At 65.2% G+C, this 109622-nt stretch carries 117 protein-coding genes, 1 tRNA gene and 1 other RNA gene (2 of these 119 running past the window's edge); 43 read left to right on the plus strand and 76 right to left on the minus strand.

Annotated elements, in window-relative coordinates:
- Positions 1–209: the 3' end of a glycosyltransferase family 1 protein gene (locus METLW3_RS0116320; protein ID WP_024880927.1), read on the plus strand. The gene continues 886 nt to the left of window position 1, outside the view; 209 of the gene's 1095 nt are visible here — the last part of the coding sequence; the start codon falls outside the window, past its left edge; it ends in the stop codon at positions 207–209.
- Here METLW3_RS0116320 and METLW3_RS0116325 read toward each other — a convergent pair.
- Together METLW3_RS0116325 and METLW3_RS0116330 are read right to left on the minus strand one after the other, a co-directional pair.
- Positions 159–1136: a hypothetical protein gene (locus tag METLW3_RS0116325; RefSeq protein WP_024880928.1), complete on the minus strand. Its 978-nt coding sequence runs from the start codon at positions 1134–1136 to the stop codon at positions 159–161. The genes METLW3_RS0116320 and METLW3_RS0116325 overlap by 51 nt on opposite strands.
- A gap of 95 nt (positions 1137–1231) precedes the next feature.
- Complete coding sequence (locus METLW3_RS0116330; protein ID WP_051465538.1) at positions 1232–1831, minus strand: nucleotidyltransferase family protein; 600 nt, start codon at positions 1829–1831, stop codon at positions 1232–1234.
- 89 nt (positions 1832–1920) lie between these two features.
- Here METLW3_RS0116330 and moeB point away from each other — a divergent pair, with 89 nt between their 5' ends.
- Entirely contained in the window at positions 1921–2703 is a 783-nt protein-coding gene (gene moeB / locus METLW3_RS0116340) for a molybdopterin-synthase adenylyltransferase MoeB (protein WP_024880930.1), read from the plus strand.
- Positions 2704–2741: 38 nt separating this feature from the next.
- Here moeB and METLW3_RS0116345 read toward each other — a convergent pair whose 3' ends face one another.
- The 14 genes from METLW3_RS0116345 to METLW3_RS0116410 all read right to left on the minus strand — a co-directional run bounded on the left by METLW3_RS0116345 (position 2742) and on the right by METLW3_RS0116410 (position 18901).
- Entirely contained in the window at positions 2742–3035 is a 294-nt protein-coding gene (locus METLW3_RS0116345) for a hypothetical protein (RefSeq protein ID WP_024880931.1), read from the minus strand.
- Positions 3036–3142: 107 nt separating this feature from the next.
- Entirely contained in the window at positions 3143–3493 is a 351-nt protein-coding gene (locus tag METLW3_RS0116350) for a RidA family protein (protein WP_024880932.1), read from the minus strand.
- A 546-nt stretch (positions 3494–4039) separates the two neighbouring features.
- The gene (locus METLW3_RS0116355) at positions 4040–5293 is read right to left on the minus strand and encodes a DUF1963 domain-containing protein (protein ID WP_036308964.1); all 1254 of its coding nucleotides are present in this window, start codon (positions 5291–5293) and stop codon (positions 4040–4042) included.
- Between the two features lie 192 nt (positions 5294–5485).
- Positions 5486–7021, minus strand: coding sequence for an acyl-CoA carboxylase subunit beta (locus METLW3_RS0116360; protein WP_018266552.1), 1536 nt, complete (start codon positions 7019–7021; stop codon positions 5486–5488).
- Between the two features lie 61 nt (positions 7022–7082).
- Positions 7083–7739 carry a hypothetical protein gene (locus METLW3_RS0116365; RefSeq protein WP_024880934.1) on the minus strand — a complete coding sequence of 219 codons (657 nt, stop codon included), beginning with the start codon at positions 7737–7739 and terminating at the stop codon, positions 7083–7085.
- A gap of 97 nt (positions 7740–7836) precedes the next feature.
- Positions 7837–7912 (minus strand) — tRNA-Val (locus tag METLW3_RS0116370).
- 175 nt (positions 7913–8087) lie between these two features.
- Positions 8088–8372, minus strand: a complete 285-nt coding sequence (locus METLW3_RS25780) for an HU family DNA-binding protein (RefSeq protein ID WP_036291148.1) — start codon at positions 8370–8372, stop codon at positions 8088–8090.
- A gap of 284 nt (positions 8373–8656) precedes the next feature.
- Positions 8657–11083 carry an endopeptidase La gene (lon, locus tag METLW3_RS0116380; protein ID WP_024880936.1) on the minus strand — a complete coding sequence of 809 codons (2427 nt, stop codon included), beginning with the start codon at positions 11081–11083 and terminating at the stop codon, positions 8657–8659.
- Positions 11084–11371: 288 nt separating this feature from the next.
- Positions 11372–12637, minus strand: coding sequence for an ATP-dependent Clp protease ATP-binding subunit ClpX (gene clpX, locus METLW3_RS0116385; RefSeq protein WP_018266556.1), 1266 nt, complete (start codon positions 12635–12637; stop codon positions 11372–11374).
- Positions 12638–12959: 322 nt separating this feature from the next.
- A complete protein-coding gene (locus METLW3_RS0116390; protein ID WP_024880937.1) occupies positions 12960–14180 on the minus strand; it encodes a 6-phosphofructokinase in 1221 nt (406 codons plus the stop codon).
- A gap of 95 nt (positions 14181–14275) precedes the next feature.
- Positions 14276–17098: a preprotein translocase subunit SecA gene (secA, locus tag METLW3_RS0116395; RefSeq protein WP_024880938.1), complete on the minus strand. Its 2823-nt coding sequence runs from the start codon at positions 17096–17098 to the stop codon at positions 14276–14278.
- Positions 17099–17307: 209 nt separating this feature from the next.
- Positions 17308–17607 carry a type II toxin-antitoxin system RelE/ParE family toxin gene (locus METLW3_RS0116400; RefSeq protein ID WP_024880939.1) on the minus strand — a complete coding sequence of 100 codons (300 nt, stop codon included), beginning with the start codon at positions 17605–17607 and terminating at the stop codon, positions 17308–17310.
- Positions 17604–17867 carry a type II toxin-antitoxin system ParD family antitoxin gene (locus tag METLW3_RS0116405; RefSeq protein WP_024880940.1) on the minus strand — a complete coding sequence of 88 codons (264 nt, stop codon included), beginning with the start codon at positions 17865–17867 and terminating at the stop codon, positions 17604–17606. The genes METLW3_RS0116400 and METLW3_RS0116405 overlap by 4 nt, the downstream gene beginning before the upstream one ends.
- Positions 17868–17923: 56 nt before the next feature.
- Complete coding sequence (locus METLW3_RS0116410; protein WP_024880941.1) at positions 17924–18901, minus strand: polysaccharide deacetylase; 978 nt, start codon at positions 18899–18901, stop codon at positions 17924–17926.
- Between METLW3_RS0116410 and METLW3_RS0116415 the strand changes: the two genes are divergently transcribed.
- Positions 18900–19364, plus strand: a complete 465-nt coding sequence (locus METLW3_RS0116415) for a GNAT family N-acetyltransferase (protein WP_024880942.1) — start codon at positions 18900–18902, stop codon at positions 19362–19364. The genes METLW3_RS0116410 and METLW3_RS0116415 overlap by 2 nt on opposite strands.
- On the plus strand, positions 19361–20353 hold the full coding sequence (locus tag METLW3_RS0116420) for a zinc-dependent alcohol dehydrogenase family protein (protein WP_024880943.1): 993 nt from the start codon (positions 19361–19363) through the stop codon (positions 20351–20353). The genes METLW3_RS0116415 and METLW3_RS0116420 overlap by 4 nt, the downstream gene beginning before the upstream one ends.
- A gap of 3 nt (positions 20354–20356) precedes the next feature.
- On the opposite strand, the gene METLW3_RS0116425 is transcribed toward METLW3_RS0116420, so the two are convergent.
- Positions 20357–21901, minus strand: coding sequence for an AAA family ATPase (locus METLW3_RS0116425; RefSeq protein WP_024880944.1), 1545 nt, complete (start codon positions 21899–21901; stop codon positions 20357–20359).
- A gap of 235 nt (positions 21902–22136) precedes the next feature.
- On the minus strand, positions 22137–24746 hold the full coding sequence (mgtA, locus tag METLW3_RS0116430) for a magnesium-translocating P-type ATPase (RefSeq protein ID WP_245267390.1): 2610 nt from the start codon (positions 24744–24746) through the stop codon (positions 22137–22139).
- 203 nt (positions 24747–24949) lie between these two features.
- Here mgtA and METLW3_RS0116435 point away from each other — a divergent pair, with 203 nt between their 5' ends.
- Entirely contained in the window at positions 24950–26221 is a 1272-nt protein-coding gene (locus METLW3_RS0116435) for an O-antigen ligase family protein (protein WP_024880946.1), read from the plus strand.
- A gap of 67 nt (positions 26222–26288) precedes the next feature.
- On the opposite strand, the gene METLW3_RS0116440 is transcribed toward METLW3_RS0116435, so the two are convergent.
- On the minus strand, positions 26289–27968 hold the full coding sequence (locus METLW3_RS0116440) for an outer membrane beta-barrel protein (RefSeq protein WP_024880947.1): 1680 nt from the start codon (positions 27966–27968) through the stop codon (positions 26289–26291).
- Between the two features lie 103 nt (positions 27969–28071).
- On the minus strand, positions 28072–28332 hold the full coding sequence (locus METLW3_RS0116445; RefSeq protein WP_024880948.1) for a DUF2312 domain-containing protein: 261 nt from the start codon (positions 28330–28332) through the stop codon (positions 28072–28074).
- 262 nt (positions 28333–28594) lie between these two features.
- Here METLW3_RS0116445 and METLW3_RS0116450 point away from each other — a divergent pair, with 262 nt between their 5' ends.
- From METLW3_RS0116450 to METLW3_RS0116460, 3 genes are all read left to right on the plus strand, one after another.
- Positions 28595–29056 (plus strand): RDD family protein, encoded by a 462-nt coding sequence (locus METLW3_RS0116450; RefSeq protein ID WP_024880949.1) that lies wholly within the window; start codon positions 28595–28597, stop codon positions 29054–29056.
- 143 nt (positions 29057–29199) lie between these two features.
- Positions 29200–29931, plus strand: a complete 732-nt coding sequence (locus METLW3_RS0116455; RefSeq protein WP_024880950.1) for an arginyltransferase — start codon at positions 29200–29202, stop codon at positions 29929–29931.
- A gap of 142 nt (positions 29932–30073) precedes the next feature.
- Positions 30074–30466, plus strand: a complete 393-nt coding sequence (locus METLW3_RS0116460; RefSeq protein WP_024880951.1) for a hypothetical protein — start codon at positions 30074–30076, stop codon at positions 30464–30466.
- Between the two features lie 146 nt (positions 30467–30612).
- Here the strand turns inward: METLW3_RS0116460 and METLW3_RS0116465 are convergent, their stop codons facing one another.
- Positions 30613–30993, minus strand: coding sequence for an AprI/Inh family metalloprotease inhibitor (locus METLW3_RS0116465; RefSeq protein ID WP_024880952.1), 381 nt, complete (start codon positions 30991–30993; stop codon positions 30613–30615).
- 435 nt (positions 30994–31428) lie between these two features.
- On the opposite strand from METLW3_RS0116465, the gene hemN reads away from it, so the two are divergent.
- The 3 genes from hemN (at position 31429) to METLW3_RS0116480 (ending at position 34333) form a co-directional block, all read left to right on the plus strand.
- Complete coding sequence (gene hemN, locus METLW3_RS0116470; RefSeq protein ID WP_024880953.1) at positions 31429–32775, plus strand: oxygen-independent coproporphyrinogen III oxidase; 1347 nt, start codon at positions 31429–31431, stop codon at positions 32773–32775.
- 282 nt (positions 32776–33057) lie between these two features.
- Complete coding sequence (locus tag METLW3_RS0116475; protein ID WP_024880954.1) at positions 33058–33798, plus strand: ATP-binding protein; 741 nt, start codon at positions 33058–33060, stop codon at positions 33796–33798.
- Positions 33799–33841: 43 nt separating this feature from the next.
- Positions 33842–34333: a polymer-forming cytoskeletal protein gene (locus METLW3_RS0116480; RefSeq protein ID WP_024880955.1), complete on the plus strand. Its 492-nt coding sequence runs from the start codon at positions 33842–33844 to the stop codon at positions 34331–34333.
- Positions 34334–34366: 33 nt separating this feature from the next.
- Here METLW3_RS0116480 and METLW3_RS0116485 read toward each other — a convergent pair whose 3' ends face one another.
- From METLW3_RS0116485 to METLW3_RS0116495, 3 genes are all read right to left on the minus strand, one after another.
- Positions 34367–35875 carry an acyl-CoA synthetase gene (locus tag METLW3_RS0116485; RefSeq protein ID WP_024880956.1) on the minus strand — a complete coding sequence of 503 codons (1509 nt, stop codon included), beginning with the start codon at positions 35873–35875 and terminating at the stop codon, positions 34367–34369.
- Positions 35876–35985: 110 nt separating this feature from the next.
- Complete coding sequence (locus METLW3_RS0116490; protein ID WP_083967402.1) at positions 35986–36927, minus strand: ribose-phosphate pyrophosphokinase; 942 nt, start codon at positions 36925–36927, stop codon at positions 35986–35988.
- Between the two features lie 91 nt (positions 36928–37018).
- Positions 37019–37231, minus strand: coding sequence for a hypothetical protein (locus METLW3_RS0116495; RefSeq protein ID WP_024880958.1), 213 nt, complete (start codon positions 37229–37231; stop codon positions 37019–37021).
- Between the two features lie 134 nt (positions 37232–37365).
- Between METLW3_RS0116495 and METLW3_RS0116500 the strand changes: the two genes are divergently transcribed.
- The 3 genes from METLW3_RS0116500 to METLW3_RS0116510 all read left to right on the plus strand — a co-directional run bounded on the left by METLW3_RS0116500 (position 37366) and on the right by METLW3_RS0116510 (position 40179).
- Complete coding sequence (locus METLW3_RS0116500; protein WP_024880959.1) at positions 37366–38079, plus strand: GNAT family protein; 714 nt, start codon at positions 37366–37368, stop codon at positions 38077–38079.
- Positions 38080–38218: 139 nt separating this feature from the next.
- Complete coding sequence (gene mnmA / locus METLW3_RS0116505; RefSeq protein WP_024880960.1) at positions 38219–39439, plus strand: tRNA 2-thiouridine(34) synthase MnmA; 1221 nt, start codon at positions 38219–38221, stop codon at positions 39437–39439.
- The gene (locus METLW3_RS0116510; RefSeq protein ID WP_024880961.1) at positions 39439–40179 is read left to right on the plus strand and encodes a class I SAM-dependent methyltransferase; all 741 of its coding nucleotides are present in this window, start codon (positions 39439–39441) and stop codon (positions 40177–40179) included. Before mnmA ends, METLW3_RS0116510 begins: the two co-directional genes overlap by 1 nt.
- A gap of 4 nt (positions 40180–40183) precedes the next feature.
- Here the strand turns inward: METLW3_RS0116510 and METLW3_RS0116515 are convergent, their stop codons facing one another.
- Positions 40184–40501, minus strand: a complete 318-nt coding sequence (locus METLW3_RS0116515; RefSeq protein ID WP_024880962.1) for a helix-turn-helix transcriptional regulator — start codon at positions 40499–40501, stop codon at positions 40184–40186.
- Entirely contained in the window at positions 40495–40785 is a 291-nt protein-coding gene (locus METLW3_RS0116520; RefSeq protein WP_083967405.1) for a type II toxin-antitoxin system RelE/ParE family toxin, read from the minus strand. Before METLW3_RS0116520 ends, METLW3_RS0116515 begins: the two co-directional genes overlap by 7 nt.
- Positions 40786–40942: 157 nt before the next feature.
- Here METLW3_RS0116520 and ssrS point away from each other — a divergent pair.
- The 3 genes from ssrS to METLW3_RS0116530 all read left to right on the plus strand — a co-directional run bounded on the left by ssrS (position 40943) and on the right by METLW3_RS0116530 (position 44765).
- Positions 40943–41098: non-coding RNA, 6S RNA (gene ssrS / locus METLW3_RS27625), on the plus strand.
- A gap of 30 nt (positions 41099–41128) precedes the next feature.
- A complete protein-coding gene (locus METLW3_RS0116525) occupies positions 41129–41719 on the plus strand; it encodes a 5-formyltetrahydrofolate cyclo-ligase (RefSeq protein ID WP_024880964.1) in 591 nt (196 codons plus the stop codon).
- 115 nt (positions 41720–41834) lie between these two features.
- On the plus strand, positions 41835–44765 hold the full coding sequence (locus tag METLW3_RS0116530) for a bifunctional [glutamine synthetase] adenylyltransferase/[glutamine synthetase]-adenylyl-L-tyrosine phosphorylase (protein WP_024880965.1): 2931 nt from the start codon (positions 41835–41837) through the stop codon (positions 44763–44765).
- 84 nt (positions 44766–44849) lie between these two features.
- On the opposite strand, the gene METLW3_RS0116540 is transcribed toward METLW3_RS0116530, so the two are convergent.
- The gene (locus METLW3_RS0116540) at positions 44850–46160 is read right to left on the minus strand and encodes an MFS transporter (RefSeq protein ID WP_024880966.1); all 1311 of its coding nucleotides are present in this window, start codon (positions 46158–46160) and stop codon (positions 44850–44852) included.
- Between the two features lie 264 nt (positions 46161–46424).
- Between METLW3_RS0116540 and METLW3_RS0116545 the strand changes: the two genes are divergently transcribed.
- The 6 genes from METLW3_RS0116545 (at position 46425) to mutT (ending at position 51058) form a co-directional block, all read left to right on the plus strand.
- The gene (locus tag METLW3_RS0116545; protein WP_024880967.1) at positions 46425–47309 is read left to right on the plus strand and encodes a peptidylprolyl isomerase; all 885 of its coding nucleotides are present in this window, start codon (positions 46425–46427) and stop codon (positions 47307–47309) included.
- A 128-nt stretch (positions 47310–47437) separates the two neighbouring features.
- Positions 47438–48685 carry a bifunctional glutamate N-acetyltransferase/amino-acid acetyltransferase ArgJ gene (argJ, locus tag METLW3_RS0116550; RefSeq protein ID WP_024880968.1) on the plus strand — a complete coding sequence of 416 codons (1248 nt, stop codon included), beginning with the start codon at positions 47438–47440 and terminating at the stop codon, positions 48683–48685.
- A gap of 146 nt (positions 48686–48831) precedes the next feature.
- Positions 48832–49530, plus strand: a complete 699-nt coding sequence (locus METLW3_RS0116555; RefSeq protein WP_024880969.1) for an HAD family phosphatase — start codon at positions 48832–48834, stop codon at positions 49528–49530.
- Between the two features lie 63 nt (positions 49531–49593).
- On the plus strand, positions 49594–49995 hold the full coding sequence (locus METLW3_RS0116560; RefSeq protein ID WP_157516587.1) for a hypothetical protein: 402 nt from the start codon (positions 49594–49596) through the stop codon (positions 49993–49995).
- A 138-nt stretch (positions 49996–50133) separates the two neighbouring features.
- Complete coding sequence (locus METLW3_RS0116565) at positions 50134–50646, plus strand: lipoprotein (protein WP_024880971.1); 513 nt, start codon at positions 50134–50136, stop codon at positions 50644–50646.
- Positions 50647–50656: 10 nt separating this feature from the next.
- Complete coding sequence (gene mutT, locus METLW3_RS0116570) at positions 50657–51058, plus strand: 8-oxo-dGTP diphosphatase MutT (RefSeq protein WP_024880972.1); 402 nt, start codon at positions 50657–50659, stop codon at positions 51056–51058.
- 18 nt (positions 51059–51076) lie between these two features.
- On the opposite strand, the gene METLW3_RS0116575 is transcribed toward mutT, so the two are convergent.
- Positions 51077–52015 carry a DUF1152 domain-containing protein gene (locus METLW3_RS0116575; protein WP_024880973.1) on the minus strand — a complete coding sequence of 313 codons (939 nt, stop codon included), beginning with the start codon at positions 52013–52015 and terminating at the stop codon, positions 51077–51079.
- A gap of 281 nt (positions 52016–52296) precedes the next feature.
- On the opposite strand from METLW3_RS0116575, the gene rimP reads away from it, so the two are divergent.
- The 9 genes from rimP to METLW3_RS0116625 all read left to right on the plus strand — a co-directional run bounded on the left by rimP (position 52297) and on the right by METLW3_RS0116625 (position 62699).
- On the plus strand, positions 52297–53079 hold the full coding sequence (gene rimP / locus METLW3_RS0116580; RefSeq protein WP_024880974.1) for a ribosome maturation factor RimP: 783 nt from the start codon (positions 52297–52299) through the stop codon (positions 53077–53079).
- 24 nt (positions 53080–53103) lie between these two features.
- Positions 53104–54738, plus strand: a complete 1635-nt coding sequence (gene nusA, locus METLW3_RS0116585) for a transcription termination factor NusA (protein ID WP_024880975.1) — start codon at positions 53104–53106, stop codon at positions 54736–54738.
- A complete protein-coding gene (locus METLW3_RS0116590) occupies positions 54735–55475 on the plus strand; it encodes an RNA-binding protein (protein WP_280949432.1) in 741 nt (246 codons plus the stop codon). The genes nusA and METLW3_RS0116590 overlap by 4 nt, the downstream gene beginning before the upstream one ends.
- On the plus strand, positions 55468–58173 hold the full coding sequence (infB, locus tag METLW3_RS0116595; RefSeq protein WP_024880977.1) for a translation initiation factor IF-2: 2706 nt from the start codon (positions 55468–55470) through the stop codon (positions 58171–58173). The genes METLW3_RS0116590 and infB overlap by 8 nt, the downstream gene beginning before the upstream one ends.
- A 118-nt stretch (positions 58174–58291) precedes the next feature.
- Positions 58292–58720: a 30S ribosome-binding factor RbfA gene (rbfA, locus tag METLW3_RS0116600; RefSeq protein ID WP_024880978.1), complete on the plus strand. Its 429-nt coding sequence runs from the start codon at positions 58292–58294 to the stop codon at positions 58718–58720.
- A complete protein-coding gene (truB, locus tag METLW3_RS0116605; RefSeq protein ID WP_024880979.1) occupies positions 58717–59616 on the plus strand; it encodes a tRNA pseudouridine(55) synthase TruB in 900 nt (299 codons plus the stop codon). Before rbfA ends, truB begins: the two co-directional genes overlap by 4 nt.
- Before the next feature lie 128 nt (positions 59617–59744).
- Positions 59745–60548: a glutamate racemase gene (murI, locus tag METLW3_RS0116610; protein WP_024880980.1), complete on the plus strand. Its 804-nt coding sequence runs from the start codon at positions 59745–59747 to the stop codon at positions 60546–60548.
- A 256-nt stretch (positions 60549–60804) separates the two neighbouring features.
- Positions 60805–62238, plus strand: a complete 1434-nt coding sequence (locus METLW3_RS0116615) for a homospermidine synthase (protein WP_024880981.1) — start codon at positions 60805–60807, stop codon at positions 62236–62238.
- A gap of 227 nt (positions 62239–62465) precedes the next feature.
- Complete coding sequence (locus tag METLW3_RS0116625; RefSeq protein ID WP_036308983.1) at positions 62466–62699, plus strand: hypothetical protein; 234 nt, start codon at positions 62466–62468, stop codon at positions 62697–62699.
- Between the two features lie 87 nt (positions 62700–62786).
- Here METLW3_RS0116625 and METLW3_RS0116630 read toward each other — a convergent pair whose 3' ends face one another.
- The 12 genes from METLW3_RS0116630 to METLW3_RS0116685 form a co-directional block, all read right to left on the minus strand.
- A complete protein-coding gene (locus tag METLW3_RS0116630; RefSeq protein ID WP_026599360.1) occupies positions 62787–64145 on the minus strand; it encodes a hypothetical protein in 1359 nt (452 codons plus the stop codon).
- Between the two features lie 161 nt (positions 64146–64306).
- Positions 64307–65380, minus strand: coding sequence for a sulfate/molybdate ABC transporter ATP-binding protein (locus METLW3_RS0116635; protein WP_024880984.1), 1074 nt, complete (start codon positions 65378–65380; stop codon positions 64307–64309).
- A gap of 22 nt (positions 65381–65402) precedes the next feature.
- Complete coding sequence (gene cysW / locus METLW3_RS0116640) at positions 65403–66296, minus strand: sulfate ABC transporter permease subunit CysW (protein ID WP_024880985.1); 894 nt, start codon at positions 66294–66296, stop codon at positions 65403–65405.
- The gene (gene cysT, locus METLW3_RS0116645; protein ID WP_024880986.1) at positions 66289–67155 is read right to left on the minus strand and encodes a sulfate ABC transporter permease subunit CysT; all 867 of its coding nucleotides are present in this window, start codon (positions 67153–67155) and stop codon (positions 66289–66291) included. The genes cysW and cysT overlap by 8 nt, the downstream gene beginning before the upstream one ends.
- A gap of 17 nt (positions 67156–67172) precedes the next feature.
- Positions 67173–68201 (minus strand): sulfate ABC transporter substrate-binding protein, encoded by a 1029-nt coding sequence (locus tag METLW3_RS0116650; RefSeq protein WP_024880987.1) that lies wholly within the window; start codon positions 68199–68201, stop codon positions 67173–67175.
- A gap of 141 nt (positions 68202–68342) precedes the next feature.
- Complete coding sequence (locus METLW3_RS0116655; RefSeq protein ID WP_024880988.1) at positions 68343–68921, minus strand: hypothetical protein; 579 nt, start codon at positions 68919–68921, stop codon at positions 68343–68345.
- 158 nt (positions 68922–69079) lie between these two features.
- A complete protein-coding gene (gene amoB / locus METLW3_RS0116660; protein WP_024880170.1) occupies positions 69080–70375 on the minus strand; it encodes a bacterial ammonia monooxygenase, subunit AmoB in 1296 nt (431 codons plus the stop codon).
- A 163-nt stretch (positions 70376–70538) separates the two neighbouring features.
- Positions 70539–71297 carry a bacterial ammonia monooxygenase, subunit AmoA gene (amoA, locus tag METLW3_RS0116665; protein ID WP_018265152.1) on the minus strand — a complete coding sequence of 253 codons (759 nt, stop codon included), beginning with the start codon at positions 71295–71297 and terminating at the stop codon, positions 70539–70541.
- A gap of 251 nt (positions 71298–71548) precedes the next feature.
- Positions 71549–72319 (minus strand): bacterial ammonia monooxygenase, subunit AmoC, encoded by a 771-nt coding sequence (amoC, locus tag METLW3_RS0116670; protein ID WP_024880171.1) that lies wholly within the window; start codon positions 72317–72319, stop codon positions 71549–71551.
- A gap of 568 nt (positions 72320–72887) precedes the next feature.
- Positions 72888–73397 carry a 2-amino-4-hydroxy-6-hydroxymethyldihydropteridine diphosphokinase gene (gene folK / locus METLW3_RS0116675; RefSeq protein ID WP_024880989.1) on the minus strand — a complete coding sequence of 170 codons (510 nt, stop codon included), beginning with the start codon at positions 73395–73397 and terminating at the stop codon, positions 72888–72890.
- Complete coding sequence (folP, locus tag METLW3_RS0116680) at positions 73394–74167, minus strand: dihydropteroate synthase (protein WP_024880990.1); 774 nt, start codon at positions 74165–74167, stop codon at positions 73394–73396. Before folP ends, folK begins: the two co-directional genes overlap by 4 nt.
- A gap of 89 nt (positions 74168–74256) precedes the next feature.
- Complete coding sequence (locus METLW3_RS0116685) at positions 74257–74631, minus strand: 4a-hydroxytetrahydrobiopterin dehydratase (protein WP_024880991.1); 375 nt, start codon at positions 74629–74631, stop codon at positions 74257–74259.
- 239 nt (positions 74632–74870) lie between these two features.
- Between METLW3_RS0116685 and METLW3_RS0116690 the strand changes: the two genes are divergently transcribed.
- Positions 74871–75824, plus strand: coding sequence for a beta-ribofuranosylaminobenzene 5'-phosphate synthase family protein (locus METLW3_RS0116690; RefSeq protein ID WP_024880992.1), 954 nt, complete (start codon positions 74871–74873; stop codon positions 75822–75824).
- Positions 75825–75942: 118 nt separating this feature from the next.
- On the opposite strand, the gene METLW3_RS0116700 is transcribed toward METLW3_RS0116690, so the two are convergent.
- The gene (locus tag METLW3_RS0116700) at positions 75943–76698 is read right to left on the minus strand and encodes a haloacid dehalogenase type II (RefSeq protein ID WP_024880993.1); all 756 of its coding nucleotides are present in this window, start codon (positions 76696–76698) and stop codon (positions 75943–75945) included.
- Between the two features lie 172 nt (positions 76699–76870).
- Here METLW3_RS0116700 and METLW3_RS0116705 point away from each other — a divergent pair, with 172 nt between their 5' ends.
- Both METLW3_RS0116705 and METLW3_RS0116710 read left to right on the plus strand, forming a co-directional pair.
- The gene (locus tag METLW3_RS0116705) at positions 76871–77749 is read left to right on the plus strand and encodes an AraC family transcriptional regulator (protein ID WP_024880994.1); all 879 of its coding nucleotides are present in this window, start codon (positions 76871–76873) and stop codon (positions 77747–77749) included.
- 132 nt (positions 77750–77881) lie between these two features.
- Positions 77882–78583: a phosphatase PAP2 family protein gene (locus METLW3_RS0116710; protein ID WP_024880995.1), complete on the plus strand. Its 702-nt coding sequence runs from the start codon at positions 77882–77884 to the stop codon at positions 78581–78583.
- A gap of 52 nt (positions 78584–78635) precedes the next feature.
- On the opposite strand, the gene METLW3_RS0116715 is transcribed toward METLW3_RS0116710, so the two are convergent.
- Complete coding sequence (locus tag METLW3_RS0116715) at positions 78636–78926, minus strand: hypothetical protein (RefSeq protein ID WP_024880996.1); 291 nt, start codon at positions 78924–78926, stop codon at positions 78636–78638.
- Positions 78927–79043: 117 nt separating this feature from the next.
- On the opposite strand from METLW3_RS0116715, the gene METLW3_RS0116720 reads away from it, so the two are divergent.
- Positions 79044–80345 (plus strand): metallophosphoesterase, encoded by a 1302-nt coding sequence (locus tag METLW3_RS0116720; RefSeq protein ID WP_024880997.1) that lies wholly within the window; start codon positions 79044–79046, stop codon positions 80343–80345.
- A gap of 64 nt (positions 80346–80409) precedes the next feature.
- Here the strand turns inward: METLW3_RS0116720 and METLW3_RS0116725 are convergent, their stop codons facing one another.
- From METLW3_RS0116725 to rpsL, 27 genes are all read right to left on the minus strand, one after another.
- Positions 80410–80991 carry an adenylate kinase gene (locus METLW3_RS0116725; protein WP_024880998.1) on the minus strand — a complete coding sequence of 194 codons (582 nt, stop codon included), beginning with the start codon at positions 80989–80991 and terminating at the stop codon, positions 80410–80412.
- The gene (gene secY / locus METLW3_RS0116730; RefSeq protein WP_024880999.1) at positions 80988–82322 is read right to left on the minus strand and encodes a preprotein translocase subunit SecY; all 1335 of its coding nucleotides are present in this window, start codon (positions 82320–82322) and stop codon (positions 80988–80990) included. Before secY ends, METLW3_RS0116725 begins: the two co-directional genes overlap by 4 nt.
- 316 nt (positions 82323–82638) lie before the next feature.
- On the minus strand, positions 82639–83121 hold the full coding sequence (gene rplO, locus METLW3_RS0116735) for a 50S ribosomal protein L15 (protein ID WP_024881000.1): 483 nt from the start codon (positions 83119–83121) through the stop codon (positions 82639–82641).
- A 14-nt stretch (positions 83122–83135) separates the two neighbouring features.
- On the minus strand, positions 83136–83324 hold the full coding sequence (rpmD, locus tag METLW3_RS0116740; protein ID WP_018266622.1) for a 50S ribosomal protein L30: 189 nt from the start codon (positions 83322–83324) through the stop codon (positions 83136–83138).
- Positions 83325–83338: 14 nt separating this feature from the next.
- A complete protein-coding gene (rpsE, locus tag METLW3_RS0116745; RefSeq protein WP_018266623.1) occupies positions 83339–83911 on the minus strand; it encodes a 30S ribosomal protein S5 in 573 nt (190 codons plus the stop codon).
- A 190-nt stretch (positions 83912–84101) separates the two neighbouring features.
- Positions 84102–84464: a 50S ribosomal protein L18 gene (gene rplR / locus METLW3_RS0116750; protein WP_024881001.1), complete on the minus strand. Its 363-nt coding sequence runs from the start codon at positions 84462–84464 to the stop codon at positions 84102–84104.
- A gap of 11 nt (positions 84465–84475) precedes the next feature.
- A complete protein-coding gene (rplF, locus tag METLW3_RS0116755; protein ID WP_024881002.1) occupies positions 84476–85009 on the minus strand; it encodes a 50S ribosomal protein L6 in 534 nt (177 codons plus the stop codon).
- A 35-nt stretch (positions 85010–85044) separates the two neighbouring features.
- On the minus strand, positions 85045–85443 hold the full coding sequence (gene rpsH, locus METLW3_RS0116760; RefSeq protein WP_018266626.1) for a 30S ribosomal protein S8: 399 nt from the start codon (positions 85441–85443) through the stop codon (positions 85045–85047).
- A gap of 12 nt (positions 85444–85455) precedes the next feature.
- A complete protein-coding gene (rpsN, locus tag METLW3_RS0116765; protein WP_018266627.1) occupies positions 85456–85761 on the minus strand; it encodes a 30S ribosomal protein S14 in 306 nt (101 codons plus the stop codon).
- 39 nt (positions 85762–85800) lie between these two features.
- Positions 85801–86496 carry a 50S ribosomal protein L5 gene (gene rplE / locus METLW3_RS25785; protein ID WP_036291174.1) on the minus strand — a complete coding sequence of 232 codons (696 nt, stop codon included), beginning with the start codon at positions 86494–86496 and terminating at the stop codon, positions 85801–85803.
- Entirely contained in the window at positions 86489–86806 is a 318-nt protein-coding gene (gene rplX, locus METLW3_RS0116775) for a 50S ribosomal protein L24 (RefSeq protein ID WP_024881004.1), read from the minus strand. Before rplX ends, rplE begins: the two co-directional genes overlap by 8 nt.
- The gene (gene rplN, locus METLW3_RS0116780; protein ID WP_018266630.1) at positions 86806–87174 is read right to left on the minus strand and encodes a 50S ribosomal protein L14; all 369 of its coding nucleotides are present in this window, start codon (positions 87172–87174) and stop codon (positions 86806–86808) included. Before rplN ends, rplX begins: the two co-directional genes overlap by 1 nt.
- Positions 87175–87263: 89 nt before the next feature.
- The gene (gene rpsQ / locus METLW3_RS0116785) at positions 87264–87506 is read right to left on the minus strand and encodes a 30S ribosomal protein S17 (protein WP_018266631.1); all 243 of its coding nucleotides are present in this window, start codon (positions 87504–87506) and stop codon (positions 87264–87266) included.
- A 10-nt stretch (positions 87507–87516) separates the two neighbouring features.
- The gene (rpmC, locus tag METLW3_RS0116790; protein WP_024881005.1) at positions 87517–87732 is read right to left on the minus strand and encodes a 50S ribosomal protein L29; all 216 of its coding nucleotides are present in this window, start codon (positions 87730–87732) and stop codon (positions 87517–87519) included.
- Positions 87733–87743: 11 nt separating this feature from the next.
- Entirely contained in the window at positions 87744–88157 is a 414-nt protein-coding gene (gene rplP / locus METLW3_RS0116795) for a 50S ribosomal protein L16 (protein ID WP_018266633.1), read from the minus strand.
- An 18-nt stretch (positions 88158–88175) separates the two neighbouring features.
- Positions 88176–88919: a 30S ribosomal protein S3 gene (gene rpsC / locus METLW3_RS0116800; RefSeq protein ID WP_024881006.1), complete on the minus strand. Its 744-nt coding sequence runs from the start codon at positions 88917–88919 to the stop codon at positions 88176–88178.
- Between the two features lie 12 nt (positions 88920–88931).
- Entirely contained in the window at positions 88932–89318 is a 387-nt protein-coding gene (gene rplV, locus METLW3_RS0116805) for a 50S ribosomal protein L22 (RefSeq protein ID WP_018266635.1), read from the minus strand.
- Positions 89319–89323: 5 nt separating this feature from the next.
- Positions 89324–89602 carry a 30S ribosomal protein S19 gene (gene rpsS, locus METLW3_RS0116810; protein WP_024881007.1) on the minus strand — a complete coding sequence of 93 codons (279 nt, stop codon included), beginning with the start codon at positions 89600–89602 and terminating at the stop codon, positions 89324–89326.
- A gap of 3 nt (positions 89603–89605) precedes the next feature.
- Positions 89606–90445 carry a 50S ribosomal protein L2 gene (gene rplB / locus METLW3_RS0116815; protein WP_024881008.1) on the minus strand — a complete coding sequence of 280 codons (840 nt, stop codon included), beginning with the start codon at positions 90443–90445 and terminating at the stop codon, positions 89606–89608.
- Between the two features lie 22 nt (positions 90446–90467).
- Entirely contained in the window at positions 90468–90764 is a 297-nt protein-coding gene (locus METLW3_RS0116820) for a 50S ribosomal protein L23 (RefSeq protein WP_024881009.1), read from the minus strand.
- Positions 90761–91381 (minus strand): 50S ribosomal protein L4, encoded by a 621-nt coding sequence (gene rplD, locus METLW3_RS0116825; RefSeq protein ID WP_024881010.1) that lies wholly within the window; start codon positions 91379–91381, stop codon positions 90761–90763. Before rplD ends, METLW3_RS0116820 begins: the two co-directional genes overlap by 4 nt.
- Before the next feature lie 6 nt (positions 91382–91387).
- Positions 91388–92101, minus strand: a complete 714-nt coding sequence (rplC, locus tag METLW3_RS0116830; protein ID WP_024881011.1) for a 50S ribosomal protein L3 — start codon at positions 92099–92101, stop codon at positions 91388–91390.
- Positions 92102–92160: 59 nt separating this feature from the next.
- Positions 92161–92469 (minus strand): 30S ribosomal protein S10, encoded by a 309-nt coding sequence (gene rpsJ, locus METLW3_RS0116835; protein WP_003613511.1) that lies wholly within the window; start codon positions 92467–92469, stop codon positions 92161–92163.
- A 110-nt stretch (positions 92470–92579) separates the two neighbouring features.
- Positions 92580–93770, minus strand: coding sequence for an elongation factor Tu (tuf, locus tag METLW3_RS0116840; protein WP_024880023.1), 1191 nt, complete (start codon positions 93768–93770; stop codon positions 92580–92582).
- Positions 93771–93812: 42 nt separating this feature from the next.
- Positions 93813–95888 (minus strand): elongation factor G, encoded by a 2076-nt coding sequence (gene fusA, locus METLW3_RS0116845; protein WP_024881012.1) that lies wholly within the window; start codon positions 95886–95888, stop codon positions 93813–93815.
- A gap of 35 nt (positions 95889–95923) precedes the next feature.
- Complete coding sequence (gene rpsG, locus METLW3_RS0116850) at positions 95924–96394, minus strand: 30S ribosomal protein S7 (protein WP_018266642.1); 471 nt, start codon at positions 96392–96394, stop codon at positions 95924–95926.
- A 12-nt stretch (positions 96395–96406) separates the two neighbouring features.
- Complete coding sequence (gene rpsL / locus METLW3_RS0116855; protein WP_003610013.1) at positions 96407–96778, minus strand: 30S ribosomal protein S12; 372 nt, start codon at positions 96776–96778, stop codon at positions 96407–96409.
- A 491-nt stretch (positions 96779–97269) separates the two neighbouring features.
- Between rpsL and METLW3_RS0116860 the strand changes: the two genes are divergently transcribed.
- On the plus strand, positions 97270–98313 hold the full coding sequence (locus METLW3_RS0116860) for a CoA ester lyase (RefSeq protein ID WP_024881013.1): 1044 nt from the start codon (positions 97270–97272) through the stop codon (positions 98311–98313).
- A gap of 109 nt (positions 98314–98422) precedes the next feature.
- Positions 98423–98755, plus strand: coding sequence for a heat shock protein HspQ (hspQ, locus tag METLW3_RS0116865; RefSeq protein WP_024881014.1), 333 nt, complete (start codon positions 98423–98425; stop codon positions 98753–98755).
- A gap of 245 nt (positions 98756–99000) precedes the next feature.
- Here the strand turns inward: hspQ and METLW3_RS0116870 are convergent, their stop codons facing one another.
- On the minus strand, positions 99001–99726 hold the full coding sequence (locus METLW3_RS0116870) for an invasion associated locus B family protein (protein ID WP_024881015.1): 726 nt from the start codon (positions 99724–99726) through the stop codon (positions 99001–99003).
- A gap of 310 nt (positions 99727–100036) precedes the next feature.
- On the opposite strand from METLW3_RS0116870, the gene METLW3_RS0116875 reads away from it, so the two are divergent.
- Both METLW3_RS0116875 and METLW3_RS0116880 read left to right on the plus strand, forming a co-directional pair.
- Positions 100037–101857: an extracellular solute-binding protein gene (locus METLW3_RS0116875; RefSeq protein ID WP_024881016.1), complete on the plus strand. Its 1821-nt coding sequence runs from the start codon at positions 100037–100039 to the stop codon at positions 101855–101857.
- A complete protein-coding gene (locus tag METLW3_RS0116880) occupies positions 101854–102882 on the plus strand; it encodes an AMP-dependent synthetase (protein WP_245267391.1) in 1029 nt (342 codons plus the stop codon). The genes METLW3_RS0116875 and METLW3_RS0116880 overlap by 4 nt, the downstream gene beginning before the upstream one ends.
- Here the strand turns inward: METLW3_RS0116880 and METLW3_RS0116885 are convergent.
- Genes METLW3_RS0116885 through METLW3_RS0116895 form a run of 3 tightly spaced genes read right to left on the minus strand, consistent with a single transcriptional unit; the run spans position 102876 to position 104745 of the window.
- A complete protein-coding gene (locus tag METLW3_RS0116885) occupies positions 102876–103304 on the minus strand; it encodes a DUF1810 domain-containing protein (protein WP_024881018.1) in 429 nt (142 codons plus the stop codon). The genes METLW3_RS0116880 and METLW3_RS0116885 overlap by 7 nt on opposite strands.
- 38 nt (positions 103305–103342) lie before the next feature.
- Positions 103343–104404 (minus strand): quinone-dependent dihydroorotate dehydrogenase, encoded by a 1062-nt coding sequence (locus METLW3_RS0116890; RefSeq protein WP_024881019.1) that lies wholly within the window; start codon positions 104402–104404, stop codon positions 103343–103345.
- Entirely contained in the window at positions 104401–104745 is a 345-nt protein-coding gene (locus tag METLW3_RS0116895; protein ID WP_024881020.1) for a DUF952 domain-containing protein, read from the minus strand. The genes METLW3_RS0116890 and METLW3_RS0116895 overlap by 4 nt, the downstream gene beginning before the upstream one ends.
- Before the next feature lie 203 nt (positions 104746–104948).
- On the opposite strand from METLW3_RS0116895, the gene METLW3_RS0116900 reads away from it, so the two are divergent.
- Positions 104949–106178, plus strand: coding sequence for a multidrug effflux MFS transporter (locus METLW3_RS0116900; protein WP_024881021.1), 1230 nt, complete (start codon positions 104949–104951; stop codon positions 106176–106178).
- Positions 106175–106462, plus strand: coding sequence for a hypothetical protein (locus METLW3_RS0116905; protein WP_024881022.1), 288 nt, complete (start codon positions 106175–106177; stop codon positions 106460–106462). The genes METLW3_RS0116900 and METLW3_RS0116905 overlap by 4 nt, the downstream gene beginning before the upstream one ends.
- A 106-nt stretch (positions 106463–106568) precedes the next feature.
- Here METLW3_RS0116905 and METLW3_RS0116910 read toward each other — a convergent pair whose 3' ends face one another.
- A complete protein-coding gene (locus METLW3_RS0116910) occupies positions 106569–107558 on the minus strand; it encodes a bifunctional riboflavin kinase/FAD synthetase (RefSeq protein ID WP_024881023.1) in 990 nt (329 codons plus the stop codon).
- Between the two features lie 344 nt (positions 107559–107902).
- Between METLW3_RS0116910 and METLW3_RS0116920 the strand changes: the two genes are divergently transcribed.
- Entirely contained in the window at positions 107903–108433 is a 531-nt protein-coding gene (locus METLW3_RS0116920; protein ID WP_024881024.1) for a restriction endonuclease, read from the plus strand.
- On the opposite strand, the gene METLW3_RS0116925 is transcribed toward METLW3_RS0116920, so the two are convergent.
- Positions 108408–109295 carry a transglutaminase family protein gene (locus METLW3_RS0116925; RefSeq protein WP_024881025.1) on the minus strand — a complete coding sequence of 296 codons (888 nt, stop codon included), beginning with the start codon at positions 109293–109295 and terminating at the stop codon, positions 108408–108410. The two genes, METLW3_RS0116920 and METLW3_RS0116925, sit on opposite strands and share 26 nt — an antisense overlap.
- Positions 109292–109622, minus strand: partial view of a circularly permuted type 2 ATP-grasp protein gene (locus METLW3_RS0116930; protein ID WP_024881026.1) — the 3' end only. It continues 2189 nt past the right edge of the window; 331 of the gene's 2520 nt are visible here — the last part of the coding sequence; its start codon lies off the right edge, out of view — the gene reads right to left on this strand; the stop codon is at positions 109292–109294. Before METLW3_RS0116930 ends, METLW3_RS0116925 begins: the two co-directional genes overlap by 4 nt.

Consider the following 109622-nt stretch of genomic DNA (forward strand, 5'->3'; position numbering starts at 1 on the left):
GTCTCGCGGCGACGGAGATTCCCTCAGCCGTGCCGCGCGCCCATGCGCTGACCTTCACCTGGGAAGCGAGCGCGCAGCAGTTTCTCGGCAATGTCGCGCTCGCGCATCAGAACGGCGTGGATGCGGCGGCGGCTCAGGCGGCCGCCGGCAAGGCCTGCTCAGCCAAACAGCCGAAGCTTTTCGTGCAGGGAGAGATGATCGAGCCGTGACAGCGCCACGAGGCGCGGATCGACCGGCAGCGCCGGTTCGGTCTTCGCCGGCGTGGTCTTCGGAAGGCTGATCTTGGGCGAGCCGGATTCGCGCGCGCCGAATTTGGGCGCATCGATGCGTGGCGCATCGAGTTCGACCGGCGCAGTCTCCTCCGGCAGAATCGCGCGAGCGACGAATTCCTCGAACACGATCTCATTGGACGCCGGCTCGGCGGCAACGGCAGATTCTGTGATCTCTATCGCCTGCGGCGGCTCCTCCAGCTGCGCGACGCGCTCGGGCTCGAAAGCGACAGGCTCAAAATCGACAGGCTCGGGCTCGGAAGCGACGGCCTCGATCTCGATCGGCTCGGCGACGACAGATTCCATCTCGAAGGATTCGACCAAGATCGGCTCGGCGTCGATCGGCTCCGCCTCCACGAGAGTCTCGACCTCGGCGATTTCTATCGGCTCATCCGCCACCTCGATCTCGAGAATCGGCTCGACGCGCTCCTCTTGGATTCGATGCGGCTCGTCGATGATCTCGATCGTCGCGGACTCGATGATCGCGCGCGGCGCTTCTTCCGGCTCCGCGGCGGGCGCGTCGAGCAATTTGGAGAATTGCTCGACCAGCGCATCGGCCTGCGCGCAGAGCTTCTCCTCGACGCCGCTGGCGCGCAGCGTGCGCGCGAATTCCTGCGCGCGCTCGACGAGGCGTCGCGGCAGGCGCCAATCGGAGGCGGCCTCCTGCTCCTCTGCGCGCTCCTCCGCGCGCGCAGCGATGCGCTCCAGACGATCCACCGCGAGCACGAGCCGCTCGGTCTCCTCGACGCGCTGACGGCGCGCATATTCGAGCAGGAACCAGCGGCCGCGCACGGTCTCCATCACCGCGGCTTCGATTCTCTCATAGTCTTCGGGATAGAGTCCGGTGGGCGGGGCCGGTAGGTTCATAGGCGGTCCTTGCGGGACAAAGCGCCGAATCAGCGCCTGTTCAAGGAAAGTCTGCGACGGCGTTTTATGCAAGCGCGAAAACGCTTTCACGCGGATCACGCGTGCGTTTCGGCGATGGTGAGAAAGGGCCAGCGCGCGCGAAGGCTCGCGGCTTTCGCCGCGAACAGCTCCGGCCGCGGATTGAGCGGATTGGGGCGCAGCACGCCGGCGAAGAGATCGTCGAGACGCGCCGGCGCATAGAGCTCCAGCGCGTCGTCCACACGCCGCGCGGCGACGCGCGTGCATTCGATGAGAAAACGATCGACGCCATCGGCGCTGCTGCGCAGCTGCGGATAGCCCGGACCGAAGCGCTCGCCATACCAAAGATGCACGCGCGCCTGATTCTTCAAATCGACGCGAATGGGAAGATCGGCGAAGAGCGCGCGAGCGCGGCGAATGGCGCGATCCTCCGCCTCATAGGAGATATCCTCGTCGAAATAGAAAATGTCGTAATCGAATATGTCCTGCGTCGCCGGCCGGCCGCTGTCGAGATTCCAAACCGTCTGGAACAGGCAGCCGGCGACGAGCCAGGCGTCCGCGAGGCGAAGGCTCGGCAGACGCTCGAGGATGACGGCATTATGCGGATTGCTCTGGATCGCCATAGCGAGACGCTCTTGCGCCTCTGGCGCCAGAGTTTCGAGGCGAGGCGGCGTCATCTTCTCCTCCGATTTCGCGCTCGCCGCGAAGCTGCTAAATATCACGACGAACGCGGCCGCCGCGTGAGCTTCGGCGCAGGAAAAACGACATGAGCCTCTCAGCCGAAGAAATCGAGCGCTACGCGCGCCATATCGTTCTGCGCGAGGTCGGCGGGCCGGGCCAGCAGCGGCTGAAGAAAGCGCGCGTGCTCGTCGTCGGCGCGGGCGGGCTCGGGTCGCCGCTGCTGCAATATCTCGCGGCGGGCGGCGTCGGCGTGCTGGGCATTGTCGATGACGACGAGGTCTCGCTGTCCAATCTGCAGCGGCAGGTGATTCACCATACCACCGCCGTCGGGCGGCTGAAGGTGGACAGCGCCAAGGACGCCATCCATCGGCTCAACCCGCATGTGCATGTCGAGCCCCATGCGCTGCGCCTCACGGAGCACAATGCGCGAGCGCTGATAGCGGGTTACGACATCATCGCCGACGGCTCCGATAATTTTTCGACGCGCTATCTCGTCTCGGACGCCTGCTTCTTCGAAAAAAAGCCGCTCGTCACGGCGGCGGTCGGCGGCTTCGACGCCTCGCTGACGACGCTGCGCCCCTTCGAGAACGACGCCGAGGGCCGCCCCAACCCGACCTATCGCTGCCTCTTCCCGGCGGCGCCGCCAGCGGGCGCCGTGCCGAGCTGCGAGGAGGCCGGCGTGCTCGGCGCGCTCACCGGAATCGTCGGCGCGATGATGGCGCTGGAAATCATCCGCGAGATCGTCGGCTTCGGCGAGGGGCTGGTCGGGCGCCTGCTGCTGATGGACGCCCGCTCCATGCGCTTCGAGACCTTGCGCTACGCCTATGATCCCGACAATCCCCTGACCGGCGTCACAGCGCCGCGATGACGGCGATCTCGACCTTTCGGTCAACGCGCCTCGAACGCTCAATTCGAACCAAACACGGATTTGTGCCAGTAAGTGGTTTCATCATCGAACCACAATTTGTTGGCGTCATTGCGAAATTGTCGCAGCCACTTCATATCCAGCCCGTAGCGGGTCGCAAGCCCGATCAACTCGCGTAAACTGTGCTCATCGACCGGATCCGTCAATGTAATTTCGAGTCCACTTGGACAGCCGACAAAACCATGCACCGCGTCGATCGATTTGAGCCAATAAAAGAAACTGTCCTCGTCACCATTCGAGAAAAATGGGATCGGCTCCCCTATTATAATTTTCATATATTCCTCGGCGTGTCGTCAAAGTTTGCCCCGGCCGTATCGATAGACCGCCCGGAGCCAAATTTTCTGCCGAGCGCGACAAACGCGCCCTGAATCGTCAACCGGCGTCACAGCGCCGCGATGACGGCGATCTCGACCTTGTAATCGGGCGTGACGAGCTTCGCCTCCACGGTCGCGCGCGCCGGCGGATTGCTCTTGTCGACCCAGACGTCCCACACCGAGTTCATCTCGGCGAAAGTGGCGATATCGGCGAGATAGATGGTGGCGGAGAGAATCTTCGCCTTCTCGCTGCCGGCCTCCTGCAGAATCGTGTCGATGAGGCCGAGAATCTCGCGCGTCTGATCGGCGACCGCGCCGCCCTTGGCCGCCTCGGCCACCTGGCCCGCCGTATAGATCACGCCGCCATGCACGACGGCCTTGCTCATGCGCGCGCCGGCGCCGATCCGCTTGATGGACATTTTCGAGTTTCTCCGAAGGTTGCGAGTGGGCTCGGGGAAGAGCTGCGGCGGCGGGGAGCCGCTTCATAGGCAGGAGCTATCTATCGAGTGAAAAGCTCTATCATAGCTCTACATACACAAAGAGCGGGGACGGCCCTTGCCTCTCCCCACTCTTTGGTACCCGTCCTTTGACCGGACTCGTCTATAGGCGCCATCCGCGAGAATAGTGTGGAGCGTCTCGCGAGACGTGCAGAGTTCCGGCGTCCTCCCCGACTTGGACCTCAGCCAGCGATTGGTCGAACGCATTCTGCGTTCATATGTTTTTAGCCAGCTCGGCGAAGGGGACATTATGACAGCCGTGGCGTTTTGTCACCCAAAAAAGCCTGCCGCTGGAATGAAATTGTGCGGAGGGCGCCCGCCTTCGGGGCAGGCTGTTCTCCGCTCGAGCGAAAAGGCGCGCCGACCCACCCGGGGAGCCGGCGCGCGATACTATCCGAATAGGCAGGTTAAATATTTGCCGAGCGCTAGAGAAGTCACTCGCCCCAGCGAGAGGGCTGTCGATCGCGCTCAATGCCCTTCGATTTTCGCGATGGCGCGATCGAACCTCAACGCGGCCAAACTGTCCCGTGAAATCGTAAAAGTGAGATTGCCCATGTCCCACCACATGAACCGCGGTCCGCTGCCATCGCTTCCCAGTTGCAGAAGCAAGACGGAGTCGGATTCGATATCTTCCTGAATCACATGCGAATGCCCGAGCATCCGGTGTCCACTTCCCCCGGGCGAAAAATTATTCCCGGGATGCGCGGCGTCGACCTCGTTGGAGAAGGATGCCGCCAATTCTGGAGAGTCCAGCAATAGAGTCGCCATCGAAAGAGTGGCCGCGAGCCGGAGATTGGGCCAGATGTGACATCCGAGGGCTTTCATACGGTCGGAATTCTCGGCGACCAAGCCACGCACCAGCCGCCTTTCGTCGTCTTTCAACAGCGCCGAACGCCCGCGCGCGACAAGCTCGGCACACGTCCGTTTCACGCGCGTCAGCCAATCGCCATACTCCATGCGAACCCTTTCGCGGTCCTCTGCGCTCACACTCATGAGATCGTAGCGGCGAGCGAACAGATCATCGAAAGACAGAACGCCTTCCCGCCACTGGTTGCGCGCATGAAACAGATTTAAGAGAGCATCCTCGACTCTGAGCGGCAAATCGCTTTCGGCATATTCGAAGGTCGTTGGCGTCCTATGCTCGCCCGGCCAAGCTTCGACGAGTCGCAGCCACTCTCGGACATCGTCCCCGTAAGGAATGCCGTCGGGACGCTTCCAGCTCGGAGCGGCGACCGCGCGAACGGGACAATAGGGAAACAGGCCCTTGTCTGAGGCGCCGGGATCGCGATATTCGGCGGCCTCTGTTCGCGTATAGTCGACATCATCCAGGAACCAGCCGGCGTCAGAGGGCGGCGCTCGGAAAGGAAAGCTCGACACGTCGCCGCGGTAATAAAGAACGCGCCAAGCGTCCGGGCCAAACGTGTCGAGAGGTTCCGCTGTCAGCGCCAGCGCGAAGAAGAATAAGACTCCCTCTTGCGGTAGCAGCTCGCGGTCGGGCACGTCTGGCAAATCCTCGAGGCGAATCTGGGCGAGAAAATCCAGCGAAGCGGTGACACCTTCGAATTCGTCGCCATCCGGGAAGGCAATGCGCGGCCACTCCCAACCGTCCGGCAAATTCGGGCGTCCTCCAATATGGGAGACCCAGCCGTCAGGTGTATCTCTCGGCGGCCAAATCCGATCGAGAAAAACGCCCATCTTTTTCGACGCATCTGGGTTCCACATTATATGTTCCTCTCGAAATCCATTCGGCCTACCGCCTCTGAAGACCGACTTCTCTCAATCTCGACACACTAACCATTCCTGCTCGACCGAAACTAGTCGAGCAGGAAGAAAATCAACGATGGCGGCGCCTCCGCCCGGAGGACACGGGCACGGCCGTCGAAAACCGACGGCCCCCCCCCCCCCGCAGCGCGCCTAGAGCGGGATATTGTCGTGCTTCTTCCAGGGATTTTCCAATTCCTTGTGGCGCAGCAGGGCGAGCGCGCGGGCGATGCGCTTGCGTGTCGCGCTCGGCATGATGACCTCGTCTATGTAGCCGCGCTCGGCGGCGACGAAGGGCGACAGGAAGCGGTCCTCATATTCCTTGGTGCGCTGGGCGATCTTCTCCGCGTCGCCGATATCGGCGCGAAAGATGATCTCGACGGCGCCCTTGGCGCCCATGACGGCGATCTGCGCCGAAGGCCATGCGTAATTCACATCGCCGCGCAAATGCTTGGAGGCCATGACGTCATAGGCGCCGCCAAAGGCTTTGCGGGTGATGAGCGTCACTTTCGGCACAGTGGCCTCGGCATAGGCGAAGAGCAGCTTGGCGCCATGCTTGATGAGGCCGCCATATTCCTGCGCCGTGCCCGGCAGGAAGCCCGGAACGTCGACGAAGGTGACGATCGGAATATTGAAGCAATCACAGAAGCGCACGAAGCGCGCCGCCTTCTTGGAGGCGTCGATGTCGAGCACGCCGGCCAGCACCATGGGCTGATTGGCGACGAAGCCGACCGTGCGGCCCTCGATGCGGCCGAAGCCGACGACGATGTTCTTGGCGTGCGTCTCCTGAATCTCGAAGAAATCGCCCTCATCGGCGATCTTCGTGATCAGCTCCTTGATATCATAGGGCTTGTTTGGATTGTCGGGGACCAGAGTATCCAGCGAGGCGTCGAGGCGCTCGGCCTCGTCGAAGCTCGGCCACTCCGGCGGCTCCTCCTTATTCGAGGAGGGGAGGAAATCGATGAGCCGGCGCATCTGCAGCAGCGCCTCGACGTCATTGTCGAAGGCCTTGTCGGCGATGGAGCTCTTTGTGGTGTGGACCGAAGCGCCGCCGAGCTCCTCCGCCGTCACCGTCTCATTGGTCACGGTCTTCACGACGTCCGGGCCGGTGACGAACATATAGCTCGTGTCGCGCACCATGAAGATGAAGTCGGTCATGGCCGGCGAATAGACGTCGCCGCCGGCGCAGGGTCCCATGATGACGGAAATCTGCGGAATGACGCCCGAGGCCATCACATTGCGCTGGAACACCTCGCCATAGCCGCCGAGCGCCGCGACGCCCTCCTGAATGCGCGCGCCGCCGGCGTCGAACAGGCCGATGATCGGCGCCCGGTTCTTGAGCGCCATATCCTGCAGCTTGGTGATTTTCTGGGCGTGGGTCTCCGAAAGAGAGCCGCCGAAGACGGTGAAATCCTTGGCGAAGACGAAGACGGCGCGGCCATTGACCGTGCCCCAGCCGGTGACGACGCCGTCGCCGGAGATTTTCTCGCCCTTGTCCATGCCGAAATCGGCGCAGCGGTGCTCGACGAACATGTCGAACTCCTCGAAGGAGCCGTGATCGAGCAGCAGCTCGATACGCTCGCGCGCCGTGAGCTTGCCGCGCGCATGCTGCGCGTCGATGCGCTTGACGCCGCCGCCGAGACGCGCCGAGGCGCGCCGCTGCTCGAGACCTTCGATGATATGTTTCATGGAACGACCGATCCTGCAGGTTGAATGGATGCGCCGAGGAATTCCCCGCTCGACGGCTCTTTTACAGCTTTGGCGAGCCGAGCCGCCAGCGGGCGATCTCGGCGGCGGAAAGAAGGTGAACGCGATCCGGCGAGGTGCGCTCCGCCAATGCGATGAGATCGCGGCTGACGCCCATGGAATCGCTGTAGCGGGTGAGCGTGCGGCGCATCCCGCCATCGTCGTAGCGGCGCTCGCGCAGCGTCTCGCCGCTCGTCGGATCGACGCCATCGACATAATTGAACATGCGATGGACGCCGACGCGGCTCTGGCGCGGGATCACCCGCTTGCGGCCGCCCATTAGCGCATAGACGCAGGCGGAATAGCAGCGGCCGGAAACCAGCGCGCCGCTCGCCGGCTCGACGCGGGCGACGATCACCGCCATGCCGAGGCGGCGCAGCGCCTGGCCGAGCTGCATGGAGGCGAGCACACGGCCGCCGGGCGAGTCGAGCAGCACGATGCTGCGCAGCTCGGTCTCGCGTCCCTGCTCGCGCAGAAAGCCCACAAAAGCGTCGGCCGTGTCCTCGACGATCTCGCCCTCCGCCACGATGACGCGCGGGCAATGGTCGGCGCAGCGGGCGTTCGCCGTCGTCGCGAGATGGAACGACATCTCCTCGGCGCGGGCCGAAGGCGCCGCGAGCAATGCGGCCATGGCGAGGAGAAGGACGAAATTTCGGCTCATGCTCTCGGCGCTGCGTCTCTCATCCCTTGCGGCCAACTCCCGCCCTTCCGCGCGCTCCCGGCGCGGCCGAATGACGGGGTCTCTCCCGAGCGCGGCGTGGTGGGCGGTGACGGGCTCGAACCGCCGACATTCTCGGTGTAAACGAGACGCTCTACCAACTGAGCTAACCGCCCGCGCGCCGACCGGGATCGACGCCGCATTGTTTACGGGAGGGCGCCCCCTCCGCGCAAGACGCGTTGCGCAGGCGTTTTGAAACGACAATGCCGCCGGCGACGTTCGCGCCCCGGCGGCGAGCCTAGAAATCCGGTCGAAAGGGGGAATCGGCGCGGCAGGCCAGCCTTGCTCGGCTCACTTGGTCTTGTTGAGCGCCGCTTTGAGCGTGGCGCCGGGCTTGAAACGGGCGCTCTTGGAAGCGGGGATCTTGATCTCTTCGCCGGTCGCGGGATTACGGCCCTTGCCGGCCGCGCGCTTCTTGACCGAAAAGGTGCCGAAACCAACGAGACGCACCTCTTCGCCCTTCTTGAGGGCCAAAGTGATGCCGTCGATCACTGCGTCGATGGCGGCGGCGGCGGCGGCCTTCGAGGTTTCGGTCGCCTCGGCGACGTGCTCGACCAGTTCCAATTTATTGACCATGGTCTCATCCCTTCTGCTTCCGCCGGGAGCCGGTCGTCGACACGGGCTGAGCGCCGAAAATCGAGCGGCGTCGAATCGTTCGGACCCGGCACAGAGGAGTGATGTGCCGGAATGTCAGCAAAAGCAAGGGTTAGAAGAAAAGGCGCCGCCGGAATCCCTGGAATTCCGGACGCCTGAGAGCGAGACTATGGGGAAATCTGCGGAAAGCCGGGCTTCGAGCGGCCGAGCCCGAGGGCGGCGGCCCCTCCCCCGCGGCAGAGCCGCAGGCAGAGGGGCCGAAGCCTTCAGTGGGCGCGCACGCCGGCCGCGTCGTCCTCGACGACCGCCTTGGCGATCTGAGCCGTGGGCTCCTCCCAGACGATCGGCGTCGGCTGACGCACGAGCGCATGGGCGAGCACCTCGTCCATTCGAGACACCGGCACGACCTCGAGGCCATTCTTCACCGAGTCCGGAATATCGGCCAAATCCTTGGCGTTCTCTTCCGGGATCAGCACCTTCTTGAGGCCGCCGCGCAGCGCCGCGAGCAGCTTCTCCTTCAGGCCGCCGATCGGCAGCACGCGGCCGCGCAGCGTGATCTCGCCGGTCATGGCGATGTCGCGGCGCACCGGAATGCCGGTGAGGATCGAAACGATCGTCGTCGCCATCGCCGTGCCGGCCGAGGGGCCGTCCTTGGGCGTCGCGCCTTCCGGCACATGCACATGGATGTCGCGGCGGTCGAACAAAGGCGGCTCGATGCCGAAATCGACAGCGCGGGAGCGCACATAAGAGGCGGCCGCGGAGATCGACTCCTTCATCACCTCCTGCAGATTGCCGGTCACGGTCATCTTGCCCTTGCCGGGCATCATCACGCCTTCGATCGTCAGCAGCTCGCCGCCGACGCCGGTGACGGCGAGGCCGGTGACGACGCCCACCTGATCCTCGAGCTCCGCCTCGCCGTAGCGATATTTGTGGACGCCGAGATAGTCGGTGATGTTGTCATTGGTGACGTGGACCTTCTTGCCCTTTTCCTTGGACAGCAGGATTTCCTTCACCGCCTTGCGGGCGAGATTGGAGAGTTCGCGCTCGAGATTACGCACGCCGGCTTCCCGCGTGTAGCGGCGCACCAGCGTCAGCAGCGCTTCGTCGTCGATCGACCATTCGTCGGCGGCGAGGCCATGCTTCTTGACCGCGTTCGGAATGAGATGCTTGCGCGCGATCTCGGCCTTCTCGTCCTCCGTGTAGCCGGCGATACGGATGAGCTCCATGCGGTCCATCAAGGGCGCAGGGATGTTCAGCGTGTTCGACGTCGTCACGAACATGACATTGGACAGGTCGTAATCGACCTCGAGATAGTGATCCGCGAAAGTGGCGTTCTGCTCCGGATCGAGCACCTCGAGCAGAGCGGACGACGGATCGCCGCGGAAATCCATGCCCATCTTGTCGATCTCGTCGAGCAGGAAGAGCGGGTTGGACGTCTTCGCCTTGCGCATCGACTGGATGATCTTGCCGGGCATGGAGCCGATATAGGTGCGGCGATGGCCGCGGATCTCCGCCTCATCGCGCACGCCGCCGAGCGACATACGCACGAACTCGCGGCCCGTGGCCTTGGCGATCGACTTGCCGAGCGAGGTCTTGCCGACGCCGGGCGGGCCGACGAGGCACAGGATCGGGCCGGTCAGCTTATTGGCGCGGCTCTGCACGGCGAGATATTCGAGAATGCGCTCCTTGACCTTCTCCAGGCCGAAGTGATCGGAGTCGAGAACGCCCTGCGCAGCCTCGAGATCGCGCTTGATCTTGGACTTCTTGCCCCAGGGCAGCGCCAGCACCCAATCGAGATAATTGCGCACCACCGTCGCTTCCGCGGACATGGGCGACATCTGACGCAGCTTCTTGAACTCGGCGACAGCCTTGTCGCGCGCCTCCTTGGAGAGCTTGGTGTTCTTGATGCGCTCCTCGAGCTCGGCGAGATCGTCCTTGCCGTCCTCGTCGCCCAGCTCCTTCTGGATCGCCTTCATCTGCTCGTTGAGATAGTACTCGCGCTGCGTCTTCTCCATCTGGCGCTTGACGCGCGTGCGGATGCGCTTCTCCACCTGCAGCACGGAGATCTCGCTCTCCATCAGCGCGAGGCATTTCTCGAGACGCTTGGCGACGGCGATCGTCTCCAGCACGTCCTGCTTCTCGGCGATCTTCACCGAGAGATGCGAGGCGACCGTGTCGGCGAGCTTGGAGAAATCGTCGATCTGCGTGACCGCAGCGGCGATCTCCGGCGAGACCTTCTTGTTGAGCTTCACATAAGAGTCGAACTCGGCGATGACGGAGCGGCCGAGCGCCTCCACCTCGACGGGCTGATCGATCTCGTCGCCGAGCGCCTCGGCGTCGGCCTCGTGATATTCATCGACGCGCGTGTAGTTGCGCACCTTGGCGCGGCCGACGCCTTCCACCAGCACTTTGACAGTGCCGTCGGGCAGCTTCAGCAGCTGAAGCACGGAAGCGAGCGTGCCGATGGAATAGATCGCGTCGGGAGCCGGATCGTCGTCGCCCGCATTCTTCTGCGTCGCGAGCAGAATGAGCCGCTCGGATTTCGTCACCTCTTCCAGCGCGCGGATCGACTTGTCGCGCGCGACGAAGAGCGGAACGATCATATGCGGAAAGACCACTATGTCGCGCAGCGGCAGAACCGGATAACTGTCGATTGCGCCGGGAACGATGGAATTGCGCTTTTCGTTCGTCATATCTTTTTTCCTGTTCCGTTTCGCTCCCCGCAGGGGAAGCGGGGCGAGGCGACGCTCTGACGCAAAGGGACGCTTCTGACGTTAAAGGGACGCTTGCAAGTTCCAGGCCCGACGCTCCGGCGGAAATCCGCCTTCCGAGAGACCCGCTCACGCACGAACGGCGTCGAAGGCGACTACGCAACAAATGGGCCTAGCGGCAGAACGATTCAAGATACTGGAAAAGCAGACGTATCTGGCAGAAAGGGCGGGGGCTGCGAAAGAAGTCGCGCTCCCCCGCCCAAAAAAGCGTCAGGCGCTCGCGCCGCCGCTCTTCTCGTTGCGCTCTGCATAAATGTAGAGCGGACGCGCCTTGCCCTCGACCACCTCGGGGCCGATGACGACCTGCTCGACGCCCTCGAGGCCCGGCAGCTCGAACATGGTGTCGAGCAGAATGCCTTCCATGATGGAGCGAAGGCCGCGCGCGCCAGTGTGACGCTCGATCGCCTTGCGGGCGACGGAAGACAGCGCCTCGTCCTGGAAGGTGAGCTCGGTGCTCTCCATCTCGAACAGCCGTTGATACTGCTTGACCAGCGCATTCTTCGGCTCGGTGAGGATGCGCTTCAGCGCCTCCTCGTCGAGATCCTCGAGCGTCGCGATCACCGGCAGACGGCCGACGAATTCCGGAATCAATCCGAACTTCAGCAGATCCTCCGGCTGCACATGGCGGAAGATGTCGCCCGTGCGGCGCTCGTCCGGCGCCTGCACATTGGCGCCGAAGCCGATGGAGGTGCCCCGACCGCGCGAGGAGATGATCTTCTCGAGGCCGGCGAAGGCGCCGCCGCAGATGAAGAGGATGTTGGTCGTGTCGACCTGCAGAAACTCCTGCTGCGGATGCTTGCGCCCGCCCTGCGGCGGCACGGAGGCGATGGTGCCTTCCATGATCTTCAGCAGCGCCTGCTGCACGCCCTCGCCCGACACATCGCGCGTGATCGACGGGTTGTCGGATTTGCGCGAGATCTTGTCGATCTCGTCGACATAGACGATGCCGCGCTGCGCGCGCTCGACATTATAGTCGGAGGCCTGCAGCAGCTTGAGGATGATGTTCTCGACATCCTCGCCGACATAGCCCGCTTCGGTGAGCGTCGTTGCGTCGGCCATGGTGAAGGGCACATCGAGGATGCGCGCCAGCGTCTGCGCCAGCATCGTCTTGCCGACGCCCGTCGGGCCGATGAGCAGAATGTTGGATTTCGCCAGCTCGACGTCGCCATGCTTGGCGGCATGGTTGAGGCGCTTGTAGTGATTATGCACGGCGACAGACAGCACGCGCTTGGCCTGCGCCTGGCCGATCACATAATCGTCGAGGACCTTGCAGATTTCACGCGGCGTCGGAATGCCGTCGCGCTGCTTGACGATGGACTTGTTCTCCTCGCGGATGATGTCCATGCAGAGCTCGACGCATTCGTCGCAGATGAAAACCGTCGGACCGGCGATGAGCTTGCGCACCTCATGCTGGCTCTTGCCACAAAATGAGCAGTAGAGCGTGTTCTTCGAATCGCTGCTGCCGACCTTGCTCATGTCTCGTCTCCTGACCGATCGGCCCGCTGTGGCGAATCGAACCAACCTCACTCGATATCAGCGAGGGCCTAACAAAAGGTGCAAACAGGCTTCGCCCGCCGCTCTCCCCCGTCCCCCAGCCTCCGGCGTCTACCGCGGATGCCAGTCTATAAGTCCCGGCCCGCAATGCAACCACGACGCCCGCATATAAATCAAGCAAGAATCGCGCCTTGGGAAGAGGGCCTGCGCCTTTTCTCGGCGCCTCCCCCTTCTAAATAGTAAATTCCCTGGAAATCAAGCTCTTGACCCAGGGCGTCGCCGAATGTGCGACAGTCTCGAGACGTTACGTTCTCAGTTTTTTGGCGACAGGATTCAAGCGGAGCCTATACGCGTCCGGCATTCCCGAGCCGAGCAGAGGACGCAGATAAAGCCGGAAGGCGTCAGTGACATCCGTGCCATCCGCTGTCAGAAATTCGGCCGGCATCACCTTGGTCTTGCCGGCGACCTCCACGAGCGGCGTGAGCCGATAATCCACAGAGTAGAATCCCGTGCGGTGAATCGTCACGGAGCCGTCGCGATCGCCCCATAGCGCGAACTGCACCGCCTTCTCGCCGACCTCGCGCGCCTCGCGCTGATCCACATCGGAGACGCAGCCGACGAAGCTGCGCTGCACATAGCCGAAAGTGTCGGCGCGCACGCGCTTCAAGCCGAGCTTCGTCTTGACGAGCTCGGTCAGCATATCGGCGAGAGCGCCGCCGCCCAGATGCACATTGCCATGCGCGTCCTTCTCCACCTGCTCGGCGAGCTTGACCGCGATCGGCGTATGGTTCTCGTCGGAGATTCCCTCCGAGACGGCCACGACGCAGCGCCCATATTTGTCCATCGTCGCTTTGACGTCGGCGAGAAAACGCTCCGTGTCGAAGGCGCGCTCGGGCACATAGATGAGATGCGGTCCGTCGTCCGGGAATTTCTTGCCGAGCGCGGAGGCGGCGGTCAGAAAGCCGGCATGGCGGCCCATGACCACGGCGATATAGACGCCGGGCAGCGCCCAATTGTCGAGATTGGCGCCGGCGAAGGCCTGTGCGACCCAGCGCGCCGCGGAGGGAAAGCCCGGCGTATGATCGTTGATCATCAGATCATTGTCGATCGTCTTCGGAATATGCACGACGCGCAGCGGATAATCGGCCTTGATGGCTTCCTCGGAAACGATGCGCACCGTGTCGGAGCTGTCGTTTCCGCCAATATAGAAGAAGCAGCCGATCTCATGCGCGCGCAGCACCTCGAAGATCTCGTGGCAATATTTGAGATCGGGCTTGTCGCGCGTCGAGCCCAGCGCCGAGGAAGGCGTGCAGGCGACCATCTCGAGATTATGCGTCGTCTCTTGCGTCAGATCGACGAAATCCTCATTCACGATGCCGCGCACGCCGTGATAGGCGCCATAGACGCGATCCACCGCGCGGAACTTGCGCGACTCCAGCACGGCGCCGACGAGAGACTGATTGATGACGGCGGTCGGTCCGCCGCCTTGCGCGATGAGGACCTTGGAGAAATCGATCTTCGACACGAGGAATGCTCCGAGAGAGTAGTCAGTCGTGAGTGACGAGCAGCGGCGAGCGAGCGTGAGTTACGCCGCTCACCACCCGCTGCTCATTGCGTTTCTCACACCAATGCGCCGTGGCAGTGCTTGAACTTCTTGCCCGAGCCGCAGGGGCAGGGCTCGTTGCGGCCGACCTTGCCCCAGGTCGCGGGGTTCGCGGGATCGCGCGCGGCCTCGGCCTCCGCCACGCCGCCGCTCGTCGCCTGCGACGAAAAATCGGCGGCGGCAAGGCGGGCGTTGAGCTCGGCGAGCGCGCTCTCTCCGCCGCCGGCCGCGTTCGGGTCAGGATGCACATATTCCATCGGCGGCAATTCGGCCGGGGTCGGCGGCGCCTCGAATGAAACCTCGACGCGCATCAGCTGCGAGACGACGGTCTCGTCCCAATGCGTCATCAGGCTACGGAACAGCTCGAGCGCCTCGGACTTATATTCGTTGAGCGGATCGCGCTGCGCCAGGCCGCGCCAGCCGATCACCTGACGGAGATGATCGAGCACGACGAGATGATCGCGCCACAGATGATCGAGCGCCTGCAGCACCACCTGCTTCTCGATCATGCGCGAGAGCTGCTCGGTGTTGCGCTCGACGCGCTCGGCATAGGACCGGTTCGCCGCGGTGAGCAGGCGCTCCTTGATCTCCTCGTCGGCGATGCCTTCTTCCTTCGCCCAATCCTCGATCGGCAGATCGAGATTGAGCTGCGCGCGCGCCGCCTCGGCGAGCCCTTCGACGTCCCAGGCCTCGGCATAGGCATTCGGCGGAATGTGCTTCGTGACGAGCTCGGCGACGACATCCTCGCGCATCTCGTTCACCGTCTCCTCGACGCTCTCCTCCGCCATGATCTCGCGCCGGCGCTCGAAGATCACCTTGCGCTGGTCGTTCATGACATTGTCGAACTTGAGGATGTTCTTGCGAATGTCGAAGTTGCGCGCCTCGACCTTGTGCTGCGCCTTCTCCAGCGCCTTGTTGATCCAGGGATGGACGATCGCCTCGCCCTCCTGCAGGCCGAGCTTCACCAGCATCGACTCCATGCGCTCGGAGCCGAAGATGCGCATGAGATCGTCTTGCAGCGACAGGAAGAATTTCGAGCGGCCGGGATCGCCCTGACGGCCCGAGCGGCCGCGCAGCTGATTGTCGATGCGGCGGCTCTCGTGGCGCTCCGTGCCGATGATGTAGAGGCCGCCGGCGGCCAGCGCCTTCTCCTTGAAATCGGAGACCTCGGCGCGAATTTCCGTCTCCTTCGCCTCGAGCGCGGCGCCCTCGAGCCCGGCGCATTCCTGCGAGACGCGCATTTCGATGTTGCCGCCGAGCTGAATGTCGGTGCCGCGGCCGGCCATGTTGGTGGCGATGGTGATCGCGCCCGGCACGCCGGCCTCGGCGACGATATAGGCCTCCTGCTCGTGGAAGCGCGCGTTGAGCACGGCGAATTGCCGCGACGGCTGGCCGCTGCGCGCCGCCTCATAGAGCTTGGCGAGCGCCTTGGTCGGCTCGGAGAAGTCGATCTGCTTATAGCCCTTGGAGAGCAGGAATTCGGCGAGCTGCTCGGACTTCTCGATCGACGTCGTGCCGACGAGCAGCGGCTGCATCTTGGCGTTCGCCTCCTCGATCTCGTGCGCGATGGCGTCGAGCTTCTCGCGGCCGGTGCGATAGACCTCGTCGTCCTCGTCGATACGCTGCACCGGGCGATTGGTCGGAATCTCGATGACGTCGAGCTTGTAGATCTCGGCGAACTCGTCGGCCTCCGTCGAGGCCGTGCCGGTCATGCCGGCGAGCTTCTCATAGAGGCGGAAATAATTCTGGAAGGTGATGGAGGCGAGCGTGACGTTCTCGGGCTGGACCGCCTGCCGCTCCTTGGCCTCGAGCGCCTGATGCAGCCCTTCCGAATAGCGCCGGCCCGGCATCATGCGGCCGGTGAACTCGTCGATGATGACGACCTCGCCCTTGCGGACGATGTAATCCTTGTCGCGCTGAAACAGCTTGTGCGCGCGCAAGCCTTGATTGACATGGTGAACGAGCGTGACGTTCTGCGCCTCGTAGAGCGCGCCGTCGGCGAGCACGCCGGCCTCGGCCAGCAGCTCCTCCATATGCTCATTGCCGGCCTCCGTCAGATTGACGGTGCGCTGCTTCTCGTCGAGCTCGTAATCTTCCTTGTCGAGCTTGGGGATCAGCTTGTCTATGGCGTTGTAGAGATCGGATTTGTCGTCCGAATGGCCAGAGATGATGAGCGGCGTGCGCGCCTCGTCGATGAGGATCGAATCCACCTCGTCGACGATGGCGTAGACATGCGGGCGCTGCACCATTTGCGCCAGCTCATATTTCATATTGTCGCGCAGATAGTCGAAGCCGAACTCGTTATTGGTGCCGTAGGTGATGTCGCTGGCGTAGGCTTCGGCGCGGTCCTCGTCGGAAATATCATGGACGATGACGCCGACGCTGAGGCCGAGGAAGCGATAGACCCGGCCCATCCATTCGGCGTCGCGGCGGGCGAGATAGTCGTTGACGGTGACGACATGGACGCCGCGGCTGGGCAGCGCGTTGAGATAAACCGCGAGCGTCGCCACCAGCGTCTTGCCCTCGCCGGTGCGCATCTCGGCGATGGCGCCCTCGTGCAGGACCATGCCGCCGATCAGCTGGACGTCGAAATGCCTCTGGCCGAGCACGCGCTTGGCCGCCTCGCGGACGGTGGCGAAGGCCGGAACGAGCAGATCGTCGAGTCGCGCGCCGTTCGCGAGCTGTTCGCGGAACGCCTCGGTGCGCCCGCGCAGCGCCTCATCGGACAAAGCAGCGAGCTCGGGTTCCAAAGCGTTGATCGCCTTGACCTTCGGCTGATAGGTCTTGAGCCGGCGGTCGTTGGCCGAGCCGAAAATCTTCTTGGCGAGAGCGCCGAGCATGCGCAAACCTTTCTAGATGAGCCTCCGGCGATGAGCCGGCGGAGGCCGCCTTTTCGCACATGTTCCTTTCGATTTGCCAATTTCTTTTCGAAAGGTCGGCGGGCGCGGCCGCGCGCTCGCGCTCACGGTTGCGGCGCGACGACGGGCGAGAGATAAGAGGCGGCCGAACCCTTGTCAATGTAAGGGGAAGCTTACCCGAGAGGGCGAGATCAGCGCTTTGGAACCAGCAGCGGCTCATAGTCCCTGGCGCCCCAGAGGACATGCAGGACAACCACCGCCTCGTCCAAGACTTGATAGAAAATCAAATAATTGCCGTGGACCAGTCGGCGAATGCCGCTCGCTTCTCGACCTGCGAGCAGAGGATAGGCCAGAGGCGTCGCCGGCAATGCGCGGCAGCGCGCTTCGAGCTCTTCGACGAAGGTGAACGCCCGCGCAGGGCTGTCATGCGCGATAAAATCGCCGATCTGGAGAAGATCGGCGCGCGCCTCGGCCGAGAAGACGAGCTTCATTCCTGGCGAGGACCCGCTCGGCCGCCATAGCGCGAGCGAAGCTCGGCGAACACCTCGTCGGCGGGACGCGTGCGACCGGCTCGAGCGTCGGCGAGGCCGCGCTGCAACGCGGCGTCCAGCTTCGCCATTCGGTCTTCGCGCTCTTGGAGCAGCCGGACTCCTTCGCGGATCACCTCGCTCTTGGAGCGATAGCGGCCGCTCGACACCAGAAGGTCGATCGCGCTCTCCAGGTCCCGCTCGAGCGAAAGGTTGCTAGGCATCGCATGTCTCCTTGCCGACGATTATGACAAAGCGTGAGAGGCTTTGCAAAACGCGCTCACTCCGGCGCCTCCTCGATCCGCCGGAACGGCTGCGGCAGCCGGCCCTGCTCCAACAGTCTCGAGAACAGCCGCAGCCCGGCCGGCTCATTGCCATTGGGATGCACCAGCACGATGGAGCCGTCCCGCGGCGGCGGCGACAGCACCAGCCAGGCGTCCGCGCCGAGCGCGATCAGATGGCGGCGGCGCAGCTCCTCCATCAGCCGCGCGTCGGCGACGAGGCCGGGGAAGCGGAAAAACGCCGAGGGCGTCGCGCCGCGCTCGATCAGCAGCCGCTCCACCCGGAAAATCTCCGCGTCGAGATCGACGCCCGGCCGCAGCAGATAATTCTGCCCATCCGCGAGGCGGGGAACATAAGGGTGGCTGTAGGAATGGCCGACCCAGTCGATCCGCAGCGTTCCGCTCGCCGCCTCATCCATCAGCCAGTCGAAATCCGCCCCATGGCGCTCGATCCAGAGCCCCGACACGGAGAGCGCGACCGGCGCGCCGGGGGCGAGCTCGGCCAGGCGGCGCAGAAAGTCGCGGTCGAGCGGTCGCTGGCTCGGGCAGAGATCGCCGGTCAGAAAAGAGCCCGCCCCCGCCCCATGGCCGAGCCCCGCGCTGATCGACAGGCTGCGGCCGGCGGCGGCGAGGCGCGGCTCGTCGGGATCGCCCGTCCGCGGCCGCAAGGCGCGCAAAAAGCGCGTGTCCTTCTGCTCCGCCTCGGTCGTCTCCCGGCAGCGCCAAACGCTCTCCGCCTCGAGACTCGTCTCCAGCGTCGCCGGATCGACCGTCAGCGCGACCGCCTCGCCGTCGAGCCGCATGCGGCGAATGGCGAGGCGCTTCTCGCCCGCCGGCCCATGGCATTCGAGAAAGACAGGCCGATAATCCGCGAGACGGCGCGCCGTCTCCCGCGCCTCGGCGCGCGGCGCGATTGCGGCGAGAGCGGCGAGCGCCCAGAATAAAAGCGCCGCGTTCCTTCGCGGGGGATGGCCCATGACCGACAAAACTCCTCTCCAAAACAATTCGGCCGCCGCGGAGACGCTTTCCGTCGTCTTCCACGATCTCGCCCGCGAGAGCCCGGCCGTCGCGGCGGCGCTCGGCGGCGAGATCGCCGCGAGCTTCCGCCCCCGCGACGAGGCGCCCTTCTCCATCATCGCCCATGACGAGAAGGGCGCGCTGATCGGCGGGCTCAACGGCGTCTCGCACTGGCGCTGGCTCTATATAAGGCACTTATGGGTCGCGCCGGAGCGTCGCGGCATAGGTCTCGGGACCGCCCTGCTGCGCCGCGCGGAGGCGGAAGCCCGTGCGCGCGCCTGCCTCGGCCTCTATATCGACAGTTTCGATCCGCGCGCGGCGGCGCTCTATGAGCGCTTCGGCTTCACCCGCTTCGGCGAGATCGCCGATTTTCCGCCCGGCCATAGCCGCATGTTCTTCTCCAAGAGGATCGCCGGCGCATGACGGAAACAACCGCCATGGTCCTGCGGCGGCCGGGAACGCCGCTGGAAGCCGAGCGCCGCCCCCTGCCCCGCCCCGGCCCCGGCGAATTGCTGCTCGAGGTCGAGGCCTGCGGCGTCTGCCGCACCGATCTCCATGTCGTCGACGGCGAGCTCGAGCATCCGAAACTGCCGATCGTTCCTGGCCATGAGATCGTCGGCCGCGTGGCGGCGATCGGCGCCGGCGTCACGGGCTTCGCTGTTGGAGAGCGAGTCGGCGTCCCCTGGCTCGGCCGCACTTGCGGCTGCTGCCCCTATTGCTCCAGCGGCCGCGAGAATCTCTGCGACGATCCGCTCTTCACCGGCTACACGCGCGACGGCGGCTACGCCACGCATACGGTCGCCGACGCTTCCTATTGCTTCCCGATGCCGTCCGATGGCGATGCGGCGGCTCTGGCGCCGCTGCTCTGCGCCGGGCTCATCGGCTGGCGCTCGCTGAAGATGACCGGCGACGCGCGCGATATCGGCATTTACGGCTTCGGCGCCGCGGCGCATATCGTCGCGCAAGTCGCGATCGCGCAGGGGCGGCGCATCTTCGCCTTCGTGCGCCCCGGCGATGTGGCGGCGCGCGATTTCGCGCTCTCGCTCGGCGCCGTCTGGGCCGGCGGCTCCGACGACACGCCGCCGGAAAAGCTCGACGCCGCGATCATCTTCGCGCCCGTCGGCGCGCTGGTTCCGCGCGCGCTCGCAGCGGTGCGCAAAGGCGGAATCGTCGTCTGCGGCGGCATTCACATGAGCGACATTCCCGCTTTTCCCTATTCGCTGCTGTGGGAGGAGCGCCGGCTGGTCTCCGTCGCCAATCTCACGCGCGAGGACGCGCGCGAATTTCTGGCGCTCGCGCCGCAGATTGGAATCGACACGCATGTCGTGCGCTATCCGCTGACTGCGGCCAATGAAGCGCTCGCGGATTTGCGCGAGGGGCGTCTGCAAGGCGCGGCGGTGCTGATTCCGTGAGGCCTACTCCTTCTCCTGCAAAGCGGGAGAGGGCTGCAGAGAGGGCTGTCGCGCGGCGATCTCCTGCGCGATCACACCCACCTCGTGCGTAGCATCGACTCGCGTCCATCGCATCTCGCCGAGATCATAATTGCGCTGCCGCGCCGCTATCTCCTGCGTCGCATCCGACACATCGCCCTGCCGCGCGCCGACGCGGGACACGCGAAGCGGCCCATCCGCCTCGAGCCAAAAGCCCGCGAAAGGAACGCCCACGCGCTTCGCCGCCTCCTCCAGCGCATCGCGCTCGCTCTCGCGCGCATAAACGGCGTCGACGATGACGCACCAGCCGAAAGAGGCGACGCGCGACGCCTCATTCTGCATCGCCTCATAGACCCGCGCGGAAACGGCCGCCGTATAGGCCTCCTGCGGCAGCGGCGATGTAGGCGCAACGCCGAACAGCTTTTTGCGCAATCGATCGCTGTTGAGCGTTCGCGCGCCGGGCGCGGCGCCGACGAGCGGAGCCAAAGCCGCCGCGACGCTGGACTTGCCGGAGCCGCTGAGCCCGCCGATCGCGACGATGCGCGGCGTCGCGGGCCGCAGAAGCGCGCGCGAGAGATCGAAATAATCGCGCGTCTCCTCGTTCAGGGCAGCATGATCTGCGTCGGCGTCGAGCGCGCGCGCGGCGGCGACATCGGCGCGGATCGCAGCGCGCAGAGCCATGAAAAAGGGCAGCAGCGGTAGCCCCTCCACCTCGTCGCAATTATCCAGATAGCGATTGAGCGCGAAAGCGGCGAGCGCATCCAGTCCCCGCCGGCGCAGATCCATCAGCAGAAAAGCGAGGTCGTAGAGAACATCGATCGTCGCAAGATCGTCGGAGAATTCGATGCAATCGAATGGCGTCGGCTCGCCGTCGACGAGGCAGATGTTGCGCAGGGTGAGATCGCCATGGCAACGCCGCACCTTGCCGGCGTCGCGCCGACGATCGAGCAGCGCGCCATGCGTCTGCGCCACAGCGCGCAGCTCATCGGCGAGCGCACGGCGCTCCTGCGCCGAGACAACGGGCGATTTGGCGAGCGAGCTCGCATCGCCGAGATCGAGCAGCGAGGCCATGACCAAAGCGCCGCCGCGCCCTTCGATCACTTCCGCGCCATCGTGAAATTGCGCTATGCGCGCGGCGAGACGCTCGACGAGCGGCGCAGAGAGACGGCTGGCGACGGCGAGATTATCGAGGAGATTTTCTTCCTCGAAGCGCCGCATCTCGACGACGGCGTCGATGAGCGCGCCATCGCCGTCGAAACACAGCGCGCCATCGCCCCCGCGCGTGATGCGGCGCACGGCGAGATAGAGCTGCGGCGCCGTGCGGCGGTTGAGCGCGTATTCGCGCTCGCACATCGCCGAGCGAATCTGCGGCGTATGAAAATCGAGATAGGGGAAGACGACGTCGCGCTTGAGCTTATAGACGCGCTCCTTCGTCAGCACGACGATCGAGATGTGCGTTACGATCGTCCGCGCGTCCTCGCCCTGCGCCATGAGAAAGCGGACGGTCTCTTCCTGCGCGCCGAATGTCATGATCCGAGGGCTCCCGAAATCTCGCAGAACGCGCGCCCCTTCTCCCACTTGTGGGAGAAGGTGGCCCTCGCGTCAGCGAGGGTCGGATGAGGGCTCACGACCGCATTCGGATTACTCGTCATTTTCGCTGTCATTCGCAGCGAGCCCTCATCCGACCCGACTACGTCGGGCCGCCTTCTCCCGCGAGCGGGAGAAGGAGTCGCGCACCGAGATTTCGCAAATGACTTCGCGCTCATCACATTCCCCATTTCTTCACGAACCAGCTCTTCACCAAATGCGCCAGCACCGAATAGCAGATCAGGAATGAGAAAATCGCCGGCCAATAGAGCGGCGGCAGCGGCGTGAAGCCGAAGACGCCGGCGATCGGCGAAAAGGGAAGCGCCGCGCCGATGAGGCAGACGACGAGCGTCGTCAGCAGCAGCGCATTGCTCGCGCGGCTCTCGATGAAGGGAATCCGCGCTGTGCGGATGATGTGGATGATGAGCGTCTGCGTCAGCAGCGATTCGACGAACCAGCCGCTCTGGAACAGCGCCGGATCGGCCAAGGCGCCGAAGCCGTAGATCATCAGCGCGAAAGTCGCATAATCGAAGATCGAGCTGATCGGCCCGACGCAGAGCACGAATTTGGCGATATTGTCTATGTCCCAGCGGCGCGGCCGCTCGAGATATTCGGCGTCGACATTATCGGTCGGGATCGCCGTCTGCGAAAAATCATAGAGCAGATTATTGGTGAGCACCTGAATCGGCGTCATCGGCAAAAAGGGCAGGAACACGCTCGCGCCGAGCACGCTGAACATATTGCCGAAGTTCGAGCTCGCGCCCATCTTGATATATTTGTTGATGTTAGCGAACACTTTGCGGCCCTCGAGCACGCCATCGCCGAGCACGGCGAGGCTCTTCTCGAGCAAAATGATATCGGCCGTCTCCTTGGCGACGTCGACCGCCGTGTCGACGGAAATGCCGACATCGGCCGCCTTCAGCGCCGGCCCGTCATTGATGCCGTCGCCGAGATAGCCGACGACATGGCCCTTGCGATGCAACGCATCAATGACCCGCGCCTTTTGCGGCGGCGACAGCTTGGCGAAAACGCTTGCCTCCGCCGCCAGCGTCGACAAGTCTTCATCACTCATCGACTCTATCTCGGACCCGAGCGCGATGCGTCCGACCTCGAGCCCCACATCCTTGCAGATCTTGCGCGTCACAATGTCATTATCGCCGGTCAAGATCTTCACCGCGACGCCGGCTTTGGCGAGCGCCGCTATGGCCGGCGCCGCGCTCTCCTTGGGCGGATCGAGAAAAGCGATATAGCCGAGCAGCGTCAACGCGGTCTCGTCGGCGACGGAAAAGCTCGTCTGCTCCGGCGGCAGCTCCTTATAGGCGACGGCGACGACGCGGAAACCATCCGCATTCAGCTCCTCGGTCTCGCGCTGCGCCGCCTCGAGATGCGAAGGATCGAGCGCGCCGCAATCTTTCGCCGTCTCATAGCGCGCCGAAATGGCGAAAAGCTCCTCCACAGCGCCTTTGCAAATGAGCAAATGCGGGCCGTCGTCGCGGCGCACGACGACGGACAGGCGGCGCCGCTCGAAGTCGAAGGGAATTTCGTCGATCTTCTCGAATTCATGATCAGGTCGCAGCGCGGTCGCCAATTCGTGATGGTCGAGCACGGCGCGATCGAGCAGATTCTTCAAGCCCGATTGAAAATGGCTGTTGAGAAAGGCGAATTCGAGAACGCGCTCCGACTCCTCGCCGAATATGTCGAGATGGCGCTTCAATATGATGCGGTCCTGCGTCAGCGTGCCGGTCTTGTCGGTGCAGAGCACATCCATCGCGCCGAAATTCTGGATGGAGTTGAGCCGCTTCACGATCACTTTCTTGCTCGCTATGGCGATCGCGCCTTTGGCGAGATTGACCGTCACGATCATCGGCAGCATTTCCGGCGTGAGGCCCACGGCGACGGAGACGGCGAAGAGCAGCGCCTCCAGCCAGTCGCCCTTGGTGACGCCATTGATGACGAACACCGCCGGCGCCATCACCGCCATGAAGCAGACCATCAGCAGCGTGAAGCGCGTTAGCCCCTTGTCGAAGCTCGTCTCGACGCGCGCGCCGGCCATTTTGTCGGCGAGCGCGCCGAGGCATGTGCGCCGTCCCGTCTCGATGACGATTGCCGTCGCATAGCCGCTGACCACATTCGCGCCCATCAGCGCGAGATTTTGCGCGGCGAAAGGATCGCTCGCCGGCGCGGCATGCGCGAATTTTTCTACCGGCATGGATTCGCCGGTCAGCGCCGATTGATTGACGAAAAGGTCCTTGGCCTCCAGCAGGCGCAGATCGGCGGGGATCATGTCGCCGGCGGAGAGGCGCACGATGTCGCCGGGCGCGAGCCGTTCGATCGGCTCCTCGACGAAATTATCCGCCGTATGCGCGCCCGGCCGGCGCACGGAGGCGTGCGTGCGCACCATCGCCTGCAAGCGCGCGGCGGCCTCGTTGGAGCGATGCTCCTGAGAAAAGGCGAGACCGACGCTCAGCACGACCATCGCCGCGATGACGACCGAAGCGCGCAAATCGCCGAGCGCGTAGGAAGCGACGGCGAGAGCGAGAAGCAGCGCGTTGAGCGGATTCTTCGCGCGGCCGGCGATCTCGCGCATCACGCTCGGGCGCCGCTCATGCGCGATGCGGTTGAGCCCGACGCGCCGCAGCCGATGCGCCGCCTCGCGCACGTTCAACCCCGCGCGCGAGCTGTGCAGGGAAACGAGAACCGCCTCGCCCTCGGCCTCCGCGGCGCGTAGCAGCGCGCCGTCGAGCTGCTTCTCATGCAGGAGGCGCGTCGCCGAAAATCGCTGGTTCATCTCTTGCAAATTCCCGATTCGGGCGGGGAGCGGAAGAAGCGAAGCTGTTTCATCGCGGGCCGGCAAGGGCGCATGATGTCGCTTCGCTATCAAGTTCAGGTCACGCTTTCTTAACCATGACGAGGCTAGCAAATTCACAAGGCGCCGTCCTCACCTCGCGCGCGTCGCGCCCCAAGGCGCGCGACATCCTGGATCGTTCCGATATGGGACAAGCGATGACCGAGGCCGCGGCGGCCGCGCCACAGCCTCGCTGGACTCTGAACTATCCGCGGCTGCTCAACGCGCTGTTCTGGATCACCGCCTTTTCCGGCTCGGTGGTGTTCATCGAGCCCTCGCCCTATGACGGGCTCATTCTGCTGACGCTCATCGTCTGGGTGCTGGGCGGCGTGCGCGTTCATCGCGCCGTTCTGCCGGGCGTCGCCCTGCTCGTGCTATGGGCGCTCGGCGGCTACATCTCGCTCATTCCCTATTGGAACGAGCCCGATCCCGTCGAGTTCATGACGCATACGCTGTTCATCTCGACGACCGGCGTCTTCTATATGCTGTTCTTCTCGGAGAACACGTCGAAGCGCTTCGATCTCTGCATGAGCGGCTATGCGGCGAGCTGCATGCTCGCGGCCGTCATCGCTGTCGGCTCCTGGGCCGGCCTGTTCGGCAATCCGTTGACGATGACGCTCGACGGCCGCGCCATGGCGCCCTTCAAGGATCCCAATGTTCTGGGCTCCTATATGGTGCCGGGCGTGCTCTATTTCGTGCAGCGCCTGCTGCTCGGCCGCTGGGCCTATTGGCCGGTGACGCTCGCCGGCCTTGCGCTCTCGGGCGCGGCGCTGTTCACCTCCTTCTCGCGCGGCTCCTGGGGCGCGGCGGTGGTGTCCATCGCACTGATGACGATCATGTCGGTGGTGACGGCCGATTCGCGCAAGATGCGGATGCGCATCGGCTTCATGGCGCTCGCCGTCGTCGGCGTGGTCGTGGTGGGCGTCGGCGCGGCGCTCACCGAGCCCTCGGTGCGCGAGTTCTTCTTCAAACGCGCCTCGGCGACACAGGACTATGACGAAGGCCCCACGGGCCGCTTCGGCAATCAGAAGCGCTCGCTGCCCATGCTGGTGGAACGGCCCAACGGCATGGGTCCGCTGCGCTTTCGCCTCATCTTCGGGCTGGAGCCACATAACAGCTACATCAACGCCTTCGCCTCCAATGGCTGGCTCGGCGGCTTCGCCTTTCTCGGCCTCGTGCTGACGACGACCTTCGTCGGCTTCCGCCTGTCGCTGACGCGCTCGCCCTATCTGCGGCACGGGCAGCTCATCTGGTCGGCGATGTTCGTGTTCTTTCTGCAGGCGCTGCAGATCGACATCGACCATTGGCGCTATTTCTTCATCTATCTCGGCGCCGTCTGGGGCCTCGAGGTCGGCCGCGTGAAATGGGCCGAGCAAGAGCGCCGCGAGAGCGTTATCCGATCCAATCGGATCGGATAACGCTCTCATTTCTCTATTGGGAGCGAATTCTGATCGATCGAACGCTTCCGTTCGATCGGAAAGCGCTCTACGGCTCGAAGCGAAGACCGCCCATGATGACATTGGCGGTGAAATTGGAGTTCGCCGTCGAGCTGACGAGGCGCTGCCAGAAATAGCTGCCTTTGATCGAGATGGAGCGGGTGAGCTTATATTCGAGCTTCACGCCCGCCGTGCCGACCTGCTCGAACGTATCCGCGCCCTGATAATTATTGGTCTGATAGCTGCCGGTGGCGGTGATGGTGAAATTGCGGAACATCGCATGCGTCACATCGAATGTGACATTGCGCGAGAGCACGCCCGCCGCGCCTTGCAGCGTCGTCTCGGAGAGCGTCGTTCCGGCGCGCAGCGTGATCGTGGTGAGCGGCGTCGCCGTATAGATGATGGCGGCGTCGATGATCGGCCCGCGCAAGCGCGGCAGGCGCGGATCGGCATAGTCGCGCTGCGCATAGCCGCCCGAGGCCTCGCCGGTGACGAGATCGGTGATCTTGAACGTGCTGCCGGCGCGGCCGGAGACGCCGGTGCTGTCGCGCGCATAGCCATAAGGGTCGAGCCAGCTGTCATGGACGCGCTTGTCGAGCGTCGCCTCGACATAGGGCTTCATCGACGGGGTGAGCTCATAGGAGATGCGCGGATTGATGCCCGGATCATTATAGCTCGTGCTCATCAGATTGAGCGTCGAGCCGTCATTGTAATAGGCGTTCTGGAATATCCAGCGGTCGAAGGTTCCGCGCATCGTCACATCCAGCCGGCCGAAGCTCTGCGTCACGCCGGCCGCCGTGCCCAGCGAGACGATGAGCGGCCGATTGACGACCGTGACATTGGGCAGGCTGGTGACGAGGCCCGGCGCGCCCGGGCGCTGCGAATCGAGCGTGAACTTGCCCTCGAATTTCACCTTGGTGTCGCGCGCGACGTCCCACCGATAGAAGGCATCGCCGACGCCATCGGGCCGATCGGCGTTGTCGACGCTGAAATAATCCACATAGCCGAGCCGCAGATTCCCCTGAATCTCGTCGCGGCTCCATTCCGAGCGCAAGCGCAGGCCGGCGTCGACGCGGAAAAATTTCGAGCCCTGGTAGCCGGAGGTCAGGCGATTCGGGTTGGTGTCATAGCCATAGGTCGGCTCGGCATAGGGGTAGAGGCGCAGCGAGCCGACGCCGAGGCCGAGCGGCGCATAGGGATTGGCGTCGATGCGCGGCTTCGGCTTCGCCGGAATTTGCGCCGGAAGCGCGACATTGGGCGGCGGCGGCCGCTCGGCCGGCAAATCCAACGCGCCGCGGAAGCCGCGCATGCGCAGCTTGGCCTGGCGCTTGATCTTGGCCTTGGCCTGGACCGAGGTCTTATAGGCCTCGAGCGGCGGCAGCGGATGCGCCGGGGAGAGCGGCGGCGGCTTCAAGGGCGCGGGCGGCGGATTGGGCTTGGGCAAGCGGGCGCGCACGCGCGGCAATCCGTAATTCGGCGCGCCGGAGGAGAGTTCCGGCGCGGCCCGGCGCTCCTGCGTCATCGGCTGGGAGACCGAGGGCGGCGCGGCGCCCAGCCCCGGAATGGAGGGGACCGTCGGCAGATCGCGCAGCGGGGTGATATCGAGCGAGGAGGGCGAGAGCGTCTGGCCGGCGGCCGGACGCGACGGGGCCACCGCCGCCGGCGCAGCCAGCGACAGGGCGATCAGCGTCGTTGCCGCGGCGCGGCTCTGAAACTTGGCGGAAGCCACTCGTTCCCTCGCGCGGACGCCCGGTCGAAGCGGGCGCGATGGAAACGAGCGTTAAGGAGTTATGGTTAACGGAGGCTTACCAGCGAAGCTCGAGACTGAGGGCTCAATCGCCCAGCGCGGCCATATAGAGCTCGAGAATCTCTTCCTCTTCCGCCCGCTTATGCTTGTCCTGGCGGCGCAGCGAGACGATCTTGCGCATGATTTTGGGATCGAAGCCGGTGCTTTTGGCCTCGCCATAGACGTCCTTGATATCGTCGGAGATGGCGCGCTTCTCCTCCTCGAGCCGCTCTATGCGCTCGATGAAGGAGCGCAAATGCCCCCCATTCACTTCGCCGGTCGGATCGATCCCGGCGCTGGCCTCCATCTCTCGGGCGGCGACCCTGTTGCTGGCCATGATCTTCTCCTAAAGGGCTCGGGGGAACTTCGGCGCTCTGGGGGGGGGAGCCGCGCGGCGTCCAATCCAGGCGTCCATGTCCAGGACGAAGGCGAGGCATGCCAAGCCGCAGACCTCGCCGTCAAGCGCGCTCGGAAATAATCCCCGCTTTCCTCCCGTCCGAGCTTGACGCCCGCCCCCTCGTCCCCGACATCAAGCCCGCAAAACCCGCAGAAGGGGAGAGGATACGCAAATGTACGACGCCGGCGGCGACGGCCGCCTCTATCCGGTCTCGCCGGGCCTGCCGCCGCGGGAGGCGCTCGCCGGCGTGCGCACGCGCCGCATTCTCGCCCTCTGCCTCGATTTTTTTGTCGTGGCGCTGCTGTCGGCGGGTCTGTGGCTCGGATTGCTGGTGCTGAGCTTCGGCCTCTCGGCCTTTCTGCTGCCGCCGCTGTTTCCGGTGGTCGCCTTCTTCTACAACGGCCTCACCGTCTCCGGCTGGCGGCGGGCGACGCCGGGAATGCGCGCCATGGACCTCGAGGTGCGGCTCGCCGATGGCGCTCCGGCGCCCTTCCTCAACGCGGCCGTCCAGGGCGTGCTCTTTTATGTGAGCTGGCTGTTCCCGCCGCTGCTGCTCGTCACCTTCATCACCTCGGACAAGCGTTGCCTGCACGACATTCTGGCCGATGTCATCGTCTTGCGGCGGGCGGATTGAGGCCGGGACGCGAAAAATTCTTGGCGCGCCGCGGGCAAAAATTCTTGGCGCGCCGCGGGCGTCGATTCTAATATCGCGGTCTGTCCGCGCTGGAAGGCGTCGGAGCGTGCGGTATATCGAATTCGGCGACAGGACCAGACAGCGTGACGAGAGAGCCCCGCGACGCGCCGCAATTCTATCTCACCTCGCCGGCGCCGTGCCCCTATCTCCCGGGGCGCGACGAGCGCAAGGTGTTTACCCATTTGATCGGCCGGCGCGCGCCGGCGCTCAACGACACTTTGACGCAATCGGGCTTCCGCCGCTCGCAGACCATCGCCTATCGGCCGGCCTGCGAGACCTGCCGATCCTGTGTCTCGGTGCGCGTGAAGGTCGAAGAGTTCCAGCAATCCAAAGGTTTGCGCCGGGTGGCGCGGCGCAACGCGGATCTCTTCGCCGAGGCCCGCCGCCCCCATGCGGCGAGCGAGCAATATGCGCTGTTCCGCGCCTATGTGGGCGCGCGGCACAATGACGGCGGCATGGCCGATATGAGCATGGTCGACTATCAGATGATGGTCGAGGACAGCCACGTCGAGACGCGGCTGATCGAATATCGCATGCCGGCCGAGAATGGCGGACCGGGCCGGCTGGTCGCCTGCTGCCTCACCGATTATCTCGCCGACGGCCTGTCGATGGTCTATTCCTTCTACGATCCTTCGATGGACGAGCGCTCGCTCGGCGCCTTCATGATTCTCGACCATGTGGAGCGGGTGCGCCGCGCCGCGCTGCCGCATCTCTATCTCGGCTATTGGGTCGATGGTTCCCGCAAAATGGCCTATAAGGCCCGCTTCCTGCCGCAGGAGCGGCTGGGCATGGACGGCTGGAAGCGCGTCGACTGATTCGTTTTCTCGACGCTTTCCTGAAGGCCAGATGAACGAAGCGGCCATACGCCGTTCAGCTTCGCCGCATTAACCTTTGCTTCGTCATCAGGAATTTCCGGCCGGCGCTCGGCGCGGCCGAATGAAGCGAAGGAGAGCGTCCATGGGCGCGAGGATCACAAAAATCGCCGCACTCGCGGTCGCCGGCGTCGTTGCTGCGACGACCATCGGCGCCGCCACTCCGGCTCTCGCCGACGGCTGGGGCCATCACGGCGGTTGGGGCCACGGCGGAGGCTGGGGCCATGGCGGCGGCTGGGGCCGTCCCGGATACGCCGGCTATGGCTGGCGCGGCGGCCATCGCGGCTACGGCTGGGGCGCTCCGGTCGCAGCCGGCGTGCTCGGCGCTCTGGCGGTCGGCGCGATCGCGGGCGCCGCCTCGCAGCCCTATTACGGCTACAGCGGCTATGGCTATGGCGGCTGCTATCCGGCCAATCAGCCCGTCCTCGACGACTGGGGCAATGTCGTCGCCTATCGCCGCGTGCAAGTCTGCAACTGACGCGATCGAATAGAGATTCGGCGAATTAACAGAATTCGGCGCCCGGTCAGCCAGGGGCGCCGATGCCCGCCGCCGCCTCCCCGCCCCCTCTCGCGCGACGGCGAGTATAGGCCTCCCGGACTCCCCTCCGGGGGGCCTTTTTTTCGTCAGAGCCGGCGCAGCGACAGCGCCTTGCCTTCCTTGGCGTCGCGTCGCCAGAGCCCATCAGCCTCGAGGTCGAAATGCGCCTTATGGCCCTTGCGGGCGGTGAGCGCGAGGCGGCCGCGCTCCATGGACCAGCCCACCGGATCGAAGATGACCACGCCTTGGTCGCGGCAGGCCGGCGCCAGCTGGGCGCGGAAGCCGCCCGGCCCATGGGCGCGATCGTCGAGCGTCAGCATGCAGCCCGTGTCCTTGTCGCCGGCGCGAAGGATCGCATAGCGGCCGGCGACGCTGGGCGGCGCCGCTAGGGCGGGCGCGGCCTCTATGGCGACGAACGTCAGGCCGACGAAGGCGAGAAGCTTCGCAGAACGATAAAAAAGCGACATTGAAGGCTCCAAGGAGCATTGAGAATCGAGGAAGAATATTGCCCTGCGCACGCCTCTCGACCAAGCCTCGAGGCAAAAAAAACGCACGGCGTCGTCGGAACCAGCGCGTTTTATTAAAACGCCTCCCCACTTTCTTCCGCCTCTGCTCCGCGCCGCAGCCCGCGCGCCGGTCGCGAGGCGGAGCGCGCCGAAGCGCCAGCGGTCGATCTGTCGAGGATTTTCATGCGCAGTCCCTAAAGCTCCGCCACATCCGATATTTGCAAAAGGCGCGTTAACGAATTGCTCTATCTCGGCCATTGACCCGGCCGTCGCGGCGCGACAATCGGGCCGCTCCGCCGCCCGACGGTCTTGCGCTTTTGCGCCTCGCGCCCCAAAGGACTAATCTCGAGCAAAAGGCCGGGGTTCGCGGCCTTCCTCCACACTGGAGCCGGCAAGATGACCAGCGCCTCTCTCGCTCTCGCCGAACGTTCGGCGCCGCGTTACACGAGCTATCCCACCGCCCCGCATTTCTCGGCGGACATCGGGCCGGATCAGGCTGCGCGCTGGCTCGCCGAACTCTCGCCTTCGACCAATCTGTCGCTCTATCTGCATGTGCCCTTCTGCCCGGCGATCTGCACCTATTGCGGCTGCCATACCAAGGCGCTGCGTCAGGACGCGCCGCTCACCTCCTATAAGGAGACGCTGCTGCGCGAGATCGAGCTGGTCGCGGCCTCGACGCCGGCGCGCCATGTGCGCTCGATCCATTGGGGCGGCGGCACGCCGAGCATGCTCGGTCCCTCGCGCTTTCGCGAGGTGGCGCATGTGCTCGGCGAGCAGTTCGACATCGCCCGCGACGTCGAGCATGCGATCGAGCTCGATCCACGTCTCGTGGACGCCGCGCTCGCCGACGCGCTGGTCGCGTCGGGCGTCAATCGCGTCTCGCTCGGCGTGCAGGATTTCAACAGCCATGTGCAGAAAGCCGCCGGCCGCGAGCAGCCCTATGAGGTGGTGGAGCGCTGCGTCGCGCTGCTGCGCGCCGCCGGCCTCGAGGCGATCAATTTCGATCTGATGTACGGCCTGCCGGAGCAGAGCGTCGACGATGTGATCCGCACCGCCAAGCTCGCCGTGGGCCTCTCGCCGAGCCGCCTCGCCGTTTTCGGCTATGCGCATGTGCCTTGGTTCGCCGTGCATCAAAAGCTGATCGATCAGGCCGCGCTCGCCGGCGCCAACGAGCGCCTCGCGCAGGCGGAGGCGGTGCGCGCGACGCTGGAGGCCGAAGGCTTCGAGACCATCGGCCTCGATCATTTCGCGCGGCCGCAGGACACGATGGCGCAGGCCGCGCGCGAAGGCCGATTGCACCGCAATTTCCAAGGCTACACGACCGACGCGGCCGATGCGCTCATCGGCCTCGGCGTGTCCTCCATCGGCCGGCTGCCGCAGGGCTATGTGGGCAATATCGGCGACACCGGCAATTGGCGCCGCTCCGTCGAGGCGGAGCGCCTGCCCATCTCGCGCGGTCTCGCCTTCACCGCGGAAGACAAAGCGCGCGGCGCCGTGATCGAACGACTGATGTGTGATTTCTCAGTGGATTTCGGCGCGGTCGCCGCGGCGCATGATTTTCGCGAGGACGCTTTCGACGACGCAGTGCCGCGCCTTTCGACGCTAATCGACGAAGGCCTCGTCGCGCTCGATGGTCGCCGCCTCACCATCGCGCCGCGCGGTCGTCCTTTCGCGCGTCTCGCCGCCGCCGCCTTCGACGCCTATCTCGAAGCGAAGGTCGCGCGGCACTCTGTCGCTGTGTAGGGCGCGCACCGATCGACCAACCAAAAAATGCCTCCACGCGATGCATGCGACGCATCGACTCGTCGCCATCGCGTGTGTTATTTCGGATATGTTTCTTATCCCCGGCTCAATTTCGTTCGGCCCTGGGCCGGCATTGACAAAGCGACCGTAACCTCGAATTGTCTCAATATGAAATAAGTACTATCGCCTAGGCGATTCTCACAGCTTTCGTCTCACAGCGTCGCGTGCCGTCACGAGTCCGCACAAGACGCGTAGCGTTTATCATTCCGAGGAATCAGCATAATGCTCGCATCGCCGCTCGTTCTGGTCGGAGCCGACAAGGGCGGAGTCGGCAAGACGACGGTGACGCGGCTGCTGATCGATTTCCTGCAGCTGGCGAACCGCGCGGTGCGAGTCTACGACACGCAATCGCCGACCGGCGCGCTGAAGCGCTTCTATCCCGATATCGCGCAGATCATCGACATTCGCGACGTGCGCCATCAGGCGCGTCTCGTCGAGAGCCTCACCGAGCACAGCGCCGTCACCATCGTCGACATAAAGGCGGGGCAGCTCACGCGCACGCTGCGCTTCATGGAGGATGTCGGCCTGCTCGACGCCGCGTCGCGCGGCGAGGCGCGTGTGATGGTGCTGCATCTCATCGGCGCCTCGGTCGCCTCGCTCTCCGAGCTCGAGGAGGTCGAACCCTTCAAGACCAAATGCGAGTATCGCATCGTCAAGAACTTCATCAACGCCTCCAACTTTTTTCAAGAGAACGCCCACTTCTCCGAACGCTATCTCGGCGAGAGCGATACGAGCCGCGAGATCATCGTGCCGCGTCTCGATCCGCTCGCCTATGAGGCGGTGGAGCTTACCGGGCTGCCATTTTCCTCTTTCGTGTTCGACGAGCCTGCGCGCAACGCCGAAAATCGTCCGCGCTCCTTCGTCCTGCGCGGCTATGTGCGCACATGGCTCGAACGTTCATGGACCAATTTCGAGGCCGCGGGGCTGCGCAGCTATGTCGCTCCCGTTTCCGAGAAAATCTAATTCCAAGAAGCCGGTAAACGGCGCAACAAAGGAGACCACCGTGATGAAAGACTTCCGACCTGAAGAAAAGAATGTCGTCTATATCGGAGAAGGCGTGACGCTGACGGGTTCCGTCAAAGCGCAGGACACGATCGTCGTCGACGGCGCCGTCGATGGCGAGATCTCTTGCAGCCAGCTGATCGTCGGCCCGTCGGGCGTCGTCAATGGCGCGATCTCCGTCTCCGACGCGGACATCTATGGCCGCATCGGCACGGATATCACCATCAAGCAGCTGCTGATCGTGCGCTCCACCGGCCGCGTCGAAGGCAAGTGGATCTATGGCGAGATCGAGGTCGAGAAGGGCGGCGTGCTGTTCGGCACGGCGGAATCGACCGAGATCCGTTCCGAGCGCAAGCCCGTGAACGCGAAGGAAGAAAAGGCCTCCTTCAAGAGCTTCGAGAAGCCCGCGCTGGTCGCCTCCAATGACGCCGACGCCGAAGCCGCGCCCGTCACCAGCATCTCGTCCCGCGCGCTGCGCGATCGCCGCAAGGCCTGACGTTCAGAGCCGCCAGGCTCGGGACTGAAAGGCTCAGGGCAGAGCTGCGCGCAAGAGCTTGCCATTGCGATTGCGCGGCAGCGCCTCCAGAAAAACGATCTGTCGCGGCCGCTTATAGGCCGCGAGATGATCCGCGCAATGGGCGAGGATATCCTCCTCGCCCAGCGTCGCGCCATCGCGCAAAATCACATAGGCTTTGATGATCGTCTGATCGTCGCGGCCCGGACGCTCCGCGACAGCGGCGTCGGCGACGAGCGGATGCGCCAGCAGGCATTTCTCCACTTCCGCCGGCGAGACGCGATAGCCGAGTGCGTTCATCACCTCATCCGCGCGGCCATGGTGCCACATATAGCCATCGGCGTCGAACTCGACGAGATCGCCGGAGACGAACCAGTCGCCGCGAAAGGCTTCCCTTTCTTCGTCCGGCCGGTTCCAATAACGCAACATCAGGCCCGGCTCGTCGCGGCGCACGGCGAGCACACCGGTCTCGCCGAGGCCGAGCGGCTCGGTCCCCTCCTCGCGCGGCAGAGCGGCGACGAAGCGCCCCGGCTGCGGGCGACCCGGCGAGCCCGGCCGCACCGGAACGCTCGGCGCGCTGGAAATGAAGGTCGAAATCTCGCTCATGCCGAAGGCCTCGTAGAGCTCGGTCTTGGCGCGCGCGCGCCATTCCTCTAGCAGGCTCGGCGACAGAGCGGCGCCGGCGGTGAGGCCATGCCGCAGGCTCGAGAGATCATGCGTCTCCAGCGCCGCATATTTGAGAATCTGGCGATAGACGCCAGGCACGGCGGCGAAGATGGTCGCGCGATGGCGCGCAATGAGCCGCGGCCAGACTTGCGGATCGGGGCGGCCATTGTAGAGCACCGCCGCGGCGCCATTGGCCAGCGGATCGACCACGCCGACGCCGAGCGTGTAGGTCCAATTCATCGCGCCGGCATGCAGCATCACATCGGCCGCAGAAAGGCCCTGCCAATGCGAATACATGGGCCGCCGCGCCCAGGCGGCGCGATGCGCATGCAGCACGCCCTTGGGCCGGCTCGTCGTGCCGGACGTGTAGACGAGATAGGCGGGATCGTCGGCCGCCGTGTCGGCGTATTCGTCCAGCGGCGCGTCTTTCGTCAGCCGCGCGAGATCCTCGCCGCGCAAGACGAAGACGCCGGCGCGCAAATGCGCCTCGCCCTCGAAATCGCGGCCGAGCACCAGCGCGGTCGCGCCGCAATCTTCCAGCAGGAAGGAGGCCTCCTCGAAAGTGAGCTGCGAGGAGGCGAGCAGCGCGACATAGCCGGCGGCGATGGCGGCAAAATAGGAGAGGACCGCGCCGGCCTCATTGCCCATGCGGATCATCACCCGCGCGCCGGGCGAAAGGCCGAGATCGCGAAAGCCGGCGGCGAGCGCGCGCACGTCGCGATCGAGCACGCCATAGGTCCAGCTCGTCTCGCTCTCGTCGCCGACGATGACGATCGCTGTCTTGTCGGGATGAACGCGCGCGTGATCGGCGATGCAATAGCGGGCGAGATTGAAGCGTGCGGGAACAGGCTCGATCATGTGCTCACAAACTCTCGACGCGGCGCGCGCTCTCTCGTCCACTCGCGGGAACAGACGGCCCTCGCGTCAGCGAGGGCTTTCGCTTTGATCGCGCCCTGCGGCGCGCGCCATCAATCGAACAGGCTCGACACGCTCTCCTCGCGCGCCGTGCGGGCGATGGCCTCGCCGATCAGAGGACCGATCGGGATGAAGCGGATGTTGCGCGCTCCCTGCACGGCGGGCGTCGCCGCGATCGTGTCGGTCAGCACCAGCTCTTTCAGCTTGGAGGCAGCGACGCGCTCGGCCGCCGCGCCGGACAGCACGCCATGGGTGATATAGGCGGAGACCGAGGTCGCGCCCTGCGCCAGCAGCGCCTCGGCGGCGTTGCACAGAGTGCCGCCCGAATCGACGATATCGTCGACGAGAATGCAATTGCGGCCGGAGACGTCGCCGATGATGTTCATCACCTCCGATTCGCCGGCGCGCTCGCGGCGCTTGTCGACGATGGCCAGCGGCGCGTCGATGCGCTTGGCGAGCGCGCGGGCGCGCACCACGCCGCCCGTATCCGGCGAGACCACCATCGCATTGGGCACTTTGGCGTGCGATTTGATATCCGCCACCATGACCGGCGCCGCGAAGAGATTGTCGGTCGGAATGTCGAAGAAGCCCTGAATCTGCCCGGCGTGGAGATCGACGGTCAGCACGCGGTCGGCGCCCGCGCGGGTGATGAGATTAGCCACGAGCTTGGCCGAGATCGGCGTGCGCGACGTGCCTTTGCGGTCTTGCCGCGCATAGCCGAAATAGGGAATGACCGCGGTGATGCGGCGCGCCGACGCGCGGCGCAGCGCGTCGATCATGATGAGCAGCTCCATCAGATGATCGTTCGAAGGCGCGGAGGTCGACTGGACGACGAAAGTGTCCTGCCCGCGCACATTCTCCTGAATCTCGACGAAGACCTCCATATCGGCGAAGCGCCGCACCTGCGCCCGACACAAAGGCACGCCGACATAGGCTGCGATCGTCTCGGCGAGCGCGCGATTAGAGTTGCCTGCGAGAATTTTCATCGCCGCCATCGAAACGCCTCGACCCTCACCAGTGACACGGCGGCCTCTTAGCAGCGATGCGGCCGTCGGACAATACGGCAGCAATATGACACTGCTCTCGTCACGCCTCGCCGCGGCGGCAGACGATCTTGAGATATTCCTCTCCCTCGCGCGGCGCGAGCGTCGTGCGGGCGATCGTCGCCTGCCCGAGGAGGCCGCATTGCGCCTGGCTCGCCACCCTCGGCCCCCGGACGACGTCTATCGCCGTCTCCGGGCGGCAGTCGCTCGGCGAGACCTGTAGCGAGCAGACGAGGATCATCACGGAATAGAGCATGCGCTTTCTCCCCCGCTGGAGGTCAAATCCTCGGGCCGGTCGAAACCTCTCTGACGACGAAGCTAGGGCATGTTCCATGCCACTGCGATGAGATAAAAGCGGCAGAACCGCCTTCTTTCGACCCTGAGACAAAAATGTCACAACCGCAGCCTCCGGCCCCGCTCTCGGCGCCTTTCGTCGCTCCCACGCGAACGCGCCTCTCCGGCCGGCTCACCAATCTCGTCCCGCTCGCAGCGGCCCATGCCGACGATCTCTATGCGGCGACGCACGAGCAGCCCCGCGCCGAGGATCGCGAGGCGCTGTGGCGCTATCTCTTCATCGGCCCCTTCCCCGACCGCGCCGCCTTCCGCGCCGCCGTCGAGAAAATGGCGGCCGCGACCGATGCGGTCTGGTTCGCCGTGCTCGACGGCGACGGCCGCGCTGTCGGCTTCCAGTCCTATATGAACATCGAGCCGGCCAATCGCGCCGTCGAAGTGGGCGGCGTGCTCTATTCCCCGGCTCTGCAGCGCAGCGCCGGGGCGACCGAGGCGCAATATTTATTCGCCGCCCACGCCTTCGAGACGCTCGGCTGCCGCCGCTATGTCTGGAAATGCGACAACGCCAATGAGAAGTCCAAGGCGGCGGCGCTGCGGCTCGGCTTTTCGCCGGAGGGGCTCTTCCGCCAGCATATGATCGTCAAGGGCCGCAATCGCGACACCGCCTGGTTTTCCATGCTGGACAGCGAATGGCCGGCGCGCCGAGCCGCCTTCGAGGCATTCCTCGATCCCGGCAATTTCGACGCCTTCGGCCGCCAGAAAACGCCGCTTTCGGCCTTGAACGGGCAGGCCCGCGCGGCAGATAGGGACTGACGGCGGCAGGGCCGAGCCCGGCTCGGACGGATTGCCTCGCCGAACGGATGATGGTTTACAATGAATTGCGAGACGTTGGCGCGGATTTGAAGCTTCCGCCGGCGGTTCTCGCGCAACGCTCTTCGGACGGTCAAAGAAAATGACGACGGCCGGCGCCAGCCTACTCAACAGCCTCGATCTGCCCAAGCCGCCGGGCGAGACGCGGGTCGTCGTGGCCATGTCCGGCGGCGTCGACTCCAGCGTCGTCGCCGCTCTGCTGCGCGAGGAAGGCTATGACGTCGTGGGCGTCACGCTGCAACTCTACGACCATGGCGAGGCCACGCATCGCAAGGGCGCCTGCTGCGCCGGCCAGGACATCCAAGACGCCCGCCAGGTGGCGGCGCGGCTCGGCATTCCGCATTACGTGCTCGACTATGAGAGCCGCTTCCGCGAGACCGTCATCGACACTTTCGCGCAGAGCTACGCCAGCGGCGAGACGCCGGTTCCCTGCGTCGCCTGCAATCAATTCGTGAAATTCGTCGATCTCTTCGAGACCGCCAAGGATCTCGGCGCCGACGCTCTCGCCACCGGCCATTACATCGCCTCGCGCGAGGACGGCTTCGGCGGCCGCGCGCTCTATCGCGCCTTCGACGCCTCCCGCGATCAGAGCTATTTCCTCTTCGCCACGACGCGCGCGCAGCTCGACATGCTGCGCTTTCCGCTCGGCGAATACGCCAAATCCGAGGTGCGCGAGCTGGCCCGCCGTTTCGGTCTCGACATCGCCGAGAAGCCGGACAGCCAGGACATCTGCTTCGTCCCCAGCGGCCATTACACCGATCTCGTCGAGCGCCTGTCGCCCGGCGCCGCCGTGCCGGGCGACATCGTCCATGTGGACGGGCGCGTGCTCGGGCGCCATGCCGGGGTCATCCATTACACCATCGGCCAGCGGCGCGGCCTCGGCCTCGGCGCCGCCGTCTCCGGCCGCGCGGCCGAGCCGCTCTTCGTCGTGCGGCTCGACGCCGCCAAGGCGCAGGTCGTCGTCGGCCCGCGCGAGGCGCTGGAGACCCGCCGCGTCGCTTTGCGCGACGTGAATTGGATCGGCCCGGGCGATCTTTCCGATCTGCCGGCCGAGGGGCTGCCGATTTCCGCGCGCGTGCGCTCCACCCGTCCGCCGACGGCGGCGCTGCTGCGGCCGCTGCCGGGCGGCGGGGCGGAGGTCGTGTTCGAAACCGGCGAGTTCGGCGTCTCGCCGGGCCAGGCTTGCGTCTTCTATGAGCGCGACGACACGCGCGGCCGTGTGCTCGGCGGCGGCTTCATCGCGCACGCCGAAGTGGAGCCCCCCGCGCCAGAGCCGGCGCTCGAGCTCGATCGGAGTGCGTGATGAGCGATGCGCGTGGCGTTTCCGGCTTCAATTTCTTCGAGCACGGCCTCGATCGCCAGGCGATAGAGGCCGCCTACGCCCGCTGGGCGCCCGTCTATGATCTCGTCTTCTCCCATATGCTCGGCCCCGGCCGGCGCGCCGTGGCGACGATCGCCTCGCGCGCCGATGGGCGCATATTGGACGTCGGGGTCGGCACCGGCCTCGAGCTGCCCATGTTCCGCGACAAGGCGCGGGTCGTCGGCGTCGATCTCTCCGAGCCTATGCTGCAACGCGCCTCCGCCCGCGTCGCCCGCGAGGGACTGAAGAACATCGCCGGCCTCGCCCGCATGGACGCGAGCCGCCTCGCCTTCTGCGACGCCAGCTTCGCCTGCGTGGTGGCGCCCTATCTGCTGACCGTTGTACCCGACCCGGAGGAGACTCTGGACGAGCTCGCCCGCGTGCTGCGGCCGGGCGGCGAGATCGTGCTGGTCAATCATGTCAGCTCGCCGGATTGGCCGATGTCGGCGCTGGAGGAGTTCATCGGCGAGAGCTTTTCCGTCACTCTCGGCTGGCGCCCGCAATTCCCGTGGTCGATCATCGGAGACTGGATCGACTCCCGCACCGACATGCGCCTCACCGAGCGCCGCGTGCTGCCGCCCTTCGGCCTGTTCACGCTGACGCGCATCGAACGCCTCGCCCGCTGGGGCGAGCACTCGCGCCGGCCCTATGACGAGCATCGTCGGCCGTTCGAGCACGCGTGAGCGGTCACACCAATTCGAAGCGCAAGCGCCGGCCGACGACCTTCGCCGCACGCACCAGAGTATCGAGCGTGGCGCTATCGTTCTTCGGATCGAGCAGCCGATCGATCTGAGCGCGGCTCGTCTCCATCATCTCGGCCATCCGCGCTTTGGTGATTCCTTTCTTCTTCATTTCGGCGGCGAGTTGCGCGGCGATCACCTCCTTGATCGCTGCGGCCGTGACTTCCTCGCGAATGCCCTGCTCGTCCAGCCAGCTGTCGAAAGTCGAGCCGAGGTGAGGATTTTCTCCGACGCCCGGCGCAGGGTTTTGCTTTTTCGTCACCATGATGCGACCTTTTTCAGCCTCTGGCGCGCGAGCGTCAGCTCATCCGCCGGCGTGCGTTGCGTCTTCTCGATGAATGCATGGAGCGCGATCAGCGCGCCCTCGTGAAAGCCGAAGAAGACGCGCGCCTCTCGCTTGCTCGGCAAGGACGACCGGACCTCCCACAAGCCGCCGCTCAACGCTCGGCACAAGGGCAGGCCCATCGGCCAGCCGAACTGGACCTTCATCATGTCGCGCCCGACGGCGCGACGATCGTCGAGCGGCAATTCATTCAGCCATTCCCGCACTGGCTCTCGGCCCGCGAGAGTCCGCCAGAAGCGGAGGGGAATGGCCTCGAGAGCCTCGGTCATAGAATTAGGGCAATGTATCAAAAAAGATACCAGCCCACAAGCATCGCCACGTCGGCCTCTGGCGTTCTCGCCCGCGTGGGATTACATTGCTCTCGCGGCGCTGCGGGGTGCGTGACGGACTTTAATTCCCCGGGGCCTTATCGATCTCTAAGGGAGCTGTCCCTGGCCTTGCCCGTGGGCTCGGTCACTACGGCGCCCACCTACGTTGTAGGTTCCCGGGATCGATGTCCCACGGCTCACGCGGCCCGCGCTATTGCATCTCGGACGATTAAACGCCCCAATGACCGTCGACGCCAAGACCGAACTGCGCCGGCGGACGCTCTCCCGCCGCGATCTCGTCTCTCATGAGGAGGCGCACGCCGCCTCGCTCGAAGTCGCCGAGCGCGCGCTGGCGCTGGTGCGTCGATTCGCGCCGCGCGGCTCCGAGACCGGCGAGGTGGTCTCCGTCTATTGGCCGATCCGCAGCGAGCTGAACACGCGCCCTCTGCTGGAGATTCTGGCGGCGGAGAAAATCGCCACGGCGCTGCCGGTGATGACGGCGGTGAAGCGCCCGCTGATCTTCCGCGCCTTCACGCCCGGCGACGATCTGATGAAAGGTCCCTTCGGCCTCTCCGAGCCGGCCGAGACGCAGCCCTCCTTCGAGCCCGACATCGTCTTCTCGCCGCTCGCCGCCTTCGACCGCAAGGGCTATCGGCTGGGCTATGGCGGCGGCATTTATGACGCGACGCTCTCTCAGCTGCGCGCCAAGAAGCGCATCGTCGCCGTCGGCGTCGCCTACGCCTGCCAGGAGACCGATTCCGTGCCGACCGAGCCGCACGACCAGAAGCTGGATTTTCTGCTGACGGAGCGAGAGCTGATCGAATTTTCGTGACGCGCGTTTGCGTCGCCGCGTTCGGCCGAATCTCGCCGCGCGACTCCTTCTCCCGCAGGAGGGAGAAGGAAGCGCGCAATTCTGAGAGGCGTCGCTGCGCAGGCAACGGACGAAAATGACGCAGACGAATTCCCGCTCGCTCCTCTCCCGCGCCCTCCGCGTCATCGAGCCGATCGACCATGCGCAAGCCGCGGCCGCGCTGGCGCGCGTGCTGGAGAGCGACGCCGATGGCGCGCTCGCCACCGTTCTCGCTGTGCATGGAAAAGCACGCCCTCTACTCGAGGGCGTCCTCGGCTCCTCGCCTTTTCTCACCGAGCTGTCCGCGCGTGATCCCGCCCGGCTCGCGCGCCTGCTGAGCGACGAGCCCGACGCCAGCCTCGCGCGGCTCGTGGAGGCCACATGCAACGCCGCCAAGGGCGTCACGGATGAAGCCGAGCTGATGCGCGCATTGCGGCGCGCCAAGCAGGAGGGCGCGCTGCTGGTCGCGCTCGCCGATCTTTCCAAAGTCTGGGACACGATGCAGGCGACCGATGCGCTCACGCGCCTCGCCGACGCCGCGCTCGCCGCTTCCATCGCCTTCACGCTGCGCGAGGCCGCCGCCGCCGGCAAGCTCGAGCTCTATGATCAGCGCATGCCGGAGCGCGGCTGCGGCTGGATATTCCTCGCCATGGGCAAGGAAGGCGCCTATGAGCTCAACTACTCTTCCGACATAGACATCATCGTCCTCTTCGACCGCGCCCGCGCCCGCGTCGCGCAGCCGAGCGAGGATGTCGATCTCTTCGTCAAAATGACGAAGCGTGTCGTGCGCATTCTCTCGGAGATCACGCCCGACGGCTATGTGTTCCGCGTCGATCTGCGGCTGCGGCCCGATCCCGGCGCGACGCCCATCGCCATACCGCTCGAGGCGGCCTTCTCTTACTATGAGAGCATGGGCCAGAATTGGGAGCGCGCCGCCTTCATCAAGGCGCGCGCGGCGGCCGGCGACATTCCGGCCGGCGAGGCTTTTCTGAAAGAGCTGTCTCCTTTCGTCTGGCGCAAGAATTTCGATTTCGCCGCCATCGCCGACGTGCATTCGATCAAGCGGCAGATTCACGCTTTCAAAGGCCATGGCGAGATCGCCGCGCTGGGGCATGATCTCAAGCTCGGCCGCGGCGGCATTCGCGAGATCGAGTTTTTCGCGCAGACGCAGCAGCTCATCACCGGCGGACGCAATCCCGCATTGCGCGGCCGCGCGACATTGGAGACGCTCGACGCGCTCCTCGCCAATGGCTGGATCGAGCCGCGCGTGCGCGACGAGCTGCGCGCGGCTTACGTCTTTCTGCGCGATATCGAGCATCGCATTCAAATGGTCGCCGACAAGCAGACCCATGTTCTGCCGCGCGACGAGAAGGAGGCGCTGCGCATCGCGCGCATGGCCGGCTTCGCCACGCTCGAGGATTTCACGCAGGCGCTGGTCGCGCATCTCGAGACGGTGCAGAGCCATTATTCGCATCTCTTCGAGAGCGCGCCGCAGCTTTCCTCGCAGACCGGCAATCTCGTCTTCACCGGCGGCGAGGACGATCCCGGCACGCTCGAAACGCTGTCGCGTCTCGGCTTCGCGCATCCCAAGACAGTGACGGAGACGATACGCGGCTGGCATTTCGGCCGCTACGCCGCGACGCGCTCCACCAAGGCGCGCGAGCGCCTGACCGAGCTGACGCCGGCGCTGCTGGAGGCGCTCGCCGCGACGGAGAACGCCGATCGGGCCTTTCTCGCTTTCGACAAATTGCTCGCCGGGCTTCCGGCCGGCGTGCAATTGTTTTCCGTGCTCCTCGCCAATCCGACGCTGCTGTCTTTGCTGACGGCGATCACCGGCGCCGCGCCCAAGCTCGCCGCCACCATCTCGCGGCGCCCGCGCGTGCTCGACGCCGTGCTGGAGCCTGCCTTTTTCGAGCATTTGCCCGATGAATCGGAGCTCGCCGCGGCGCTCACGCGCAGCCTCGCCGAGACGCGCTCCTATGAGGAGGCGCTCGACGCCGCGCGAGTCTTCGGACAGGAGCAGAAATTTCTCGTCGGCGTGCGCATTCTGACCGGCGCGCTCTCTGTGGCGGAAGCCGGCCTCGCCTATGCGCGGCTCGCCGAACGCCTCATCGGCGCTCTGCTGCCGCGCGTCGAGGCGGAGCTCGCGCGCACGCATGGACGCCTGGAGGGCGGCCGCGCTTGCGTCGTCGCGCTCGGCAAGCTCGGCGGACGCGAGATGACCGCCGCCTCCGATCTCGATCTCATGCTGCTCTATGACGCCGATCCGAACGCCGAGTCGGATGGCGAGCGCCCGCTCGCCACGCCCGCCTATTATGCGCGGCTGACGCAGCGGCTCATTTCCGCGTTGTCCGCGCCAATGGCGCAGGGGCTGCTCTACGAGGTCGATTTTCGTCTGCGGCCATCCGGAAGCAAAGGGCCGCTGGCGGTGAGCCTGAAGGCTTTCGAGGATTATCACGCGCATGAGGCGTGGAGCTGGGAGCATATGGCGCTGACGCGCGCGCGCGTCGTCGCCGGGGCGAGCGATTTCGCGACGATCGTGGAAGAGGCGATAAGCGCCGCGCTGACGCGTCCGCGCGACGTCGAAAAGCTGCGCCAGGACGTCGCCGACATGCGCGCCCGTCTCGAGCGCGAGAAGCCGGCGAAGAGCCTCTGGGATTTGAAGCAGGCGCCGGGCGGGCTGATCGATGTGGAGTTCATCGCGCAATATTTGCAGCTTCGCCATGCGAACGCGCATCCGGCGTGCCTCTCTGCCATGACATCGACGGCGCTGGAGCGTCTTTCCGATCTCTCCCTATTGGACCCGAACGAAGCGGCGACATTGATCGAAGCCTCGCGCCTCTATCAGAGCCTCACGCAATTGCTGCGGCTCTCGATCGACGCTGATTTCGATCCTGCGCATGCGCCGCGCGGCCTCGTCGAGCTGCTGCTGCGCGGCGGCGAGGCGGTGGATATCGCGCATCTCGAAGCGCAGATCGTGGAGACGCAGCGCGCGACGCGGGCGATTTTCGTGTCTACGCTTCGCTGATCGCTTCGCGCAGCGCGCGACGCCTTCCCTTCTCCCCGCTCGCGGGGAGAGGGAGAAAAGCGCAAGGCGGATCGGCTGTATTCATCACCGATCGACGAGCCGCGATGGAATGGCGATGATGACGAGCATCGCGCTCATCGCCATGAACAGCGCCAGCGCATAGAGTCCATAATCGGCGCGCTGCGTCTGATCCTTGATGAAGCCGACCATATAGGGGCTGGCGAAGCCCGCGAGATTTCCGACCGAATTGATGAGCGCTATGCCGCCCGCCGCGGCGACGCCGCGCAGAAAGGCGGTCGGGCAGCTCCAGAACAATGGCAGCGCCGTCATCGTGCCGGCGCTCGCCACAGTGAGCGCGATCAGCGCCGTCGCCGTGTCGGCGGCGAAGAGCCCGCTGGCGACGAGGCCAACGGCGCCCAATGCGCAAGGCAGAGCGAGATGCCAGCGGCGCTCGCGATATTTATCGGCGCTGATTCCGCCCAATAGCATGGCGACGCTGGCGACGGCGTAGGGCGCGGCCGACAAGAGGCCGATGTCGAGCGGCCGGCTGACGCCCGTCGCCTGGACCAAAGTCGGCAACCAGAAACCGACGCCATAAAGCCCCATCACAATTCCGAAATAGACGAGACATAAAACCCAGACCTTGGCGTCGCGCATCGCATCGCGGAAGGAATGGGACGCATGGGCGGCGTGATCCTTTTCGAGATTGCCGACCAGCAGGCGCTTCTCGGCGGCGGAGAGCCAAGCGGCGTTTTCGATATCGTCCTCCAGCGCGAGGAAAACGATCGCGCCGACGAGAATCGATGGAAGCCCTTCGATGAGGAACATCCAGCGCCATCCGGCCAGCCCGTGAACGCCGTCGAGATTCTGCAAGATCCAGCCCGAGAGCGGTCCGCCGACGACGCCTGCGAGCGGAACCGCCATTATCAGCAATGCGGTGATGCGTCCGCGGCGCGCGGCGGGAAACCAATAGGTGAGATAAAGGATCGCGCCGGGAAAGAAGCCGGCCTCGGCCACGCCGAGCAGAAAGCGCATGACGTAGAACATGAGCGGCGTCGAGACGAGCATGGTCGTCGCCGAGGCCAGCCCCCAGGTGACGAGGATGCGTGCGATCCAGCGCCGCGCGCCCACGCGATGCAGGATCAGATTGCTGGGAATCTCGAACAGGAAATAGCCGATGAAGAAGACGCCGGCGCCGAGCCCATAGACGCTCTCGCTGAATTTCAGATCGCCGACCATCTGCAGCTTGGCGAAGCCGACATTCACGCGATCGAGATAGGCGAGGATGTAGCAGAGAAAGAGCAGCGGCAGCACGCGCCGTGTGACCTTGGCGTAGACGCGCTGCTCGAGAGCGGCCGACGAAGCGTCGCCGTGGAGCGGCGGAACGAGAGTCATGACGATATTTCCCAAAGGCTCGAAGCGGCGACCGCTATCGTTAAAGCTTTCCCGACCGGAACCGGAAGAACCTCCCGGCCCGAGCGCGAGCGGCGTTGCGCGACCCTCGACCCTTGCAATATAATCTTGACCAATTCCATCGAGACGACGCCGGCGCCGCGCGTCGCGCCCAAATTTCCGTGTTCCCCTTTGCGGAGTCTTGCTCTAGTGGAACGCTGTTCGCGACAGGCCTCCCCGCCTGTCGCTCTTTTGTTGGAGACCATCATGCCTCACCTCAAGACCACGCGTCTCGGCAGCCGGGGCGTCCTCGCCGCGATCGGCGTCCTCGCTCTGCTGGCGATGGGCGCGGCCCCGGCGCAGGCCAAGGTCCTCGCCAAGGTCAATGGCGTCGACATCACCGACGAAGACGTGAAAATCGCGCTCGACGATCTCGGGGCTGGTCTGCCGCGGCAGCTGGAGGGCAAGGCGCGCGAGAATTATATTCTCGATTTCCTCATCGATGAGCAGCTCGTGGTGCAGAAGGCGCAGCGCGACAAGCTGGGCGAGACGCCCGATTTCGCCAAGAAGCTCGCCTATTTGCGCGACAAGGCGCTGATGGAGGCGCTGCTCGGCAAGGTCTCCAAGGACGCCACCACCGAGGCCGCCGTCAAGAAGACCTATGACGAGGCCGCCAAGAATCAAAAGCCCGAGACCGAGATCCACGCGCACCATATTCTGGTGACGACGGAGGACGAGGCCAAGGCGGCGCAAAAGCGCGTGAAGGGCGGCGAGGATTTCGGCAAGGTCGCGACCGAGCTGTCCAAGGACACGGGCGCCCAGGGCGGCGATCTCGGCTGGTTCACCAAGGACCGCATGGTGCCGGAATTCGGCGAGGCCGCCTTCAAGATGGAGCCGGGACAGATCTCCGATCCGGTGAAGACGCAATTCGGCTGGCATATCATCAAGCTGGACGAGAAGCGCCCGAAGGTGTTCCCGCCGCTGGACCAGGTGCGCGACCAGGTCTCCCGCTATGTGGCGCAGAAGGCCCAGTCGGACCTGATCGTCGAGCTGCGCCAGGGCGCCAAGATCGAGCGCACCGAGCCGCCGGCGGCCGAAGCCAAGCCGGGCGACAAGCCCGCCGAGGCCAAGCCTGCCGAGAAGAAGAAATAGTCATGAGGCGGTAGTGAGCGGGGAGTAGGGAAGCGCGGCTCGCCGCGCCCGCCCTGCTCGCTCGCCGCGCCCGCTCACTGCTCACCATCCTGCTCCCACCCCTTGCTTTTCAGGACCTATACCGCCCCATGGCCAAGGCCGCCCCCATTTCGCCGCTCGCCCCCAAGACCTATCCCGACATTCCGCCGATCGCCGGCGTCCGCTTCGCGGTGGCGCAGGCCGGCATACGCTATGCCGGACGCACCGACGCCATGCTCGCCCTCTTCGACGAGGGCACGCAGGTCGCCGGGGTGTTCACGCGCTCCAAATGCCCCTCGGCCCCGGTCGACTGGTGCCGGGCGCGGCTCGAGGGCGGCAAGGCGCGGGCGCTGCTCGTCAATTCCGGCAACGCCAACGCCTTCACCGGCAAAGCCGGCAAGGAGGCGGCCAAGCTCTCCGCCAAGCTCGTCGCCGCCGCCGCCCGCGTGCCCGAGAAGCAGATCTTCCTCGCCTCCACAGGCGTCATCGGCGAGCCGCTCGACGCCACGAAATTCGAGCCCGTGCTGGGCAAGCTCGTGGCCGAGGCGCGCGGCGACGCCTGGCGCGAGGCCGCCTCGGCGATCATGACCACCGACACCTATCCCAAGCTCTCGACGCGCGTCGCCAAGCTCGGCGACGTCGAGGTGCGCCTAGCGGGCGTCGCCAAGGGCGCGGGCATGATCGCGCCCGATATGGCGACCATGCTCTCCTTCGTCTTCACCGACGCGCCGATCGACGCCGAGGTTCTGCAGAGCCTCTTGTCGAAATCGGTGCAGACCTCGTTCAACGCCATCACCGTGGACAGCGACACCTCGACCTCGGACACGCTGCTGCTCTTCGCGACAGGCGCGGCGGCGGAGCGCGGCGCGCCGCACATCGAGAAGACGAGCGACCGCCGCCTCGAGGATTTCCGCCGCGCGCTGGACGAGGTTCTGCTCGATCTCGCGCATCAGGTGGTGAAGGACGGCGAAGGCGCGCGCAAATTCGTCGAGGTGACGGTGATGGGCGCCGAGAGCCCCAAGGCGGCCAAGCGCATCGCCCTCTCCATCGCCAATTCGCCGCTGGTGAAGACGGCGGTGGCCGGCGAGGACGCCAATTGGGGCCGCGTGGTGATGGCGGTCGGCAAATCCGGCGAGGCCGCGGATCGCGACAAGCTGGCCATTTGGTTCGGCGACATTCGCGTCGCGCACAAGGGCCTGCGCGATCCCGATTATGATGAGGCGGAAGTCTCGCAGATCATGAAGCGCGACGAGATCGCCATTCATGTCGACATCGGCCTCGGCTCCGGCGCCGCGCGCGTGTGGACCTGCGATCTGACCAAGGAATATGTCGCCATCAACGGCGACTATCGCAGCTGATCGTTTTCCCTCCCGAGCCTTTCCTTCTCCCGCCTGCGGGAGAAGGAAAGCGCGCGCCTGACATGGGCTCGTGACCTGTTCGTCATCGCAGCGTTTCGAGAATCGGCTTCTACTCGCCTCGGCTCGGGCGGCGAGGAAGCGGACTTATGGTTTTCCCCCATGCTATAGAAGCAGTGCTCTTCGACATGGACGGCACGCTGCTCGACACGGAGCGGCTCTATGTCGACGCCTGGATCGCCGCCGGCCGCGCCGTCGGCTATGAGATCACCGAGGCGTTTTGCCATCGCATGATCGGCAAGCCCATGCAGGATTGCGAGACGATGATGATCGAGCGCTTCGGCGCCGATTTCCCGCTCGACGCCTGCATCGAAGCCTGCGGCGCCTTCGTCGCCCGCGCCTCGCGCTCCGGCGTGCCGCTGAAGGAGGGCGCGCGCGAGCTGGTCGACTATCTCACGGCGATGAATATTCCGCTCGCCATCGCCACCTCCTCGCGGCGCCCGACCGCCGAGCATCATCTGAGCCGTTGCGGACTGCTCTCGCATTTCTCCGCTCTGGTGACGCGCGACGATGTTCTGCGCGGCAAGCCGCATCCCGAATCTTATCTGCGCGCCGCGCGCGCGCTCGGCAAGGAGCCGCGGCGCTGCCTCGCGCTCGAGGATTCGCCGACCGGGCTGCGCTCGGCCGCCGCCTCCGGCGCAATGACGATCATGGCCCCCGATGTTCTGCAGCCCTCCGCCGAGGAGCGCGCCCTCTGCCTCGCCGTCGTCGCCAGCCTGCGCGACGTGCTCGAAATGCTGCGCGCGCATGCGGACACGCAGCGGCCCCTAGGCGCCATTGCGCGATGACGCGCTTCGTTTCGGTTTTTAGACTTCATGCCGAGGCGACACGCTCGCGAAGAGACGAAGATCATGCCCCCGCGCCATCCGCTTTTGGTCATCGCTCCTTTCGGCTTGTCATTATCGCTCGCCGCCTGCGCCGGCGCCTATGAGGAGGCGCGCGACTACGCCGCCGCCTCCGGCGTCGTCGTGGAGAAGAGCGTGGACGCTTCCACTAAGAAAGCCAAAGCGAAAAAGACCGGAAAAAAGACCGCCGGCAAGAAGAAGCCCGCCGAGAAAGCGGCGGTCGAGAAGGACGCGAAGGCTCCGCCCGCCGTCGGCGCCTGCGTCACCTATCAGTTCATGGGCGGAGCCGATTGCGAGGAAGCGGTCACCAAGCGCAACTGCTACGACAAGCGGAGCAATGTCGTCGATTGGCGCAAGGAAATGAGCTGCGCCGCCGCCTTTCTCTCGCCGCCGGAGAAGAAACCTTAAAACACTCTCGAGCCTTGTTCTGTCGTGTTTTCTTCACGCGAACCGGTTCCCACTTCGCTCGAAAACACTCTAGAGCCTTGCCTCGGCCGGACGAAGCGGCGACATTGGCCGCGCTTTCGCCCAACGAGGCCATTCCGCATGCGTTCCGCCGTACTCTGCGTCGCCCTCGCGCCGCTCGCTCTTTCCGCCTGCAACAGCGCCGCGCCCGAAATGCGCTTCGATGCCGCCGAGGCCGCCTTCATAAAGCAGGAGGGCAAGGCGACGATCGAGGGTCAGGCCTTTCTGCGCGACCAGCAGGGCAAGATGAATGTGCGCTACGCCGCCGGCGAGGTGGTGCGGCTCATCCCGGCGACCGCCTATGCGCAGGCGCGCATCTCGCAATTCTACGGCAAGCGCAAGTTCATCGCCGCCCTCTTCATGCCGACGCCGACGCAGGAGGCCGAATACGTCGCCTATACGCGCACGACCAAGGCGGGCGCGACCGGCCGCTTCACCTTCGACAAGGTCGCGCCGGGCCGCTATTTCGTGACGACGCAGCTCACCTGGGTTCCGAAGGGCGGCTTGCTGAGCGAGGGCGGCGCGATGTACGACGAGATCACCGTCACCGGCAAGGAGACCGATCCGATCGAGGTCGTGCTCTCCGGCAATTGAGGGAAACGCTTTGTCTCTGCTTCTCGTGGTCGCCGCAGCGCTCGTCGATCCGCAAGGCCGCGTGCTGATCGCCCAGCGTCCGCAGGGCAAGCAGCTCGCAGGCCTGTGGGAGTTCCCCGGCGGCAAGCTCGACCCCGGCGAGCGGCCGGAGCAGGCGCTCGTGCGCGAGCTGGCCGAGGAGCTGGGCATAGAGGTGGAGACAGCCGATCTCGCGCCGCTGACCTTCGCCAGCCACGCCTATGAGGCGTTTCATCTGTTGATGCCGCTCTACCTCTGCCGGCGCTGGCGCGGCGCGCCGCACGCCCGCGAGGGCCAGACGCTCGCCTGGATGCGGCCGAGCGAGCTCGATGCGGCGCAAATGCCGCCCGCCGATGCGCCGCTGATCGCCCCGCTGGCGGCGTTGCTCGGGTGAGCGGGCTTCGCCGACGCCTCAGAGCGGCAAATTCTTCCAGTCTCGCTTGTCGGCGTAGGCGTGATGAATGCGGATCGCATTCTCCACCTCGTGAAATTTCTCGCTGCCGGCGATCGCCTCGTAAAAGCCCATGCCGCGGGCGACGGCGGCGAGATCATAGCACCAATAGAGCGCCATCAGCGCATTGATGAACAGCTCCGTGCCTCTTGTGCGCTCCGTGTCGTGCCGATTCCCGAAACCGCCGCGGATCGCCGAGGCAATCGAATTGGCCACGATGCTCTTGGAATTGGGCTGGCGCTCGTTGAGATAATCGACGGCGTCGAGCAGCGCGTCGCCCTCGGGCGTCCCCGGCGACACCGAGACGCAGCCGAGGTATCCGCCGGAACGGATCAGCTCGGCCGTGTTCTCGAGAAAAGAATGATGGCAGACGCCGTGATAATGATCGACGCCGAAGCCGAGGCAGACGAGAAATTTGCGGACGCCCTCGAGCTGATGGACAGCGGCGATCGAGAGAGCGTCCTCCTCTATCGTGCCGAGCGCCGCCTCGTCGCCCTTCATCAGACTGTCGGTCCCGCCGTCGACGAGGATGATCGTGTCGACCTTCAACAGCGTGACGAGCGCTTCATAGGATTGCCGCAGCGGTCTCACGCCGGTCTTCTCGAAGGCGAAGACCTTGGGCTCGCAGCCACGCGCCGCGAGCCAGTCGACGAGATGGCGCTCGGGAAAATAGCCCTGCATGCGGCTGTCGAGATCGACGAGCCGCCCCGCGGGACCGATCTTCTTGCGGGAGGCGAGATCGACGCGCGCGAAAGACAGATTGGCGAGAAAGACATTCTTGCCCGCATTGCGCAGAAAGACATGGAGCGGCAGGCCGCTGACGATGTCGAAGCCTCCGCCGCAGCCGGCGATGAGAATGCGCTGCGAGTCCTCGAGCGCGCGGAAAAAAGGGATTTGCATTATTTCGTCTCTCTCCAAGGCGTGAAAAGCCTATCGCCTCTTCCGCGGTCTCGAAACAATTTCTCGAGCCGGCGGCGAGGCGTGATGCGCGGCGGCGCTCCCGGCGGAGGGCCGAGGCGCCGCCGCCGAGCATTTTTCTTGCGCCGGCGCGCGATCCGGGTGTATAAGCGCCTCGTTCTATCTCATAACGGTCATTCTCGGATGATCGCTGCTTGAGAGTGGGGCCCGGCCGGGACCCGCTCTTTTTTGTTTGCACCGGCCGGAAATTCTCGCAAGACAGGATGAGCCGCTTGGCAGAAACGCCCGCCGCCGGCGCCGTGGAGGCGCCCTCCCTGCTCGATGAGCCGCGCCTTTGCGGCGAGACGGGCGTTGCGGCGCGCATCGCCCATACCGCCGAGCCCGTTCTGGCGCAGCTCGGCTTTCGTCTCGTGCGTGCGCGCATTCTCTCGCAGAACGGCATGGTTCTGCAGATCATGGCCGAGCGTCCCGACGGAACCATGACCATCGACGATTGCGAGGCCGCGAGCCAGGCGCTCTCGCCGGAGCTGGACGTGGAGGACGTCATCTCGGACGCCTATCGGCTGGAGCTGTCCTCCCCCGGCATAGATCGCCCGCTGGTGCGAGTCTCGGATTTTCGTCGCGCGATCGGCCATGAGGCGAAGATCGAGCTGACGCAGCCGCTCGCCTCTGGCCGCAAGCGTTTTCGGGGCAATATTGTCTCCGTCGAGGGAGACGGCCGCGACGCCGTGGTGACGCTCGAGCGCGACGACGCCCCGCCGGACGAAGACAAGATCGTGCAAATGCCGCTGCGCGATCTCGACGAGGCCAAGCTGATGCTGACCGACGCGCTGATCCGCGAGGCGCTGCGCGCCGGCAAGGCGCAGCTCGAGGACGACGGTCCGAGCGAGGAAGAGGCCGCGCCGCAAGAGGACACGCGGCCCCGCCGTGGGCCGGGCCGTTTCGCCATGGCGCGCGGCAATAAGGCCAAGCCGCTGGTTCCGGCCGGCGTGCAGACCGGATTCAAGAAAAAAGGCAGCGGACCCGGCCGTCGCGGCGACGCGTAGGGCCGACGTTTTTGGGAGCAAGATATGGCCGTCAGCGCCAACAGGTTGGAAATCCTGCAGATCGCCGATGCGGTCGCGCGCGAGAAATCGATCGACCGCTCGATCGTCATCGCCTCCATGGAGGACGCGCTGCAAAAGGCCGCGCGCTCCCGCTATGGGCAGGAGACCGAGGTCCGCGCCGAGATCAATCCGAAGAGCGGCGAAGTGCGCTTCTCGCGTCTGCTGCTGGTCGTCGATCTCATCGATAATGACGCGACGCAGATTTCCATCGAGGACGCGCGCAAGCGCAATCCGGCGGCGCAGGTCGGCGACTGGATTTCCGAGACGTTGCCGCCCTTCGATTTCGGCCGCATCGCCGCGCAATCGGCGAAGCAGATCATCGTGCAGAAGGTGCGCGAGGCGGAGCGCGACCGCCAATACGAAGAATTCAAGGACCGCATCGGCGAGATCGTCAACGGCGTCGTCAAGCGCGTCGAATATGGCAATGTGATCATCGATCTCGGCCGCGGCGAGGCGATCATCCGCCGCGACGAGATGATCCCGCGTGAGACATTCCGTCCGGGCGATCGCGTGCGCGCCTATGTCTATGACGTGCGCCGCGAGCAGCGCGGTCCGCAGATTTTCCTGTCGCGCACGCATCCGCAATTCATGGCCAAGCTGTTCCGCCAGGAAGTGCCGGAGATCTATGACGGCGTGATCGAGGTGAAGTCGGTCGCGCGCGATCCGGGCTCGCGCGCCAAGATCGCCGTCATCTCGCGCGATTCCTCCATTGATCCCGTCGGCGCCTGCGTCGGCATGCGCGGCTCGCGCGTGCAGGCCGTGGTCGGCGAATTGCAGGGCGAGCGCATCGACATCATCCCCTGGTCGGCGGATGCGGCGACGTTCATCGTCAATGCGCTGCAGCCGGCCGAGGTGGTGAAGGTCGTGCTCGACGAGGATTCCGCGCGCATCGAGGTGGTGGTGCCGGACGATCAGCTGTCGCTGGCCATCGGCCGCCGCGGCCAGAATGTGCGCCTCGCCTCGCAGCTCACCGGCTGGGACATCGACATTCTGACCGAGGCCGAAGAATCGGAGCGCCGTCAGCGCGAGTTCGTCGAGCGCACCAAAGTGTTCATGAACGCCATCGACGTCGATGAGGTGGTCGGCCGGCTGCTCGCTTCGGAAGGCTTTCAATCGGTCGAGGAGCTGGCATTCGTCGATCTCGGCGAGCTGGCGACGATCGAAGGCTTCGACGAGGACACCGCCGCCGAGATTCAAAACCGCGCCCGCAATTATCTCGAGCGAGTCGAGGCGGAGAACGAGGCGCGTCGCCTCGAGCTCGGCGTGCTCGACGAGCTGAAGGAGCTCGACGGCGTCACCACGGCGATGCTGGTCAAGCTCGGCGAGAATGACGTGAAGTCGATCGAGGATCTCGCCGGCTGCGTGCCGGACGATCTCGTCGGCTGGACCGAGAAGAAGGATGGCGAGACGGTCAAGCAGACCGGCTTCCTCGACGGGATCGACCTTTCCCGCGAGGAGGCGGAGGCGCTGATCATGGATGCGCGCGTGCGCGCCGGCTGGATCGAAGCGCCGGAGCCAGAGGCGGAAGCCGAGGAGACCGAATCCGCTGAGCCGACGGAATCGCAGCAGGCAGAGGCGCAGCAGACCGAGGCGCAGTGACGAAACGAGACGGCGAGCGAATGAGAGAGGCCGAGGCGAGCGAACGGACCTGCATCGTCACCCGCCGGCGCGACGCGCCGGAGGGGATGATCCGTTTCGTGCGCGCGCCGGACGGCGTTCTCACGCCGGACATAAGGTCACGCCTGCCCGGCCGCGGGGCCTGGGTGACGGCGCGCGCCGATGTCGTGGCCGAAGCGTTGAAGAAGCGCGCCTTCGCGCGCCAATTGAAGGCCGAGGTTTCGGCGTCGCCGTCGCTTCCTGCGGACGTCGATCGGCTGCTGGAGGCCGATTGCCTGCAATCGCTGGCGATGGCCAATAAGGCGGGCGCGGTGGTCGCCGGCTTCGGCAAGGTGTGCGAGGCGCTGGAGAAAGGCGCCGTCGCCGCTGTGCTGGAGGCGCGCGACGGCTCGGCGGATGGACGGCGCAAGCTCGCCCAGGCGGCGCGGCGCGCGGCCACGGCGCGCGGATGCGGCGAGAGGGTCACAGAGACGATCTCTCTGTTCGATTCTCTTCAATTGGATTTGGCTTTGGGCCGCACAAATGTGATACATGCAGCCCTCGCGCCGGGCGGACCGACGCAAGCCTTTTTGGCGCGCTGCCGCCGCCTCGCCGCCTATAGAGGCGAGAGCGCATCTGGCGACGCGCAGACTCTGAACAGCGAGCGGACCGACGAGCTCGGCCCGCTGAAAGACGTAACCGAACAGGCGCAGCCCGAGGATCGGAAACTGGATGAGTGAGACCGAGACCGAGAACAGCGGCGACAAGACGCTGACCGTCACGCCGTCGAAGACGTTGCATTTGAAGCAGCGTCCGACCGAGCATGGCGGAATGGTGCGCCAGAGCTTCTCCCACGGCCGCTCCAAGGTGGTCGTGGTCGAGAAGGTGAAGCGTCGCGCGCCCGGACATGTCGAGACCAAGCCAGCGGCTCCGGCGACAGCGGCGCCCGCCGCGCCGGCGGCCCCCGTGACCCCGCCGCCGCCTCCGCCGCCGACAGCCCCTGTCGCCGCCGCGCCGCCGCCGCCGCCGCCGAGAGCCGAGACCCCGCGCCCGCAGCCTGCGCCCAAGCGCGGCTCCGGCATGGTGCTGCGCGCGCTGACCGACGATGAACGCGAGGCCCGCGCCCGCGCCCTGGTCGACGCCCGCACCCGCGAAGAGGAAGATCGCCGCCGCGCGGTGGCGGAAGCCAAGGCGCGCGCCGAGCGCGAGGAGCGCGAGCGCGAGGAGCGCGCCGCCGCAGAAGCCCGCAAGCGCGAGGAAGAGGAGCGCCTTGCCCGCGACGCCGAGTCGAAGCGCCGTTCCGAGGAAGAGGCGCGCCGTCGCCTCGCCGGAGGCGGCGCTCCCGAGCCGCATGCTCTAACGCCCGCCACCGCACGCCCGGCCCAGCCGCGTCCGGCTCCGACCGCCGGCGGAGAAGCGCCGCGCCCCGCCGCCGCCACGACGGAAGACGCCGAAAAGCGCGTCGTGCGTCGTCCCGCCGGCGTCATCGCCGTCAAGGCGCCGCCGCCGCCGCCCCGTCCGACGCCCTCGCGCGGCGGCGCGCAGAAGGACCGCGGCCGCCTCACCGTCTCCACCGCGACGTCCGAGCAAGAAGAGCGCACGCGCTCCGTCGCCGCCTTCCGCCGCCGCACGCAGCGCCTCAAATCCTTCGGCCAGGCCGAGCAGAAGGAGAAGATCACCCGCGAGGTCATCCTCCCGGAGACGATCACCATCCAGGAGCTCGCCAACCGCATGTCGGAGCGCGGCGTCGATGTGATTCGCCTGCTGATGAAGCAGGGCGCGCTGCACAAGATCACCGACGTCATCGACGCCGATACGGCGCAGCTCGTCGCCGAAGAGCTCGGCCATGCGGTCAAGCGCGTCGCCGAGTCCGATGTCGAGGAGGGCCTGTTCGACGAGCCCGACGCCGAGGGTGAGCTCGAGTCGCGGCCGCCGGTCGTCACCATCATGGGCCATGTCGACCACGGCAAGACCTCGCTGCTCGACGCGATCCGCCACGCCAATGTCGTGGCCGGAGAGGCGGGCGGCATCACGCAGCATATCGGCGCCTATCAGGTGAAGGCGCCCAATGGCGCGCCGATCACCTTCATCGACACCCCCGGCCACGCGGCCTTCACCGCCATGCGCGCCCGCGGCGCCAAGGTCACGGACATTGTGATCCTGGTCGTCGCGGCGGATGACGGCGTGATGCCGCAGACGATCGAGGCGATCCACCACGCCAAGGCGGCGGAGGTTCCGATCATCGTCGCGATCAACAAGATCGACAAGCCCGACGCCAAGCCCGAGCGCGTGCGCACCGAGCTGCTGCAGCACGAGGTGCAGACGGAGACATTCGGCGGCGACACGCTCGAGGTGGAGGTCTCCGCCAAGGAGAGGCTCAATCTCGACAAGCTGCTCGACGCCATCACCCTTCAGTCGGAAGTGCTCGACCTCAAGGCCAATCCCGAGCGCTCCGCCGAAGGCACGGTGATCGAGGCGCGGCTCGACAAGGGCCGCGGCCCGGTCGCCACCGTGCTGGTGCAGCGCGGCACGCTAGAGGTCGGCGACATCATCGTCGCCGGCTCGCAATGGGGCCGCGTGCGCGCGCTGCTCGACGACAAGGGCGTCGTGGTGCAAACCGCCGGCCCGTCCTTCCCGGTCGAGATCCTCGGCTTCTCCGGCACGCCGGAAGCCGGCGACCGCGTCGCCGTGGTGGAGACGGAAGCCCGCGCGAGAGAGATCACCGAATATCGCGAGCGTCAGCGTCGCGACAAGCTGGCCGCGCGCGGCGGCAGCGCCCGCACCTCGCTCACCGATATGATGAGCCAGCTGAAGACCGCCGGCCGCAAGGAGTTCCCGCTCGTCATCAAGGGCGATGTGCAGGGCTCGGTGGAAGCGATCGTCGCGGCGCTCGACAAGCTCGGCACAGACGAGGTCGGCGCGCGCATCGTGCATGCGGGCGTCGGCGGCATCTCCGAATCCGACATTGCGCTCGGCGAAGCGTCCAACGCCGTCGTCATCGGCTTCAACGTGCGCGCCCATAAGGAAGCGCGCGAGGCGTCGGAGCGCGGCGGCATTGAAATCCGCTATTACAACATCATCTACAATCTCGTTGACGATGTGAAGGCGGCGATGTCCGGCCTGCTCGCGCCCACTCTGCGCGAGACCATGCTGGGCAATGCGCAGATTCTCGAGGTGTTCGACATTTCCAAGGTCGGCAAGGTGGCGGGTTGCCGCGTGACCGACGGCTCGGTGGAGCGTGGCGCCAATGTGCGTCTCATCCGCGACAATGTCGTCGTCCACGAGGGCAAGCTGTCGACGCTCAAGCGCTTCAAGGACGAGGTCAAGGAAGTGCAGTCCGGACAGGAATGCGGCATGGCTTTCGAGAACTATCAGGACATGCGCGCCGGCGACGTCATCGAGTGCTATCGCGTCGAGGAGATCAAGCGGACGCTGTGATCGCGTCTCGCTGATCTCCACCGAACTTTCAACCAAGCCTTCGGCGCGCCGCCGTCCTCGACTGCAAAGCGAGTGACGGCCGCGCAACGTTGGGAGCGCGCGAACAGCGCGAATATCCATGTCCAGAGCCCATCACGCCCATGGGGCGGAGCCGTCGCAGCGCATGTTGCGCGTCGCCGAGCTCGTCCGCCATCAGATCGCTTCGATGCTTTCGCGCGGGGATATCGCAGATCCCGTGCTCGAGCAGCATGTCGTCACCGTCTCGCGTGTGACGATGAGCCCGGATTTGAAGCTCGCCACCGTCTATGTCATGCCGCTCGGCGGCAAGGACGAGCCGGAGGTGTTGCGCGCTTTCGACCGCCATAAAAAATATCTGCGCAGCGAGATCGCCAAGGGCGTCAATCTCAAATTCGCCCCGGAGGTGCGTTTCCGCATCGACGATAGTTTCGACAATGTCGCGCGCATCGACGCGCTGCTGAACTCCGAGCGCGTGCGCCGCGATCTCGATCAGCCTCAAACCGACGAAGAGAACGGCGCCCAGCAATGAACGGAAGAAAATCGACCCGCGCCGTCGTCGACGGCTGGGTGGTGCTCGACAAACCTGTCGGCATGACCTCGACGCACGCCGTCTCGCGCTTGAAGCGCATCTATAATGGCAAGAAGGCTGGACACGCTGGCACGCTGGACCCGCTCGCCTCCGGCATCTTGCCGGTCGCTTTCGGCGAGGCGACCAAGACCGTGCCTTTCGTGCAGGATGGCGAGAAGGCCTATAGCTTCACCGTGCGCTGGGGCGTCGAGACCGACACGGACGACGCCGACGGCAAATCCGTGCGCGAGAGCGAGGAGCGGCCGACGATCGCTGAGATCGAGGCGCTGCTGCCGCGCTTTATCGGCGACATCATGCAGGTGCCGCCGCAATATTCCGCCATCAAGATCGCCGGCGAGCGCGCCTATGATCTCGCGCGCGAAGGCGAGACGGTAGAGCTGAAGCCGCGCCCCGTCACCATCCATCGCCTCTCCATCGTCGATGCGACGGAGGAGGAGACCAAGCTCGTCATGGAATGCGGCAAGGGCGCCTATGTGCGCTCCATCGCGCGCGATCTCGGGCGGCTGCTCGGCTGCTTCGGCCATGTGACCGCGCTACGCCGCACACGCGTCGGGCCCTTCCTCGAGGAGGACAGCTTCACGCTGGACGAGATCGAGGGCGGCGAGGCGGCCAATGCGCTTCTCTCGGTCGAGGCGGGCCTCACCGAGCTGCCCTGCGTCGTCGTCGATCGCGACGCTGCGGCGCGGCTGCGGCGGGGCGGCTCGCTGATCCTGCGCGGCCGCGACGCGCCAGCGGGCGGCATCGTCTATGCGGCCTGCGGTGGCGTTCCCGTCGCTTTCGGCGAGGTGGTCGAAGGCGCGCTGGAGCCCTCGCGCGTGTTCAACCTGCCGTTCTGACGCGAGGTTGATCTTCGCGGGGGAACGGGTTTCTATTCTTGGCGAAGCCCCCTCCCCACCCCTCCCCCGCTTCGCGGGAGAGGGGGCAGAGTCGGGGACGTCAGGACACTGCGAGCCGACCGCCCCTCATGACGCCCCCCGTCCCCAAAATCCTCGTCTTCGACTCCGGGCTCGGCGGCCTCACCGTCTTCACCGAAGTCGCCAAGCTGCGCCCGCATGCGACGCTGCTCTATTGCGCCGATGACGCCGGCTTCCCCTATGGCCCGCTCTCCGAGACGGCGCTGGTCGCGCGCGTCATGGAGGTGATGGAAAGATTGATCGCCGAGCTGGCGCCCGATCTCGTCGTCATCGCCTGCAACACGGCCTCCACGCGCGCGCTTCCCCCTTTGCGGGCGCGCTGGCCGCAGCTTCCCTTCGTCGGCACAGTGCCGGCGATAAAGCCCGCCGCCGAGCGCTCGCGCTCGCGCCTCGTCTCCGTGCTGGCGACGCCCGGCACTGTGGCGCGCGATTACACGCGCGCGCTCATCGCCAGCTTCGCGGAAGATTGCGCGGTGACACTGATCGGCTCGACGCGCCTCGCCCCGCTCGCCGAGGATTTTATGCGCGGCGCCGCTGTTTCAGACGCGGAAATCGCCCGCGAGATCGCGCCCTGCTTCGTCACGCGCGAGGAGGCGCGAACGGATGTCGTCGTGCTCGCCTGCACGCATTACCCGCTGCTGCTGGATTTTTTCCGGCGCCTCGCGCCCTGGCCGGTCGAATGGATCGACCCCGCCCCCGCCATCGCGCGCCAGGCCGATCGGCTGCTCGTCGAGCGCTTCGGCCCCGACCGCGAAGCCACGGCGCCGACGCCTCGCGCAATCTTCACCAGCGGGGCGCGCCCCGAGCCGGCGCTGGCCGCAGCGCTGACGCGAATGGGCTTTTCCTCCGAATGAGCGACGCCCGTCGTCGCGCGAATGCGCTACGGATGAGGACTGCAACGGCTCTGGGCGGGGAAAAGTTCGAGATTGCGGAGCGGATAGGACCCACATCCGACCCGGCTACGCCGCGCCGCCGTCTCCCGCAGAGCGGGAGAAGGAACGCGCCGCGCCGCCCGATTGCAGCCCCGCCCCCGTTTTTCCTTGATTATGTCGGCAGCTCTTGCTGTAACGCGCCGCACAATAAATTCTCGAACTCCAAGAGGTGAGCGAAATGGCAGACTGGCCCGTCCATGCGAAGATTACCGGCCCGATCGTTCTGATCGGCTTCGGCTCCATCGGACGTGGCATCTTGCCGCTCATCGAACGCCATTTCGACTATGACAAGAGCCGTTTCACCGTTATCGACCCCGTCGATACGCATCGCGAAATGCTGGATATTCGCGGCATCGCGTTTCAGAAGACGGCGCTGACCAAGGATAATTATCGCGAGGTGCTCACCCCCCTGCTCACCAAGGGCGAGGGACAGGGCTTCGTCGTCAATCTCTCGGTCGACACCTCCTCGCTCGACATTATGAAGCTCGCCCGCGAGCTGGGCTGCCTCTATGTCGACACCGTCGTCGAGCCTTGGACCGGCTTTTATTTCGACACCACCCTCGGCAATGAATCGCGCACCAATTACGCGCTGCGCGAGACCGTGCTGGAGGAGCGTCGCCGCAATCCGGGCGGGCCTACCGCCGTCTCCTGCTGCGGCGCCAATCCGGGCATGGTGTCCTGGTTCGTGAAGCAGGCGCTTCTCAACATCGCCGCCGACACCGGCCTCTCCATCGAGGAGCCGAAGTCGCGCGCCGATTGGGGCGCGTTGGCGCAGAAGCTCGGCGTCAAGGGCATTCACATCGCCGAGCGCGACACGCAGCGCGCCACGACCCCCAAGCCGCGCGATGTCTTCGTCAACACCTGGTCGGTGGAAGGCTTCGTCTCCGAGGGTCAGCAGCCGGCCGAGCTCGGCTGGGGCACGCATGAGAAATCGCTGCCGGACATCGCCGGGACGCATTCCTCCGGCTGTGGCGCGGCGATCTATCTGAAGTCGCCGGGCGCCAACACGCGCGTGCGCAGCTGGACGCCGACGCCCGGGCCGCAATTCGGCTTCCTCGTCACCCATAACGAGTCGATCTCGATCGCGGATTTTCTCACCGTGCGCGACGATTCCGGCAAGGTGGCTTACCGGCCGACCTGCCATTACGCCTATCATCCCGCCGACGACGCCGTTCTGTCGCTGCACGAGATGTTCGGCCGCGCCGGCAAGATGCAGGCGAGCTGGAAGATTCTCGACGAGAACGAGATCGTCGACGGCATAGACGAGCTCGGCGTGCTGCTCTACGGCCACGCCAAGAACGCCTATTGGTACGGCTCCCGCCTCTCCATCGAGGAGACGCGCGAGCTCGCGCCCTATCAGAACGCCACTGGCCTACAGGTGAGCTCGGCCGCCCTCGCCGGCATGGTGTGGGCGCTGGAAAACCCCACCGCCGGCATTGTCGAGGCGGATGAGGTGGATTTCCGCCGCTGCCTCGAGGTTCAGACGCCCTATCTCGGCCCCGTCGAGGGGGTCTACACGGATTGGACGCCGCTCGAAGGCCGCCCGGGTCTCTTCCCGGAGGATATCGACGAGAACGACCCCTGGCAGTTCAAGAATATTCTGGTTCGGTAAGTAATCGGCGATCCCCGTCGAATCCGAAAGCTTTCAGCGCGCCTGTTGCAAAATCGCGACAGGCGCGCGCATTTTCATTGGTGAGCGCCCCGAGCCGACGCAATCGGCGCTTTGGTCTCTGATACAAATCGCATTGCTATGCTGCAGCCCATGCCGGCGTCGAAGGAGCGTCCTTCGAGACAGCGCCGTCGGGGTCCAGCCTCTCCAAAAAGACAAGGGAGACAGCAATGCTCACGTCGAAGTCGGCCTTCATCCTGGCGATGGCGATGATGTGCTCGATCGCGCAGGCCCAAACGAAACGCTCGGAAGATTTGCCACGGCCCCGCGACTCGCAGACCACCGAGACCAGCTCGGGACCGGACCGCGAACGCCAGAAATATAACTTCTCGGGCACGGTCGGACGGCTGGGCCTCGGCGCCGATCCCACGCGGCCAGAAGGCCCCGGCAATATCTCCAACTAGAGTCGTTCCGGTTCAGATCGAACCAGAGCGCTTTTGTGTTTTCTTCATGCGAACCGGTTCCCAATTCGCTCGAAAACACTCTCGCCTTCAAGCCGCCGGTATGAGCGCCGGCGGCAGGCCTGCGGATCGACGATTCCACATGGATTGATAGAGGCCTTCGAGATCGCGCGTATAGGCGGGAACATCGAAGAGCGCGGCGCTCGCCCGATTATCCGAGAGCGTCGCCTTGATCTTCGCGAGGCCGGCGGGATCGGTGGCCAGCCGATAGGCGAGATCGAAATAATCGTCGAGATCCGCAGCGATCAGCTCCGTCAGCCCGACCGCGCGCAGCAGGCTGCCGGCGACGCGCGAAGGAAATGTGGAGCCGCTGCAAGTGACGATCGGCACGCCGGCCCAGAGAGCGTCGCTCGCCGTGGTGTGGGCGTTGTAGGGCGCTGTGTCGAGCACGAGATCGGCGAGCTGAATCCGCGCGAGATGCTCGCCTTGGGCCATATCCGGCGCGAAGACGAGACGCGCCCCGTTCACGCCGCGGTTCCACGCCTCATTGCGCAGATTGCCTTCCGCCATAGGCGCGGCGAGCAACCAAAGGACGCTGCCGGGCACAGCGTCGAGCAGACGGCACCAGACGTCGAAAATCTCCGGCGTGAATTTATAGGCCTGGTTGAAGCAGCAAAAGACGACGCCCTGCTCGGGCAGCCCCACGGCCTCGCGCGTCGGTATTGTCCCGATCGGCCCGGCGCGGCCGCGCGGCTGATAGCTATTCGGCATATAGGCGAAGGATTCGGAATAATCGCCGGCGGAGGCGAGCGGCGTCACATAATCGTCGGTGACGATGTAGTCGCAGATATCCTCGCCGAGCGTGCCCGGATAGCCGAGATAATTCACCTGCACGGGCGCCGGGCGCAGCATCAGAATGCCGCTGCGCGCATTGGCGGTGAAGCCTTTGAGATCGATGAGAATGTCCACCTCGTCGTGATGGATCGCCCGGGCGGCGTCGCCGTCGGAGAGCGCCTCTATGTCGACGAAGGAGTCGAAAGCGCCCATGAGCCGTCGGCGCATGGTCTTGCCGTCATCGGCCCCATAGGAATAGGCGTTCACGCAAAAGCGCTCGCGATCATGCGCCTCCAACGTCTCGATCAGCAGCAGCGCGGTCGCGTGATCGTGGAAATCATTGGAGAGATAGCCGAGCCTGATCTTCCGCCCCTCGGCGGCGCTGAAGCGGAAGTCGAGCGCGAGCCGCGCCGCGACCGCGGCGGCGCGCCGATCGCGCGTCCACAGCTCAGAGCAGCGCCGCTGATCTGCCGCGTCGACGCCCGGCTGCGAGAGAAAGAGAAAAGGCGGCAGCGCGCCAGACCCGTCGGCCGCGAGAAGATCGTCGAGCGCTTTGGCGTCGCCTGCGAAGTCATCCCAAGCGCACATGCTGCGGCTGCGTCCGAGCGATCGCATCGCCATCTCCCAGGTCGAAGTTCCTTCGCCTGGGCATGAAGGCGCGTGTCGCCTACCGGATCAGACAAGAAAGACAAGCAATCCATGCGCCAAAAGGCGAACATCGCCGCCGCGCCCCTTCTCCCGCGCGCGGGAGAAGGATTCGCGCGGCTTGGTCGCCCCTATATCCCCGCGCCGTCGCCGAGCGTCTCCTCGGCCGCGGTCGAGAAAATCCGCACATTGTTCAACGACAGCGGCACGCTGCTGCCGAGCGTCGTTCCGGCCCGATCAACCGTGTCGACCTCGACCGTCTGGTCATAGCCGGGGATGGAGATCGACGCGCGCAAGCCCGCAGCCGTGCGGCGCACCGCCTCGACCCGGCCCTCGAGCGCGCCGATCTGGCCGCCATGCAGAGCGATGTCGGCAGGACGGAAATAGACGCGCGCCGGTCCATTGCGCAGATTTTCCGAGGAGACGTGCAGCTCCTTGCCTTGGAAGATCACTTTGCCGTCGGCGACCTGCACCGGCAGCGCCAGCGCCTCGCCGACGAAGGAGAGCACGAAGGGCGAGGCCGGCCGATCATAGAGCTCGTCCGGCGTGCCGATCTGCTCGATGCGGCCCTTGTCCAGCACGACCACGCGATCGGCGAGCTCCATCGCCTCGTCCTGGTCATGCGTCACAAAGACCGTGGTGAGGCCGGTCTGCCGATGCACCTCGCGCAGCCAGCGGCGCAGATCCTTGCGCACGCGCGCGTCCAGAGCGCCGAAAGGCTCGTCGAGCAGCAGAACGCGCGGCTCGATGGCGAGGGCGCGCGCGAGCGCCACGCGCTGCCGCTGTCCGCCGGAGAGCTGCGCCGGATAGCGCGCGCCGAGCCCGTCGAGCTGCACGAATTCGAGCAGCTCGGCTGCGCGCGCGGCGATCTCGGCGCGGGAGGGACGCGAGCGGCGCGGGCGAACCTTCAGCCCATAGGCGATATTATCGGCGACGGTCAGATGCTTGAACAGCGCGTAATTCTGGAACACGAAGCCGACGCGCCGCTCCTGCACCGACAAAGTGGTGGCGTCCTCGGAATCGAAGAGAATGCGGCCGCGATCGGGATTGGAGAGGCCGGCGATGGCGCGCAGCAGCGTCGTCTTGCCGGAGCCCGAGGGTCCCAGCAGCGCGACGAGCTCGCCCGGCGCGATCGTCAGATTGACGTCGCGCAAAGCGGGATAGTCGCCGAAATCCTTCTCGACGCGCTCGATCCGGATCTCCACGCCATGCGGGCGCGGCGTCTCCTCAGTGACGGCGCCGACCGGCGATTTGGCCGGCGTAGCGCCATTCGAGGAGCGTCTTGAATCCAAGAGTGACGAGAGCCAGCCCAGCCAGGAGGGAGGCGAGGGCGAACGCCGAGACGATGTTATACTCATTGTAGAGGATCTCCACCTGGAGAGGTATCGTGTTGGTCAGGCCACGAATATGGCCGGAGACGACCGAGACCGCGCCGAACTCGCCCATGGCGCGGGCGTTGGCGAGGAGCACGCCATAGAGCAGGCCCCATTTGATGTTGGGCAATGTCACCGTGAGAAAAGTGCGGAAGCCGCTCGCCCCGAGCGTCAGCGCCGCCTCCTCCTCCACCGTTCCCTGCTCCTGCATCAGCGGGATCAGCTCCCGCGCGACGAAGGGGAAGGTGACGAAGATCGTCGCGAGAACAATGCCGGGGATGGCGAAGACGACCTGAATTCCATAGGCCGCGAATGTGGGGCCGAGCAGCCCCTGCGAGCCGAAGACCAGCACATAGACGAGGCCGGACACCACCGGGGAGACGGAGAAGGGCAGATCGATGAGCGTGATGAGCACGCTCTTGCCCGGAAAGGAGAATTTGGAGATCGCCCAGGCCGCGCAAACGCCGAAGAGCGCATTGAGCGGCACGACGATCGCCGCGACGATGAGCGTGAGGCGGATCGCCGCGCGCGCGTCCGGCTCCTCGAAAGTGGCGAAGAACGCCCCGGCCCCCTTGGCGCAAGCCTCGGTGAAGACGACCGCGAGCGGAAGCAGCAGGAAGAGGCCGAGAAAGGCCACGGCGACGCCGATCAGCACATTGCGCGTGAGCGGCGTCTCCTCCGTCACGCTGCGCGGCGCCGCGACCGCAATGACCGGCGCGAGCGCCGCAGATGGGATCGCCTCAGACATGACCGAACCTCTTCTGGCTCCAGGCCTGGATCAGATTGATCGCCAGCAGCACGGAAAAGGAGATGGCGAGCATGATGGTCGCAATGCCCGTCGCGCCGGCATAGTCGAACTGCTCGAGCTTGACGATGATCAGCAAGGGCGCGATTTCCGAGATATAGGCGAGATTGCCGGCGATGAAGATCACCGAGCCATATTCGCCGACGCTCCGCGCAAAAGCCAGAGCGAAACCTGTGAGCAGCGCCGGCAGGATCGGCGGCAGCAGCACGCGCCATACCGTCTGCGCGCGGCTCGCGCCGAGCGTCGCCGACGCCTCCTCGAGCTCCGCGTCGATTTCGGCGAGCAGCGGCTGCACCGTGCGCACGACGAAGGGCAGGCCGACGAACACCAGAGCGACCAGAATGCCCCAACGCGTGTAAGCGATCTTTATGTCGTAATCGGCGAGCGGCTCGCCGAGCCAGCCATTGGGCGCGTAGAGCGCCGCGAGCGCGATGCCGGCGACGGCTGTGGGCAGAGCGAAGGGCAGATCGACGATGGCGTCGAGAAAACGCCGGCCCGGAAACTCATAGCGCGTCAGCACCCAGGCGGTGATGAGGCCAAAAACGACATCGATCGCCGCCGCCGCGAAGGAGATGAAAAAGCTGGTGCGCAGCGCCGCGGCGACGCGCGGCTCCACCGCTATTCCATAGAGGCCGGAAAGTCCGAGCGAGGAGGCGCGGAAAATCAGCAGCGACAGAGGAAACAGGACGACCAGGCTCAGATAAAAGATGGTGAAGCCGAAGGTCGCCCGGAATCCCGGGATGACGCTCGGAGCCGTGAAGCTCCGAGCCTTCTTGTTCGCAACGGGCGCAGCGGCGCTCATGAGAATTCCTTGGGCCTTTACTGCTTCTGAATATCGTCGAAGACGCCGCCATCGGCGAAATGCGTCTTCTGCGCTTTCGTCCAACCGCCGAAGACTTGATCGACGGTGAAGAGCTCGAGCTTGGGAAGGCGCTTCAGATCATCCTTGGCCGCGAATTCGGGATGCGCGGGACGATAGTAATTCTTGGCGATGATCGCCTGCGCGGCCGGCGTGTAGAGGAAGTTCACATAGGCCTCGGCGGCCTTGCGCGTGCCCTTCGCGTCGACATTGCCATCGACGACCGCGACCGGGGGCTCGGCGAGGATCGATGTGGTGGGAACGATGATCTCGAATTTATCCTTGCCGAACTCCTCGAAGGCGAGGAAGGCCTCGTTCTCCCAGGCGATCAGCACATCGCCGAGACCACGCTGAGCGAAGGTGATCGTCGAGCCGCGCGCGCCCGTGTCGAGCACCGGGGCGTTCTTATAAATCGCCTTGACGAATTCCTTGGTCTTCGCCTCGTCGCCGCCGAATTTTTTGAGCGCATAGCCCCAAGCGCCGAGATAGTTCCAGCGCGCGCCGCCGGAGGTCTTCGGATTGGGGGTGACGACGGCGACGCCGGGCTTGGCCAGATCGTCCCAATTCTTGATCTTCTTCGGATTGCCCTTGCGCACCAGAAAGACGATCGTCGACGTGTAGGGCGAGGCGTTGTTCGGCAGCTTCTTCTGCCAATCCGGCGCGATTTTGCCGCTCTTGTTCACGATCGCGTCTATGTCGGCGGCGAGCGCGAGAGTCACGACATCGGCCGCGAGGCCGTCGATCACCGCGCGCGCCTGCGCGCCCGAACCGGCATGAGAGGCCTGAAGCTCGATCGTCTCGCCGGTCTTCGCCTTCCAATCGGCGGCGAAGGCGGGATTGATCGCCTTATAGAGCTCACGTGTCGGATCATAGGAGACATTGAGCAGCGAACTCGCCGCCTGCGCCGTCGCATCGACGAAAGTCGACAGGCTCGCGGCGAGCGCGACGACCGCGCCAAAGCGGCGCCGCGAGATTGAAACGCTCCTCATACCGGTCTCCTTCTATGGTCTATAAATTCACTCATGTAATGGACTAATATATTTTAATGAGGCTGTAAACCGTGTCTCCGACGCGCAGAACGCCGAATTCATACTTTTTCAGCAGGAGATGAGCGCGTCGCGCCGAGTCGATCAGCGCCGGGAGCCCGCAGGCTTCGACCGGCTGGAGACGAACAGAAACGCGGCGAGCAAGCCGGCGGCGGCGATCAGATAATAGGGGCTGATGTCGAAGCGCCGCTTGCCCACGGAAAAGGGAAAGCGCGCTGTCCAATGCTCGCCGGCCGCGCCGTCGATGGTGACGACGCCGATGAAATCGCCCGGCTGGGTGAAGACATGGGCGAAAGAAAATGTCCCTTTTGGATAGATCTGCGGAGGCAGCGAGGCGACGGTCGCCGCCTCCATGCTCGACGCATCCTCGCTGTCGTCGCTCTGCAGCAAAATGCGAAAGCCGGCCTTCATCTCGCGAAGCTCGGGGGCCGCATAGTCGAAGACGAAGATCGTCTCTCCCGATTGGGGAGCATCCTCGCAGAATTTTTTCTGCTGCGCCGCGCCGGGCTGGTAGCCCGCAAAATAGATGAGCTCGGGACCGATCTTCAGCACGCAGCTGTCTTTGTCGGGAAGGAGATCGCCGCGCGCCAGCGCCGAATGAGCGGCGCTCATCGCAACGAGAGCGGCCGGCAAGAGCAATTGCGCGATACGACGACGCGACATGCGCTTTCCCCCGATGAGCGCAGAGCTTCAGACTGCAATTAATCCGCTATCGCACGCGCTGCAAGACGCTGCGCGAAGAAGAAAACGTCAATGCGCAAAAAGAAACCGGCCGGGCGCGAGGCCCGGCCGGCGATATTTTCAGCCTTCAGAGAGTTCGATCAGGGCATGTCGCCGGCGACGAACTTCGGAATGACCGGGCCGCCGATTTCGGTGGCGTAGCGCTTGCCCGACGGGCCGAAGAAGAACAGCAGACCGCCGATCTGGCTGTCCGTGTCATAGGCGAGGTCGGAGAGACGCTCGATGTCCCAACGCGCGTCCTGCACCTTGATCTCGATCGTCTTCGTCTCACCCGGCGCGATCGGCGTCGGATCCGTCGACAGACCACGGTCCGCCAGCAGATAGTCGGGGAACTCCGGCTTCGTCGTGAACACGTCGGGGTTCAGGAAGCGGAGACCCGCCGCCGTATACTCGCCGAGCTTCAGCGGCTCATCCGTCTTGTTCGTGATCTTCACCTGAACCGTCAGCTCGCGGCCCGGCACCTTGTAGACGCCGCCCTTGAGATCCGCCGTCACGATCTTCGTGCCGACGCCCACAGTGCCTTCCTCGGTGATCGGCGTCAGCGGCTTCTGCAAGCCGGCCTGAAGCGGGATCGTGCGCGGGAAGGTGCTGTTGGTGACAGCGTAGCCGATGATCGTCGCCAGGATCGTCACCGCCAGAACGATAGCGCCGACGCGACGGTCGTCGTCACCGATCTGCTCGTCTTCCTTGCCTTCGCTGACGCGCAGGTAGGAGGCGATGATGCCCTTCTTGAAGAACCAGTAGAGGATCCAGGCCGCAGCCGCGATCATCCACGGGAAGTGCCAAGCATAGATGCGGTCGATGCCGTAGGTCTCGAGGTCCACGGTCGTGCCGTCCAGCAGCGTGACCGGGTCCTTGAAGTCGGCCATGTCGCCCTTGATCTCGATCCACTGGCCGGGTCCGATGATCGGGCCGCCGCCTTCGACGTTGATCTGCGCATGAACGTGCCAACGGCCCGCGCGGCGCGCCTTCAGGTCGATCTGGAACGCATAGTCCTTGCCGACCTCGAGCGACACAGAGCGCGGAGCGAACTGCTCGCCGATGAACTGAGCCGTGCGAACCAGAACCGGACCCGGCTCGCCGGCGTTCAGGAACGACGACTTCGGGTTCGCGACGGCCTGCGGCCAAGCCGAGAACACGTGCACCTTGCCCGAAAGCACCATCGACTCGTTGACGTTCAGCGAGGTCTTCGACCACTTCACGTCATACCAGTTCAGCGTGCGCATGCGCAGGAACGCCTGCTGCGACTTCTCGCCGTGCGCCGACGCCGGAGCGACGGAGCCCATCGTCGCGGCGACCGCAGCCGCCATGCCCAGGCCGAAGAGCCGAGCGACGCGTCCCGTCGCCAGCACGGCCATTCTCTCCAACAGTTTCATGGAACAACCTCCCAAGTTTCTCTTCGCGGACCGGCCCGTCGGGCCGGATGTCCGCTGTCGTCCTTGCCGGAGCGGCTCGCTCCCGGGCTCTCTTGCAGGAGCCCTTCGCAGCCGCCCCTCCTCGCTTTGAGCGATCGCTCGATCCGTCCAGCCTTACGGCCGATCAGATCTTGGTGATCACCTTCGTGGTGGAGTACCACTTACCGACGAACCACCACAGGAAGTAGACGAGCATCGACACGAAGCCCGAGAAGAACGCGGCCACCGGCACGACGTCCTTACCGAAGGTGCGCAGCGTGCCGCGCTCGACCATGCGGATGTATTCCGGCATCGAGGTGCGGACGAAGTGGAGGCCGATCAGATCAGCCAGGGACATCAGCTGACCATGCTGCTCGGTCGCCTGATGGAAGGCGGCGATCGCCGGCCAGTTGTTCGGGTAGAACAGCAGACCCCAGCCCAGGGCGCCGACCACAGCCGTGATCACATAGGAGCCCGACAGCAGCAGGATGATGTCCAGCCACAGGGCCGGAACGACCAGAGCCGACGGGAACACCAGGCTGATCGGGAAGTAGGTCCAGCCCCAGAAGTTCACATAGCGGTTGATCCACTCGCCGATGAGCAGACCCAGAACCGCGAAGGTCGCGCCGAACGGGAGACGGAAGTTCTCCCACAGGAACGCCTGAGCGGCGGCCGCGAAGGTCACGCCCAGGATCGGGATGACGGTCGGCCACATACGACGGTCTTTCCAGTCGACCCAGAAGTCCCAGTCGCCAGCCGTCAGCATGAAGTGAATATGATAGCCGCCCAGCACTGCCAGAAACAGCAGCGTCAGAATCAGCCAATCGGAGGTCTTAACGCATCCCGCCGCTTCCGCGACAGAATGGAAAGGCCCGATTGCCCCCCCGCTCTTCGATGTAGACATCACTCTTCTCCTTGGTGTCTGTCCGCCCGGCGTCTTCGCGCCGGCGTCTCGAGACCTGCCTCCGGCTCTCTCGCGCCGGATTGTCCTTTGGAATTCGCCCCGCCGATCTCCCGCCGATCCCTCTCCGAAACCCCGTCCGAACCGCCGCCGCGCGGCCGTCCGGACGAAGCCTCGTTCCGGGAGCATTCGGAAAAATTCGCCGGAGGCGGCCGTCCGCGACACTGCGCGGGCGGCCGATATTCAGGCCGCTATCAGCCGATCAGCGCCGCAACGCCGTCCTTGCCGAGCAGGCGCTTCACGCCAGCCAGGATCTGCAGGACGACGCCGAACACGCCCAGAGCCATCCAGCCGAAGAACACGAAGCCCCAATGCAGCGGAGCGACGAACAGCTCTTCCATGAACCAGAAGGTGTGGCCCCACTCGTTCAGGCCGACGTTCGGGATGATCATGAACGGACCGATGGCCACGATCAGGAACGCCAGCGAATAGCCGTGCGCGAAGAACGGAATGCGGGTCTTGGCGTAGAAGAACGAGCCCACGCCCATGATCGAGTAGATCGGGTAGCTGAGATAGAACTCGATGATGTGCGACGGGGTGAAGTCCGTGTCGCGAATCACGGTCATGTGCCAGGTGCCGTCCTGCTCCGTGAAGAAGCTGGCGCCCCAGTAGATGGCCACCGAGTAGACCGTCAGCCACTGCAGCAGCACGACGTGACGACGAAGCTCCTCACGCGGAGAAACCGCGTCGACATTGCGGTCGCGGGTCTTCCACAGATAGCCGGCGAGGCCGAGACCGGCGACGAGCTCCAGCGGAATCTCCGTCCACAGCATCGTCAGCCAATACGTCTGGAACTCCGGAGCGAACGAGTCGAGACCCGCGCGCCAGCCGAAGATCTGCTCATAGATACGGATGAACAGGTAGAAAATGTTGAGGACGGCGATGCCGATCCACATGGTCTTCAGGTCCACGATGGCATCTGAGCCGGCGGCTGCGCCGGCCGATGTCTCTGTCGTTACGCTCATCTCAATTCCTCCTAAGTGCTCCCAGGGATTCTCGAAGCGTTTTCGCCGCGTCCCGCCTCCCTGCTCGGCACGCGCCTTCGTCTCCAACGGTTGATTGTCGTCGCTGCGGCCTCGTGCTCGACGAGCCGCTGTCCCGACCTCCCGCTCTCACCGCCCAGCGACCCCTCTCAAAAGGACCCGCCGACGGCATTTTTCTTCTTTGCTCGGAGACGAATTTTCTCGAAACCGCCGCGCGAAACGAAAGCCCCAGACCCCCCGGCGCCTCCCAGCGCCAAAACATCCAAAACGCCCTCGTTCGGCGAGCCGCAACCATTTCCGTTCCGCCTCGTAATGACAATATCCAATGGGGTAGTATATGGCAATCTATTGAGGGGTATCGAAAACGTTTTTGGGCAGGACATGCCTTGCCTGAACGGACGATATACCCACCCTTAAGCACATTGATAGATTTCTTCTATCAATCATTATATATAGGTAAATCAACAATTTATGTTTTTAATTCGGACCTGTAGCGGAGCCCTGCCCAGACGGATGACATCACTACCCTATAGAACTGTGGCGTCATGGCTCATCGGGCGTCGGTGGACTTTTCCTCCCAAATTCCGATCCCCTCCGCCGCCGCTTCGGCGGCCGCGCGCGCGATGGAGGCGCCGTCGAGCGTCAGGTCGGGGCCGATCTCCGCCAGTGGCTTCAGCACAAAAGCACGGGAAAACAGCTCCTTATGCGGCAAGGTGAGCTCAGGATCATCCATCGTATGATCGCCGAGAAAGAGAATATCGACGTCGATCAGCCGCGGCCCCCAGCGGCGAGTAGGCGTGCGGCCCATATCGGCCTCTATCGTCTTGACCGCGGCGAGCAGCTCATAGGGCGACAGACGGGTCCAGCCGAGCGCGCAGGCGTTGGCGAAATCGCCCTGATCGAGATCGCCCCAAGGGGGCGTCCGATAGATGCGCGAGACAGCGTCGAGGCGCGCGATCCCACGCTCCCCGACCAGCGCGACCGCGCGCCGAATATTGGCGGGCTTGTCCCCGAGATTGCTGCCGAAGCCAAAGCCGACCCGCGTCTCAGCCGTCGTCATATGCGTCCTTTTCCCTGTGTCAGAGTGTCGAGCACGGCGAAGGCCGCCCGGTGCTCGGCGGCGTCGTGGACGCGGAAAATCCGCGCGCCCTCCAGCGCCGCGATCAGATTCGCCGCCACTGTGGCGATGAGGCGCGCATCCACCTCGGCGCCGAGCAACGCGCCGAACAAGCGTTTTCTCGACACGCCGATGAGCACCGGCCGCCCGAATCGCATGAGCTGCGGCACGCCGCGCAGCGCTGCGAAATCCTGCTCGCGCGTCTTGCCGAAGCCGACGCCCGGATCGAGAATCACGCGCGATTCCGGCACGCCGGCGGCGGCGGCGATCTCCAGCGAACGCTCGAAAAAGCCGAGCATGTCCGAGACGATGTCGATATCGGGCGCGACCTCGGCGCGATTATGCATGACGACGACGCCGGCGCCGGCCTCCGCGATTGCCGGAGCCATATCGGGGTCGCGCTGCAGGCCCCAGATATCATTGATGATCGTCACGCCGGCCGCGAGCGCCCGGCGCGCCGTCTGCGCCTTATAGGTGTCGATGGAGACCGGAACGCCGCATTGCGCGACCAGCGTCTCGAGCAGCGGCGCGAGGCGCGTCCACTCTTCGTCGGCGGTCAGCGGCGTATGGCCTGGGCGGGTCGATTCGGCGCCGACATCGACAATGTCCGCGCCGTCGGCGGCGAGCTTTTGCGCCTGCGCCAGCGCGGCCTGCGGCGCGAAGAAGCGGCCGCCGTCGGAAAAGGAATCGGGCGTCACATTGACGATGCCCATGATGACCGGCCGCGCCGCGACGAGCGAAAAGAATCGCTCGCGCGACGATTCAATCGTCGTCGTCACTCTGGTCTCCGGGGATGAGCCTGTCAGTCGTATTTGATATAGGCGAAGCGCTGGTCGGTCTCGGGCGTGCCCTCGAGCGCGCCGCCCTCCTTGCCGGGACGCCAGGACACGACGTCCTCGATCTTGTGCGCCAGCTCGAAATCCTTGTCGGTCACGCCCTTGGCCGTATGGGTCATCAGCTTCAACTCGACCCATGCGTAGGAGGCGGCTATGTCGGGATGGTGCCAGGCGGCCTCGGCCAGATGGCCGACCGTGTTGACGACCATCAGCGTGCCCTTCCAGCCGTGGGTCTTGAACTTGCGGCGAATCCAGCCGTTCTCGAGCCGCCAATGCGGCAGCTCGGCGGCGAGGCGGGCTGTTATCTCTTCTGGCGAATATGCGCGCTCCTCGGCGGCCATGGCGTCCCCCTCTCTCGCTCGTTCGTTCTCGCGCGTCCGCCCGGACGAGCTCCTGTTCACCGGACGAGCTCTCGTTCACTGCACGAGCTCTTGTTCACTGCACAAGCTCTTGCCTTCGCACGCGCGGCGCCTTACTCGGCCTAGTCGAATGCGCGCGAGCCCCGTCGACAACGGCGTGAAACCGCGCCGGGAAGCGAGATATAGCGGATATTCCGCATAAAGTCCGAAAATGAGGCTCCATGCCGATCAGCGTGAGCGTCGTCGCCGCGGCGAGATTGCATCTCGGCTTCTTGGACATGAATGGCGCGCTCGGCCGCAAATTCGGCGGGCTCGGCCTCTCCATAGACGCGCCGGCGACGCGGTTGACGCTGCAGCCGGCTGAAAAGATGGAGGCTTCCGGCCCGGACGCCGAACGCGCGCTCGCTCTGCTCGAAAAGGCGACCGCCGCGCTCGCGCCGGGCAAGCGCTATCGGCTCGACATTGGAGAGGCGATCCCGCCGCATTCGGGCCTCGGCTCGGGCACGCAGCTGGCGCTGGCCATAGCCGCCGCGCTGCGTCGCCTCGAAGCCATGCCTCAGAATGTGGAGGCGGACGCCGCTCTGCTGCAACGCGGCGCGCGCTCCGGGCTCGGGGCGGGGCTGTTCACGCGTGGGGGGCTCGTGGTCGACGGCGGCCGCGGCGCCGATACGATGACCCCGCCGGTGGTCTCGCGCCTCGCTTTTCCGGAAGATTGGCGCATTCTCCTCGTCTCGGACCCGGCCTCGATCGGCCTGCATGGCGCCGAGGAGCGCAAGGCCTTCGCCGAGCTGCCGCCCTTCTCGGAGGAGGATGCGGGGAAATTGTGCCGGCTGGTGCTGATGCAGGCGCTACCGGCGGCGGCGGAGGCGGATTTCTCGGGCTTCGGCGCGGCGATCACCGCCATTCAGGCGATCGTCGGGGATTATTTCGCGCCAGCGCAGGGCGGGCGGCGCTTCACCAGCGCGGCGGTCGAAGCTCTGCTCGCACGGCTGGCGCAAGGCGGCGCGACCGGCCTCGGCCAGACCTCCTGGGGGCCGACCGGCTTCGCCTTCGCGCGCGGCGAAGCGGAAGCGCGTCGCCTCGAGGCTCTGGCGCGCGGCGCGGCGGAGGCGAGCGGATTGACGCTCGCCGTCGTCGCGGGCTCCGATCGGGGCGCGCGCATAGACGCGGTCTAGAGCGTTATCCGATCCAATTGGATCGGATAACGCTCTCATTTCTCTATCGGGAGCGAATTCTGATCGATCGAACGATTCCGTTCGATCGGAAAGCGCTCTATGCGAAGATCGCCTGACCTCACGAACGGCCGAGAACCAGCTCCAGCAGCCCTTTCATATCCGGTGCGACCACATCCGGCACGACGCCGAGCTTTTCCGCCGGCAGGCCGAAGCGGTTGACCCAAATGGTCGGATAGCCGAAGGCCTTGGCGCCATAGGCGTCCCAGCTGCCGAAAGCGGCGAAGAGAATCTCCTCCTTAGCGAGATGCAGCCGCTCCATTCCCAGCGCATAGGCCTTGGGATCGGGCTTATAGGTCGCATTGACCTCGGTGCTCAGCAATTCGTCGAAATAGAAGGTGAGGCCGGCGCGCTCCGCATTGGCCGACAGCATCTTTCCACTGAAATTCGCGATTGTGACGACGCGCACGCCGGCGGCCTTCAGCCGGCGCAGCGCATCCAGAGTATCGGGCCAGGGGGTGAGCGTCAGATAGGCGTTCATGAGACGCTCGCGGGTCGCCGGCGGCAGATCGAGCTTCATCGCCTGGGCGGCATAGGCGAGCGCGTCGCCCGTCACCTCGAAAAAATCCGCATGGCGGCCGGTGATCGAGCGCAGGAAGCAATATTCGAACTGCTTGGCGCGCCAGAGCTTGGTGAATTCCATGCCTTTGCCCGGATAGGCGGCCTCGACCGCGGGAACCACCGAATTGGCGTCGAAGAGCACGAAATAGTCGAAAGCCACCGCTTTGAAGCGCGGCGCCGGCGCCGTCTCGGCGCGCGCGAGCCCGGAAACGACCAGGCAGAAGAGCGAGAGCAGAAGGAATCTGTGCAATTTCATGAAGCTTTCTCCACCGCGCCGCGCCCATGCGGCGCATGAGTGACGTTCGCGAATCGCATGTCTCGCGTTTCGTCCCACGCAGAAAAAAGTCGCGCGCCCCCGGCGAGATCGCAAGATCGGCCGAGCGCGCCGCCGAGGCGAATGCTCAGATGAGAGCGCCACGGAGGATGGAATGGGGAAAACGGCGCTCGAGAATTATCAGGCCCGGATGCGGCGCGTGCTGGATCATATCGACCGGCATCTCGACGAAGATCTCAGCCTCGATGTTCTCAGTGACGTGGCGGCTTTCTCGAAGCATCACTTCCACCGGCAGTTCGGCGCGACTTTCGGCGTCTCGGCGCATCGCTATGTCCAGCTCGCCCGCATGAAGCGGGCATCCTATCGGCTGGCCTTTCACGCGGACGACAATGTGACGGCGATCGCTCTCGACTCTGGATATGAGGCGCCTGACGGCTTCGCCCGCGCCTTTCGGGAATGCGTCGGGCAAACGCCATCGGCCTTCCGCAAATCGCCCGACTGGGAGCAGTGGCTCGCGGCCTTGGAGCCGCTCGATCGAGCCCGGAGCGCGAATATGACCTACTCCCCCGCTGATGTGACCGTGAGAGACTTTCCCCCGACGCCGGTCGCCATTCTGACCCATAGGGGCGATCCCGCGCGCGTCTATGAGAGCGTGCGGCGTTTCATCGAATGGCGCCGGTCGGTGGGCCTCTCCCGCGATATCGCGGCGACCTTCACCATTTTTCCTTGCGATCCGCGCATCACGGCGCCGGAGGCGTTCCGCATCGATCTCTGCGCGGCGAGCGATCGGCCGATCGCCGCCAATGCGGCGGGCGTGACATCCGGGCTGATACCGGGCGGCCGCTGCGCCGTGTTGCGCGTCATCGGCTCCAGCGAAAATCTGGAGCGGCCGGCGCTCTTCCTCTATCGCGACTGGCTGCCGGCGAGCGGCGAGGAGCCGCGCGACTTTCCCCTGTTCTGCCAGAGAATCGGCTTCTATCCGGATGTCCCGGAGCATGAGACGATCACCGATCTCTTTCTGCCGATCCGATGAATGCGCCCCACATGAGACGCCGTCATCGCACGGACAAGAAGTTTCGGGTAGAAAGCCGTACGCCGAAGCGCGCGGCCGGGCGGCCCGGGGACTGCGCGTAATCGAAAATGACGGCCGCCGGAACCAGCTCATATGAAGAAAACCGCCGCGATCCTTTCGGTTCTCGCTCTGCTCTGCGCGCCCGCAGCCGCGCGCGAGGGCTTTGTGACGCCCGAGCAGAGCCATCCGCTCGAAATTCTCGCGACCCCGCCCGCACCGCATTCGCCGAAGAGCGACGCCGAGCTCGCCGAGCTGCATCGCATCGAGAATGCGCGCACCGCGGAGCAGGCCGCGCGCGCCAAAGCGGACGACGAGAATCAGACCATCTTCCTCTATCACACGGTCTTCGGCGAGAAATTCACCAAGGAGAATCTGCCGGCGGTCGAAGCTCTCGGCGCACGGCTGAAGGCCGACGAATCCGCCAATACGGGCGCCGCCAAGGACGCCTTCCATCGCATCCGGCCTTATAATGTCGACAAGACGCTGCATCCCGTCTGCAAGACCAAGACGAAGGACGATTCCTATCCGAGCGGCCATACGACCGTCGGTTATCTCATGGGCCTGGCGCTGATCGACATCGCGCCCGAGCGTCGCGACGAAATCCTCGCGCGGGCGGATGATTACGGCCACAATCGGCTCGTCTGCGGCGTGCATTTCCCCAGCGACGTCGCTGCGGCGCGGCTCGTCGCCTATGCGGTGCATGCGATCATGGAGCTCGACCCCGCCTATCGCAAGGACATAGAAGCCGCGCGGACGGAGCTGCGCAATGCCCTGGGTCTCGCCCGCGCCAACTGACCGTCAAAAAAATCGTGGACGCGAAGCTCTGCGCTTCGCGTCCTTGGCAATCTCAGTAATTATAATAGGCGACGCAGACGCGATTGCCGTAATAGTCCCAGCCCCAGCGGGCGCATTGCTGCGGCGGGGCAGTCGCCGCGCCGACGACGGCGCCGGTCGCCGCACCGATCGCCGCCCCTGCGAGCGTGCCGCCCGCGCGGCCGCCGGAGGCCGCGGCGCCGATCGCCGCTCCGCCCGCGCCGCCGATGAGGGCGCCGCCAGCGGCGCGCTCGCCGGGCGTATTGCAGCCTGCGAGCGACGCGGCCATGGCCAGCGCCGCCGCCGTCACGAAAATCTTCTTCATGGAGTATCCTTCCCTCCGTATGAGCCCATGCGAGGCGCCCGGCGGCCGCGATTTCGTCTATGCGACGCGGGATCGCTGCGGCCGAGCCCGAGACAACTTTCCGAAACCGGCGAAAAGATGACCTCTACCAAAGCAACGCCCTATAAATCCCACGCTTTCGACGCAGATGACAGAGGAGAATTTCTCCTCCCACGCGCTCTGGGCTTGCTCGCGCTCGGCGCGCTGTTCTTCTGCGGGCCGGCGCGCGCCGAGGACTCCTATCGCTGGCTGCAGGCCGCCGCCGATGGATGGGAGGCGCGCGCCATAACGCAGAGCGACGCCTGCCCCGCCGCCGAGATCGACGGCCGCGCCATCGCCATGACGCCGCGCGCGCGGCCGGGAGAAGACTTTCCGATCACGGTCTGCGCCGTGAGGGTTCCGAAAGGAACACGAAGCCTCACAATCGCCGGCGCGCCGCTGCGCCCTCCGCCGGAGCGCATCGACAAGGCCCTGGTCCTCGGCGATACCGGTTGCCGACTCAAAGGCATATTCGTGCAGGATTGCAATTCTGCGGAAGCCTGGCCCTTCCGCCGAGTCGCCGAGACCGCTGCAAAATTTGCCCCGGACATCGTGATCCATGTCGGCGATTATCATTATCGCGAGACCGCGTGCCTCCCCGGCATGGCGCGCTGCGCCGGCTCGCCTCATGGCGACAATTGGGAGGCCTGGAAGGCGGATTTCTTCGAGCCTGGCGACGCTCTGCTGCGCGCCGCCCCTTTGGCGCTCGTGCGCGGCAATCACGAAATCTGCAAGCGCGCCGGCCGAGGCTGGACGCGGACGCTCTCGCCACTGCCGCTGAGCGAGAATCCCCAATGCGTCGAGCGCGAGCAGGCCTATCGCGTCGATATCGCCGATCCGACGCTCTACATTCTCGACACGACCGAAGCGGAAGAGCGCACTGTGGTCATCGAGCAGGCAGCTTTTCTACGCAGCCAGCTCACTGTCGCCAAGGACGCGCCCGGCCCGGTCTGGTATGCGTTCCACAAGCCGATCTTCTCGCTGTTTCGATCGCGGATCGGCGAAACGATCGGCATCAATGAAACGCTGGCCGCCGCCGCCCATGACAATATTCCGGCGAGCGTGCAGGCCATCCTGTCGGGCCATCTCCACGCTTTCGAAGCTCTGAGCTTTCGGGAGGACCGGCCGGCGCAATTCATTGTCGGCGTCGGCGGCACCGCCATGGACCCGCGCATACCGACCAATTTCGATGGAGCGACGATCGGCGAGGCTACGGTCGCGCAAGGCCGCGGCGTCGCCGCCACCTTCGGCTTCGCGACATTCGAACGCGGCGACGGCGAATGGATCGTCACCAATTACGACGCCGAAGCGACGCCGCGTCTGCGCTGCCATTTGCGGGGACGCCAGCTCGATTGCGAGTGAAGAAGTCCCGCGCTCTCCTTTGTCCTCGCGGCAAGCGCGAAGACAAAAGGCGAGCGCTTTGGGTTCAGTGCTCCAACGCCTGCTCGATCGCCGCGCTGACGGCGTCGACCGGCTCCATGCCGTCGACCTGCTTCAGCTCGCCCTTGCCGGAATAATAATCCGACACTGGCGCAGTTTGCGTGCGATAAGCGTCCAGCCGCGTCTTGAACGCTTCTGGATTGTCGTCGGCGCGCACCTCGCCGCCGCGGGCGCGCGTCTCATCGACGCGATTCTGCATGCGCGCGAGCAGCGCATTCTCATCGACGCTGAGCTCTATGACCGCATCGAGCTTCAGCCCCTCGCGGTCCAGCAGCTGATCGAGCGCCTGAGCCTGCGCCACCGTGCGCGGGAAACCATCGAGAATGAAGCCGTTGGCGGCGTCCTTCTCCTTGATGCGCTGGCCAATGATGCCGACGACGACAGCGTCGGGCACCAGCGCGCCGCGATCCATGATCTCCTTGGCCTCGAGGCCGATCGGCGTCCTCGCCTCGACGGCGGCGCGCAGCATGTCGCCGGTCGAGAGCTGCGGGATCGAATATTTCGCGACGAGCCGAGCCGATTGCGTGCCCTTGCCCGCGCCCGGCGGTCCGAGCAGCACCAGCCTCATTTGCGTCGCCCGCGAAGTTTCGTCTTGCGGATCAGGCCCTCATATTGATGAGCCTGGAGATGACCGTGGACCTGCGCCACCGTATCCATCGTCACGCTCACCACGATGAGCAGCGAGGTGCCGCCGAAATAAAACGGCAGATTGGCGTAGGAGATCAGCATTTCCGGCAGCAGGCAGATTACCGCGAGATAGGCGGCGCCGAGCACGGTGATGCGCATCAGCACATCGTCGATGAACTTCGCCGTGCGCTCACCCGGCCGAATGCCGGGGATGAAGCCGCCATGCTTCTTCAGATTATCGGCCGTCTCCGTCGGATTGAAGACGATGGCCGTGTAGAAGAAAGCGAAGAACACGATCAGCCCGACATAGGACAGCATATAGAGCGGCCGCCCATGCCCGAAATAGGCCGAGATGGTCGCAAAAATATTGTCCGTGCCCTGCGTCTGATAGAAATTCGCGATCGTCGTCGGCAGCAGCAGCAGCGACGAGGCGAAGATCGGCGGAATGACGCCCGAGGTGTTGAGCTTCAGCGGCAGGAAGGAGGTCTGGCCCTCATAGACACGATTGCCGTGCTGTCGCTTGGGATAGGTGATGAGCAATCGCCTCTGCGCTCGCTCCATATAGACGATGAAGGCGATGACGAAGAAGGACATGGCGATCACGCCGAGGATGACGCCAGTCGAGATCGCGCCCTGCTTGCCGAGCTCGAGAGTGCTGAGGATCGCCGCCGGAAAGGCCGCGACAATGCCCGCGAAAATAATCAGCGAGGAGCCATTGCCGATGCCGCGCGACGTGATCTGCTCGCCGAGCCACATCAGGAACATCGTGCCGCCGACGAGCGTGCAGACGGTCGTGAGGCGAAAGAACAGCCCTGGCTCTGTCACGACGCCTTGCTGTCCCTCGAGGCCGATCGCCATGCCATAGGCCTGGAAGGTCGCCAGAATGACGGTGAGATAGCGCGTATATTGGTTGAGGACCTTGCGGCCCTGCTCGCCTTCCTTCTTCACCTGCTCGAGCGACGGAATCACCGTCGTGAGAAGCTGAATGATGATGGAGGCGGAAATATAAGGCATGATGTTCAACGCGAAGATCGCGCTACGCTGAACCGCGCCGCCGGCGAACATGTTGAACAGCTCGAGCACGCCCTTCGACTGGCCGAAGAAGCTCTTGGCGAAGGCGTCCGGGTCGATGCCCGGCAGCGGCACATAAGTGCCGAGGCGATAGACGATCAGCGCGCCGAGCGTGAACCAGATGCGTTTCTTGAGCTCATCCGCTTTGCCGAAAGCGGAAAAATTGACGTTGGCCGCAAGCTGTTCGGCTGCCGATGCCATGGGCGAGGCTCCCTCGTCGCGCGCCGCGCGGTTTTCTTTTAGACGAGCGTCGAAGCGACGCAGCGCTGCCCGCCGCGACGCCGCGCTCTGTTTTCGGCCCAGCCCATTCGAGGGGCCGGACCCGGCGCATGTCTATCGCACGATGTCGGCGAAAAAAAAGTCTAGCCTCTTCTCGCCGGCTCGCACAGGCGACTCCGTATCACGACGGATGGGCGGATCGCCAGTTTTTTGGTCGATACGATTAACCTCGAGGCGGCGAAAAATGCGCCCCCTCGAGCTGACGCCCGGCCTACGCGTCGCGGGCCGGGCGGCGGCTTCAGGCCGAGGCGGGCTCTTCCGCGGCGACGAGCAGCTTGACCGAGCCGCCGGCGGCCTCGATAGCGGCCACTGCCGATTTCGAAGCGGCGGCGACCTCGAAGGCGAGCTTCGCCTCGAGCTTGCCATTGCCGAGGATCTTCACGCCGTCGCGCGGCTTGGAGACCACGCCGGCGGCGATCAGCGCGTCGATCGTCACCGGAGCGGCGGCGTCGAGCTTGCCGGCCTCCACCGCCTGCTGAATGCGGCCGAGATTGACCTCATTATAGTCGGTCGAGAAGGGATTGAAGAACCCGCGCTTGGGCAGGCGACGATGCAGCGGCATCTGGCCGCCTTCGAAGCCTTTCACAGCGACGCCGGTGCGGGCCTTCTGGCCCTTGACGCCGCGACCCGCGGTCTTGCCCTTGCCGGAGCCGATGCCGCGGCCCACGCGCATGCGATTCTTGCTGGAGCCGGGATTGTCGGAGAGATCGTTGAGCTTCACCATTGTCCCGCCCCTCACTTCTCGTCGACGATTTTGACGAGATGCGCGACTTTCGCGATCATCCCGCGCACAGCGGGCGTGTCCTCGAGCGTGCGACGCTTGCCGATGCGCGTGAGGCCGAGGCCGGTCAGCGTTCTATGCTGACGCTCGGGACGGCCGATGGCGCTGCCGGTCTGCTCGACGGTGATTTTCTTATCGCTCATCGCAAGCCCTCCCCTCAAGCGTCGACGGCTTCGGCTTCGGCGCCCTGACGGCGCGCCTGCAGCGCGGAGACCTTGAGAGAACGACGAGCGGCGACCGAACGCGGAGAATCTTCGCGCTCGAGCGCGTCGAACGTCGCGCGAATCATGTTGTAGGGATTCGAGGAGCCCTGGCTCTTGGCCACGACGTCGTGAACGCCCAGCGTCTCGAAAACGGCGCGCATCGGGCCGCCGGCGATGATGCCGGTGCCGGGAGGCGCGGCGCGCAGCACGACGCGGCCCGCGCCATGGCGGCCGTTGACGTCATGATGCAGCGTGCGGCCTTCGCGCAGCGGCACGCGGATGAGCGCGCGCTTGGCGGCTTCCGTCGCCTTGCGGATCGCTTCCGGCACTTCGCGCGCCTTGCCGTGGCCATAGCCGACGCGGCCCTTCTGGTCGCCGACGACGACGAGCGCCGCAAATCCGAAACGCCGACCGCCCTTCACCACTTTGGCGACGCGGTTGATGTGGACGAGACGGTCCACGAACTCATTGTCGCGGTCGTCCCGATCCCGGTCGCGGCCGCGGCCGCCTTCTGGTTCACGAGCCATTTTCTCTTCCGTCACTTACGCGGCAATAGCGCCGCTCGCTTGGGGTTTGCTTCCTCTCCCGCATACAGGAGAGGGGCTGCACGACGCAAGGTCGGCGAGAGCCTTTCGACCATCGCCTCGCTACGCCGCGCCAGCCCTCATTCGCCGCGCCGATGCGCGAAGTCTCCCCCCGCCAGCGGGAGGAGGCGCATCAGAACTGCAGGCCGCCCTCGCGAGCGCCCTCGGCCAGCGCCTGAACGCGGCCGTGATAGATATAGGCCCCGCGATCGAACACCACTTCCGTGATGCCCTTGGCGGCGGCGCGCTCGGCGAGCTGCTTGCCGACCAGATGCGCCGCTTCCTTGTTGGCGCCCGTCTTCAGCGTCTCGCGATTGGCCTTTTCGAGCGTCGAGGCGGAGACGATGGTCACGCCCTTCTCGTCGTCGATGATCTGCGCATAGATCTGCTCCGAAGAGCGGAACACCGACAGACGCGGGCGGCCATAGGCGCGCGCGCGAATGCTCCGACGGACCCGGGCCTTGCGCCGGGCGGCTGCATTTACGTCCTTTGCCATGGCTCGCGTCCTTACTTCTTCTTGCCTTCCTTACGGAAGATGAATTCGCCGGCGTATTTCACGCCCTTGCCCTTATAGGGCTCGGGGCCGCGCAACGCGCGGATCTCGGCGGCGACCTGACCGACCTGGCGCTTGTCCACGCCGGAGATGGTGATCTCCGTGGGCTTGGGCGTCACGATCGCTATGCCGGCCGGGATCGGATAGTTCACGTCATGCGAATAGCCGAGCGCGAGCTGCAGATTCTTGCCGGCGACCGCGGCGCGATAACCGACGCCGTTGATCTCGAGTTTCTTCTCGAAGCCGGCGGTGACGCCGACCACGAGATTGTTCACCTGAGCGCGCGACGTGCCCCACAGCGCGCGAGCGCGCTTGCTGTTGGAGCGTGGGTCGACCTTGATCGAATTGCCGTCCTGAGTCACCGCGACATCGTCGGGAACCCGGAACTGCAGCTCGCCCTTCGCGCCCTTCACCTGGACGAGCTGGCCGTCGACCTTGGCGGTCACGCCGGCCGGCACGATGACGGGCTTCTTGCCGATACGAGACATGGTTGAAGTCCTATCCCAATTCCTGCGAGCTTCGGTCAGAAGACCTTGGCAAGCACCTCGCCGCCGACATTGTTCTCGCGGGCCTTGTGATCGGCCATGACGCCTTTGGGCGTCGACACGATGGTGATGCCGAGGCCATTGGCCACGCGCGGCGTCTTATCGACGCCCGCATAGACCCGGCGGCCTGGACGCGAGACGCGCTCGATCGTCTTGATGACCGGCTCGCCGTCGAAATATTTCAGCTCGATCTCGAACTCGGTGCGGCCATTGCCGAAATCCGTGGTCGTGTAGCCGCGGATGTAGCCTTCTTCCTTCAGCACGTCGAGAACATGGCCGCGCAGGCGCGAGCCCGGCGTCTGGACCTTGTCCTTGCGGCGCATCTGCGCATTGCGGATACGGGTGAGCAGATCGCCCAACGGATCGCTGATCGACATTCGCTCTCTCCCTTACCAGCTGGACTTCACGAGACCGGGAATGAGGCCGCGCGAGCCGAGCTCACGCAGCGCCACGCGCGACAGCTTCAGCTTGCGATAGAAAGCGCGCGGACGTCCCGAAACCTCGCAGCGATTGCGAATGCGAATCGCCGCGGAATTGCGCGGCAGCTCGGCGAGCTTGAGACGCGCCTCGAACCGCTCCTCGGCGGTGAGCGCCTCGTCATTCGCCTTCGCCTTCAGCCGCTCGCGGCGGCCCGCATAGGCCTTGGCGAGCTTCGCCCTGCGCTTGTTGTTCTCGATCGAACTCTTCTTGGCCATTTTCTATGCCTTCGGTTTCCGCGTCTGAGACTTACCGTCTCACTGCCGGAACGGGAAATTGAACGCGCGCAGGAGCGCGCGCGCCTCGTCGTCCGTCTTCGCCGTCGTCACGACGATGACGTCCATGCCGAGGATCGACTCGGCCTTGTCATAGTCGATCTCGGGAAACACGATATGCTCCTTGATGCCGAGGGCGTAGGAGCCGCGTCCGTCGAAGGACTTGGGATTGAGGCCGCGGAAATCGCGAACGCGCGGCAGCGCGATCGTGATCAGACGGTCCAGAAATTCATACATGCGCGTCTTGCGCAGCGTGACCTTGGCGCCGATCGGCATATTCTCGCGCACCTTGAAGGTCGAGATCGCCTTGCGGGCGCGCGTCACCACCGGCTTCTGGCCCGCGATCAACGCGAGGTCGCCGGCGGCCGCCGTCACCTTCTTGCTGTCGTTGACCGCCTCGCCGACGCCCATGTTCAGCACGATCTTCTCGATCGCCGGCACCTCGAAAGCGTTCTTATAGCCGAACTCTTCCATGAGCTTGGCGCGAACCACTTCCTCATAGTGCTTTTTCAGCCGCACCTCATAGGCGCCCTCGGGGAGCGACTTCGGCCCAGCGGAACGTCGCTCGCCGCCTTCATGCGACGCAGACTCGGGAGCGGACTTCGCCTTGCCGGCCTTCTTGGCCTCGCCGTCCGCCTTCGGAGCCTTGGCGGCTTTCGGCTTCTTTTCCTCAGCCATCGATCTGTTCTCCGGAACGCTTGGCGATGCGGACCTTGCGGCCGTCATCGAGAGTCTTGAAACCGACGCGCGTCGGCTTGCCGTCCTTGGGATCGGCGATCGCGATGTTGGACAGGTCGAGCGCCGCCGCCTTGGTGACGATCCCCGCCTCCTGCTGGCGCGTCTGGCGCTGGTGGCGCTTGACGAGATTCACGCCTTCCACCACGGCGCGACCTTCCGTCGGCATCACCTGGATAACCTGACCCGTGCGGCCCTTGTCGCGACCGGCGAGAACGACGACCTTGTCGCCTTTCTTGATTTTCGCGGCCATTACAGCACCTCCGGCGCGAGCGAAATGATCTTCATATGGTTCTTGGCGCGCAGCTCGCGCGGCACGGGTCCGAAGATACGCGTGCCGATCGGCTCCTTCTGATTGTTGATCAGAACCGCAGCATTGGAATCGAAGCGGATCACCGAGCCGTCGGCGCGCTTGATGTCTTTGGCCGTGCGGACGACAACCGCCTTGAGCACGTCGCCTTTCTTCACGCGACCGCGCGGAATCGCCTCTTTGATCGAGACGACGATAATGTCGCCGACACCGGCGTATTTGCGCTTGGAGCCGCCCAGCACCTTGATGCACATGACGCGGCGGGCGCCAGAATTATCGGCGACATCGAGATTTGTCTGCATCTGTATCATGGCTTATCCCGCCTTTCGTCTCGGTCTGGTTTCGGTCCCCCGACTTCGTCCGAGAAAACCATTTCACACGTCTCGTCTTTTTGAAGGCCTCAGGCCTTGTCGGCGGCTTCGACCACTCGCCAGCGCTTCAGCCGCGAAATCGGAGCCGTCTCCTCGATCGTGACCTCGTCGCCGACCTTGAAGGTCTGCGCCTCGTCATGCGCATGATAATTTTTCGTGCGACGAACAGTCTTCTTGAACAGCGGATGGGTGAAGCGGCGCTCCACCTTCACCACCACGGTTTTGTTCTGCTTGTCGCTGACGACGACGCCCTGGAGAATTCGCTTCGGCATTGGCGCTCTCTCAACTCTGTTGTTCAGCGCGCTTCTGCGCGGCGATGGATTTGGCGCGGGCGATGTCGCGACGAACGACGCGCACGCGCGCAGTGTTCTCGAGCTGGCCAGTCGCCCGCTGGAAACGCAGATTGAACTGCTCTTTCTTCAGCTTCAGCACTTCCTCGTCCAGCTGATCGAAGGAGAGGCCGCGGAGGTCGGAGACGCGTTGCTTGTTCGTGCTCATTGTCGCAATCCTCACTCGGCGATGCGTTCGATGAAGCGCGTCTTGATCGGCAGCTTCGCGGCGGCGAGCGTCAGAGCCTCGCGCGCGAGCTCGCCGGAGACGCCGTCGACCTCGAACATGATGCGGCCCGGGGCGACACGCACGGCCCAGAGTTCCGGCGCGCCCTTGCCCTTACCCATGCGCACTTCGGTCGGCTTCTTGGAAACCGGCACGTCGGGGAAGATGCGGATCCACACGCGGCCAGCGCGCTTCATATGGCGCGTCATGGCGCGGCGGGCCGCCTCGATCTGGCGCGCAGTGATGCGCTCCGGCTCGAGAGCCTTGAGGCCGAACTGCCCGAAATTCAGGGAAAAGCCGCCCTTGGCGTTTCCGTGAATGCGGCCTTTGAAGGCCTTGCGGAACCTGGTGCGTTTGGGTTGCAACATGATGTCGAACTCTCGAAATTAGGCCGCGTCACGCGGCTCGCGCGGCTCGCGACGGCGACGCTCGCCATGATGTTCGCGCTCACCGCCGCCGGCGGCCTGCTCGGCCAGACGCTTGTCCTGCGCCATCGGATCATGCTCGAGGATCTCGCCCTTGAAGATCCAGACCTTGATGCCGCAAGCGCCATAAGCGGTATGCGCGGTGGCGACGCCATAGTCGACATCGGCGCGCAGCGTATGCAGCGGCACGCGGCCCTCGCGATACCATTCCAGGCGCGCGATCTCCGCGCCGCCGAGACGGCCCGAGCAATTGATGCGAATGCCTTGCGCCCCAAGCCGGATCGCCGACTGCACGGCGCGCTTCATCGCGCGGCGGAAGGCGACGCGGCGCTCGAGCTGCTGAGCGATCGAATCCGCGACCAGAGTGGCCTCGACCTCGGGCTTACGCACCTCGACGATGTTGATCACCACTTCGCTGCCGGTGAGCTTGCCGACCAGCTTGCGGATCTTGTCGATATCCGCGCCCTTCTTGCCGATGACGACGCCCGGACGCGCCGAGTGAATCGTCACGCGGCACTTCTTGTGCGGACGCTCGATGATGATGCGCGACACCGCCGCCTGCTTGAGATTCTTGGCCACCGCTGCGCGAATGGCGAGATCCTCGTGCAGGAGCTTGGCGTATTCGCCCTTGCTCGCGAACCAGCGCGAGTCCCAGGTGCGGTTGACGCCGAGGCGCAGCCCGATCGGATTGACCTTCTGACCCATCGTTGGCTCCCTTTAGGCTTTCGCCGGCGTTTCGACTTCGCGGACGATGATCGTCAGATTCGCGAAGGGCTTCTCGATACGGCTCGAGCGACCGCGGGCGCGCGCCGCGAAGCGCCGCATCACCAGCGACTTGCCGACGAAGGCCTGCGCGACGATCAGATCGTCGACGTCGAGACCATGATTGTTCTCGGCGTTGGCGATGGCGCTCTCCAAGGTCTTCTTCACCTCGTGAGCGATGCGCTTGCGCGAGAACTCGAGATCGGCGAGAGCGCGATCCACCTTCTTGCCGCGGATGAGCTGGGCGAGAAGATTGAGCTTCTGCGGGGAGACGCGCAGCGTGTTGGCGACGGCTTTCGCCTCATTGTCGGCCAGCGCGCGCGGATTGCTCGGCTTGGACATGTTCGTCAGCCCCTCTTCGACTTCTTGTCCGCCGCATGACCATGGAAGGTCCGCGTCGGAGAGAATTCGCCGAACTTGTGCCCGATCATGTCTTCGCTGACAGACACCGGCACATGCTTGTGGCCATTATGCACGCCGAAGGTGAGACCCACGAACTGCGGCAGAATGGTGGAGCGGCGGCTCCAAATCTTGATGATATCGCTGCGTCCCGAGCCGCGCGCGGTCTCCGCCTTCTTCAGCAGATAGCCGTCGACGAACGGGCCTTTCCAGATAGAGCGAGCCATGGATCAGCCCTTCTTCTTCTTGGCGTGCCGCGAGGACACGATGAATTTGTCGGTCTTCTTGTTCGTGCGGGTCTTCTTGCCCTTGGTCGGCTTGCCCCAGGGCGTGACCGGATGACGGCCGCCCGAGGTGCGGCCTTCGCCGCCGCCGTGCGGATGGTCGACCGGGTTCATGGTGACGCCGCGGTTATGCGGGCGACGGCCGAGCCAGCGCGAACGACCCGCCTTGCCGAGCGAGATGTTCATGTGATCCGGGTTCGACACCGCGCCAATGGTCGCGAAGCACTGACCATGAACGAGGCGCTGCTCGCCCGAGTTCAGGCGAATGATCACATAACCCTGATCGCGGCCGACGATCTGCGCATAATTGCCCGCCGAGCGCGCGATCGCGCCGCCCTTGCCGATCTTGATCTCGACATTGTGGACGATCGTGCCGACCGGAATATTGCCGATCGGCATGGCGTTGCCAGGCTTCACATCGACCTGAGCGCCCGAGATCACCTCGTCGCCGACCGAAAGACGCTGCGGCGCGAGAATATAGGACAGCTCGTCATCCGCATAACGGATGAGCGCGATGAAGGCGGTGCGGTTCGGGTCATATTCGATCCGATCCACCTTGCCGACGACGTCGAGCTTGCGGCGCTTGAAGTCGACGAGGCGATAGGCCTGCTTGTGGCCGCCGCCGCGGAAGCGCACGGTGATGCGCCCATTGTTGTTGCGGCCGCCCTTGGACGTCTTGCCCTCGGTGAGGGTCTTGACGGGCTTGCCCTTGTAGAGATCGCTGCGGTCGACGATGACGAGCTGACGAAGGCTCGGCGTGACCGGCTTGAATGTCTTCAGCGCCATGGTTTTGTCCTCGAGCCTACCTTTAGAGTCCCGTCGTCACGTCGATCTTATGGCCTTCGGCCAGTGTGACGACCGCCTTCTTCACATCCGACTGGCGGCCGCGCACGCCCTTGAAGGCGCGCAGCTTGCCCTTGCGCAGCAGAGTATTGACGGCCTCCACCTTCACATCGAAGAGCCCCTCCACCGCCGCCTTGATCTGCGGCTTGGTGGCGGTCTTGGCGACATTGAAGACCACTTTGTTCTGCTCGGAAGCGATCGTCGCCTTCTCGGTGATGACCGGGGAGACGATCACGTCGTAATGGCGCACATCCTTGCTCATTTCAGGCGCGCCTCCAGCGCATCGATCGCCGCGCGGGTCAGCACCAGCTTCTCCCGGCGCAGAATGTCATAGACATTGACGCCCTGGACCGGCAGCACGTCGATCCGCGGCAGATTGCGCGCGGCCAGCGCGAAATTGGCCTGCGGCTCCGCGCCGTCGATAATGAGCGCGCTGGAAAGCCCGGTCTTATCGAAACCAGCCTTGAGCAGCTTGGTCTTCGGCTCGGTGAGCGAAGCGCTCTCCCAGACGATGATGGCGCCGTCCTTGGCTTTGGCCGAGAGCGCGTGCTTCAGAGCGAGAACGCGCACCTTCTTGGGCAGGTCGTGCTCATGACTGCGCACCACCGGACCGAAGGCGCGACCACCGCCGATGAATTGCGGCGCGCGCCGCGATCCATGACGAGCGCCGCCCGTGCCCTTCTGCTTATGCAGCTTCTTGCCGGTGCGGGCGATGTCCGCGCGGTTCTTCACCGCATGCGTGCCCGCCCGCCGCTTGGCGAGCTGCCAGCGGATCATGCGGAAGATGAGATCCTGTCGCGGTTCGAGCCCGAAAATCTCGTCCGCCAGCTCGATCGAGCCGGCATCCTGGCCGTCGTACGACGTGACGCTAATCTGCACCACGGCTCAGTCCTCCTTCTTGTCTTCTTGCGCGGCGGGAGCTTCCGCCAGACGGTATTTGCCGGGCTGCGGCGCGTCGGCCGGCAGCGCCCGCTTCACCGCGTCGCGCACAAAAATCCAGCCGCCGGCGTGTCCGGGCACGGAGCCCTCGACCAGCAGCAGCCCGCGCTCGACGTCGGTCTGCACGACCCGCAGATTCAGCGTGGTCACGCGGTCGACGCCCATATGCCCGGCCATTTTCTTGTTCTTGAAGGTCTTGCCCGGGTCCTGACGGCCACCGGTCGAACCATGCGAGCGATGCGAGATCGACACGCCGTGAGTGGCGCGCAGACCACCGAAGTTCCAGCGCTTCATCGCGCCGGCGAAGCCCTTGCCGATGGTCGTGCCGGTCACGTCGACGAACTGGCCGACGACAAAATGATCGGCCGTGATCTCGGCGCCGACGGGAAGCAGCTCCGTCTCCTCGACGCGAAACTCGGCGAGCTTCAGCTTCGGCTCGACCTTGGCGACGGCGAAACGGCCGCGCTCGGCCTTGGAGACGTTCTTCACCTTGGCGTGGCCGATGCCGAGCTGCACGGCCGTGTAGCCGTTCTGCTCCTTGGTCCGATGGGCGACGACTTGGCAGCCGTCGAGCTTCAGCACCGTGACCGGCACATGCTCGCCCGCTTCGGTGAAAACGCGGGTCATTCCGACCTTTTGCGCGATGACGCCAGACCGCATGATCTCTTCCTTCGAAAGGCGCATCGCTCTCGTCGCGAGAGGCGCCCGGTTCATTTTTATTAGAGCTTGATTTCGACGTCGACGCCGGCGGCGAGATCGAGCTTCATCAGCGCGTCCACCGTTTGCGGGGTCGGATCGACGATATCGAGCACGCGCTTGTGAGTCCGGATTTCGAACTGCTCACGCGATTTCTTGTCGATGTGCGGCGAACGGTTCACCGTGAACTTCTCGATCTTCGTCGGCAGCGGGATCGGACCACGCACCTGAGCGCCCGTGCGCTTGGCGGTGGAGACGATCTCTTTCGTCGACGTATCGAGAATCCGGTGATCGAACGCCTTCAGGCGAATCCGGATATTCTGTCCGTTCATCAGCGTCTTCCTCTTGGACCGCGAGCCGCGGCGCGCTCTGGGCCGCGAGCCGCGAGGGCTCGCAGGCCGTTTCTCGAATGCGAGGCGAGACGCCCCGCGGTCCAAATTCCTTATTCGATGATCGAGGCGACGACGCCGGCGCCGACGGTGCGGCCGCCTTCGCGGATGGCGAAGCGCAGCTTCTCCTCCATGGCGATCGGAACGATGAGGTTCACCTCCATCGCCACATTATCGCCCGGCATCACCATCTCGACGCCCTCGGGGAGCGTCACAATGCCGGTCACATCCGTCGTGCGGAAGTAGAACTGCGGACGATAGTTGGTGAAGAACGGCGTATGACGGCCGCCCTCTTCCTTCGTCAGAATATAGGCTTCCGCCTTGAACTTGGTGTGCGGCTTCACCGAGCCGGGCTTCGACAGAACCTGGCCGCGCTCCACGTCCTCGCGCTTGGTGCCGCGCAGCAGCGCGCCGATATTGTCGCCCGCCTCGCCCTGATCGAGCAGCTTGCGGAACATTTCCACGCCCGTCACCGTCGTCTTGATCGTCGGGCGAATGCCGACGACCTCGACTTCCTCGCCGACCTTGACAATGCCGCGCTCGACGCGGCCCGTCACCACCGTGCCGCGGCCAGAGATCGAGAACACGTCCTCGACCGGCATCAGGAAGGGCTGATCCTTCGGACGCTCCGGCTGCGGGATGTATTCGTCGACCGTCTGCATCAGCTTCAGGATCGCGTCATGGCCGATCTCGGGCGTCTTGTTCTCGAGCGCCGCCAGGGCCGAGCCCTTGGTGATCGGAATATCGTCGCCGGGGAACTCGTATTTCGACAGCAGCTCGCGAACCTCGAGCTCGACGAGCTCGAGCAGTTCCGGATCGTCGACCATGTCGACCTTGTTCAGGAACACGACGAGCGCCGGCACGCCGACCTGGCGGGCGAGCAGGATGTGCTCGCGGGTCTGCGGCATCGGGCCGTCGGCGGCGGAGACGACGAGGATGGCGCCGTCCATCTGCGCGGCGCCGGTGATCATGTTCTTCACATAATCGGCGTGGCCGGGGCAGTCGACATGGGCGTAATGGCGATTGGCGGTCTCATACTCGACGTGCGCCGTCGAGATGGTGATGCCGCGGGCGCGCTCTTCCGGGGCCTTGTCGATCTGGTCATAGGCCGTGAAGGTCGCGCCGCCCGTCTCGGCCAGAACCTTGGTGATCGCCGCCGTCAGCGACGTCTTGCCATGGTCCACGTGACCGATCGTGCCGATGTTGCAATGCGGCTTCGTGCGTGAGAATTTTTCCTTGGCCATGGCCACACTCCTTTAGAGACTGATTCCGCGACGTTGAGACGATCAGGCGTATTTCGCCTGAACCTTCTTCGACTCCGCCTCGGGGACCTGGTCGTAGTGGTCGAATTGCATCGTGTAGTTCGCGCGTCCCTGGGTGAAGGAACGCAGCTGATTGACATAGCCGAACATATTGGCGAGCGGCACCATCGCATCGACGACGACCGCATTGCCGCGCATGTCCTGACCCTGGATCTGCCCGCGCCGCGAGTTGATGTCGCCGATGACCGAGCCCGTATATTCCTCGGGCGTCACCACCTCGACCTTCATGATCGGCTCGAGCAGCACCGAGCCGCCCTTCTGCAGCGCGTCGCGGAAGGCGGCGCGCGAAGCGATTTCGAAGGCGAGCACCGACGAGTCGACGTCGTGGAAGCCGCCGTCGATCAGCGTCGCCTTGACATCGACGACCGGGAAGCCCGCGAGAATGCCGGATCCCATCACGCTGTTGATGCCCTTCTCGACGCCGGGGATATATTCCTTCGGCACCGAGCCGCCGACGATCTTCGACTCGAAGACATTGCCGGCGCCGGCTTCGTTCGGCTCGAAAATAATGATGACGCGGGCGAACTGGCCCGTGCCGCCGGTCTGCTTCTTATGCGTGTAGTCGATCTCGACGCGCTTCGTCAGCCGCTCGCGATAAGCGACCTGCGGCGCGCCGATATTGGCGTCGACCTTATAGGTGCGCTTCAGAATATCGACCTTGATGTCGAGATGCAGCTCGCCCATTCCCTTCAGAATGGTCTGGCCGCTCTCCTGATCGGTCGAGACGCGGAAGGACGGGTCCTCGGCGGCGAGCTTCTGGAGCGCGATGCCGAGCTTCTCCTGATCGGCCTTCGACTTCGGCTCGATGGCGATCTCGATGACCGGCTCCGGGAACTCCATGCGCTCCAGAATCGCCGGCTTCAGCATGTCGCAGAGCGTGTCGCCGGTGCGGGTCTCCTTGAGGCCAGCGAGAGCGACGATGTCGCCCGCAAAGGCTTCCTTGATGTCCTCGCGGTTATTGGCGTGCATCAGCAGCATGCGGCCGACGCGCTCTTTCTTGTCTTTGGTCGAGTTGAGCACGGTCGTGCCCGAGTCGATCTTGCCGGAATAGACGCGGCAGAAGGTGATGGTGCCGACGAAGGGGTCGTCCATGATCTTGAAGGCGAGCATGGAGAAAGGCTCGCTATCGGACGGATTGCGCACCAGCTCGTCGCCCGTGTTCATATCGACGCCCTTGATCGCCTCGCGATCGACGGGCGACGGCAGATAGTCGACAACGGCGTCGAGCAAAGGCTGCACGCCCTTGTTCTTGAAGGCCGAGCCGCAGAACACCGGATGGAACGCGGTATAACGCACAGCCTTGCGGACGAGGCGCTTCAGCGTCTCTTCGCTCGGCTCCTGGCCGTCGAGATAGGCGGCCATGGCGTCGTCGTCGAGCTCGACCGCCGCCTCGATCAGCGTGGTGCGATACTCTTTCGCCTTTTCGACGAGATCGGCCGGGATCTCTTCGTCGTGATATTTCGCGCCGAGACCCTCGTCGTCCCAGACCACCGCCTTCATGCGGACCAGATCGACAATGCCCTTGAACAGATTCTCAGAGCCGATCGGCAGCTGCAGGCAGACCGGCTTGCCGCCGACCTTGGTGACGATATCGTCGACGCAGCGATAGAAATCGGCGCCGATCTTGTCCATCTTATTGACGAAGACGACGCGCGGAACCGCATATTTGTCGGCCTGACGCCACACGGTCTCGGTCTGCGGCTCGACGCCCTGATTGCCGTCGAGAACGCAGACGGCGCCGTCGAGCACGCGCAGCGAACGCTCCACCTCGATGGTGAAGTCGACGTGGCCGGGCGTGTCGATGATGTTCAGGCGCTTGCCGTTCCAGAAGGTCGTCGTCGCGGCGGAGGTGATCGTGATGCCGCGCTCTTGCTCCTGCTCCATCCAATCCATCGTCGCGGCGCCTTCATGCACCTCGCCGATCTTATGGCTCTTGCCGGAGTAATAGAGAATACGCTCCGTCGTCGTCGTCTTGCCCGCGTCGATGTGGGCCATGATGCCGAAGTTGCGATAGTCTTCGATGGGATGGCTACGGGGCATTTGAGATGTCCTCGATCAGAGGGCGACGAAAAGGGTTACCAGCGATAGTGCGAGAAGGCGCGGTTCGCTTCCGCCATGCGGTGCGTGTCCTCGCGCTTCTTCACCGCATTGCCGCGGTTGTTGGAAGCGTCGAGCAGCTCCGCCGAAAGACGATCGACCATCGTCTTGTCGTTGCGGGCGCGCGCCGCCGTGATGATCCAGCGGATCGCCAGCGCCTGACGGCGCTCGTTGCGAACCTCGACCGGCACCTGATAGGTGGCGCCGCCGACGCGCCGCGAGCGAACCTCGATGGCCGGCGCGACATTCTCGAGCGCCGATTTGAACACCTGCAGAGGATCGCTCTTGGCCTTGGCCTCGATGATGTCGAAGGCTCCGTAGACGATCGCCTCGGCGACCGACTTCTTGCCGTCGTACATGATCGAGTTCATGAACTTGGTGACGACGGAATCGCCGAACTTGGCGTCCTCGATGATTTCCCGCTTCTCGGCGCGATGGCGACGCGACATGTCTCTCGCTCCTTACTTCGGACGCTTCGCGCCGTATTTCGAACGGCGTTGCTTACGATCCTTGACGCCCTGCGTGTCGAGCACGCCGCGCAGAATGTGATAGCGGACGCCCGGAAGGTCCTTCACGCGGCCGCCGCGGATCATGACCACCGAGTGCTCCTGGAGGTTATGGCCCTCGCCGGGGATGTAGCCGATGACCTCGAAGCCATTGGTCAGGCGCACCTTGGCGACCTTACGGAGAGCCGAGTTCGGCTTCTTCGGCGTCGTCGTATAGACGCGCGTGCAGACGCCGCGCTTCTGGGGGCAGGCCCCGAGATGGCGGGACTTCTCGCGGTAGGTCTTCGGTTGCCGCGGCTTGCGGATCAACTGGCTGATCGTCGGCATTCCAGTTCCTTCGCTCCAGATCCTGAGCGCTCGTCCTCGCGCGCCCGGCGAATTGGCGAATAATAGATACCCCGCTCGCATTCGCTAGAACGCAAGCGAGCTGAGCGCCCTCGGCCCTCCGGCCCAAGGCGCTCCTCATGCAGAGGACCCCGTTTCCGGGGTCGTGCCTTCCTGGAGGACGCTCGCGCGCCCCATGATTACCAACTGCTTGGCAGTCTCAGGTGAGGCCGACAGCGTTTAAGTTCGAAGGGTTGCGAGCGCGGCGCTTGCAACGACGTGAACTTACTGCCTGTCGAAAGTGGGCGGAACCTAATGGCGCGTTACCGCCGCGTCAAGCGCAGATTGTGTCATGTAGAAGAAAATTAGTGGTTCGCGGAAATGGAGGCGAAAGCCGCGCCTTAGAGAGAACGCGAGCGCAGGCGCGCCCTATTCCCTCCGCGGAAAAGACCGGCTATCGCTGCGGCCATTCCCTTACGAGAAAGAGCCGCACGATGAAACTCCCCAACCAATTCTATCGCCCGCTCGCCATTGGCGCGCCGCCGCCCTTGCGCGAGCTTCCGGTGAAGGTCGAGCGGATGATCCATTTCGTCCCGCCCCATTTGGAGAAGCTGCGCGCCAAGGTGCCCGAGCTCGTCCGCCAAGTGGACGTTGTGCTCGGCAATCTCGAGGACGCCATTCCCGCCGACGCCAAGGAAGCCGCCCGCAAAGGCTTCATCGAGATGGCGAAGTCGACGGAGTTCGGCTCCACCGGCCTGTGGACGCGCATCAATTCATTGAACTCGCCCTGGATTCTCGACGATCTGATCGAGATCGTCGCCGCCGTCGGCAATAAGCTCGATGTGGTGATGTTGCCCAAGGTCGAAGGGCCGTGGGACATTCACTATCTCGATCAGCTGCTCGCGCAGCTCGAAGCCCGCAATGGCGTGACCAAGCCGATTCTCATTCACGCCATCCTCGAGACGGCCGAGGGCGTGAAGAATGTGGACGCCATCGCCGCAGCGAGCCCGCGCATGCATGGCATCAGCCTCGGCCCGGCCGATCTCGCCGCCTCGCGCGCGATGAAGACGACGCGCGTCGGCGGCGGCCATCCCGATTATCGCGTGCTGGCGGACGCCGATCCGGGCCAGGGGCTGCGCCCGTCCTATCAGCAGGATTTGTGGCACTACACCATCGCCAAGATGGTCGACGCCTGCGCCTCGGCGGGCATCAAGGCGTTTTATGGCCCGTTCGGCGATTTCTCCGATTCGCCGGCCTGCGAATCGCAGTTCCGCAACGCCTTCCTGCTCGGCTGCGCGGGCGCCTGGTCGCTGCATCCGACGCAGATCGCCATCGCCAAGCGCGTCTTCTCGCCCGATCCGGCGGAAGTGGCCTTCGCTCGCCGCGTGCTGGAGGCGATGCCGGACGGCACGGGCGCGGTGATGATCGACGGCCGCATGCAGGACGACGCCACCTGGAAACAGTGCAAGGTCGTCGTCGATCTCGCCCGTCAGGTCGCCGCCAATGATCCGGATTATGCGGCGATCTACGGTTTCTGAGCCCTGCGCGCGGGCGGCCGGCCGCCCGCGCTTTACAGCGTTGACGCCAATGGCGGCGCTGCGCTACCGTTTCTATCGGTATGAAGCGTAACAGATGGCGTCGATCGATATGACGAGAGAATGTAGCGCCAAATTCACGATCGGGCAGGTCGTCAAGCACCGTCGCTATCCGTTTCGCGGCGTGATCTACGACGTCGATCCCGAATTCGCCAATACGGAAGAATGGTGGCTGTCCATTCCGGAGGAAGTCCGGCCGCGCAAGGATCAGCCCTTCTACCATTTATTCGCCGAGAATTCGGAGACGGAATACGTCGCCTATGTCTCGGAGCAGAATCTCCTGCCCGACAATTCCGGCGATCCGGTGCGCCATCCGCAGGTCGAGGAGACCTTCGAGCGCTCCTCCGACGGCTATTATCGCGTGAAGTCGGCCAAGCGGCACTGAGAGACGGCCGCTAGAGAGGCGTCGTTGCTCTGGATTCCCGGTCGGGCCTGCGGCCTGCCGGGCGTGACGGCGTCATCGCGATTTCGAACCCACTTCCGTCATTGCGAGCGAAGCGAAGCAATCCAGAGCCGCTGGGCGGCCCCTGGATTGCTTCGTCGTCGCTGCGCTCCTCGCAATGACGGCCGAGGGGACGAGCCCCGGCGCTCGCCCCCATCGGGAGATCGAAACGCCGGCGCCTGCGAATGTCACTTCCCGGCGGGCGCGGCCGGCTTCTGCTGGCTCTCGAGCTTCTTGCGCTCTTCGTCGGCCTTCTTCTGCAGCTCTTCCTGCAGCTTCTTCTGCTGCTCCTCGAGCACCTTGGGGTCGACGGGCGGGCCGTCATAGGACTTGCCGAAACCCGTCAGCGGCAGAAGGAAGGTCACTTCATTGTTGACCTGATTCTTGACCACTATGGTCATCTTGTCGGCTTTCTTCATCTGGTCGATGAGCGCCGTCTTGACCTTGGCCTGCGCGAAGCAGCCATTGGGGAAGCAGATCTCGAACTCGCCGGCGTCCAGCGCGCCGGCGCCGACGGCGAAGCGGAAGCCCGGCTTCAGCAGCAAGCCCGGCGGCAGCAGCAGACGGATGATCTTGCTGTCGTCGCCCTTGGGGTCATAGACGGCGAGCGCCAGCAGAGGCTGATCGGCCTGAGCGCCGAAATCGCGCGTCGTGTAGCAGATTTCCTTCTTCGACTGCTGATCCGCGCCGCAGACCTTGGTCCACTCCGGCTGCACGGGGACGAGATCGGCCTTGATCGGCCCTTGCGGAGCCTGCTGCTGCGCGGGCGCGCCCGGCTGCGCCGGAGCGGTGGGGGCAGGGGCTGGAGCCGCGGGCCTTGGGGCCGGCTTCTGCTGAGCCTGCGCCACGCCCGCCGAAACGAGGAGAGCCCCCGTCAGAACCGCAGCGACGATCCGCGGAAATTGAATTGGCATAAGTCGTCCTTTCGAGTAGTGCACGATCGAGTGGGCGCACGGGGCGTCATTCGCGCGAGGAAAGAGCCTCTTACCTCCCCGTCCTCGGTCTTCGCCCTGGGACGGGGCGAAAGGTAGACGGCTAGCCTCATACAAAATCGACGCGCCGAATTCCAGCGGCCTGCGCGAGCCTCGAGCGAGACCGCCCCGCGCCGGGAGACGAGACGCCCAAGCCTATGCAGCCCTCGTATTTCCAAGAACATATGTGAATACCCCGAGTCCGTCGGAGACGTCTTGTCCCGGTCCACCCGCCCTGGAATATGGTCCACCCATGACGATTCGAGCGATTCGCGCCGCAATTCTCGCCACGCTTTTCCCCTTGTTCTTCGCAGGGGCGCAAGGCGCGAGCGTCATCGCCGCCGAGAGCCACGGCCTCGCCATGCATGGCGAGCCGGCTCTGCCGGCCGATTTCGATCATCTCCCCTATGCCGATCCGCAGGCCAAGCCGGGCGGACGGCTGCGAATCGGCCTGCAGGGCGCCTTCGACAGCCTCAATCCCTTCAACCTCAAGGCCGGCTCCACCGCGCAAGGGCTCGAGGGCAATGTCATTCAGCGGCTGATGGCGCGCTCGCTGGACGAGCCCTTCACCGTCTATGGCGTGCTGGCGCGCTCGATCGAGGTCGATGATTCGCGCGAGCATGTGACCTTTCGTCTCGACCCGCGCGCCCGCTTCTCCGATGGCGCGCCGCTGACCTCGGCGGATGTGCGCTTCTCCTTCGATCTGCTGAAGGCCAAGGGCCGCCCGCAGCAGCGCAGCGCCTATGGGCTGGTGAAGCGCGTCGAGACGCCGGACGCGCAGACGATCAGCTTCGATCTCACCGGCGCCAATGATCGCGAGCTGCCGCTGATCCTCGGCTTTTTGCCGGTGCTGCCGAAGCACGCGACCGATGTCGAGCATTTCACCGACGCCACGCTGAAGCCGCCGATCGGCTCCGGCCCCTATGTGGTCGAGGAGGTGGAGCCCGGCGCGCGGCTCGTGCTGAAGCGCGATCCCGCCTATTGGGGCAAGGACCTGCCCATGCAGCGCGGGCTCTATAGTTTCGATCAGATCGACGTGAATTATTTCCGCGACGCCAATTCTCTGTTCGAGGCTTTCAAGGCCGGCGTCGTCGATTATCGCGAGGAGGCGAACACCACGCGCTGGGCCAGCGGCTATGATTTCCCCGCCGTGCGCGACGGGCGCGTCGCCGTGGAGACTCTGCCGAGCCCCGGCCCCAAAGGCATGGAAGGCTTCGTCTTCAACACGCGGCGGCCGATGTTCCAGGACGCGCGGCTGCGCGAGGCGCTGGGCCTGATGTTCGATTTCGAATGGATCAACGCCAATCTCTATTCCGGCCTCTACACGCGCACCAAGAGCTTCTTCGACGAATCGGAGCTCGCCTCCACCGGCCGCCCGGCGAGCGAGGCGGAGCGCGCGCTGCTCGCCCCCTTCCCCGGCGCCGTGCGCGAGGACATTCTGGAAGGGCGCTGGCGCCCGCCCGTCCATGACGGCACCGGCCGCGACCGCGAGCCCGCCCGCCGCGCGCTGGAGCTGCTCGGCGAGGCCGGCTACAAGCTCGTCGACAATCGGCTGGTGAAGAACGGCGATCCCCTCTCCTTCGAGATCATGGTCGCCAATCGCGATCAGGAGCGTCTGGCTCTGTTCTTCGTCTCCTCGCTGCAGCGCATCGGCGTGACGGCGAGCGTGCGCCTCGTCGACGAGGTGCAATATCAGCGTCGCCGGCAAAAGTTCGAATTCGACGTGATGTTCGGAACCTGGACCGCCTCCGCCTCGCCCGGCAATGAGCAGCGCATGCGCTGGGGCTCCGCAAGCGCCACGCAAGAAGGCTCCTATAATCTCGCGGGAGCCTCCTCTCCGGCGATAGACGCGCTCATCGCAGCGCTGCTGTCTGCGCGCGGGCGCGAGGATTTCGTCGCCGCCGTGCGCGCCTACGACCGCGCGCTACTCTCCGGTTTTTACATCGTGCCGCTCTATCACTCCTCGACGCAATGGATCGCTCACTCGACGAAAATCGCGAGGCCGTCGAAATTGCCCCGCCACTCTCCCTTGTTTGGCGCCACGCTCGAAACTTGGTGGAGGACGGAGCCGTGACGCTCGCCGATAGTTCCGGCCGCGCGCTCTCCCGCGCGCATCCGCTGACCATGTTCGGCCTCGACGCGCTGATCGCCGGCGCGGCGCGGCTGCGCCCCATGCGCCTCGCCGCCGCCGACGCCTCGACCGGCGCGGCGATCGACCACGCCGAGCTCGACCGCCGCGTCGCCGCCTTTCGCGCCGATCTGCGCAGCTTCGATTTTCAGCCCGGCGAGCGCATCATGCTCTTCGCCGCGCCGACCAGCGCGACTCTGATCGCGCTCATCGGAATCATCTCCGCCGGCCTCGAGCCCGTGGCGGCGCCGCTCGGCCTCTCGGTCGGCGCGCTGGCGGCGGGCGCGCGCGCCGTCGCGGCAGCGGCGCTCATCGCGCCGGCCTCGATCGGCGGCGAGAGCCTCGAGGAGCTGGTCTTCGGCGTCGCCTCGCAAGCGCCTTCGATAAGGCTCATCGGCTCGCTCGACGGAACCATAGACGGCGCAGTCGATTTCGGTCCGCGCTCGCGCAGCGAGAATGATTCGTCCGCCTCGACGCGCGCCGCGCCGGGCAAAAAAGTGCTGATCGCCGCGCTGGACCAATATGGCGCGCCACATTTCCACGAGCAGGCGGGACTCGTCTCCAGCGGCCTCGGCCTCATCGCCAAGGCGCATGTCAATGGCTCGGCGCCTCTGCTGTCGCTGGTCTCCCCGGGCTCGATCGGCGGCCTCGTCGCCGGGCCGCTCGCCGCGCTGCTCTCCGGCGCAGCGCTGCATTTCCTCGCGCCTTTCGACGGCGCCGATTTCCTCGCGACGCTCGACGCGCTCGGCCCGCTGCGCCTCGTCGCGCCGCGCGCGGCGATGGCTGATCTCGATGCGGCCGGCCTGCTGACGAGCGGCGCGCTGCTCGCCTGCGTCGCCGTCCATCGCGCCGGCGAGGACGAGCCCGCCTTCGAGCCCTCGCATCCCTATTCCTGCCCGATCATCGAGATCGGCGCGGACGGCGCCCTCCGTGCGCCCGCGCGCCCCGTGGCAGGCCGCGCCGCTTACTGAGCGAGGCGGCTCGAGGTCGCCGCGTCCCGCGCGCCGCCGCAGCAGCGCGCGATCGCTTCCGCGAACAGCGTTTCCTGCGGCGCCGCTTCGGCGAAGAGCGTCATGGAGGATTTGAATTTGAGATCGTCCGGCGCGCCGAAAACCCCGGCGAGCGGACGCTTTGCGGCGAGAACCAGACGCGTGCAGGCGCGCAGCCTCTCGCCCAAAATCTCATGCGCGAGAAACGCGCGCGCCTCCGCCGCCGAGCGGATCGCATAGCGCATCGCCATAGGGCTGGAGCCCAGCCCCTCGATCTGCGGAAAGACGAACCACATCCAATGCGTTCGCTTGCGCCCGGCGGCGAGCTCCGCCATCGCCGCCTCGATGACGGGAGCCTGCGCCTCGATGAAACGGCGTAGATCGAAGGGATCGTCGTCCGACATGCTTCGCCTCCGTCGGCGCGGGAAGGCCCGCTCTCCCGCTATTTCGCGCGCGCCCGCCGCCCGACGAGCGCCGCCAGCGCTACGCCCTCGCGCTCCAGCGTCTCCAAAATCCCGCTCTTGATGCGCCCGACCAGCCCCGGCCCCTCATAGACCAGCGCGCTATAGAGCTGCACCAGGCTCGCCCCCGCCTCGATTTTGGCGAGCGCCGCCGCCGCCGAATCGACGCCCCCGACGCCGATGAGCGGAAACTGCCCCTCGACGCGCAAAAAGGTCTCGGCGAGCATTTTCGTCGAGAGATCGAAGAGCGGCGCGCCCGAGAGCCCGCCCGCCTCTCTCGCGAAAGGCGAGGCCAAACTCTCCGGCCGCGCCAGAGTGGTGTTGGAGACGATCATTCCGTCGATCTCTCGCGCGCGCGCGACGCTCACCACATCGTCGAGCTGCTCGAGCGAAAGATCCGGCGCGATCTTCAACAATACGGGGCGCCGGCGCCTGGCCCGCTCGCGCGCCGAGAGCACCCGCGCCAACAGCTCGGAGAGCGCCGTCTTCTCCTGCAGATCGCGCAGGCCTGGCGTGTTGGGCGAGGAGACATTGATGGTGAAATAGCTCGCCAGCTCGGAGAAGGCCGCAATGCCGCGCTCATAATCGGCGATGCGGTCGGCGGCGTCCTTATTGGCGCCGATGTTGACGCCGACGATTCCGCCACGCGAACGTCGGGCGAGCAGCCGCTCATAGGCGAGCGTATGGCCGACATTGTTGAAGCCGTAGCGATTGACGATTCCGCGATCCTCGGCCAGCCGAAACACGCGCGGGCGGGCGTTGCCGGCCTGCGGCTTCGGCGTCAGCGTGCCGACCTCCGCAGAGCCGAAGCCCATGGCCAGCATGGCGTCGGGAACCTCGGCATTTTTGTCGAAGCCGGCGGCGAGGCCGATCGGATTGGGAAAATCGAGGCCGAAGGCGCGCGCAGCGAGGCGCGGATCGTCGCGCGGGGGCTTCGGCGCCGGCATCAGCTGCAAGGCCGCGATCGTCGCCTGATGCGCCGTCTCCGGCGGCAGGCGGCGGAACAGCGCGGTGGCGAGATCGCCGAAGAAAACCTCGATCATTCGAGGAGCCCCGCGAAATCATGGCCGCCATCCTCGCGCATCGGCAGGGCCGCCACTCTGGCGACGCGCTCGACGGGCAAAGTTCCATAGAGGTGCGGGAAGAGATCGCCGCCGCGCGAGGGCTCCAATTTCAGCGCGTCGCCGAGAGGCTCGGCCTCCACGGCGACGAGCAGAAGATCGGCGACGCCGTTGAAGTAACGCGCCGCCGTCTCCTCGACCTGCGCGCTGGTCGAGAAATGAATGTAGCCGTCGGCAAGATCGATCCCGGCGCCGGCGAAAACGCCCGCCGCCTCGGCCTCACGCCAGAGGGAAGCGGGGAGGAGCTTGTAGATGAGTGTCATGTCGGAGAGATAGCAGGCGTTCGGGGCGCCGCGGTAGGGGGTCGAATGAAGGGCTTGACCGCCGCCGACACAACGATATATCTTAGATCGATCAAAATATGAACGATCCTTCATCTTCAAACTTCGGCTCGATCCAATCCTCGAGCCTTCGAACCCGGCGCGAACGCAAAACGAGCGCCGAACGAACAGGTGAAACTCCACTCATGCAAGACACATCTTCCAGGCGCATCGCGCCCATTCTCGGAGCGCTCGGCGCTCTTGGGCCGCTGTCGATCGATATGTATCTGCCGGCCATGCCGCAGATCGCGGCGAGTCTGAATGTCGGCGAAGGACAGGTGCAATTCAGCCTCATGTCCTTCTTCGCCGGCCTCATGATCGGCCAGCTCTTCTACGGCCCGATCTCCGACTCCATCGGCCGCAAGCCGGTCATCTATGCCGGGCTCCTGCTGTTCATCATCGGCTCCATCGGCAGCATCACCGCCGCAACGGCCGAGCAGCTCGCCGCCTGGCGCTTCATCCATGGGCTCGGCGGCTCGGCCGGCATGGTGATGGGCCTCGCCATCGTGCGCGACCGGTACACGGGGCAGATGGCCGCCAAGCTCATCGCGATGATGATGCTCGTCTTCGGCGTCGCGCCGATTCTCGCGCCTCTATTGGGCTCGGCGATCATCGCCGTCGCGCCATGGCAGGCTCTGTTCGGCGCGCTGGCGCTGTTCGGCGTCGCCGATCTCGTCCTCGTGTGGATCGCATTGCCGGAGACGCGCATGGAAGAGCTTCGCGCCGCCAGCCGCCCGCTCGACGCCGCGCGAAACTACGCGCATCTTCTCGCCAGCCGCCGCTTTCTCCCCTATGTGGCGGTGACGGCATTCTCGCAGGCTGGATTTTTCGCCTATCTCGCCGGCTCGTCCTTCGTCTTCATTTCGCTGCATGGCCTGACGCCCGCCGCCTATAGCGCTATCTTCGCCGTCAACTCCATCGGCCTGATGGCGGCCGCGCAGACCGCGCCGTGGCTGATGGGCCGTTTCCAGCCGCAAACGATCGTGCGCGCCTCTGTCGTGATCTATGCGGCGACGGCTGTCTTGCTGGCGGCGGTCGATATGGCCGGCGGCGCGAGTCTCGCCATGCTCGCCGTGTCGCTCTTCATCATCATCGCCGCCAGGGCTGTCGTCATGCCCATTTGCAGCGTCATGGCGCTCGAATCCTATGGCGCGATTTCCGGCACGGCCTCGGCGCTGCTCGGAGCGCTTCAATTCGGCGCCGGAACATTCGCGTCCTTCATCGTCGGCGCAACGGCCAATGGCGCCGCACTGCCGATGATCGCCGCTATCGCCGCTTGCGGAATCGCCGCATGTATCGTGGCGTTCGCCGCCTTTCCCAAGCCGGCTTCCGCTCTTTCGCAGGAGCGGCGCCCGGAGCCCGCGTCGGCCCCATGACCCCAGCCCAATTCCACGCCTCCCTCGCCGCAGAGACGCCCCCTGCCCTCTCGCCGCCGCTGCTCGCGCTGTGGAAAAACGCCAAAGGCGATTGGGACGGCGCGCATAAATGCGTCGATAGCTCCGGCGAGGCGGACGCCATGTGGGTGCATGCGTTTCTGCATCGGGCGGAAGGCGATCTCGGCAACGCCGCCTATTGGTATGCGCGCGCTGGCAAGCCGTCCGCGACCGGCCCGCTCGGGCAAGAATTCGAAGCGATTCTCGCCGCTCTGCTAGGGCGATAAGGACCAGCCCCTCACCCTGAGGAGCCGGCGAAGCCGGCGTCTCGAAGGGTCGGACGCCCCGCCTTCTGGATCATCCTTCGAGGCTTTTTGCTGCGCAAAAAGCGCCTCAGGATGAGGGGGCTGTATGTCTCGCGGCCAGAATCTCGCGCGCCTTCGCCGCGTCGTCCCGCATTTGCGCGGTGAGCGCGTCGAGCGAGGGGAACTTCGCCTCGCCGCGAATGAAGCCGATGAAGGCGACCTCCACCGTCTTGCCGTAGAGATCCCCGTCGAAATCGAAGACGAAGACCTCGAGCAGCGGCGCGCCCTCCGCCTCCACCGTGGGCCGGCGGCCGAAATTGGCGACGCCCTCGCGCACCACGCCGTCCGCCTCCAGCGTCACCGCGTAAATGCCGTGGCGCAGCTTGTTAGAGGGGTCGAGCGCGATATTGGCGGTCGGAAAGCCCAGCGTGCGGCCGAGCTGGCGGCCTCGGGTCACGACGCCCTCGACGAAATAAGGATGGCCGAGCAGTTTCGTCGCCAGCGCGACGTCGCCGGCGGCGAGCGCCTCGCGCGTCGCGGTGGAGGAGACGGCCTCGAGGCTGCCGGCCTCGTCCTGCGTGATTCGCGGCACGATCTCGACGATGAAGCCCAGCCGCTCGCCCTCGGAGCGCAAAAACTCGGGATTGCCGGCGCGCTTGGCGCCGAAGCAGAAATCATAGCCCGCCACCGCCGCCGAGACGCCGAGCCGCTTGCGGAGAATCTCCTGCGTGAACTCCTGCGGCGGACGCGCGGCGAAGTCCTTGTCGAAGGTGAGGATCACCATGCCGTCGAGGCCGAGGCGGGCGAGCAGCGCAGCCTTGGCGTCCGGCGGCGTCAGCCGGAAGATGATCGATTTGCCGGCGAAGCAATCGGCCGGATGCGGCTCGAAAGTGAGCAGCGCGCAGGGCTTTCCGAGCTTTTGCGCCAGAGCCTGCGCATGGGCGATCACGCCGCGATGGCCGCGATGCAGCCCGTCGAAATTGCCGATGGCGACAACGGCCCCCTCGAGCCCCGGCGGCGGGGCGAGCGGATCGCGGGCGACGATGAAAGGATGCGCGGAAGACAAGGCGGCGTCCAAGGCTTTGTGCGGTGCAGGAGCCGGCTCACTTTGGTTCGGATGACGCGCCATGTCCAGAGCGAGAGGGTCGCAGGGCGTTCGAGACCGCTGCGCAACCCTCCCCCTCATGCTGAGGAGGCTCCGCAGGAGCCGTCTCGAAGCGGGAGGGGGAGGCTCCAGTAGACAGCGCAATGAAGCCGCCCACGTCCTTCGAGACGCCCGCTTCGCGGGCTCCTCAGGATGAGGGCGTCTTCACCCGATCGTCTCGGAACCGCAAGAGCCTCTTCTTCGCGGCAAATTAACCTTTCTCCCCTTGCATCACGGCGCCGCCCCTTTCGGCCGGGCGAAAGGCGATCTCGAAAGCGATGACGCGCAGCAGAAAGAGACGATGCCTCGCCTTTATCATCGTCCTCACCGCCGCCGCAGGCGCGCTCTGGCCGCATGTCGCCGGCGCCGCGGCGATGGCGCTCGCTTTTGTCGGCGTATTGCATCTCGCCGTGCTCGCCTATGAGGAGATCGCCTTTCCGCAATATAGCGAGGCGATGAGCCCGGAGGATTACGAGCATTTCTGCGCGGCGCTGCTGCGCGAGGCGAGATGGAGCGCGCGGGTCACGCGGCTCAGCGGCGATCAGGGCGTCGATATCGTCGCGGAGAAGCGAGGCCGCAGGATCGTCGTCCAGTGCAAGAAATATTCGAAGCCAGTCGGCAACAGGGCCGTGCAGGAGATCGTCGCCGCCATCGCCCATGAGGAGGCCGAGCGCGGCATAGTCGTCGCCACCAAGGGCTATACGGCGAGCGCAGTGCAGCTCGCCGCCTCCAATGAGGTGCTGCTGCTGCATCATTGCGAGCTGACGAAGATCGACCGCCTGCTCAGGCGACCTCTTCTATCGGCGTGACGCTGACGCGCACATCGAGCTTCTGCTTGCCGGCGGCGAAAATGACGCCGTCGATCGGCGAGACATCGGCGTAATCGCGGCCTCGCGCGATGACGACATGATCGTTCATAGCCAGAATGGCGTTGGTCGGATCGACGCCGAGCCAGCCGAACTCGCGCCCGCACCAGACGGAAATCCAGGCGTGCGAGGCGTCGGCCCCCTCGAGCTTCACCGCCCCCGGCGCCGGAATGGTGCGGATATAGCCGCTGACATAGGCCGCCGGCAGGCCGAGCCCGCGCAGCGCGGCGATCATGATGTGGGTGAAATCCTGGCAGACGCCGCTGCGCTTGTCGAAGGCGCGGGCCAGCGGCATTGCGACATGGGTGGCGTTCGGATCGTAGAGAAAATCGCGATGGATGCGCCGCATCAGCTCGACCGCGCCGGCCAGCATCGGCCGGCCGGGCGGAAAGCTCTCGCGCGCATAGGCCGTCGCTGGCTCGTAGAGCGGCGCGAGCCGGCTCGGAAAAATGAAATGCGCCGGCGCGTCGGGGCCGAGCGAGGGCGTCTCCAGCGCTTGGCGGCGGACGACCTCCCAAGGCGGCGTCAGCGCCTCGGCGGGCGGGGCGGCGCGCTCGACGCGCACGCGCGCGCTCATCGCTATGCCGAGCTTCACATGGGGGGCGTCGAGCTGCGCCTCGGCGACGCGATTGCCGTAGAAATCGACGCGCTCGCGCCAGTCGTGCGGCGCAGGCGTGATGTCGATGCGGCCGAAGACGACGCGCTGGCCGGCGTCATCGCGCGGCAATAAGCGCAAAGCGCAGCGCGCCGCGGCGACGGGCGCCTCGTAGCTATAGGTCGTCACATGGGTGATGTCGTAGATCACGCTAACCGGATCGGCTCTTCGAAATGGGCCGCATTGGAGCCCTGGAGGAAGTAGCGGGCGGCGAGCGCATCCGCAAGGCTCATCAAGCGCTGCTCCAGGGTGAAGATTTTGGCGGCGTCCAGCTCGGCGGCGTTCGCCACCTCTATCTCGGCGCGCAATTTCACGGCGAGACGGCGCGGCGCCTCCAGCAGGCCGTCGTGACGCAGCGTCGGCAGAGAGGAGAGATGCTCCTCTATCTTGGCCACCTGAAAGCCGACCGAGCGCGGATTATAGGGATCGAGCACAGCCATATCGAGCACGGGCGCGAGAGCGGCGCCGGCGAGATAG

The sequence above is a fragment of the Methylosinus sp. LW3 genome, from assembly GCF_000527115.1.
Lineage (GTDB): Bacteria > Pseudomonadota > Alphaproteobacteria > Rhizobiales > Beijerinckiaceae > Methylosinus.

What these genes read in the sequence shown, in the direction of transcription:
- METLW3_RS0116875 (WP_024881016.1), top strand. Translation starts at nt 100,037, where the DNA reads ATGACGATTCGAGCGATTCGCGCCGCAATTCTCGCCACGCTTTTCCCC.
- infB (WP_024880977.1), top strand. Translation starts at nt 55,468, where the DNA reads ATGAGTGAGACCGAGACCGAGAACAGCGGCGACAAGACGCTGACCGTC.
- mgtA (WP_245267390.1), bottom strand. Translation starts at nt 24,746, where the DNA reads ATGAACCAGCGATTTTCGGCGACGCGCCTCCTGCATGAGAAGCAGCTC.
- METLW3_RS0116860 (WP_024881013.1), top strand. Translation starts at nt 97,270, where the DNA reads ATGAAACTCCCCAACCAATTCTATCGCCCGCTCGCCATTGGCGCGCCG.
- rplC (WP_024881011.1), bottom strand. Translation starts at nt 92,101, where the DNA reads ATGCGGTCTGGCGTCATCGCGCAAAAGGTCGGAATGACCCGCGTTTTC.
- METLW3_RS0116615 (WP_024880981.1), top strand. Translation starts at nt 60,805, where the DNA reads ATGGCAGACTGGCCCGTCCATGCGAAGATTACCGGCCCGATCGTTCTG.
- METLW3_RS0116685 (WP_024880991.1), bottom strand. Translation starts at nt 74,631, where the DNA reads ATGGCCGCCGAGGAGCGCGCATATTCGCCAGAAGAGATAACAGCCCGC.
- METLW3_RS0116410 (WP_024880941.1), bottom strand. Translation starts at nt 18,901, where the DNA reads ATGGGCCATCCCCCGCGAAGGAACGCGGCGCTTTTATTCTGGGCGCTC.
- METLW3_RS0116495 (WP_024880958.1), bottom strand. Translation starts at nt 37,231, where the DNA reads ATGCTCTATTCCGTGATGATCCTCGTCTGCTCGCTACAGGTCTCGCCG.
- METLW3_RS0116530 (WP_024880965.1), top strand. Translation starts at nt 41,835, where the DNA reads ATGACGCAGACGAATTCCCGCTCGCTCCTCTCCCGCGCCCTCCGCGTC.
- METLW3_RS0116325 (WP_024880928.1), bottom strand. Translation starts at nt 1,136, where the DNA reads ATGAACCTACCGGCCCCGCCCACCGGACTCTATCCCGAAGACTATGAG.
- METLW3_RS0116720 (WP_024880997.1), top strand. Translation starts at nt 79,044, where the DNA reads ATGACCTCTACCAAAGCAACGCCCTATAAATCCCACGCTTTCGACGCA.
- amoC (WP_024880171.1), bottom strand. Translation starts at nt 72,319, where the DNA reads ATGAGCGTAACGACAGAGACATCGGCCGGCGCAGCCGCCGGCTCAGAT.
- METLW3_RS0116465 (WP_024880952.1), bottom strand. Translation starts at nt 30,993, where the DNA reads ATGTCGCTTTTTTATCGTTCTGCGAAGCTTCTCGCCTTCGTCGGCCTG.
- METLW3_RS0116365 (WP_024880934.1), bottom strand. Translation starts at nt 7,739, where the DNA reads ATGAGCCGAAATTTCGTCCTTCTCCTCGCCATGGCCGCATTGCTCGCG.
- METLW3_RS0116500 (WP_024880959.1), top strand. Translation starts at nt 37,366, where the DNA reads ATGTCACAACCGCAGCCTCCGGCCCCGCTCTCGGCGCCTTTCGTCGCT.
- cysT (WP_024880986.1), bottom strand. Translation starts at nt 67,155, where the DNA reads ATGAGCGCCGCTGCGCCCGTTGCGAACAAGAAGGCTCGGAGCTTCACG.
- METLW3_RS0116445 (WP_024880948.1), bottom strand. Translation starts at nt 28,332, where the DNA reads ATGGAGGCCAGCGCCGGGATCGATCCGACCGGCGAAGTGAATGGGGGG.
- rplP (WP_018266633.1), bottom strand. Translation starts at nt 88,157, where the DNA reads ATGTTGCAACCCAAACGCACCAGGTTCCGCAAGGCCTTCAAAGGCCGC.
- rpsJ (WP_003613511.1), bottom strand. Translation starts at nt 92,469, where the DNA reads ATGAACGGACAGAATATCCGGATTCGCCTGAAGGCGTTCGATCACCGG.
- METLW3_RS0116540 (WP_024880966.1), bottom strand. Translation starts at nt 46,160, where the DNA reads ATGACTCTCGTTCCGCCGCTCCACGGCGACGCTTCGTCGGCCGCTCTC.
- rplB (WP_024881008.1), bottom strand. Translation starts at nt 90,445, where the DNA reads ATGGCGCTGAAGACATTCAAGCCGGTCACGCCGAGCCTTCGTCAGCTC.
- METLW3_RS0116900 (WP_024881021.1), top strand. Translation starts at nt 104,949, where the DNA reads ATGCAAGACACATCTTCCAGGCGCATCGCGCCCATTCTCGGAGCGCTC.
- rplF (WP_024881002.1), bottom strand. Translation starts at nt 85,009, where the DNA reads ATGTCTCGTATCGGCAAGAAGCCCGTCATCGTGCCGGCCGGCGTGACC.
- nusA (WP_024880975.1), top strand. Translation starts at nt 53,104, where the DNA reads ATGGCCGTCAGCGCCAACAGGTTGGAAATCCTGCAGATCGCCGATGCG.
- METLW3_RS0116650 (WP_024880987.1), bottom strand. Translation starts at nt 68,201, where the DNA reads ATGAGGAGCGTTTCAATCTCGCGGCGCCGCTTTGGCGCGGTCGTCGCG.
- METLW3_RS0116450 (WP_024880949.1), top strand. Translation starts at nt 28,595, where the DNA reads ATGTACGACGCCGGCGGCGACGGCCGCCTCTATCCGGTCTCGCCGGGC.
- METLW3_RS0116545 (WP_024880967.1), top strand. Translation starts at nt 46,425, where the DNA reads ATGCCTCACCTCAAGACCACGCGTCTCGGCAGCCGGGGCGTCCTCGCC.
- METLW3_RS0116895 (WP_024881020.1), bottom strand. Translation starts at nt 104,745, where the DNA reads ATGACACTCATCTACAAGCTCCTCCCCGCTTCCCTCTGGCGTGAGGCC.
- rpsS (WP_024881007.1), bottom strand. Translation starts at nt 89,602, where the DNA reads ATGGCTCGCTCTATCTGGAAAGGCCCGTTCGTCGACGGCTATCTGCTG.
- clpX (WP_018266556.1), bottom strand. Translation starts at nt 12,637, where the DNA reads ATGAGCAAGGTCGGCAGCAGCGATTCGAAGAACACGCTCTACTGCTCA.
- tuf (WP_024880023.1), bottom strand. Translation starts at nt 93,770, where the DNA reads ATGGCCAAGGAAAAATTCTCACGCACGAAGCCGCATTGCAACATCGGC.
- METLW3_RS0116690 (WP_024880992.1), top strand. Translation starts at nt 74,871, where the DNA reads ATGCCGATCAGCGTGAGCGTCGTCGCCGCGGCGAGATTGCATCTCGGC.
- lon (WP_024880936.1), bottom strand. Translation starts at nt 11,083, where the DNA reads ATGACGAACGAAAAGCGCAATTCCATCGTTCCCGGCGCAATCGACAGT.
- METLW3_RS0116655 (WP_024880988.1), bottom strand. Translation starts at nt 68,921, where the DNA reads ATGTCGCGTCGTCGTATCGCGCAATTGCTCTTGCCGGCCGCTCTCGTT.
- folP (WP_024880990.1), bottom strand. Translation starts at nt 74,167, where the DNA reads ATGGGCATCGTCAATGTGACGCCCGATTCCTTTTCCGACGGCGGCCGC.
- rpmD (WP_018266622.1), bottom strand. Translation starts at nt 83,324, where the DNA reads ATGAGCGATAAGAAAATCACCGTCGAGCAGACCGGCAGCGCCATCGGC.
- METLW3_RS0116350 (WP_024880932.1), bottom strand. Translation starts at nt 3,493, where the DNA reads ATGTCCATCAAGCGGATCGGCGCCGGCGCGCGCATGAGCAAGGCCGTC.
- rbfA (WP_024880978.1), top strand. Translation starts at nt 58,292, where the DNA reads ATGTCCAGAGCCCATCACGCCCATGGGGCGGAGCCGTCGCAGCGCATG.
- rplV (WP_018266635.1), bottom strand. Translation starts at nt 89,318, where the DNA reads ATGTCCAAGCCGAGCAATCCGCGCGCGCTGGCCGACAATGAGGCGAAA.
- truB (WP_024880979.1), top strand. Translation starts at nt 58,717, where the DNA reads ATGAACGGAAGAAAATCGACCCGCGCCGTCGTCGACGGCTGGGTGGTG.
- METLW3_RS0116920 (WP_024881024.1), top strand. Translation starts at nt 107,903, where the DNA reads ATGACGCGCAGCAGAAAGAGACGATGCCTCGCCTTTATCATCGTCCTC.
- amoA (WP_018265152.1), bottom strand. Translation starts at nt 71,297, where the DNA reads ATGTCTACATCGAAGAGCGGGGGGGCAATCGGGCCTTTCCATTCTGTC.
- METLW3_RS0116510 (WP_024880961.1), top strand. Translation starts at nt 39,439, where the DNA reads ATGAGCGATGCGCGTGGCGTTTCCGGCTTCAATTTCTTCGAGCACGGC.
- METLW3_RS0116715 (WP_024880996.1), bottom strand. Translation starts at nt 78,926, where the DNA reads ATGAAGAAGATTTTCGTGACGGCGGCGGCGCTGGCCATGGCCGCGTCG.
- METLW3_RS0116490 (WP_083967402.1), bottom strand. Translation starts at nt 36,927, where the DNA reads ATGGCGGCGATGAAAATTCTCGCAGGCAACTCTAATCGCGCGCTCGCC.
- moeB (WP_024880930.1), top strand. Translation starts at nt 1,921, where the DNA reads ATGAGCCTCTCAGCCGAAGAAATCGAGCGCTACGCGCGCCATATCGTT.
- METLW3_RS0116575 (WP_024880973.1), bottom strand. Translation starts at nt 52,015, where the DNA reads ATGCAAATCCCTTTTTTCCGCGCGCTCGAGGACTCGCAGCGCATTCTC.
- METLW3_RS0116870 (WP_024881015.1), bottom strand. Translation starts at nt 99,726, where the DNA reads ATGCCAATTCAATTTCCGCGGATCGTCGCTGCGGTTCTGACGGGGGCT.
- METLW3_RS0116405 (WP_024880940.1), bottom strand. Translation starts at nt 17,867, where the DNA reads ATGCCTAGCAACCTTTCGCTCGAGCGGGACCTGGAGAGCGCGATCGAC.
- rpsC (WP_024881006.1), bottom strand. Translation starts at nt 88,919, where the DNA reads ATGGGTCAGAAGGTCAATCCGATCGGGCTGCGCCTCGGCGTCAACCGC.
- rplN (WP_018266630.1), bottom strand. Translation starts at nt 87,174, where the DNA reads ATGATACAGATGCAGACAAATCTCGATGTCGCCGATAATTCTGGCGCC.
- rpsN (WP_018266627.1), bottom strand. Translation starts at nt 85,761, where the DNA reads ATGGCCAAGAAGAGTTCGATCGAGAACAACAAGCGCAGGGCGAAGCTC.
- rplX (WP_024881004.1), bottom strand. Translation starts at nt 86,806, where the DNA reads ATGGCCGCGAAAATCAAGAAAGGCGACAAGGTCGTCGTTCTCGCCGGT.
- METLW3_RS0116485 (WP_024880956.1), bottom strand. Translation starts at nt 35,875, where the DNA reads ATGATCGAGCCTGTTCCCGCACGCTTCAATCTCGCCCGCTATTGCATC.
- folK (WP_024880989.1), bottom strand. Translation starts at nt 73,397, where the DNA reads ATGACGACGGCTGAGACGCGGGTCGGCTTTGGCTTCGGCAGCAATCTC.
- METLW3_RS0116360 (WP_018266552.1), bottom strand. Translation starts at nt 7,021, where the DNA reads ATGAAACATATCATCGAAGGTCTCGAGCAGCGGCGCGCCTCGGCGCGT.
- hspQ (WP_024881014.1), top strand. Translation starts at nt 98,423, where the DNA reads ATGACGAGAGAATGTAGCGCCAAATTCACGATCGGGCAGGTCGTCAAG.
- rplR (WP_024881001.1), bottom strand. Translation starts at nt 84,464, where the DNA reads ATGGCAAAGGACGTAAATGCAGCCGCCCGGCGCAAGGCCCGGGTCCGT.
- rplE (WP_036291174.1), bottom strand. Translation starts at nt 86,496, where the DNA reads ATGGCTGAGGAAAAGAAGCCGAAAGCCGCCAAGGCTCCGAAGGCGGAC.
- METLW3_RS0116415 (WP_024880942.1), top strand. Translation starts at nt 18,900, where the DNA reads ATGACCGACAAAACTCCTCTCCAAAACAATTCGGCCGCCGCGGAGACG.
- METLW3_RS0116525 (WP_024880964.1), top strand. Translation starts at nt 41,129, where the DNA reads ATGACCGTCGACGCCAAGACCGAACTGCGCCGGCGGACGCTCTCCCGC.
- METLW3_RS0116890 (WP_024881019.1), bottom strand. Translation starts at nt 104,404, where the DNA reads ATGATCGAGGTTTTCTTCGGCGATCTCGCCACCGCGCTGTTCCGCCGC.
- hemN (WP_024880953.1), top strand. Translation starts at nt 31,429, where the DNA reads ATGACCAGCGCCTCTCTCGCTCTCGCCGAACGTTCGGCGCCGCGTTAC.
- fusA (WP_024881012.1), bottom strand. Translation starts at nt 95,888, where the DNA reads ATGCCCCGTAGCCATCCCATCGAAGACTATCGCAACTTCGGCATCATG.
- METLW3_RS0116345 (WP_024880931.1), bottom strand. Translation starts at nt 3,035, where the DNA reads ATGAAAATTATAATAGGGGAGCCGATCCCATTTTTCTCGAATGGTGAC.
- rpsQ (WP_018266631.1), bottom strand. Translation starts at nt 87,506, where the DNA reads ATGCCGAAGCGAATTCTCCAGGGCGTCGTCGTCAGCGACAAGCAGAAC.
- METLW3_RS0116820 (WP_024881009.1), bottom strand. Translation starts at nt 90,764, where the DNA reads ATGAGCAAGGATGTGCGCCATTACGACGTGATCGTCTCCCCGGTCATC.
- rimP (WP_024880974.1), top strand. Translation starts at nt 52,297, where the DNA reads ATGAGCCGCTTGGCAGAAACGCCCGCCGCCGGCGCCGTGGAGGCGCCC.
- METLW3_RS0116710 (WP_024880995.1), top strand. Translation starts at nt 77,882, where the DNA reads ATGAAGAAAACCGCCGCGATCCTTTCGGTTCTCGCTCTGCTCTGCGCG.
- METLW3_RS0116435 (WP_024880946.1), top strand. Translation starts at nt 24,950, where the DNA reads ATGGGACAAGCGATGACCGAGGCCGCGGCGGCCGCGCCACAGCCTCGC.
- secA (WP_024880938.1), bottom strand. Translation starts at nt 17,098, where the DNA reads ATGCTCGGCGCTCTCGCCAAGAAGATTTTCGGCTCGGCCAACGACCGC.
- murI (WP_024880980.1), top strand. Translation starts at nt 59,745, where the DNA reads ATGACGCCCCCCGTCCCCAAAATCCTCGTCTTCGACTCCGGGCTCGGC.
- rpsE (WP_018266623.1), bottom strand. Translation starts at nt 83,911, where the DNA reads ATGGCTCGTGAACCAGAAGGCGGCCGCGGCCGCGACCGGGATCGGGAC.
- METLW3_RS0116515 (WP_024880962.1), bottom strand. Translation starts at nt 40,501, where the DNA reads ATGGTGACGAAAAAGCAAAACCCTGCGCCGGGCGTCGGAGAAAATCCT.
- METLW3_RS0116700 (WP_024880993.1), bottom strand. Translation starts at nt 76,698, where the DNA reads ATGAAATTGCACAGATTCCTTCTGCTCTCGCTCTTCTGCCTGGTCGTT.
- METLW3_RS0116565 (WP_024880971.1), top strand. Translation starts at nt 50,134, where the DNA reads ATGCGTTCCGCCGTACTCTGCGTCGCCCTCGCGCCGCTCGCTCTTTCC.
- rpsH (WP_018266626.1), bottom strand. Translation starts at nt 85,443, where the DNA reads ATGTCGATCAGCGATCCGTTGGGCGATCTGCTCACCCGTATCCGCAAT.
- METLW3_RS0116555 (WP_024880969.1), top strand. Translation starts at nt 48,832, where the DNA reads ATGGTTTTCCCCCATGCTATAGAAGCAGTGCTCTTCGACATGGACGGC.
- METLW3_RS0116625 (WP_036308983.1), top strand. Translation starts at nt 62,466, where the DNA reads ATGCTCACGTCGAAGTCGGCCTTCATCCTGGCGATGGCGATGATGTGC.
- METLW3_RS0116425 (WP_024880944.1), bottom strand. Translation starts at nt 21,901, where the DNA reads ATGACATTCGGCGCGCAGGAAGAGACCGTCCGCTTTCTCATGGCGCAG.
- mnmA (WP_024880960.1), top strand. Translation starts at nt 38,219, where the DNA reads ATGACGACGGCCGGCGCCAGCCTACTCAACAGCCTCGATCTGCCCAAG.
- METLW3_RS0116330 (WP_051465538.1), bottom strand. Translation starts at nt 1,831, where the DNA reads ATGACGCCGCCTCGCCTCGAAACTCTGGCGCCAGAGGCGCAAGAGCGT.
- METLW3_RS0116630 (WP_026599360.1), bottom strand. Translation starts at nt 64,145, where the DNA reads ATGCGATCGCTCGGACGCAGCCGCAGCATGTGCGCTTGGGATGACTTC.
- cysW (WP_024880985.1), bottom strand. Translation starts at nt 66,296, where the DNA reads ATGTCTGAGGCGATCCCATCTGCGGCGCTCGCGCCGGTCATTGCGGTC.
- METLW3_RS0116480 (WP_024880955.1), top strand. Translation starts at nt 33,842, where the DNA reads ATGAAAGACTTCCGACCTGAAGAAAAGAATGTCGTCTATATCGGAGAA.
- amoB (WP_024880170.1), bottom strand. Translation starts at nt 70,375, where the DNA reads ATGAAACTGTTGGAGAGAATGGCCGTGCTGGCGACGGGACGCGTCGCT.
- METLW3_RS0116475 (WP_024880954.1), top strand. Translation starts at nt 33,058, where the DNA reads ATGCTCGCATCGCCGCTCGTTCTGGTCGGAGCCGACAAGGGCGGAGTC.
- METLW3_RS0116705 (WP_024880994.1), top strand. Translation starts at nt 76,871, where the DNA reads ATGGGGAAAACGGCGCTCGAGAATTATCAGGCCCGGATGCGGCGCGTG.
- rpsG (WP_018266642.1), bottom strand. Translation starts at nt 96,394, where the DNA reads ATGTCGCGTCGCCATCGCGCCGAGAAGCGGGAAATCATCGAGGACGCC.
- argJ (WP_024880968.1), top strand. Translation starts at nt 47,438, where the DNA reads ATGGCCAAGGCCGCCCCCATTTCGCCGCTCGCCCCCAAGACCTATCCC.
- rpmC (WP_024881005.1), bottom strand. Translation starts at nt 87,732, where the DNA reads ATGAGCACGAACAAGCAACGCGTCTCCGACCTCCGCGGCCTCTCCTTC.
- METLW3_RS0116725 (WP_024880998.1), bottom strand. Translation starts at nt 80,991, where the DNA reads ATGAGGCTGGTGCTGCTCGGACCGCCGGGCGCGGGCAAGGGCACGCAA.
- METLW3_RS25780 (WP_036291148.1), bottom strand. Translation starts at nt 8,372, where the DNA reads ATGGTCAATAAATTGGAACTGGTCGAGCACGTCGCCGAGGCGACCGAA.
- METLW3_RS0116885 (WP_024881018.1), bottom strand. Translation starts at nt 103,304, where the DNA reads ATGTCGGACGACGATCCCTTCGATCTACGCCGTTTCATCGAGGCGCAG.
- METLW3_RS0116905 (WP_024881022.1), top strand. Translation starts at nt 106,175, where the DNA reads ATGACCCCAGCCCAATTCCACGCCTCCCTCGCCGCAGAGACGCCCCCT.
- METLW3_RS0116400 (WP_024880939.1), bottom strand. Translation starts at nt 17,607, where the DNA reads ATGAAGCTCGTCTTCTCGGCCGAGGCGCGCGCCGATCTTCTCCAGATC.
- secY (WP_024880999.1), bottom strand. Translation starts at nt 82,322, where the DNA reads ATGGCATCGGCAGCCGAACAGCTTGCGGCCAACGTCAATTTTTCCGCT.
- METLW3_RS0116460 (WP_024880951.1), top strand. Translation starts at nt 30,074, where the DNA reads ATGGGCGCGAGGATCACAAAAATCGCCGCACTCGCGGTCGCCGGCGTC.
- rpsL (WP_003610013.1), bottom strand. Translation starts at nt 96,778, where the DNA reads ATGCCGACGATCAGCCAGTTGATCCGCAAGCCGCGGCAACCGAAGACC.
- METLW3_RS0116355 (WP_036308964.1), bottom strand. Translation starts at nt 5,293, where the DNA reads ATGTGGAACCCAGATGCGTCGAAAAAGATGGGCGTTTTTCTCGATCGG.
- METLW3_RS0116560 (WP_157516587.1), top strand. Translation starts at nt 49,594, where the DNA reads ATGCCCCCGCGCCATCCGCTTTTGGTCATCGCTCCTTTCGGCTTGTCA.
- METLW3_RS0116420 (WP_024880943.1), top strand. Translation starts at nt 19,361, where the DNA reads ATGACGGAAACAACCGCCATGGTCCTGCGGCGGCCGGGAACGCCGCTG.